This window comes from Chromohalobacter nigrandesensis, from assembly GCF_023061285.1.
Taxonomy (GTDB): Bacteria; Pseudomonadota; Gammaproteobacteria; order Pseudomonadales; family Halomonadaceae; genus Chromohalobacter; species Chromohalobacter nigrandesensis.
In genome coordinates, this window is the sequence record NZ_JAKGAM010000011.1 from 1 (window position 1) to 115,343 (window position 115,343).

Genomic DNA, 115,343 nt, shown 5'->3' on the forward strand with positions numbered 1-115,343 from the left:
GACAAGCAGTGCGGATAAATACGCCTGACTTTTACTTCCATCTTTTCATCTTCCCATCCTGCCCCTGCTCTATCACTGACACGCGTCTCTGGCTACCATCCACGCATTCATTCAGGAAACGACATAGGGAAGCACCATGCGTGATGGATTCCACTTCTACGAGCCGCACCAGGGCCACGGCTTGCCCCACGACCCGTTCAACGCCATCGTCGGGCCACGCCCGATCGGCTGGGTTTCCTCCCAGGATCGCGACGGCCACCTGAACCTGGCACCTTACAGCTTCTTTAACGCCTTCAATTACACGCCGCCGATCGTCGGGTTCTCCAGCATCGGCTACAAGGACAGCGTGCGTAACATCGCTGCCACAGGCGAGTTTTGCTGGCACTTGGCGACCCGCCCGCTCGCCGAACAGATGAATGCAAGCTGCGCGGCCGTCGCGCCCGAGGTGGATGAATTCGCGTTGGCCGGCCTCACGCCGCGCACTTCCCAGGTCGTTGACGTACCGCACGTCGCCGAAGCGCGCGTCGCCTTCGAGTGTCGGCTGAGTCAGCTGATTCAGCTCCACTCCGCCGCTGGCGAGTCGCTCGAAACCTGGCTGGTGCTGGGCGAGGTTGTCGGTGTGCACATCGACCAGTCACTGCTACATGACGGCGTCTATCAGACCGCCGAGGCGCGTCCCATCCTGCGCGGCGGCGGCCCGGCCGATTACTTCGAGATCAGTGCCGAGCAGAACTTCAAGATGCACCGGCCAGGTTAACCACTCGCAGTGCAGTAACACCCCGGGACTCGCTCACGGCATCGGCCACGGCGCAGTCCAGAATGTCATTTTCTCTTACTGGCCCCGTCCTTCCCGCCGTCGCCGGCCCACCGATGCTTTTCCTCATCGGCGTGGCGCCGGCTCACGCATGCATGCACGATCCCCGGCATGTGCCTCATCACATGACCATCTTGGATGATTGTCTACGGACATGACTTCACAAAATCACTTGAAGATTGTATAAAATATAAAAACTAATAAGATCGAGCGAAGGTGGCTTATGAAATGCGTGCACGTCATCGATTCCCACACCTCAGGTGAACCGACACGGTTGGTCATGGAGGGCATCCCCACACTTTCCGGTAGTACCATCGCCGAGAAATGCGACGACTTTCGCGACAATCACGATGCATGGCGCCGAGCCATAATGCTGGAGCCACGCGGACACGACGTGCTGGTCGGCGCGCTGTACTGCGAGCCCGAGTCCAGCGATGCCAGTTGCGGGGTCATCTTCTTCAATAACAGCGGTTATCTCGGCATGTGCGGCCACGGCACCATCGGGCTGGTGGCGTCGCTACACCACTTGGAACGCATGAAGCCGGGCTACCACAAGATCGATACCCCGGCGGGCCCCATCAACGCCACACTTCACGACGACGGCGCCGTGACCGTTCGCAATGTCCTGTCCTACCGTCATCGTCGTCAAGTTCCTGTCGAGGTGCCGGGGTACGGCGTCGTACACGGCGACATTGCCTGGGGCGGCAACTGGTTCTTCCTGGTCAGCGATCACGGCATGACCATCGAACTCGACAACGTAAAGGCTCTTACCGACTACACCTGGGCCATTCGACAAGCTCTGGACGCACAGTCGATCACCGGGGAAAACGGCGGCGTCATCGATCACATCGAACTCTTCTGCGACGACCGCAATGCCGACAGCCGCAACTTCGTACTGTGTCCCGGAAAGGCCTACGATCGCTCGCCCTGCGGCACCGGCACCAGCGCCAAACTCGCCTGCCTTGCCGCCGACGGCAAGTTGGCGCCGGGGCAGACCTGGGTCCAGGCGAGCATCTGCGGCGGCCAGTTCGAGGCCTCCTACGAATGTGAGGGCGAGCGCATTCGTCCTTCGATCAAGGGACGCGCCTATCTCAGCGCCGACGCCACCTTGCTGATCGACGAACAGGACCCGTTCGCCTGGGGGATCACGCGTCAGTGATACATCTTATCTCGACGATTCAGCGCCGGGCATCGCGGTGATGCCGCCGTGATGAACCACTTGCATGCAATAGACCAACCCTTGAGGAACAACGATGAACGATGCCATCTTTACCGGTTGCATTCCCGCACTGATGACACCCTGCACCACCGAACGCCAACCGGATTTCGACGCCCTGGTCGCCAAGGGTCGTGAACTGATCGAGCTGGGAATGAGCGGCGTGGTGTACTGCGGCTCCATGGGCGACTGGCCGCTGCTGAGCGAAGCGCAGCGTCAGGAAGGCGTCACACGGCTGGTCGAGGCCGGCATTCCAACCATCGTCGGTACCGGTGCAGTCAACTCCAAGGAAGCCGTTTCCCACGCCGCTCATGCGGCCGAGGTCGGTGCTCATGGGCTGATGGTCATTCCCCGCGTGCTGTCCCGCGGCACTTCCACCACTGCTCAGAAGGCTCACTTCTCGGCCATTCTCGACGCCGCACCCAACCTGCCGGCGGTGATCTACAACAGTCCTCATTACGGATTCGCCACCCGTGCCGACCTGTTCTTCGAGCTCCGCGCCAAACACGCGAATCTGATCGGCTTCAAAGAGTTCGGCGGCGCCGATGACTTACGTTATGCGGCAGAGCACATCACCTCACAGGACGATGACGTCACGCTGATGGTCGGTGTCGACACCACCGTCTATCATGGCTTCGTCAACTGCGGCGCTACCGGTGCCATCACCGGTATCGGCAATGCCCTGCCCCGCGAAGTGCTGCACCTCGTCGCACTCAGCAAGAAAGCGGCCAAGGGCAACGTCACCGCTCGCCGCTTGGCCAAGGAGCTCGAAGAAGCGCTCGGCGTACTGTCCTCCTTCGATGAAGGTGCCGATCTGGTTCTCTATTACAAGCACCTGATGGTGCTAAACGGCGACAGCGAGTACGCGCTGCACTTCAACGAGAGCGATGTACTGAGCGACGCCCAGCGACGCTATATCGAAACGCAATACGCGCTTTTCCGTACCTGGTACGCGCAATGGTCTGCCGCCCTTGAGAGCGCCTGGGCGGCACCTGATACCTCGACGTCGTGAGTGCCGCTTCACTGCCATGCCGGGAGGCCTGCATCGATCGGCCTCCTGGCTGCCCTTCCCAGCGTATCAAACCGAGTGCTATCGCATTGCACGGCTTGGTCGCCACGCCCCCATGTCTTCATCTTGGACATTCATTGCAGTTTGTATACAGTGTGCGAATTCCAACCTTCGACAGGGGCCGGCCATGGCGACTTACAAGACACGTGCGCAATTCGTCGCGGACGATCTGCGCGGGCGCATACTGGGCGGGGAATTCAAGGGCGGCACCCAGCTTCGTCAGGATGCCCTGGCCAGGGACTATGACGTCAGTCGTATTCCTGTCCGCGAAGCCCTGCTGACCCTGGAATCCGAAGGTCTGGTCGAGTTTCATGCCCACCGGGGGGCCTTCACCACCGAGCTTTCCGTGGCCAAGATTCGCGAACTGTTCGACCTGCGCGTACTGCTCGAGACCTATGTACTGCGCCATGCTATCAACGGGCTCACCGAAGCAGACCTGAAAAAGGCCGGAGACATCCTCCGCAAGTACGATCAGGCGCTGAATTCCGGCGGCGACATAGATAACTGGAGCGAGTACAACTTCGCCTTCCACCAGGCGCTGTATGCCCCGGCCGAGCTACCTGAAACCCTCTCCCTGATCAGCCAGTTGAACACCAAGTCCGATCGCTATATCCGCATGCAACTGGTCTATACTCAGGAAATCGAAAAAGCCGAGCAGGAGCATCACGGACTGCTTGAACTAGCCCGTCAGGGCGATGCCGACAAGGCCTGTGAATTGTTGAAGACGCATATCCAGGAAGCCTGCGAAGGCATCGTCGCGCTTCTGGAAGAGCGCGCCAAGCAATCCGAAACATCATGACCCGCACATCATAAACCGGCTCTCGCCCATCAAGCGCTCGCGTTTCTCTCCATACGACTCGAGCACCAAGCGTCGTACCTTCAACCATCACCCGGTCTGGCTCCGGCGCATCGTTACATTTTCCCTTTCACTCGTCCGAAGTACCCGCCCAAGGCATCACGGCAAGCCCTAACCGCCCCCATGTCCCGCAGTCGTCCGCCGCCGGTGCGTCATTCACGCGATACGTCACGACTTTGTTCGAATTCCGTATTGAAGCTGACAACGACATATCTTATATTTTATACAATCGACAAATACAAAATGATCTGTCAGTTGAGGAACCTCGATGGGCTCATATGACTCGACCTCCCAAGACGAAGCCAACCATGCCGACATCATCGTCATCGGCGCCGGCGTGGTCGGTATTGCAAGTGCTCTCGCGCTGAGTCGGCAAGGCTTGCGAGTGCTGGTGGTAGACAAGCAGGCGCCAGGCATGGGGGCTTCCTTTGGCAATGCGGGACACATGGCCACCGAGCAAGTCTTTCCCATCGCCGACACATCGATTCTCAAACGCCTCCCGCGCATGCTGATGGACCCCATGGGACCGCTGCGCCTGGACTGGCGCCACATTCCCAAGGCACTGCCCTGGTTCACTCGATTGTTGCTGAATCTACGCCAAGCGCCCTACCAGAACAGCGTGAGCGGCATCCGCGCGCTCAACGAGGTAAGCCTAAGTGCCTGGCGCCGACTGCTTGAATCGGTCGATGGCAACCATCTACTGAAGGAAGACGGCTCTTTCATGGTCTACGAGCAGGAAAGCTCATTGGCCAACCTGCAAGCACTGCAGTCCAGCATGGCAACGCAGGGCGTGCCGATCGAATCCTGGTCGGGAAACGCCATCCGCGACGTGGCGCCACAACTTTCCGAATCGGTTCGCGGCGGCCTGTTCTTTCCTGCGACCGGCCACGTCGTCGACCCGCTTTCGGTCATGCAACGCTTGGTGACAGCGGCCAAGTCGGAGGGCGTCACGTTCAGTCAAGACGAAGTCATCTCCGGGCGCGTCCACAGTGATGGCGTCACACTCGAGACGGCCGCCTCGGGGAAGCTGCATGGCCGCCAGGTGCTGGTAGCCTGCGGCGCCCACTCGGCACCGCTAACAGCCCGACTAACCGGCACCCGAGTGCCACTGGATACCGAGCGCGGTTATCACCTGATGCTGCCCGGAGAGCAGTCGCGTCTCCCCCTGGCGGTCACGTCACTGGAGCGTCGTTTCATCATGACGCCGATGTCGGATGGCTTGCGCTTGGCGGGCACCGTCGAATTCGCGGGTCTCGAGCGACCGCCCAACATGGAAAGGGCACGGCGATTGCACCGCTTGACCCAGGGCCTTTTCAAGACGCCACTCGATGCCTCCGAGGCAACTCCCTGGATGGGCTTTCGCCCTTCATTGCCTGATTCGTTACCCGTCATCGATAGCGCGAAAGATGGCAGAGTACTGCTGGCTTTCGGGCATCACCACCTGGGGCTTACCCAGGCCGCAGTGACAGCAGAGCTGATCGCCGGGCTGGCAATGCAAGGATCGACGGAGGCCGGCGCATCTCGACGCACTCCCCCTGCGACCGACCAAGCACTTCCCGAGTTGACACCCTATCGGCTCGATCGCTTCTAAACGCACTCCCTTCAATTCAGACAACAAGACCAAAGGAGATATCATGTCCTCATCCAATTCCCCTGCAAGGCTACCCAGCATGGCCGAAGTGCTGGCCGTCATGGTGGGCTTTATCGCCATCATGTTCCTCAGCATCAACGTGCTCGGCCTACCCATTCAGCTTGCGCTGTTCGCCTCCTGGTTTCTGGTCATGGCACTTGGTCTGAAGCTCAAGATGTCCTATGCCGACATGCAGGAAGGCCTCATCGACGGGATTCACAACGGCATGGAAGCAGTGCTGGTTCTCACCACCGTCGGCGCCCTGATCGGCACTTGGATCGCCGGGGGCATCGTACCCAGCATCATCTATTACGGGCTGACGGTGATGAACCCGCAGATATTTCTGTTCGCCGCCTTCGTGATCTGCGCCCTGACTTCGCTATCCACCGGTACCTCTTTCGGTACTGCGGGTACCGCTGGCGTCGCCATGATGGGCATCGGACATAGCTTCGGCATTCCGCTCCCGCTGGTGGCCGGCGCCGTCATCTCCGGCGCTTACGTCGGCGACAAGATGTCGCCGCTGTCCGACACCACGGTGATGACTGCCTCGCTGTGCAAGGTCAACCTGATCGACCACATCCGTTCCATGATGACGGTCAGCGCACTCGCCATTCCGATCGCATCGATTCTGTTTCTAGTCGTCGGCTTCTTTTATATCAGCGGCGATGTGGACACCTCGCGCGCCACTGTCGCTATGCAAGCACTAGAAACCAATTTCACCATCAGCCCATGGCTACTGCTGCCGGCAGTGATCGTGATCGGGCTGCTGACCCGTCGCTACCCGGCCATTCCAGTCATCACCTTCGGCGCCGTCCTGGGCAGTATCTGCGCCTGGTGGGCCCAGGGTATCGGCCCCATCGATGCCATTCGCATCGCCTATGTGGGCAACGACATGCAGTCCGACGTGGAGTTTCTAAACACGCTGCTCAACCGTGGCGGCATCGAGTCCATGCTCAGTGTCGTGGCGTTGATCCTATTCGCCTTGGGCCTCGGCGGCTTAATGAGCCACGTGGGTATCCTCAAGACGATCAGCAATGGCTTTTTGCGCTGGGCCAATAATCCAGGCCGTTTGACGGTCTCGACCATGCTAAGCGGGTTCTTCGGTAACTTCTTCGGTGGCGCAGCCTACGTTTCGCTGATCACCGCCAGCACCATCACCGGGAAAAATTACGACGACCAAGGCGTTGACCGGCGGGTGCTTTCGCGCAATGCCGAAGCGGGCGGCACCATCACGACTCCAATGGTGCCCTGGACCGACGGCGGTGTGTTCATGGCCACTACTCTCGGCGTCTCGACCATGTCCTACCTGCCCTTCCTCTGGTACCACATGCTGGTTATTGCGATCTCGATATTCTATGGCTACGCCAACATCGCCATCTGGAGAACCCAACCCAAGACCGAAGCACAAGGCGACGTCGACACGCAGCAGAACTTCCAATCCTCATAGCACGGCACCGATAGTTCTCTCGTCACCTGACAAGCCCTGCCACGCGCAGGGCTTTTTGGCAGGAAAAGGCGTTCCACTGCCAAACCGTTGCCTCATGAGCCACGCCCCTTGCGTGATACACTAGCGGCCACTTTCGTATTCGCAACGCAGGACACCCACATGTCCCTCGAAGACCTTCACCTGAATCTTCGCAATCTGACGCCCGAGGACTACCCGCAGCTCAAGACGCTGATGGATCGGATCTATCACGATATCGGTGGCGCCTGGCCGCAGCGCACCATCGAACGCTTGATCAGCGAATTCCCCGACGGTCAGATCGTCATCGAGGACGACGAGACCCTGGTTGGCATGGCCTTGACCGCTCGCGTCGACTACGAGGAGTTTTCCAACCCGCATCGCTATGACGATCTGATGGATCAGCGGGAGATCATTCTCAACGCCCCCGAGGGCGACGCCATGTATGGCCTGGATGTGCTGATCGATCCGGCTTATCGCGGCTACCGGCTCGGCAGGCGTCTCTACGAAGCCCGAAAGGATCTGTGCAAGTCACTGAATATGCGAGCCATTCTTGCCGGCGGAAGAATTCCCAACTATCACCAGTACGCCAGCGAAATGTCACCGGCCGAGTATCTGGATCATGTCTCGCGCAAGGAGATTCACGATCCTATTCTGTCCTTCCAACTGGCCAACGACTTCCAGGTCAAACGGCTATTGCGAAAGTATCTGCCGGAGGACGAGAAATCCCAGGGCTACGCGACCCTGCTGGAGTGGAACAACATTCTCTTCGAGCCCGCCGAATCGGTGCTCGATACCCGCAAGACCCAGGTGCGAGTGGGCGCGGTGCAATGGCAAATGCGCGAGTTCTCCTCGGTGGAAGCGGTGCTGCAACAGGCCGAGTACTTCATCGACGCGCTGTCGGACTACCAGAGCGACTTCGCGATCTTCCCGGAGCTCTTCAACGCACCGCTGATGGGCCTGCAGGATCGTGCCGCCCAGCAGGATCAAATCGCGGCCATCCGCTTCCTGGCCGGCTTCACTGAGCACTTCAAGACCGAACTGTCGCGCATGGCGGTGTCCTACAACATCAACATCATCGCCGGTTCGATGATCGAAGAACACGACGACGGGCATCTCTACAACATCTCTTACCTCTTCCACCGCGACGGCGACATCGAGGCGCAGGCCAAGCTGCACATCACCCCTCAGGAGCGCCGCGACTGGATCATCGAGGGCGGCGACGACTTGCGTGTCTTCGACACCGATGCCGGTCGAATCGGCATCCTGATTTGCTACGACGTCGAGTTTCCGGAGCTTTCGCGGCTACTCGCCGATCAGAGCATGGATATCCTCTTCGTGCCGTTCTGGACCGACACCAAGAACGGCTATCTGCGCGTGCGTCACTGCTCTCAGGCACGCGCCATTGAAAACGAATGCTACGTGGTATTGTGCGGCAGCGTCGGCAACGTGCCGTCGATCGAGAATATGGAGATCCAGTACGCGCAGTCCTCGGTGTTCTCACCCTCGGACTTCGCCTTCCCCCACGATGCGGTGCTGGCCGAAACCACCCCCAATACTGAGATGATCATGTTCTCGGATCTCGACCTGACGCGTCTCACGGTGGTGCGCAACGAGGGGTCGGTGACCAACTTGAAGGACCGCCGCCAGGACCTTTTCGACCTGCGCTGGCGCGACTGGTCGTGGAAGTCGGGGGGCCGGCCATCCGGCTCGCGCCAGGAAGATACCTGATCGACGCGCTAGCGGAAGACGGCGAGGAGCCCAACCATGAAATGGTGGAATGCCTGGCGCGGCGAGCGCCATCCCTTCCCCGCCGAAGCCTGGGACGAAGGCCGGGCTCGAGTGCCGTTATTGATGGCGCTCCCCGAGGACGACGCCCGACGCCTCGGAGAGCGCGCCTGGGGATTCCTACGCCGCAAGCGGCTTTCGCTCTTCGACGATGAATTGTTCGACTTGCCCGCGCGCCTGGCGCTGGTCGCCCAAGCCTGCCTGATGACGCTCTACTGGTCGGAGAGCGACGCGCGCGAGGCCTTCACCAACGTTCATGAGATTCTCGTGCTGCCGGAGGCCTTCCGCCGCAAGGTCGAGGAGATGGACGAGGCTGGCGTGGTCCACGAATATGAAGACGAGCGCGTCGGCGAAACCTGGCACCAGGGCCCCATCGTCCTCGCCCTGTCGGATATTCAGGAAAGTGGCGGCTGGGGCGGCTTCAATGTCGTCATTCACGAATTCGCCCATAAGCTGGACATGGGCAACTCGCTGGACGCCGACGGCTTTCCGCCCCTGCCGCGCGATATCGACCCGCGCGACTGGCACCGTGTATTCACGGATGTATGGAACGACCTCCAGGCGCATCTCGAACGCGGCGAGGCCACACCCATCGACGACTACGCCGCCACGCATCCCGGCGAATGCTTCGCAGTCTGCTGCGAAGCATTCTTCACCGCCCCCGACGTCCTTGACGACGCCTACCCCGAGCTTTACGCACTGCTGGGACGCTACTTCCGGCAGGATCCGCTGAAGCGCTACCCCGCGCACTGAGTGCTCATGAAGCCTTGGGGCCATTACGAATCAAGGCCTCAATGCGCTCACTGGCGGGTGCGGGCACGTTCGTAGATCTCCAAGCCGTCGCCACTCTCGCCATCTTCACCGCTCTCGTTGCTCTCGCCATCGGCGGCCGACTCGGCATCGTCCAGGTGATTGACACCACCGTTATTGACCACTTCGGAGAGGGTTTCCAGTGGCGATGACACTAGGTTCTCGAGCGCCTCGCGGATCGCCTGACCGACAACACTGCCAAAGTCCACCGATCCAGGGTCATCAAGCGGTAAGCTCATGGGAATGTCGAGCTCAATGGTGCCGCCATCGCTCCTCAGGACACCGACCAGCATCTTGAGCGGCAGATCGGTGGCCGAGGCATCGACCTCTTCGCCAAGCTTTAGCCGCTGCAGGACGAGATGATTCTGAGACTCTAGACTGCCCTGCTCGAGCCGATAGTCGAGATCCAGCGTCGCCTGGCCACGCTCGACAGCATAGCCACCGAACTCGCGCAGATAAGGATCTAAGGTCTCGAGATCGAGGCGCTCGAAGTGCAAGTTCAGGTTACCGTTCAGAGCGTCGCCGAGCGGATCGAAATCGCCCTCGATGCGCAGCGGAGAGCCATCGGCCACCTGCCCCTCGAGCGATAACTCACCATCGCCCGTCTGGTCCGAATTGAGCTGTCGCCACTCGCCATTCAGCGCCGAGAACTCGAGCTCGAACGGGCGCGGCAGGTGACGATCGCTGAAGGCCACCTCACCACGCTCGATGGTCAGGGTATCGAGTGCGTAGTGCATGCCTCCGTCTTCGGATCCACCATCTTCGGAACCACTATCTTCAGAACCACCCTCATCAGAATCACCGCTCGATGACGGCGGGCGCCAGGCGGTGAGATTGGTACCGAGTTGTTCATCGATCATCACATCGAGCCAGGGTGCCACAAGCGACACCCGCTCGGCACTTAGTTCAGGCTGCGCGCTGGCAAACGTCAGCCCCTCCACGGCGAAGCGTTCGGCACGGGCAATGGACTGGTCCTTCTCAGGGTCACGCATCTCGAGCCCTTCGATCGCACCCTGACCGTTGACGCGCATCCCGCCTTCATCTTCACTGGCCTGCCCCGCCCGTACGCGAATCTGCGCGCCCAGCGACCCCGCCGTGGGCTCGGCGCGAACAATGTACGCCAGATAGCCCGACAGCGTGGTCAGTGGTACCTGATTCGCGTCGAGATCGACATCCACCGTCCACGGCGAAAAGCCCATTTCGCCATTGCCCTTCAGGGTGCCGCCGTTCCAGTCCGCCTGGCCGCTCAAGTCGAAGGGGCTCTGGGAAGTGTTGTCATAGCCGTGGAGCTTGAGATCGAGGTCTTCCAGACTCAGCGTCAGCGGCTCGTCGGGGCGTCGGTTGATCCAGTCGAGCCGGGCGTCGCTAGCGTTGAGTTGGTCGATGCGCAGCGGCATCGTCTCACCACCGCTGCCGCCATCACCGCCGAACAGTTGAACCAGGTTCCATTCACCGCTCGAGCGCCAGATCAGTTGCAGCCGCGGCGCGTTTAGATCGATCCGCTCGAAGCGCCAGCCCGATGCGAACAGCGAGTGCCAGTCGAGGGTTGCCACCACCCGCTCGCTCGAGAAAACCGGCGTGTCGGCCTGACCTGCAATACTCACCCCGTCGAGGGTCACCTGGTGGCGCCACGGAGTAAGGGTGACGTCCTCGATGGTCACCTGGCGACCGCTACGCTCGGCCAGCATCTGGGTGAGGCGCTTGTCGATATATGCCGGCAACGCCCACAACCAAGCGACCAGAAAGAGCAGTACCAGCACCGCGAGCACACTTAGCACCACGCCGAGGCGACGCTTGCGCGCCGGCCGTACCATGCTGCGCTCGGAATGCGGCATGTCGATTGTCCGTTTTGTCAGCTGATGGATGAATACTCATCAGCGTGACATCGTCAGCGTGTACTCGCCAGTCGCAAGCCATGCTAGCGGCAACGCCGGCTCATCGTTACAGTCGCTTTCGAGCATGGCGCGGCATGGATACTGCAAGAAACCAGAAAGGTATTAACCATTTCTGCGACTCATAGGATGTATCAACCATTTTGGCTCTATGTCGCATATCCATGTCGAATAGCAGCAGTAGCTCAATCACCTCCCAGGAGTGTTTCGTGGTCGATTTTACGCCCTCATCCTTGTTCTCCATCGAACGCCTGTCTCGATTGCACAGGGCTTTGACCGACATCAACGACGATGTCGTTCATCTAACTGCGCTTCCGGACACCGGCCTGGCGCATGATCATGTATGGATCTCCCGCGACACGGGACCCGATTGGATAGCAAGACTTCCCAAGCAGAGCCAGATGCAGCTCGATCCGGAAACCAATCTAGACTATCAAGCGAACTGCTTTCGACGCGCCGCACAAAGCGGCCATACCCCGGACCTTCACGGTATCCTGCCGATCAGTGCCGACTTTCCCCGAGGCGGCTTGCTGGTCAGTGCGATAGAGGGGCGATCGGCGCAATTGCCGGATGATTTGCCAGCGATCGGCAAGGCGCTGGCACATCTTCATGAGGTCACTGTGCCCCCGGTCGATGCGCGTCCCCCCTTGGCCAGCCCGCGTTCGCCTTGGACGGCTATGCGCGACGAGGTGCTGGCCCAGGCCGCCTATCTTGATGACGCGCCGATTGATGAGGCAACAAGGCGGCGGCTCGACACCGAACTGACACTCTTCCACGATGATCGTGAATTGGCCGAGCGTATCGATGCCCAGCGCTGTCTGATCAGCTTCGATGCGCATCCGGGCAATTTCCTTATCACGCCCGAAGGGCAGGCGGTACTGGTCGACCTGGAGAAGTGCCGTTACGGCCACCCTGGACTGGATCTAGCCCACGCGTCGCTGTATACGTCCACGACCTGGGACCCGGCGAGTCACGCCGTGCTGGATACCGCAAGCGTAGTGGACTTCTATCGCCACTGGTGGGCGGCACGCGCTACCAGCGATGACGCGATGGACATCGAGGCCCTGGTGGCCACGCGGCGCGCCATGTGGCTATGGTCGACCACCTGGTGCGCCAAGTGGCTGACACTTCACCGTCAACAGCAAGACGCCAGCGTGCAAGGCGAGGATTGGTCCGCCGACCTGAGCGAGGACCGCTTGATTACCCACGTCGAGGATCGGGCCCGGCATTATCTCTCGGGCGCCATTGTCGAATGGGTCGGCGACGACAACCGGCAGCTCGCCCATAGACTCGCCCTGGCGTGATGACTGCCTGCCAATAACGAGCTGCACACGACAATAGGCAACGGAATCAGGACGTGGGCGCGGTCGCCTGTTCGGCGATATCGGCGAAGATCGTATCCAGCTTGTTGGCGATGCCTGCCAATGACTCGGCCCGGCCAGGATCGTCGATACGCGCTATATAAGGCGCAAATATCACGCTGGGGAGCTTCCAAGCCAGCGTCGCAGTGCCGTCCTCGTTTTCGGTGATATAGAAGCGAATCGGTGCCTCGATCATCGCCGGTACGCTCAAACGCAATATATCGACCGCAAAGTCGTTGCGAAACACGCCGACCACCCGGTTACCGGGAATCTCCACACCGCGTTGGGCGGCTGCCTGGGTAGGCCCGACATCGGTAACGACACCCATGTCGTTAGCCTCTACGGCACTCTTGAGGTGATCGAGCAGCGTAGTATAGTTCTGCTGGGTGGGAATCACTCGCCAGCCATCTTGCGGCCAGTGGTCATCAGCCCATGTGACCGATGTCATCAGCATCAGCATGGCGACCAACACCAGGCGAGCCGTTACGCTGTCATGTCTTGCCTTATGATCGTCTCTCATGATCGCACCTCGTGGACCGGTTGGGATGTATGCTGCCAATGGCGCAGCGTCGAGGGATGCACACCGAAGGTCTGGGGTGTTTCGATACCCTGGCTGTCGGCAAGCAACGCGATGATGGCCATGTGGTGAATCGCGTGACTGGTCATAAAGGTCAACTCGCGCTCCAGGCTGGAGGTCAACGGCCAATCCTGATCACCGGCTTGGTAGCGCAGGTGGACCAGACGCGTGGACGTATCAAAGGCATCGACTTGCTCCAGGCGCTCGATCAACCGTCGCATGTGCACCAGCGCTTTGTCAGGGTCCTGTTCCAGCTCAGGATTACGCTCGCGATATTCATAGTCCAGCGTAGTCGCCGTTGTGGTCTCTACCCAATTCAAAAAGGCCTGGTAGTGATCAAGGACATGCCGCACATGCTTGCCCACGGAGTGTCGCGCATCCACACCATGCGGCGCGGCGTATTGCTCAGGCGGCAGGCCAGCCACGAAATCCGCCAGTTGCCACAGGGTGTCGATGGTCTCACTGAGCAAGGCATTCGACGCAGTAGTGGAAGCCATGGCAAGGACTCCTGTGCTGATAGAATTGAAAACAGGGCGCGAGATCGCGCCCTGCAATCGGCGATGTCAGGCGCTGCCTTCGCCTTCGCCTTCTGCTTCACCCTCGCCTTCTGCTTCACCTTCTGCTTCACCCTCGCCTTCTGCTTCACCTTCGGCATTCGCCAGCAGCGGCATATCGCTCTGCACCGTCGCGTAACCGCCGGTATCAGCAGTCGTGTCGGCAACCGCCTGAGCGGCGAGTGGCGCGGACATCAGCAGCAGCATGGGGGTCGTGTAGATCACCTGACGACTCAGGCGTCCCATCAGGCCATGACGCTTGCTTTCATGTGACATCATGATTGCACTCCTTTCTTGCGTAGGTGGCGATGCGATGCATCGCCGATGAAGAGGCCTCGACAAGGTATCAACCGGCCTCTGGACTGGCTTCGGCTTCCGGGCTGGCTTCACCTTCCGGACTGGCTTCACCTTCCGGGCTGGCTTCACCTTCCGCGCCAGCCTCGGCCGAGGCGAACATGTAATAACCGCTAGGCGTCGCCACATCGGAGTAGATGGCGTAGGCAGCGGAAGCACCGACCACGATGGCAAACGCCGGAACGCTGTAGGCGATCCCCCGCGAGAGCGAGTCGAGCAAGGTGCGACGCGAATTCTGGTTCATAGCAAGATCTCCTTAGGGGGCTAGGGCGCCATCATGAGTCAGGTATTATTGCCCTTGGCCATCAGGTACAGGGCGACCAGGAGCAACGTGACCTGGAACATCATGCCGCCGAGCGGATGGGTCGGCGTGGCCATGAAGTGCCACTGGCCCCAGTGCTCCATGAAGATGGCGCCCAGCAGGATCGGCATCACCAACAGGCCGCCAAGGCGGGTCGCGGCGTCACCAAGTCGCTCGGCCATTACGCCGCCGAGCAAGATCAGGGCACCGGTGGCAATCTCGCCCAGCGCGACCGCCAGGGCGATGATCAACGGCAGATTCATGATCTGGGCAAAGCCCTGTAGGCCGCTGCCCGCGAACTTGTCGATCCCTGTATACAGGAAGACGCTGGCCATGGCGGCGCGCAGCAGCCAATGCGCCCAGGACGCCTGAGTAAGGGTCTGAGAGGATTTCCGTGGTGAGTCTGTCATGAGCAAGCTCTCCTGATAGTGACGACGTGCGCCGACGATGAATTCACAGTGGCGATCGTTTCACTGCTCGATCGGCAAGGCTTTGTGCCTGTTATCTTCAAAGGGCTTTGTTTCCCATCCCGGGATATCGCTGGACAGCGAGAACATCGGTAGCTCGATAAGCAGATCGAGCAAGGCAGCGACGTCATCGCCACGCGAAGGCGCACGGTCGGCACGCCGACAGGCCGGCAGCAACGCCGCGAGAAGTGTCAGTGGTGCAGGCTGCGCCGTGTCGTCATCGTATTTCGTCGCGCCGACGATCCTCAGGGTGGCCGGCGACGGCGACGGCGTGGCCGCGAGTCGTCCTCCTTCCAAGGCCAGCGGCAATCCGAGCGCGCTGGCCTGCCCGGGCACCTGACGCTGCCAGGCCAGGCCCCGTACCAGGCTATAACCGGTGGCTTCGGCCTCCTCACGCAGCGTCAGCCAGGCATCGTCGGCGACGGCCACCAAGACGGCTTCCTCAGGCGCTTCTGGGTGAACCAGCAGCGCGGCGTCGATCATCAGCTGTTGCTCGTCGAGCGTCCGCCGTGCGAGCCGGTCGACCAGGCAAGGACCGAGTTCGGCGAGCCCCAGATGAGAAGCCAACAAGATGTCGTCAAGCATGATGCGGTAGCCGCCGGACTCGCCAATCAGTCTCAAGCGGGGCAATGTACGGCCCTGCTCGGCATCCAGTAGCGTCAGAGCGCCCGCCAGGCGGTCGAGAGCCGGGGCGCTATCGGTATGCAACGCCCAGGTGTGCTCGGCCAGGGAGAAGCCGAGCGGCGTCGATGCCGCGCTCGGTGAGGCATCCCGTGCCGCTGTATCGGGCGCCTGACGAGATGTTTGTCGATACTCATCTGCGTTTACCGGTGCTTGCTGCAGAAACCCCTGGCGGCACCAGTCGGCCAGGCAATGCCAGACATGCCCTTCCAGCGCATCGCGATCGGGCGGCGCATGTCCGGCCTGGCTGGCGTCGAACAATCGCTCGACGATGCTGCTGGGTGTCTCACCCTCGCTAGCCAGCAGCCAGATCAGGGCGGCGCTGTCATTGAGCAGGCACATATCACCACGGCGCGTGTCGTACAGTGCCAGGCGGTCGTCGTCGATCAGTTCGCAGACATCTCCGCGCTGCAGGCGTGGCTCAGGCAGCGGAGATGCTGTCAACGCCTTTGCCAGGTGCCAATCCAGACGACTCGGCCAGGTAAAAAACGCCAGGTGATCGACGGGGTCGGCACTCGGATAGAGACGCAGGAAATCGCCGGCACGGGCCAGTTCACGTCGGGTATCGTCAAGCAGTGCCCGTGGAGAAGCATCGCTGGCCGCAGGAACCTCCTGACCATCGAGATCCACCAGTGAGACCATGTCCTCGACCAGTTGCCGCTTGATGGACTCTTCGAGTATCCCGCCACTTTCGGGACCCGCACAGACCCCGAGCGACGGACTCAGGTTGCATTCCAGGACCCAGGGCTTGAGATCGGCATCGATCAGGCAATCGATGCCCAGCAGTTCATAACCACCGCGCGCATCGACGCCTTCGTCATCACATCGTTGCCGGAAGGTATCCAGGGCCGCTATGACCGTCAGCGTCAGTTGGTCGTGAAGACGCGCGAACAAGGCGTCGTCGTCATGCCCCTGCTCACGTAGCCAGGCACGATAGCGTTCCAGGTCAATGAACTCGACGGGGACCTCGGCATCCGTATTACGGGTATTGATGTCAGGGTTAGTCAGCTGACTGAACAGGTTGGCGGTATCGTCGCGATCGTAGGGCGCCGAGGCAAGCTTGGCGAATCCCTGGCGAAAAACATACAGGCGTAAGGGATCGAGCGACGCCAGCAGGACATACAGGCGCAAGACATATTTATGGCCGCGAATGGTATGCGGATCATCGAGGTATTCCTGAACCAGCCAGTGAGCCTGGCGAGGCGCCTCGGCGACATCGTCGAGCAGGCGAATGCCCTTGCCCTTGGAGGCATTGCTGGGCTTGAGAATCCAGCGCTGTTCAGGATCAGCCAACGCCGTCTCCTGCAACGCATGATAATCATCGGGCATGAGGTAGGAGCGGGGGAAAAAGTCAAGCCGCGCGACCTGTGGAGAGTTGGCACCGAAACGTACGCTCATTCGCTCGCGAAGCGCTGCCAGCGATTGGTACAGACGACTTTTCAGCGTCAGTGCATTGTTGCCGGGCAGATGATTGAACTTGCATGTTGGCGAAAGCTTGCGGAATTGCACTCTATCGGGTGTCCCGGTGTACCAGCCGGCCTGCCAGTCCTCGGCATCGCCGGCGCACCAGCCGCGTGCCTCGAGTGCCTCGCGGAAGAAGCGATCCTGCTCATCGGCACGCTTGCCCCCCAACCAATAACGACGCGCCCGCGACGATTGTATGGCCATTTGCTCCGCTCCCGATGGATATTGTTGATTTCTAGTTTATGTGTCGGGAGTGGGGAGACATCCTTACAGGCTTTCACGTATTTTTCGCGAGTGAGGAAACGAGCCGTCGCCGAAACCGACAATAGGCGATCCAATGACAGACGTCTTAGTCAGTGCACGATGTAAGGACTGTGCGATGTAAGAAACGCCAGCGCATGACGACCAAGTGGCGAGGCCATATAAGGCACAAATGGAAGGGAGAAACGGACCGCATGAGAGATATTCGACGCTGGCTGATAGCGGCGCTGGCACTCTTGCCGACGCTGGGTCACGCCTACGAGTTGTCCGACTGGGAATCGGTAACCCAGGCTGCCCGGGGGCAGACCGTGTACTGGAACGCTTGGGGCGGTGACCCGCGTACCAATGCCTATATCGATTGGGTGGCCGACCGGGTCGAGCAGCGCTACGGCATCGATCTGGAGCATGTCAAAGTAGGCGATACCGCCGAGGCCGTGACCCGCGTCGTGGCAGAGAAAGCGGCCGGCAACGAGGCTCAAGGCGCGGTCGATTTGATCTGGCTCAACGGCGAGAATTTCGCTGCAATGAAAGGCAATGAGTTGCTCTATGGTCCCTGGGCCAAACAACTGCCCAACTTCTCACTTACCGCACCCAAGCAGCATCCCGAGGTGCGCGAGGACTTCACGCTACCGGTCAATGGCTATGAATCTCCCTGGGGCCGCGCGCAGGTCACCTTCTATTACGACAGCACGCGTGTCGATGAGCCGCCGCGCAGCATGCCCGCACTGCTCGACTGGGCCAAGGCACATCCAGGTCGCTTCACCTATCCCCAATCCCCGGCCTTTTTGGGTACGACTTTTCTAAAGCAGGCGCTGCTGGCATTGACCGAGCAGTCCGAGGCACTCTATGAACCCGTCGACGAGGCGGATTTCGAGGCCGTCACCGCGCCGCTGTGGGAGTATCTGGATCGCTTGCACCCTTCTCTATGGCGCGAGGGCAAGAACTTTCCCGCAGGGGGGCCGCAAATGCGCCAGCTCATGGGTGACGGCGCGTTGAGCCTGGCATTCACATTCACGCCCTCGGCACCGGCCGCCGCTGTGCTCGATCATCAACTGCCGCCGACTACGCGCAGCTATATACTCGACAACGGTACACTGGGTAACGTGCATTTCGTCGCCATTCCCTACAATGCCCAACACAAGGCCGGCGCGTTGACGGTCGCCAACTTCCTGCTGTCGCCCGAGGCTCAGGCCCGCAAGCAGGACCTCTCGATGTGGGGCGATGCCACGGTGCTGGACATGTCGCAGTTGAATGCATCACAGCAGGAGGCATTTGAACGCGATGGGCGGACGGCCGACAGCCTGCCGCCGCAGTCGCTGGGTGAAACATTGCGCGAACCCCATCCTTCCTGGATTGAACCGCTAGAGCAGGCCTGGCGGCAGCGTTACGGCGCCCAATGAGTCGAGCGACGAGTTATCGGTTTACTATCGGCGTGTTGCCCTGGCTGACCATCGCGTTGCTCAGCCTCCCCGTGGTCAGCGGCGTGCTGGGTGCCATGGCGCCCGCCTTCGGTTACTTGCCCGTACTGGGCGGCGATAGCCTGACATTGGCGCCCTGGCGACAGCTTCTCGAGGTGCCGGGCCTTGTCGACATGGCGCGACTCAGCTTCGTCACCGGCTTGGCCAGCGCGGCACTCTCGCTAGGTCTCGTGGTGCTCTTCTTGGGAAGCTTCCTGCATACCGCCCTGTATCGACGCATACAGCGCTGGTTATCGCCGCTGTTAGCGGTGCCCCACGCAGCGGCGGCGATTGGCCTGGCATTTCTGCTGGCACCATCGGGGTGGGTGGCGCGGGGCCTCTCACCGTGGGCAACCGGTTGGCAATATCCACCGGATTTTGCATTTCCCGGCGACCCTTGGGGGCTATCGCTGATTTTGGGTCTGGTCATCAAGGAAGTGCCCTTCTTGCTGCTGATGAGCCTGGCGGCGTTAGTGCAGTGCCAGGCTCACGAGCGCCTGAAAGTGGCCCGAAGCCTGGGTTATCGTCCCTTGACGGCATTTCTCAAGGTGGCCATGCCCGGGCTCTATCCCTTGCTGCGTTTGCCCATCTACGCGGTGATTGCCTTCGCTACCTCGACGGTGGATGTCGCCATGATCCTGGGACCTTCGACACCGTCCACGCTGGCAGTCTCGGTAGTCGGTTGGCTCAATGATCCCTCGCTATCGATGCGCTTCATGGCCTCGGCAGGGGCAATGTTGCAAATGCTGCTAACCCTGGCGGCATTGTTGACCTGGTGGTTGCTGGAGCGGCTGGTGGCGCTCGTGAGCCAGAGTTGGTGGCGAGATGGGCGTCGTCAATGTGGCGAGCGGTGGCTAGGCGGCATGGCGCTGACGGCGATGCGTCTGGTATTGGGCTTGATGGTGGCAGGTCTGGCCGGGCTAGCATTGTGGTCGGTGGCGGGCTACTGGCCGTTTCCCCATTTTCTGCCGTGGCCGCCGACCGCACACAATTGGCAGGCGGCGGCGGACGATCTGGTCGCCCCAGTGTGGCAATCGCTGAGTGTCGCGTTTGCCGCCACTCTGCTGTCGGTGGTGCTGGTACTGGGTTCGCTGGAAGCGGAAACCCTGAAGCAGCGACCGCTACGGCCCTGGGCGCAAGTGGTTCTGTACCTGCCGCTGCTGGTGCCGCCAGTGGCGTTCCTGTTCGGCCTGGTCATGATGCAAGCGCAATTCGGCATCCGCCCGGGCATGGCGGCGGTCATCGCGGGCCATGCGGTGTTCGTATTGCCTTATGTCTTTCTGTCGCTGGCAGAAAGCTATCGGCGCCTGGACCCGCGCTGGAGCCAGCAGGCGCGTAGCCTCGGCGCCGGGCCATGGCGGGTTTTCCTGCGCGTGCGTCTACCGCTGCTGTTGGCGCCGATCCTGACAGCGGCGGCGGTGGGATTCGCGGTGAGTATCGGCCAGTATCTACCTACCGTGCTGATGGGCGCCGGGCGCGTGGCGACGGTGACGACCGAAGCGGTCAGCCTGGCCAGTGGCGGCGACCGGCGACTCACCGCCATCTTCGCCCTGGCGCAATTGCTGTTGCCAGCGCTGGGGTTCCTGCTGGCGATGCTCGTGCCGCGATACCTGTTTCGACGGCGGCAGGGGTTGCTGCCACGTGCTGATTGAAGGAAGGAGCAACACCATGGCGTCATTGATTCTCGACGACATTGTCATTGAACAGGACCAACGCCCCTTGCTGAGCCTGGATACCACGGTCGCGCCTGGAGACGTGGTCACCGTCATGGGTCCCTCCGGCGTCGGCAAGTCCACCTTGCTGGCCTTCATAGCAGGTTTCTTGAGCCCCGCCTTCACGCCCCGAGGGCGCATTCTGCTCGGCGAGACACGCCTCGATACCTTGCCTGCGGAGCAGCGTCACGTCGGGCTGTTGTTCCAGGATCCGCTGCTTTTCCCGCATCTCGATGTCGAGGGCAACCTCGCCTTCGGCATGGTACGCGAAGGCAGCCGACGACAACGCCGCGAGCGAATTCATGAGGCGCTGACATCGGTCGGACTGGAGGCATTCGCCAAGCGCGACCCCGCAACGCTCTCCGGCGGCCAAAAGGCACGGGTTGCCCTATTGCGGGTATTGCTGTCACAGCCGCGCGCTATCCTGCTCGACGAGCCTTTTTCCAAGCTGGACGCCGAACGTCGCGACGAGATTCGTCACTGGGTCTTCGAACGCGTGCGTCACTACCGACTGCCCACGCTTATGGTCACTCACGACGAGGCCGATGCCAGGGCGGCGGGTGGGCGCACCATCACGCTGGGTGACACCCCATGAGGCCGCTTCACGAACTGCTTAGCGGCCCTATACCGAACGACACCCCTTTGCTCCTGGAAGAAAATACCAAGCTCCTCGAGTGCCTGGCATCGGCACTCGTGGCATCTGACCGGTTCGACGGGGTGAAGGACATGCAGCCGATGGCCGACACCGGCCTGGCGGTGCTGGTCGACCTAGAGAAGTGCCGTTACGGCCTGCCCGGCTTCGACCTGGCCCATGCCAGCCTCTAACCTCGACGACCTGGGATCTGGTCAGTCGCCACCATCGTGAAGGTGCAACACGAATTCCGCGCGCTCGAGACGGCACTCACCGACTAATGATAATCGATCGAGGACAAGACTCGAACGCGCTCAGGGATCACTTCGACTTCTAATGCGGAAACATCACCATGGCCGAGACAGGACTAAGTCTGATCGTTGTGACCCTCAACGAGGCCGATATCATCGATGAAACCCTGGGTCGATTGCAGGGGCTCCGACAGGCTGGCAGCGAATTGATAATCGTCGACGGCGGCAGCCAGGATGACACTCTCACCCGCGCCACACCGCTGGCCTCCCGGGTGATCCAGAGTCCACCAGGCCGGGCGCGGCAGATGAACGCCGGCGCCGATGCCGCGCGAGGAAACCACCTGGTGTTCCTGCATGCCGATACCCAACTGCCGCCGCATGCCGACTGGCTGGTCATCAACGCCCTGTCGCGAGATCACCGCTGGGGGCGTTTCGATATCCGGCTCCAGGGTCGCCACCCGATGCTGGGGGTGATCGCCTTTGCCATGAACCATCGATCGCGGCTGACCGGTATTGCCAGCGGCGACCAGACGCTGTTCATGACCCGCGAGGCCTTCGACACGGCCGACGGTTTTCCCGATCAGCCATTGATGGAGGACATCGAGATGTCACGACGCTTAAAACGGCTTTCTGCGCCCGCCTGCCTGCGCGAAAAGGTGACCAGTTCGGGCAGGCGTTGGGATCGAGACGGTGCCTGGACGACGATACGGCTGATGTGGCGGCTGCGCTTTCGTTATTGGCGCGGCGAGTCGCCGGAAACCCTGGCAAGGGAGTATCGCCATGTGCGCTGATACGCCCGGCGACTTTCCGCTGGCAATACTGGCCAAGGCCCCGTTACCCGGCAAGGCCAAGACACGACTAATACCGGCACTCGGGACACAGGGAGCGGCGCAACTGCAGGAACGCCTGGTACGCCATACGCTATCCATTGCGCTGGCGGCCACCACGGCTCGGCGCATCGTCCTGTGGACAGCGCTCGATCACGCCCATCCGCTTTTTCGGGAACTGGCCGAGCGTCACGACATCGAGTGTCGCGCCCAGCCGGAGGGGAGTCTCGGCGACCGCATGCATTACGCTTTCCTCGAAATGGACGAGCCGGGGCTACTGATCGGCAGCGACTGTCCGGCACTCACTCCCGCCCTATTGAAGCGCTGCCACCGCGTCCTGGCGGATCATGAAGTGGTCCTGCTGCCGGCGGAAGACGGGGGCTATGCACTCATCGGCCTTCGCGAACCAGACAGCCAGCTCTTCTGGGGCTGTTGCCGGTCGCGCAGAAATCCTACTACGGCACAGTGAATTTCCTGTAAGGATATCGACCCAGGACACGACTCATGCGTATGAAAATCAGACTGACAAACAAGGTAGTATGGGCGTGCAGCTTGACGCTCGGGATACAGACAGCTTGGGCATCCGATGTCGAATTTTCAGCCCGCGACATGGCCGCCTGGTCGACGCGCGCTTTTGAAGGAGAGACGCGTTATTCGATAGTCCAGGATGACGGCGTCGAGGTGCTTCAAGCAAATGCGCAAGGCCAGGCCTCTGCCAAGTATCTGGAACGCGAGATCGATCTGCGCAAGACACCGTACCTGCACTGGTGCTGGAAGGTGGATACCCGCTACTCGGGACTCGATGAGCGCACTCAGGCCGGCGATGACTACCCTGCCCGATTCTATATCGCGCGCAAGACGGGCTTTCTTCCGTGGCAGGTGCAATCCGTCAACTATGTATGGTCATCCAACCAATCTGTCGGCGCCAGTTGGGAGAATGCCTTCACGGATCGTGCCATGCTGCTGGCCCTGCAAGGTGAGCAGTCGCCACTCGGCGAATGGCGAGCGGAAGTCCGCGATGTCGGTGGCGATTTCGAGGCACTTTTCGGTGAGTCGGTCACCAGTATCGATGGCGTCGCCTTGATGAGCGACGGCGACAACGCAGGCGGCCATGCCACCGCCTGGTATTACGCCGCTGGCTTTTCCGATTCGCCGGCTCCTCCCGACTGCCCGGACTGATACCAGGAGATCCATCATGTGGCATCTTATTTCGCGACTGATGAAAAGCGAGGCAACCGCTATCGAACGCACGGCGCAAGCGCAGCAGGAAGTTGACCGACAAGCCCAATACCTCGCGCTCTATCACTTCGAGGGGTGCCCTTTCTGCACCAGAGTGCGACGCGTCCTGCAGAGGCTGAATGTCGAACTTGCCTTGCACGATATCAACAGGGATCCCGAGGCGAGACAGGCGCTGATCACTGGCGGCGGAAAGAAGACCGTCCCCTGCTTACGCATCGAACGCGATGGAGCGATCACCTGGCTTTACGAATCCCGCGATATCATCGATTACTTGGAAAAAAGATTCGCCGCGATAAAGTGAATCGCGTATCGGCCTTCAAGACAGAGATACTACAGCCTTGAACACTTTGCTTCTCTGGACGCTGTGACATAAAAAAGATAGCGTGCCCAATGGTCGAGCCGGCGTTTTATTGCCATGATAAGCGATGATCATCGACCGGGAGATTCAGCATGGCGTCATGGCCCGATTCGTCACAAAGCGACACCTCAAAGCCATCTGCTGAACGCCAGCGCCGCCTGGCGGCAGTGCGTCCGCGTCTGCTTGCCTTCGCGCGTTTGCAGCTTCGCGATGCCTCTGAAGCGGATGACGTCGTCCAGGAGGCGCTGATTACCGCCGTCGAGAAAAACGCTCGCTTCGAAGGAAAATCCGGCTACGAAACCTGGGTATTCGGCATTCTAAAAAACAAGATCCTGGATGCACTGCGAGCCCAGAAGCGCCATGGGAAATGGCAACCCTGGTCCGACGACGGCGTCGAGGCAGCCATCGAGCAGCAATTTCAAAGTTCGGGAAGATGGACGGATGTTGCACGCCCCAGCAGTTGGGGCGATCCTGAAAAAACGTTATTCAGCGAGCGCTTCTGGCAGGTATTCGATAGCTGCATGATTGCACTCCCCGATAACATCGCCAGGATTTTCACCATGCGTGAACTCATGGGACTTTCTACACATCAGATATGCGAGGAAGCCGGAATCAAGGAAAATAACTGCTGGGTCATCCTTCATCGCGGCAGGCTTTTATTGAGAGCATGTCTGGAGAAAGGATGGCTATCGGAGGCCAATAAATGAGAATGGTGATGTGTCGCGAAGCCACGCGTCTCATGTCGAAGAATCTTGATGCACCGCTTGGCTTTCAGGAACGAATGTCGTTGAAATTTCATCTGGCCATGTGCGGTGCCTGCAGGAAATGTAACCAACAATTCCAGTTGATTCATGATGCAGGAAAAGCATTCGAAGCAAAGGAATCGTCACCGCCATTCGACACGGACGATCAGACGACATGACGCTGCATGAAAGCGATGACATGCTTGCCGGTGATCCTCTGACGGCATTATTGCAGCCCGTTTTCATGGGTAGTGATTTCCACCATGCCGCCAAGCAATGCGGCGACTGGTTTCTGTCTCACGAACATGCGATAGCCCCGAGCTTCCACCTGGTCACCGAAGGCCGATGCCGACTCACCTGGCACGATGGAGGTGAAGAAAGCCTGCAGGAAGGAGACCTCGTATTCTTTCCCGGCGATACGCCGCATCGTCTTGCGCCAGAGTACGTATCTGGCTCCGAGTCGCAGCAAATAGTCTCGCTGAGTAGCACGACGACCGGTGTCGGATTGATCTGCGGACATTTCCGCTTTCTGCACGATGTGCCGCCGGCCTGGTTCAATGTACTACCGCGTAGCGTGATCATTTCTCGGCAAGCGCGTGGATGTGCCTTCGACAATGTTGTCGAAGCACTCGCCGAGGAGATGTCCGAGACGCAAGCAATTGGCCATGCATTGACCACGAACGCCCTGGCCAATGTGCTATTGACCCTGATTCTTCGGCATTGCCTGGAAACGGCATTGCTGGAAACACGCACCTTGAGGGCGTATCTGGATCCGCCGGTGAGAAAAGCCCTCAAGCGATTGCATGAAGCGCCGCAGCGTGACTGGACGCTTCAAGAACTGGCACATGAGGTAGGGCTCTCCCGTTCGAGCTTCAGCGAACGCTTTCACCACATCGTGGGCACGACTGTTGCTCGTTACCAGGGGCAATTACGCATGATGCTGGCCGACCAGGCCCTTGCCAATGGTGAGAGCATCGTCGGCGCCATGTTGGCCAGCGGTTATCGCTCGGAATCCACTTTCCGCAAGGCCTATAAAAGAATCAGAGGCATACCGCCGGCACGGATCAAGACGCTGTAACATACTGCCTTACGTCACATCGGGGATACGTCCGCGATCAATTGCCGACTCAACCCAGTGAGTGAGTCGTCTTGCCAATCGGGCTGAAACAGTTGCGGGTCGATGACCTTTCCGGGACGCGCGATGAAACCTGTCTTGCAGCCCGCGCTGGCGGCACCGATCAGATCCCACCCATGGGCTGCAATCATGACCAGTTCGCGAGTCGACACTTGCCAGTGGTCAGCGACGTATTGATAGGCGGGCTGGCCCGGCTTGTAGGAGGCTATCGAGTCGATACTGAGAATGACGTCGAAGGCCGCGTCAAGCTCGGCATGCGCCAACTGATGCTGCACTGCCTTGAGAGTGCCGTTGGTCAGTGCCGTCAGCCGATATCCCTTGGCACGTAGCTCGGCAAGAGCAGGCGCGACATCGGGATGCGCCGGGAGCGTCGTCAGCATGTCGATAAGTTGCCCTTGACGGGCTTCGCTTATCTCGACGCCATGTCGCCAACCAGTCTGACGCAAGGCACTCTTGGCCAATTGCCCAAAGGGGTGGTAGCGGCCCGCCAGCGTTGCCGTCATCCAGGTCTCCTCCAGGGTCAGAAACCACTCGACGCGCACCGCTGCCTCCCCAAAGACCTCTTCGAAAAACGGTGCCAGCGCAGCCGTATCGAGCAAGGTCTCATTGACATCGAATACTAAGATCATAGGAATTCCTTTCTGAACTATTGATTGAGTACTTTCCACTCAAGCATTTCCAGGCGTACCAGACAGCCACTTTTTCCTGATTTTGTACGCTGCGACATAAAATAGAGACGTTGAGCGGCGGTTTTCAGGTTGTTTGCCTACTAGGCTAAGAGATGTAAACGCTGACCACAGAAGGAGAAGCTCATGACAGAATTCACCTTGCATACGGTCGACAGCGCGCCCCAGGAAGCCAAGGCGCGCCTCGAAGGGGCACAGCAGAAGATGGGGTTCTTGCCCAATCTGTTCGCCAAGATGGCCGAGGCACCGGCGCTGTTGGAAGCCTATCAGACGCTCGACGAGATCTACTCGCGGACCAGCCTTACCCCGGCACAGCAGCAGGTGGCGCTGCTCGCCATCAGCTCAGTCAACGGATGTAAGTTCTGTGTAGCGGCGCATACCGGAGGCGCACAGGCCGCCAAGGTACCCGAAGGTGACATCGAGAAACTTCGTGAGCTCCAGAACCCCGACGATCCCAAGCTCAATGCCGTGGCACGCTTCGCCAAGCACCTCGTCCAAGCGCGCGGCTGGGCGAAGGACGACGAAGTCAAGGCCTTCCTGGAAGCCGGTTTCGAGAAGCAGCAGTTACTCGAACTAGTGATCGCCGTCAGCCTCAAGACGCTGTCCAACTACACCAACCATATCGCCGGTACACCACTCAACGAGGAACTCAAGTCTCTCGAGTGGCAGGATCCGCGTGATTGATGTGAGCGCAGAACGTTAGATGCACCGTGCGAGCGTAGTGGGCGATATGCCGGTTTCGGTATATCGCCTTTTTTCATGGTCGCGATGGTAGTGACGTGTAAGGATCACACTACAATCTCGACTCATTAAGCGATCGTTTGGCATTCGGCCATGACATCTGGATGCACGAAGGCAACAACCTGCCAGGCCACCTGCTGTCAGGTCCGACTAACAAGCCACTTACTACGTCAATGTCCGCTGACCAACGTGGATAAAAGGGGGACGGTTTGAAACATTACCGCATACTGATTCTGGCTGTCGTCCTGGTGGCGATCGTGGCGTTCTTCGTGGGCGGCGTTGACGATTACCTGACGCTCGAGTCCATCAAGGCGCTGCAAACACGGTTCGATCAATGGTTCGCGGCGTCTCCCTGGCTGGTCGCTGGCGGCTTTTTTCTCATCTATGTGCTAATCGCCGCCCTCTCGCTGCCCGGCGCGACATTGCTGACCTTGCTCGGCGGCGCGTTATTCGGGCTGGGCTGGGGATTCTTGATCATCTCCTTCGCGAGCAGCATTGGCGCTACGCTGGCCTTTCTCGTCTCCCGCATCTTGTTCAGGTCCGCAGTAGAGCATCGCTTTGCTCGATATCTGGACACGATCAATAAGGGCATTGAGCGTGACGGCGCCTTGTATCTGTTCAGTCTGCGACTGGTGCCGCTTTTCCCGTTTTTCGTCATTAACCTGGTGATGGGACTGACTCGGCTGCGTACCTGGGTGTTCTATATTGCCAGCCAGATCGGCATGATTCCCGGCACGCTGGTCTATGTGAACGCCGGCCAGCAGCTCGGCGAGCTGCAGTCGCTGGGTGGCGTCGTCTCACCGTCGTTGCTGCTGTCCTTCGCCCTTTTGGGAGTCTTTCCGCTAATCGCGCGCTGGGTCGTCGACTGGCTGCAGCGCCGCAAGCGCTACCGGGGATACGCCAAACCCCGGCACTTCGATTACGACATCCTGGTGGTCGGCGGCGGCTCGGCGGGCCTGGTTACCAGTTACATCGCCAGCGCGGTACGCGCCCGGGTCGCGCTCGTCGAGAGTGGCGCCATGGGCGGCGACTGCCTCAATACCGGCTGCGTGCCCTCAAAGGCGCTGATTCGCGCCGCACGCGCCGCCCAGAATATTCGCGACGCCGAGCACCTAGGCGTGCATGCCGGGGAACCGCGTGTCGACTTCGGCGCGGTCATGGGCCATGTACGGCGTGTCATCGAGGAGGTGGCACCCCACGACAGCGAGGAGCGTTATACCGGCCTGGGCGTCGACGTTCAACGCGGCACGGCACGGCTGATATCTCCCTGGGCCGTCGAAGTCGACGGCAAGCAACTCACGGCCCGGCATATCGTCATCGCCACCGGCGCCACACCCAAGGTACCGTCGATCCCCGGCATCGAGCAGATCGACGTACTGACCTCCGAAAACCTATGGACGTTGACCGAGCAACCGCAGCGCCTGGTGATACTGGGCGGCGGCGCTATCGGTTGCGAGCTCGGCCAGAGTTTCGCCCGCCTGGGCAGCCAGGTGACGCTGGTCGAGGGCGCCGGGCAATTGCTGGGGCGCGAGGATGACGAAGTCGGCGATCTCGTCACCCACCGACTCGTCGCCGAAGGCGTCGACGTCATGACAAGCACAAAGGCGATCGCAGTGAGCGTCGAGGACGGCGAAAAACATCTCCTCGTCGAGAAGACCGGCGGTGGGCAAACACACATTCCCTTCGACCGCCTGTTGGTCAGCGTCGGGCGCCAGGCCAACGTCACAGGGCTCGGACTGGAAGAACTGGGGGTGGAAACCCGCGACAACGGCACCCTGGAAGTCAACGAGCAGCTCCAAACCAAGCTACCCAATATCTGGGCCTGCGGCGATGTCGTCGGTCCCTATCAATTGACACACGCCGCCGCACATCAGGCCTGGCACGCTGCCGTCAACGCACTGTTCGGCGAGTTCAAGCGCTTCAAGGTCGACTACCGCATCATGCCCGCGGTGACGTACCTGCAGCCCGAAGTGGCGCGGGTGGGGCTCAATGAGCGCGAGGCCACCGCCCAGGGCATCGCCTATGAGGTGACCCGTTATGAGATGGCCGAAAGCGATCGGGCGATCGCCGAGCGCGCCACTGCCGGCTTCGTCAAGATTCTCACCGTGCCGGGCAAGGATCGTATCCTGGGCGCAACCCTGGTCGGCGAGAACGCCGGCGAATGGCTGGCGGAGTTGACGCTGGCGATGAAACACAATATCGGGCTCAACAAACTGCTGGGGACGATTCATCCCTATCCGACACTCTCGGAAGCCACCAAGGGTGCCGCCGGCGCCTGGAAAAACGCCCATAAGCCCGAGCGGGTGCTCGACTGGTTAGGGCGTTATTTTCGTTGGCGGCGTGGAGAGCGTCGCCGGGATCGCCATGGCGCCCATTCATCGCGCTCGTGATCGTCAGAGAGGAGAGACAATGCTGGACAGTCTTGCCAACCGGCCTGGAAACGCCCCTGAGAATGATGGCCCAAGGCGTGATTTCGATGGAGCTAAGACCGGATCAGTAATGGCCTGATGGAAGGGACTGAAAGCTAGTCTCTCGACATTCTGGGCGGTTCATTTTCGGATCATCAACTCGGACTACGATAGGCACCGTGAATAGAAGTGTTCCTCACCGTTGGTGAGAGATGAAAGATGCAAGGCCAAGCCGGCCATCGCTCGATTCTTCATCGATAATTTCCACGTTAGGATTGAACGGTCATGCCTTTATCGAAATCCGTGTTTTTTTCCGCTTCGTTGATATTGCCGAGTTTTCTGGCGCATGCTGCGAATGCAGATCAGCTCCCCGTGCAGGTGCAGTTCCCGCCGCTGACCATGCAGGAAGCGCCTAGAGGTGGCGCTCATCCCGTTGGTGGACCGGCCCATATCTTCATCGACAACGCCAACGCGCTGCTCGGCGCTCTGGATCTGGAGCTTGTCTATCACGTGACCGACAAGGTCCCAGACTCTGATCGCGAGACCGTCCAACCCAAGCTAGTCTCGATTCCCGAGGATTTCGCCAACCTGTACGAGGCAGTTGCGGCGGGTCCTGATGCCGGCGGTCTGGCCGCCGCAATCGGTCTGCCTATTTCCAACGGCCTCGAATCCGGTCAGCTCCTCGTTGCTGGTATGCCTTTTGGCCTTCATCCATCGGAGTTTGCCTCCTGGCTGATCAGCGGTGGTGGCCTGGAACTGGAGCAGGATATCTACAATGAGGCTTTCGATAACAATCTCGTTGTCGTGCCCATCGCCCTCACCTCGGGGCAGGAAGCGGGCTTCTTCCCCGAGCCGCTACCCACCAGCATGACCGAAATGTGTCAGCAGCCTTGGCTTGCGCGCTGGCCGGCGCCTGCCTCTGCCATCTGGCAGCAGGCCTGTCAGACGGCAGGAGTAGAAACGACGAACATTGGCGCTGAAACGCTCTGCGCGGACCCATCAGCGGCCTGTCCTTCGGAGGGCAATCCTGTCAAGCATGATATCAACACCCTGACATTTGGTGGCTTCCAGCCGGGTCGCCTGCCGCAGCAGCTGCGTCAGCTCGATCAGGTTGATGCCTACGAGCTGAATCTACCTTATACCGGCGTTCTGATGATGAAGCGTGCGCTGGGCCTTGAGAACGAGTCCAACGATACCGTGGATCTTTCACCCATCATCGAAAAGGCACCTTATTTCTATCTTAACGCATGGCATCAGCCGCTTTCCTATATTGAGCTTCTGGTGAATCGTCAGGTATGGGACAACCTGAGTGAAGCGCAGCGCGTAGCGATCCGTACCAGCGGGCAGGCGTCAATGCTGGAGACTCTCGCCGTGGGGCTGGAAGCTCAGGGCGAGGCGATCGAGATTTTGAAGCGCAACGGCGCTGAGGTGAATGAGTGGCCGGTCGAGCTGCTCAAACCTCTGCAGGAGGCCACAATGCCTTATCTTGAAGGCCGCGCCGAGGCCAATAGTGCCGAGGGCGATGATTCCTATCGCCGGATTCTTGATCACATGCACAGCTATCAGGAAGAGCGTCAAATCTATTTTAACGCCGCAGACGCGCCACGAACCTTCTAATAGATACCCTGCCTATCGTTTGCCGGATAATTTCAGTTCGCGGACGACATCTCGGCTGTCACTATCGACGTGACAGGTTCTGGTGTAATGAATCGTGGGGAGAGGGATGCGCGTACTACTCGTCGAGGACGACCCACCGGTGGCGGCCGGCGTCGAAGCGGGACTAGCGCTGAGCGACTTCGTCGTCGATATCGTGACCACGCTGGACGATGCACGCGGGGCGCTGGCCGCGATCGACTACGATGCCGTGGTGCTCGATCGCCGTCTTCCCGATGGCGATGGTCTGACGCTGCTGCAACAGTGGCGTCGCGCTGGCGTTGCCACGCCGGTACTGATGCTGACGGCAAGAGATGCCGTTGCCAGTCGTGTCGAAGGGCTTCAGAGCGGAGCCGACGATTATCTGGTCAAACCTTTCGATCTGGATGAGTTGACGGCAAGGCTGCAGGCGCTGCTGCGCCGCAGCGCCGGCCAGGTCGACCACTTTCTTCGTCATGGGCGCCTGGCGCTGGACCCCGTGGCTCGCATTGCAACACTGGATGGCGCGCCGGTAGTGCTGGTGCGCCGCGAGCTGATGCTGCTGGAGGCGCTGATTCGGGCGCGTGGGCGAATTTTAAGTGCCGATCAGCTCAAGGATCGTCTCTACAGCATCGATGATGAAATCGAGAGCAATGCCCTCAACGTGCATATCTATCAGTTGCGACGCAAGCTGGGGCGCGAGGCCATCGAGACCATCCGGGGCGTCGGCTACCGACTCGGCGCACTTCCCGTCGATGGGTCACATTCCGGTAGCACGCCCTCATGAGTCTGCGGCTGCGGCTCGTCGCCACGCTCGGAATCACGCTGATGCTGCTGTGGGGACTCACGGCGGCGTGGTCGATGCGCGATCTCTCGACCCAGCTCGATCGTTCTCTGGATCAGCGTTTGGCACAGTCAGCGCGAATGGTGGCCGGCCTGCTCGATCGCGTGCCGGCGTCGGCCTGGAACGGGGAAGCGGGCGAGATCTCGACAATACCGCCACTCAAGGGTATCGCCTGCCGCGTATCGTCATTGCGCGGGCAGGTGGTAGCGGGCACGCACCCGGAAATGAACGATGTTCTCGCGGTCGATGACGAAGGCTATCACTATCGCGATTACGACGGTCAGCGCTGGCGCGTCTACACCCTGGTCGACGATGACAAGCGAATCACCGTGGCTGATCGCCTGCGGGAGCGGGCGGCGCTGCTGGACCAGGTGCGCCGTGCGGCGTTCTATCCGTTTCTGCTCGCGTCGATCGGCAGCCTGATCGCTCTGTGGTGGGGCGTAACGCGGGGGCTGTCGCCACTGTCGAGGTTACAGCGGCGCCTGATGTCACGCGATCACGACGATCTCTCTGCCCTGCCTATCCGCAGCTTGCCGGGGGAAATCCGCCCACTGATAGATGGTTTCAACATCCTGCTTGCGCGTACCCGGCGGATGCTGGCGCTGGAGCAGCGCTTTACCGACGATGCCGCGCATGAGCTGCGCACGCCGTTGACCGCGATTCGTACCCATCTTCAGATTGCGCGACGCGTCAACGGCGATCCCCGCCGGGAAGCGATGCAGCAGGCGGAGGCGGGGGTCGAGCGGCTGACAAAGACGCTCGACCAGTTGCTGTTACTGGCACGCATGGAGAGCGACGAGATCACGCGGGGGAGTGTCAACCCCACGCGGCTGGGCGAGGCCCTAGAGGCCGCAATGGTGGAAACCGGCAGTCGCGATCGATGCCACTGGCACGCCTCGGTCGAGCGGCTTCACGTCGCGTTGTCCAGAGAGCTGCTGGTGATCGCGCTGCGCAACCTGCTCGAGAACGCCATGCGTCACGGTTCGCCCGACACCTTGATCGAGATCGAGGCGCACGAGACGAATGGCATGGCCGTGATCGATCTCGTCAACCAGGGCGAGACCATCCCGCCCGAGCAGATCGCCCGCCTGACGGAGCGCTTTCACCGCGGCAATCATCCGCAGGGCAGCGGTCTGGGACTCTCCATCGTCGAGGCGATCGCCACCCGGGCCGGCGGGAGCGTGCGGCTCGCCTCCGGCGACGGTATCGGGCTGCGGGTCACGCTGTCGCTGCCTTTGGCCTGATTCGCCAGGGGGCGGATGAGCAAGCAGGATAAGGAGGTGAGAAAACTCAGGGCGAATCGCTTCCCATAATGGACCGAAGCTGAGTCGGCCTGGGGGCGCCCATGGTCTTGCGTACATTATCGTCTTCGTCCTGATGGATAATTGCGGGGGTGGCATGAAGCTGGGCGCTGCGCGTCACCTGCGTGTTATCGGCGACCCACTGCTCGCTTTGATCGGTTCCCTCGCTGTCCGGCATGGCACCGGTGCGATAATGCCCGGCGATCGCAGCACTCGGATCGTCGGCGCACGCGGCGGCTGAACGTCTGTCGTTGAGCTCAACTCCCCAGGCGGCTGGCGAGTTCGTCGAGATCGCTCACCGTCATGTCGGGCTCGTCGCCCCAGGGGTCGAAGGGCGCTTCGGCGCTGCGCCGCACCCAGGTCGCGTGCAAGCCGGCGTATTTGGCCCCGATGATGTCGAAGGGATTGCTGGAAATCAGCCAAGTATCGGCGGCGCTCGACTCGGTGCATTGGCGCAAATAGGCATACACGGCGGGGTCGGGCTTGAAGCGTTTGATGTCGTCGACGCTGACGATGGCATCGAAACGCTCGCGAATGCCCGCCTGGGCCAGCAACCCCGTCACGGCCTCCCGGGTGCCGTTGGAAAACGCCACGCAGCGCATGCCGGCATTGCTCAGGCGCGCCAGCCCTTCGGCGACATCGGAAAACGCCGGCAGCCGCCCGTAAAGCGCCATCAACCGGTCCTTGGCGATTTCCGAAAGTTGACTGCCCATGGCGCGGTCGGTGAACTCCAGCGCATCACGCGTACAATCGGCGAAGCTGGCATAGGCGCCCATCAGCGAGCGGCGGAAGGCAAATTCAAGCTGCTTATCCCGCCAACGCTGCGAAAAAGGCAACGCCATCTCGGCATCGCCCAGTTCCACGCTCAATGCCTCCACCACGCCGTGGGTGTCGATCAAGGTGCCATAGACATCGAAAGCCAATACACGCTTGTTCATATGTCGTCCTTATCACGCTTTTCTAAGTGGATGGCGGGTAGTCCCAAGCTCTCTCAGACTGGTCGTTTTTGTGGGTCACGACAAGCGGATTCAAGCCCACAAACATGACAGCGCGGCCGCATCGACGCACAATGGAGAACAATACGCTGACAGACGCTGTCGGCATGCACGGACCCGGTCAACGAGGCGACGAATTTCCCATGGCATTCAAGGTATACGTAGACGGTCAGGAAGGCACCACTGGGCTGCGGCTGCTGGATTATCTCGAAGCACGCAGCGACATCGAACTGCTGCGCATCGACAGCGACAAGCGCAAGGATGCCGCCGAGCGCGCACGTCTGCTCAATGCCGCTGATGTAGCCTTTCTATGCCTGCCCGATGCCGCTTCTCGCGAGGCCGCAGCGCTACTCGACAATCCCCAAACCTGCCTGATCGACGCCAGCACGGCTTTTCGCACCGATGCCGAGTGGACCTACGGCCTACCCGAACTGGCGCCGGGCCAGCGTGACGCCATTCGCGCCAGCAAGCGCATCGCCAATCCGGGCTGCCACGCCAGCGCCTTCATCATGCTCACGCGGCCGCTGGTCGACGCCGGCCTGCTGCCTGCGGACACGCCGCTGGCAGCGCATTCGATCACCGGCTACAGCGGCGGCGGCAAGAAGCTGATCGCCGAGTACGAGGCCGGCCACGACGACCGTCTGGCCGCGCCACGTCCCTACGCCATGGGACTGACTCACAAGCACCTCCCGGAGATGCGCGTGCACGCTGGGCTCGAGCGGGCACCGGTCTTCCAGCCAATCGTCGGCCCCTTTCTCAAGGGCCTCTCGGTGACGATTCCTCTGCATATCGACCAGCTTAGTCCCGGGGCCACGGCCGAGGCACTTCGCGAGGCCTACGCCGCCCACTATGCGGGCGAGACCTTCGTTCGCGTCATGCCCCTCGAAGACCCGACCAATCTCGATGGCGGCTTCTTCGAGGTACAGGGCTGCAACGACACCAATCGGGTCGACCTGTTCGTGTTCGGCAACCATGAGCAGGTCTCCCTCGTCGCCCGGCTGGATAACCTCGGCAAAGGGGCGGCCGGTGCCGCCGTGCAGAGCATGAACTTGCATCTCGGCGTGGACGAGGCCAGTGGCCTGTCGGCGTAAGCGCGACGCTTTCCCCGATCACCGCACGCCTCGCCGTGCGGTGATCGCGCCATTTACATGGCGTGCTTGATGCCGCGATCGATCAATATCCAGTTGGCGGGATAGGACGTCGCGAAGCCGATCAGCATGGCGATCTGCATCATGAACCAGAAGGTCACCGAGAAGGCGTTCATCTCGCCCATCCAGCCGTGGATGGCGATTAGCATCCAGACGTACATGCCGGCCTGAAAGGCGATCAACGAGAACGTATCCGCCTTGATGGCATCGATCAGGGCTTTACGCGGACCGCTATCGCTCATGCCGCGAATCGGCAAGTATTGAAACAATATGCCGAAGAGATACGCCCCGATGAAGGCCAGCACGAAGTGTCCTAATACCGCCGATCCAAGCAGGGCAAATCCGGTCAGCGTCGCCAGCGGCGCGGTGACGACATCGCCTGCGGTGCAACCGCCTCCGCAGTGCGTGGCAGAGACGAACACCCCCTGCCACTTGGGCTTGTCATCATGATGGTGGTAAGCATGACCATGCTCATGACCTTCACCATGATTATGCTGACTCTCATGACCAGCCTCAGGCGCGGCGCGGCCCATGCGCGCATACGCCCACCAGCCGAACACCGGCATATAAAGCCCAGTAATCGGCCAGGTCACGTTCATGATCGCCATGGGCTGCGGACGTTTGGCCACATCCAATGCAATAGCCAATGCCGTGGCCACGCCCAAGGCGATGAATAGCCAGGAAACGAGGGTCAACATGCGACAACTCCTTGTCCGCGTTGAAATAGCGATTCGCCTCCTAGGTATAGGGAAGGATCGCGCCTGACTCAAACTTGGCCCTGCCCACAGGTTGGCGAACGCGAAATGGGCTCACGACTCGCCGTGATACCAGCGGGGCGTAATCCCCCGGGAGCACAACGCCAGACGATGCCACCCGCGACCCCCACGCAGACCATGCCCAGCACGGTGGGCATATCAGGCGTCGCATCGAATAGCCACCAGCTCCATACCGCCGCGAAGATGAGATAGGCATAGTCGAACACGCCGATCAGTGCGGCCGGGGCCGCTTGATAGGCCTTGGCCACCGTGCTGCTGGCCAGCACGAAGAGTACCGCCAGTCCCGCCAGCAGCCACCAGGTATCGGCTGGAAGCGAACGCCAAGGCGCCGTCAGGAAGCTCGGTGTGGCGCCACCCACCGGCAGTGGCCCCTGCAGCAGCATCCACAGACAGCCCGCCGCGCCCAAACATAGAAAGCCCAGATTCATCGCCCCGGAAAGCACCAGCGGCGCCTCGTCACGGCAATGAACACGCGTCACCACGCAGGCCAGGGCATAGCACACCGCTGCCAGCAGCGGCAGTAACACCGTGGGCTCGAAATGCGTCGTTCCCGGGCGCAGGATCAACACCACGCCGGCGAATCCCAGAGCGATTCCCCACCAGCCGCCCGCCGATAGCCGTTCGCCAGCCCACCAGGAGGCGAACAGGGCAATGAACAGCGGCGAGGTGTACAGCGCCACCGCCGCCATGGACAGCGTCAACGTCGGTAACGCGGCATAAAAAGCCAGCCACATGGCCATCAACAAGCCGGTTCTCACCAGCACCCAGCGACGGCGCAGCGCCCACCCCAGGCGCACCACGCCGCGACGCCCAAGTACCAACCCCAAGAGCGGCGACGCTAACAGCGCACGCAGCACGTACAACTGCCAAATACCCACATCATCGCTGATATACTTAACCAGAGCGTCGGACATCGAGAGACAGAAAACCGAGACGACGATACAACCGATGCCTGGCCATGCCGAGGCTTGCGACACAATGATTGGCTTCATGAACGTTCTCCCTGAGCAAGAAGCCGCTCAAGGGTGGGCCCCTCAGGCAGGCGCGACAAACGAGTTATACGTCACTTTCCATGAGCTGTGATTATGAATCGCATATGAACCGACTAGGCAAAGCCCTGCCCCCACTCGCCAGCCTGATGCCCTTCGAGGCTGCCGCTCGCCTGGAAAGCTTCTCGCGTGCCGCCGAGGAATTGCATCTCACCCAGGCCGCCGTCAGCCGCCAGATTCGCGCCCTGGAAGACAACCTCGGCGTGGCGCTATTCGAGCGTCGTAACCGGGGCGTCTTCCTTACCGCTGCCGGCCGCGAGTTTGGGCGCACAGTGAGTACCGCGCTGGAAAGCGTCGCAACGCATGCCAATACCTTGCGCGAGGAAGTGCATGACGGCGTGGTGGTGCTGTTCTGCCAGCTCTGCGAAGCCTTCTACTGGGTCATGCCACGCCTCGCCGCGTTCAACCGGCGGCATCCGGAAATCGAGGTCCGCCTGGTCACATCGACGCGCCCGGTGGTCGAGAATCACGACTATTTCGACGTCGCGCTACAGACCAGCGGGCGCCCCAGCGGCAGCCACACGCTGTCCTTCACCGCATCCGACGAGATCTTTCCGATTTGCAGTCCCGACTATCTCGCCGCACAGTACCACCCCATCACGCTGGCGAATCTCGCCAAGCACCGTTTGCTTCACCACAGGGCCGATGTACCGGACTGGTTCGAATGGGATAGTTGGCTACGCGCCATGGGGAATTCCGTACCCACCCTGGGCAACGGCATGGTTTTCGATAGCTATCCGTTGGTCCTGCAATCAGCGCTTGCCGGGCACGGTATCGCCTTGGGCTGGCGACGCACGGCCGAGCGTCTGGTACAAAACGGCCAACTCGTGCGACCGGTCGATGCGTCGCTGCCGCTCAGCGACGCGCTCTCGGTGTATACACGTCAAGGCGCTCAATCACGGGGGGAGACGCTGGCACTGCTGGACTGGCTGCAGCACGAATTTCACGCCGATCATGGCGGTGAAGCAGCATTTTGAAGGTGGGTATCACAACAAGGCGTAAGCTACGCCGCCGACCGTCCCTCCGGTGAGGATCAGCGCCAGCAGCGCCCAGAGACCGTCGTTGGCCATCAACGACAAGCCGAACATCATCAGGGCCAGACCCGCGCCATTGGCTGAGAAAGGCACCACCTCCATCAGCGGCATCGCCAGAGCAATGAAGAAACAGAAAAGCGCCACGAGATAGGTACCGGCGCGCTGGGTCAGCCAAACCAGGCGTGGTTTCAACAAACGGTCGATGGCCCGCGCCGGCTTGCGCATCCAGGCCACGGCCTTGTCCAGCTTGGCGCGGGAGACCGAGCGCTTCAAAAGCCAGCGCGGCAGCCAGAACGTACGGCGCCCGATCAGCAACTGCCCCGCCACCAGCAGCACCAATATCGCCATCAACGTGGGCACGCCGGGAATATCCCCCACCAACGGCAACAGCGTGATCACCCCCGGCACCAGCAGCAAGGTACCAAACGAGCCTTGTCCTACCGCCGTCAGCATATCGCCAAGCTGGACACGCTCATCATCGCGACGGTGCACCTGCCCGATGCGTTCGAGCAAGTGATCCAATCCCGCGAGTTCCTGTTGCTGCCTCTCCGCCATGCGTGCTTCCTGCCTTTCATGAACCGAGCTTGCAGCGTAGCAGGACGCGCACGGCCTGCCGAGACGGAGATCTTCCTGGGGACGCCCCTTCTTACTCGAGAAAAGAACAAGATGCGCAATATCGTTCAAGTCCAGACGTCCATAACACGCTAAAGTGACATTGCCACGGCGCTACTGGGGCGTAAGGAGGGGAATATGCAATCCACAAGCCGTTTCAGGTTCATGAAAAGCCAGCATGTCGCTGACATAACGGCATTGCATGCCACAATGAACGATTTCCAGTACGACCGACATGCACATGAAGAATATGCATTAGGTGTCACCCTCGCAGGCCGTCAGGACTTTTTCAGCAGTGGTGAGTTTCATCGCAGCCCACCGGGTAGCGTCATCACGCTGCATCCCGATGAAGTTCATGACGGCCACGCAGGCGGAAATGCCGCTCTCGATTACATCATGCTTTATATCCACCCCGCAGAATTCGACCCGCTTCTAGCCAATGCTGCGGACGTCCAATGTCTCAAGAACACTCGGCTGGCACCGACCTTGATGAAAGACATTTCTCTGCGCAATGAAATACTCACCTTCTCAAGAATGATCAAGGAACAAAAAGCGAGCCGGATCGAGCATGAATATGCTCTTTATCGTATTGCGGCACATCTCATCAAGCGACTGGGAAGCTTCGCCCCCAATAACGCTGTTAGCCGAACAGACTCGTTGTTGCAGTTGGCGAAGGATTATATCCACGAAAATGCCAAGTGCGACATTACCCTTGATGACATCAGTCAGGCTGCAAATCTCTCGAAGTATCACTTCTTGCGATTATTTCGCACCCAATACGGCATTACGCCGCATCAATATGTACTGAATTGTCGTATCAATGCCGCGAGGCATCATCTGGAAAAAGGCGAAAGCGTCATGGAAGCCGCACTATCCTGCGGTTTTGCGGATATCAGCCATTTCAACCGACGATTCAAACGTATTTATGGCATGACGCCTCGCCAATACCAAGCGCACACCACTATCTGAACATGTGAGAAACTAAATGTTAGCACTACTGACATATGCCATAAGCGTGATGTACACGCCTGGGCCTGTGAATCTGCTTGGTCTGAACGCCGGAATAAACGGCCAAACCAAGACATCGAGTGGATTCTATATTGGTGTCGGTACAGCGATGTTCCTAATGCTACTGCTATTAGGCTGGCTTGGGAGCGTTCTCATCCAAGGGAAACTACTCTGGGCCCTAAGTGCCCTTGGCACGCTTTACATCCTTTACCTGTCGATCAAGATAGCCAGCTCCACTCCCTATAAGAGGGATATGGAGGCCAGGTTTCGTCCCTTGCAATTCAAGGAAGGGCTGTTGATGCAATTACTCAACCCCAAAGGCATCGTCGCCACGCTACCTATCGCAACCATCCAGCTTCCCGCAATGCATATAGAAGGGCCACACCTCATCATGATGGCGCTTCTCATCGGCGTCCTGGCTGCTGGAGCGCCGGGGAGCTACGCATTATTGGGTGGCGCGATGGGCAAAGCCATTCATGATCACGCCTTACTGCGCTTCATCAATATCATCTTGGCTCTTCTTTTGGCTTTTACGGGCTTGATCATCGGGTATGAATACGTCGTCTTGCCGCTTATCGATTCGTAGCGTTAACTTGGACTTGCCTTTCCCAAGCACCAATTCCTGAGCGCGGCAATGCGGGCTGGGCGTATTGCCTAGATATCCTCTTACGTCGTCTCCGGCGTCAATTGCTGGCGATGCAGCGTATTGCCGGCGGCGTCCATCAGACTCACGGTCAACGCTTCGCTCTCGCCGTCGAGATCGATCTGGCCGAAGAATTGATAGCCTCGAGATGGCGGCAAATTCGACTCGCCTTTCGGCGGGGCTTTTTGAAAGACCACCTCAGGGCCGAAGGTCGTATCCAGCTCGCCGGGGCCAAAGGTGCCCGCATGCAGCGGACCGCTGACGAATTCCCAGAAGGGCGTGAATTCCTGGAAACTGGCCCGCTCGGGTGAGTAGTGATGCGCCGCCGTGTAATGCACGTCCGCCGTCAGCCATACCACGTTTTTCACATTGTCATCGCGGATCGCCCGCAAGAGTCTGGCGATTTCGAGTTCGCGCCCCAACGCCCCGCCCGCATCGCCATTGGCGATGGCTTCATACGCGTCACCATCGCTGACGACCAGGCCGATGGGCATATCCGCAGCGATGATCTTCCACGTCGCCGTGGACTCTTTCAGCGAACGTTGCAGCCAGGCGAACTGGTCCTCGCCGAGAAACGCCGTTTGTGCAGAGCGCTCGGTTTGCCGGTTGCGACTGTTGGCGCCGCGATAGGTGCGCATATCGAGCATGAAAACTTCCAGCGACGGCCCATATGCAAACCGCCGATGAATACGCTCTGGCGATGTCGGCAGTTGGCGTAGCGGCGTGTGTTCGAGAAAGGCCTGGCGAGCCCGAGCCGCCAGCAACGCCACATTTTTCTCAGTGTAGCGCTCGTCCTCGAGCCACTCACCGGGATACCAGTTGTTGGTCGTCTCGTGATCGTCCCATTGGGCGAGCATGGGCACTTCGGCATTGAAGCGCCGCAGGTTGGCATCAAGAAAGTTGTAGGTATGCTGGCCGCGAAACTCATCGAGCGTTTCCGCCACCTTGCGCTTGGCCGGGGTGACCAGATTGTGCCAGGTATCGCCGTTAGCCAGCGCCACGCGCTCTTCCAGAGGGCCGTCGGCGTAGACGGTATCGCCGGAGTGAATGAAGAAATCGGGGCGCTGACGGCGCATGGTGTCGTAGATCGTCATGCCGCCACGTGATTCATCGATGCCCCAGCCTTGCCCGACCGTATCGCCCGACCACACGAAGCGCACGTCGCGCGTCTCGGACGGAGGCAAGCGTAAACGCCCTTTGACGGGCTCGCTCAAGGCATGCGGGTCGTCCAATGCGGCGAAACGTACACGGTAGTGCAGCGTCTCGGTATCGCCGAGCCCCGCGACATCAAGCTTGCCGATCAACCCGCTGCTGGGCAGCACCTCGGGGCCACGCACTTGGCGGACACCACGAAACGCGGGATTGTCGGCCACTTCAACGAGCATCCGCGCGGGACGATCGCTGCGCGACCAGAGCATCGTGCGGTCGCTCAGCATGTCACCGCTCATCACTCCCGAGGTCACTTGCGGGCGCCGTGACTCGGCCAACACGATCGACGGCGCCACCGACGCTGCGCCTAATGCCGCGCCAGCCTTGACGCCCCATCCCAATACATCACGGCGGGAATATCGCATCGCCAACTCTCCACTGAGTCCCTGATTCACTCAGCATCTCGAGCACGCATGACGACGATGTGGCAACCGCATGACGATTGAATGGCACGACACGTCAGGGCGCACCAGTACCTCGATGTTCAGGCTTTCAGCCGCTGCAAAGCGTAATCGGCAATCGCCGTGTCCTGCACGCCGGTGCCGGTGAGATCGCACACGGTGATGCCAGCGCCAGAGAGACGCAGCGTCAGACTGCTATCGATCACCTGGCCGAGCTCGAACACCTTGAACGGCACATTGGCCACCGCCTCGCCGGATTTGACGAAGGCCTTGAGTTCGCCGTTGTGCTCACTTTGCGCACGGGTATCGCAGACGAAGGCATCGGCGCGCGTCATCACGCTATCGTCGAGCTCGCGCTTGTCCGGGCTGTCGGAGCCCATCGCCGTGACGTGCACCCCCTCGGGGAGGTCGGCGGCTTCGAGAATCGGCTGTTGCGACGGCGTCGCGGTGACGATGATATCCGCTTCACGACACGCCGCGTGGACATCATCGTGAACGTTGACCGTCAGGTCGCGCTGGCGCAGCCGCTCGGCATAGGACTCGGCGGCTTCGCGCCGACGCGCCCAGACATCGACGGTGTCGATATCGCGCACCAGACGCAGGGCATCGATCTGCAGCTCGGCCTGTTCGCCGGCGCCGAGGACCGTCACGCGACGGCTGTTTTCACGCGCCAGATACTTGGAAGCCAAGGCTCCGGCGAGTGCCGTGCGCACCGCCGTCAGATAGCCCTCATCGAAGAGCACGGCATCCACCAGCCCGGTGCGGGCCGAGAACATCATCATCAGGCCGTTGAGACTAGGTAACCCCTGCTTGGGATTGTCGAAGAATCCCGAACTCACCTTGATGGCAAAGCGCTCGAAACCGCGAATGTGAGCGGTTTTGACGTCGACCTCGCCATTGGCCTCCTCGATGGCCATCGACAGGATCGGGGGCTGCACGGCCTCGCCACGCCCCAGGGCCGCGAATCCCGCTTCGATGACAGCCAGGGCGTCCGTATCCAGTTGAACGGCGGCTTCGATTGCGTCGCGTTGATGGAGCTGCATGACGTCCTCCAGACGAAGAGAGAAGAAGGGAAAAGAGGATTCAGGCTCCCGCCAATGCCCGGGCGCGGTCAAACGTTTCCAGCGCCACGCCGTTCCCGGAGACGATCAATGCCACCCGCTGGCCCCGGATATCGAGACCATGTTCGTCGAGCGCCGCCAACCCCACGGTCGCTGCGCCTTCGACCAGCATTTTCTCGGTGTCGAGCAAGTCGACCATGGCCCTGGCGATGGCGGATTCCGAGACCTGGTAATGGTCATCCATCACCTCGCGCACCAGCGCGAAGGTGCAGCGATTGTCCAGCCCAATGCCGCCGCCCAGCGAATCACCGAGACTCTCGACCTCCGCCACATTGACCGGATGCCCGGCCTGAAGGCTTTCCCACATCGCCGCACCCTGAGAGAGGCTGATGCCAGTCACCTGCGTCGCCGGACGAATCGCCTTGACCGCTGCGCCGATGCCGCCCAACAAACCGCCGCCGGAAAGCCCGACGAGCACCCGGTCGAGCGCGGGCTGATCCTCCATCAACTCGAGTCCGATGGTGCCCTGCCCGCTCACGATCAGCGGATCGTCGAAAGGCGGGATCGCCGTCATGCCCGAAGTCACCAGCCGCTCGACCTCGTCGAAGGCATCGTCCTGGCTCTCACCGACTCGCCGCACCTCAGCGCCCAAGGCCTCGATAGCTGCGGCCTTGTTGTCGGGCACCAGTCGCGACAGACAGATGACGGCGGGAATCCCCAACTGGTGCGCGGCGTGGGCCACGGCCCGACCATGATTGCCCGTCGAGGCCGTGGTCACGCCGTGCGCCAAGGCCTCGCGTCCGTCACGTTCGATCAGCGCAGCGATCATGTTGGTCGCGCCGCGCAACTTGAACGCTCCCGTCGGCTGGTGGGTTTCCAGCTTAAGGAACACGTCGGCCTCGAAGCGCCGCGACAACGCCGGCGAACGCACCAGCGGCGTGCGCGCGACCTGCCCTTGCAGGCGGGCACGGGCGGCATAGATCAAGGCCAGCGTCACATCATTACTGGGTTGCTTCATACGCGATAACCATCCATCAAGCCTTCAAGTCTCCCGAGCGAGACAACTCGTCGGTCACCTTGTCGACGGCACGCTTGGCGCGGGCGACGATGTCGTCGACTTCATCGCGAGTCGTCACCAATGGCGGCGCGAAGCCGAGAATGTCACCTTGCGGCATGGCGCGTGCGATCAGGTTCTCGCTCAACGCGGCGGCACTTACGCGCGGCCCGACCTTGAGTGCCGGGTCGAAGAACGCCCGTCGTGCCGGATCGGGCGAGAATTCCAGTGCCGCCAGCATGCCCACGCCACGCACGTTGCCCACCAGCGGATGCTCGCCGAATGTCTGCAGCATTTGCTGCTGCAGATAGGCACCCGTCTCGGCGGCGTTGGCGGTCAGCCCTTCGCGCTCGATGATGGCCAGGTTGGCAAGCCCTGCAGCGCAGCCCAGCGCATGGCCCGAATAGGTCCAACCATGGCCGATGGGGCCGTATTCACCGGCGCCCTGTTCCAGCACCTGCCACACGCGATCGCCGACGATGACGCCGGAAAGCGGCTGATAGGCGCTGGTCAGGCCCTTGGCGATGGTGATCAGGTCGGGCTGGATAGCGTAGTGATGACTGCCGAAATCGGTGCCGATGCGCCCGAAGCCACACACCACTTCATCGGCAATCAGCAGCACATCGTACTTGTTCAACACCGCCTGGATCGCCTCCCAGTAGCCCTCGGGCGGCGGCACGATACCGCCAGTGCCCAGCACCGGCTCGCCGATGAAAGCCGCCACGGTGTCCGGGCCTTCGGCGAGGATCATCTCCTCGAGCTTGGCCGCGCAGTGGCGAGAAAACTCACGCTCGCTCATGCTCTCCTGTTCGGCGGCTCGATGGTAGTAGTACGGCGCCTCGGTGTGCAGGATACAGTCGATGGGCAGATCGAAATGATCGTGAAACGCCTTGAGCCCGGTCAACGAACCCGAGGCGATCCCCGAGCCGTGATAGCCGCGCTGCCGCGAGATCACTTTCTTCTTCTGCGGCCGACCCAGCACGTTATTGTAGTAGCGCACGATCTTGAGCTGCGTCTCGTTGGCGTCACTGCCCGACATGCCGTAGTAAACCTTGGACATGCCCGGTCCTGCCAACTCGAGAATCTTCTCGGAAAGCTGTATCTGCGGCTCGTTCGAATGGCCGACATAGGTGTGGTAGTAAGACAGCTCCAGCGCCTGGTGATAGATCGCCTCGGCGACTTCGGTGCGACCGTAACCGATATTGACGCAATAAAGTCCGGCGAAACCGTCGATGAACTCGCGGCCATCCTTGTCGACGATATTGATGCCCTGACCGCCGGTGACCACCCGACCCGGCACATCGCCATGCGCGAAATCGCGCAGATGCGTGGAGGCATGAAAAGTAACCTTGCGATCGCGATCGATCAGGTCCTGGTGCTGGCTCATATGATTCTCCCGTAACTGTCTCGGCTCACGCCGATAAAACCGAACGTCAAACACGACTTATTAAGCCACGAACACTTCGTTCGCTCGTGGCTCGTGGCTCGTGGCTCGTGGCTCGTGGCCAGGAGCCTAGCTCCCGGACACGGAGCCCAAGGCCCCCAGACAATAAAACTTGGTCTCCAGATATTCCTCTATGCCGGCGGTGCCGCCCTCACGACCCAGACCAGACTGCTTGACGCCACCGAAGGGCACCGGCGGGCCGGTCATCTTCACCGAGTTGATCGCCACCATGCCGTACTCCAAAGCACGCAGCAGCTTCCAGATGCGGCGGATATCGTGGGTATAGACATAGGCCGCCAAGCCGTACTCGGTATCGTTGGCCAGCTTGATGACCTCATCGTCATCCTTGTAGGCAGTCACTCCCGCTACCGGCGAGAAGCTCTCCTCGCGCCAGGCCTTCATGTAGGGCGTCACGCCAGTGAGCAACGTGGGCATGAAGAAATTGGGCCCCGGCGCCATAGACTGGTCGCCATGTACCAGCGTCGCGCCGCGCGAAATGGCGTCATCGACGATACTCGACGCTTTCTCCACCGCCTGCTGATGAATCAGCGGTCCGATATCGATATTGGTCACCAGGCCGTTGCCGACCTTGAGCGTTTCCATGCAGGCAACGAACTGCTCGACGAACTCGTCATGGATCGACTCGTGCACCAGGATCCGGTTGGCGGCCAGGCAATCCTGCCCACCGGTCTGGAACTTGGCGGCCACCGCAGCGCGCGCGGCCTCGGCAGGCTCCATATCGGGGCCGACGATGAACGGCGCGTTGCCGCCCAACTCCAGCGAGACACGCTTGACGCTATTGGCAGACTGCTCCAGCAATAACCGCCCGACGCGGGTGGAGCCGGTGAACGACAGCGCCTTGACGCGTTCTTCTTCGCACAACAGCTTGGACACCTCGGCGGGCTCACCCAGCACCACGTTGAAGACCCCGGCGGGGATCTCGGCACGCTCGGCGAGTTCCGCCAGCGCCAGAGCCGAGAACGGCGTCTCGTCGGCCGGCTTGACGATGACCGTACAACCGGCAGCCAACGCGGCACCGGCCTTGCGCGTGATCATCGCCAGCGGGAAGTTCCAGGGCGTGATCAATGCCGCCACACCCACCGGCTCCTTGAGAGAGCCTAGAGCGGCGTTGGGGATATGACTGGGAATGGTCTGCCCGAAGGTGCGCTTGCCCTCTTCGGCGAACCATTTGATGAAGCTGGCACCGTATTCGATCTCGCCGCGAGCGTCGGGCAACGGCTTGCCCTGCTCGCGCGTCATGATGACCGCCAGATCTTCGCGATGCTCGATCAGCAGGTCATACCACGCCTGCAGACGCTCGGCGCGCTCATCGGCACGCAGCGCCCGCCACTGGGCGAAGGCGGTATCCGCAGCATCCACCGCCTCCCGCAATTGCGGAGCCTCGAGCCAGGGAATGTGTCCCAGCACCTCGCCCGTGGCGGGATCGACGACCGCTTGTTCGCGACCGCCGTCGCCGTGGGTCCATTTACCGTCGATATAAGCGTACTGACGCAATAGACGCGGATCGTTGAGTTTCATGTGCTGCCTCTCCCAAAAAACGAACCGGGCCTAGATTTAAAGACATTGGGCCCGGACAGGTCATGGCGGATGGCGTTCATCCGATATGCATAGGATAAAGCAGCACAAGGCAGGGGAGTTTTTGTTCGACGGGGCGGGCGATATCGGTTTTTTTCGAGTCACGCTCCAGTAAAGGCGTTTTTTTCTGCGTTTGCCCGCCGCCGCGAGCAGGGGCGGCGGCGGGTGTGATGCGTCTCAACGCAACACGAGCATGGCACACGGCGAATTCAGCAGCATCTCCGTCGTGGTACTACCTACCAGCCAATGGCGAAGACGCGAGTGTCCATACGCGCCCATGACCATCATGTCGACGTCATTATCGAGCGCATGCTGTTTCAACGCCTCAGTCGTGTTGTTGGCTTTTGTCAAATGGGTTCTGACCGGCACATGACCGTCTTCCAGGGTGTTCCTGGCCCATTCCATTTGTTCACGATGCTCATCGGTGTCACCGCCGATCATGACGACATCACACTCGATGCCATTGAGCAGCGGGCTTTCGGCCACCATCCGCACGCCCTTGACCGTGCTCACGCTGCCATCGAATGCCAGCATGATGCGTCGCGGCTGCGTGAAGGTTTGCTGAACGACAAGAACCGGATGGCGTACCACCCGAATCACCTGCTCAAGACGACTGCCGAGATGGCCGTTGAGGGAGGTATCGCCACGCTTGCCGATGACCATCATCCTCATTTCATCATCCAGCCCCTCAAGAATATCGATCAGATTCCCTTCCCGGATGCGACTATTGGCATCTGCTACGGAATGATCCTCGAGACGCGTCATAGCTTCCTTCATGATTTGCTGAGCATGCTCATGCATCAGCTCGATACGCTGTTTATCCAGCGTATCCATTTTCTCGCGTAGCGCATCCTCCTTATTCGTCTTGGGCGATTGAGTACGCTCCTTCTCGATCACGTTCAATAATGTCGAAGGCACTGCCAGGCGATTGCTCGCCCATGCCGTCGCATCACATACGGACTCAATAAACGGAGACCTGCCACCTACACAAGAGAATATTTGTCGTGTCATGAGATCATTACCCCACTATTCATTGCTGCATCCATATATCACCAATCGAACCGATTCCGTTAGATCGCGACACACCCTCAATACGAACCTTTATTATCACTTTCATTTCGTTGAGAAATCGTTTCCTGCATATTTCTCAACAATGAAATTTGTTCACGGCTATCGGAGTATTGTTGACGGCGCACCTCATCCAATTGATTGGCGAGCGTATCGACACGCTCTTGCAAACGAGCATTGGATGCCGAAATTTCGCTCAAGGCATGCTTCGAACTGCTGCGAGCCAGCCACTTCTTTAGCCCCGAGAAGTGCAAGCCACGCTCGACAAACATAAGGATGGCAACGAAAACCAGCGCCAGTGCCATGGCGGAGTATGAATAATAAACGCTACCATTACCAAAGACTTGCGATATTTCGTCCAGCACGATGGGAGAGAGGAACTGCCCTAGATAGATACTACTGACCAGAATGGCCGTGGCCATCGACCTTGCCGCCCCGGTGGTGATCTTGGTGGCGCCGTCGAAAATGACCGGCACGGTACTACCATAGCCGAAGCCCAATATCAATACGCCCAGACCAAGCAGCACGATATACTGATTCAAAAATGCGATCAGTACAAAGCCGACTGCCATATAAACGACTTGCAGTGGCACGAAGAACGACTTGAGCACACGCCGGAAGAAAGCGACCGACATACCGCCCGCGAACCCGCCGACAGAACAAATCGCGATAATGATGCCATTGACGACCGTATTCGTGATATCGATCTCGCTCAAGAACAGCGACATATTGGAAGGAATGCCGAAGAAGACGACGAATGTCAGTATCATGTAGATGGCAAGCAGAAATACACGGGCGTCAAAATTGCTTTCTTCGGCTTCGCCTTCAGCTGACTTGGCTGGTGCCTTTCTAGGCAGGAAAAAGAAAACGAGTACAAGCGCCAGAATAGCCAAACCATACGCCAGGAAAGAATAACGCCAGCCTTGTGCTGCCAGAAAACCGGACACGACGATGGCGATGATGCCCCCCATGTTCGTGGCGGCACTTTGAAGACCCAGCGTCCGAGTGCGCTCTTCACCTTCATAATAGTCGGAAATAAGCGTGATCGATAGCGGGATCATCAAACCTATAGAGATACCCAGAACGACACGCGTGGCCAGCATGAACAACATGCTATCGGAAAGCGACCCGCCAATCCCGCCAATGAGATAGAGAATCAGCGATACAATTAAAATATCTTTCTTGGGTATATAGCGCACCAGATATCCGGAAATAAAGGAAAACGGCACGACAAGCCCTGCGTGCAGCGATGTTAGCAAGCTAATCTGGAAGGAGCTCGCGTTGGGGAAAGCCGCCGCAATCGATGCAATGGCAGGTGCAATCATGGCACCTGCCATTACAGTGATCAACGACACCGATAATATTGCGTATTTTAGCACCGACGAATCTCCGTTTACTTAATTAAATCGCCAATGACGACTAAAAAGTAAAGATAAGACCCGGAGTTTTCAGGGGAGTATCCGTACTACGAGGAAATTCGCTAGACAAACAACATTCAAGCAGTGAGCATTGCACCCACGCTATCAATTTCATCAAGCGAATTTGACGAAAGTATTATACCATCTAACAAAGCTTATTGCCAAGCGGGAAGCTAATTAAAGCGAACCTTTACGACCACTTTACAATGACTTCCCGGGCTTCGCTTGAGGTATGCCACGCATGCGCTTGAAGTGGCATCTTACGCATCAAACATCGTGACGCGGCAGCAAATGCAACTTGCGCAGGCGCTCATGGGCGTCTAGATACTCCTCGGCGGGCACCGCGCGGTACACATCCTCACGGGCGACATGCTTCACCAGCACGCGACGCTCACCGGCGGAACAGCTCGCACCCTTACCATGCAGGGTCACGACAACATCGGAGTCACTTTCCAGCGTCGCCTGACAGTGTCCTTCGCTGTCGCTGGCCTCGCGCACGACAACGGTTTCGCCCAGCAACCAGCGCGGCGACGCCCGGCGCGAATGGTGGAAACGCCGCGCCAGTGTATGACACGCGGCAACACTCGGTGACGCCGCCAATGCGAAGGCCGCCCAGATGGCCAGAAAGCCCAGTGGCAACCGCAGCAGGCCCAGCGGTGACCATTGCAATACTAGGCTCAGCGCGAACGCGATGGGCGTAGCAGTGACGATCAAGGCGCTCAGCGCGAATGACGCCGGTACCCCCGCAAAGCCCAGAGAAATCAAGGTGCTCGCTAGATGATCGTCACGCAGGCTGTCATGGTCGAAGCACGAGACGCGTATCACGCGCAGCCCGACCAGCAGCCAATAGACGGCCACCAATGCCAGCAAAGCGAGGAAAAAAGCGAATGGAAACCCCAATGCAGTCTGGATGAAGAGCTCCATGACAGCACCTCCCGGGCGATCCCGTTGAGTTGAGCGGCGTGCCCCCTGAGTGCAGGAGGGGCGTTAAAGGCGTCGTCCGAATGTTTTGTGTAATGCCAACTTATGTGGCGACGCTTATGTAGTATTTAACAGCATAGCGTTGGAACGCCGGTTATGCGTCTCAACTTTGGTCGTAAGGCTCGATCGCCAGCGCCTCAGGCGATTCGCTGGTTCGGCTCCAGACGCACCGCGACCGCCTTGGAGGTTGGCGTATCGGTGCCCACACCGACGCTTTCCAACGGCACTAGCGCATTGGTTTCGGGATAGTAGGCGGCGGCACACCCTTCGGGTGTCGCGTAGTCGACGATCCTGAATCCCGGGGCGCGGCGGGGCTCGCCCTCGTGATCGAGCCCCACCAGGTCGACCCACTGGCCGCTTTCGAGCCCCAGCCGCGTGAGATCGGCGGGATTGACGAACACTACCCGCCGCTGGCCCTTGACGCCGCGATAGCGATCGTCGTAACCGTACACGGTGGTGTTGTACTGATCGTGGCTGCGCAGCGTCTGCAGTGTCAGCCAGCCATCGTCGCGGCGTGCGTGCAGGCGTTGATGCATCACCGCCGTGGGTAGCGGTGCGGCACAGAACGTCGCCCGCCCGGATGACGTATTGAAGCGGCGTTGGCTGGCGGCGTTTTCCAGCCAAAAGCCACCTGCCTGCCCCAGACGCGCATTGAAATCCTCGAAACCGGGAATGACGGCCTCGATCTCATCGCGAATGCGGTCGTAATCGGCCACCAGCGCGGCCCAATCGACCATGCCCGTGTCGATCCCTCGACGCGGCAGTACCCGTGCCAGCGTGGCCTCGGCAATCCCCGCAATGATCGCCGGCTCCGAGCGCAGCCATTCGGAGGCCGGTGCATGAATGCCGGCACTGCCGTGCACCATCGACATCGAGTCCTCGACGCTGACCTGCTGCGACGCGCCCGCCTCGCCCTGGCGATCGATCTCAGTGCGCCCCAGACACGGCAGGATCAACGCATCACCACCGGTGATCAGGTGGCTACGGTTGAGCTTGGTGCTGATCTGCACATTGAGCCCCAGACGCCGAAAGACGCGCTCGGTGCGGTGGCTATCCGGCGTGGCCCGGGTGAAGTTTCCTCCCAGCCCAATGAAAACATCGGCCTCGCCCAACTCCAGCGCGCGGATGGCACCCACGGTGTTGTGCCCTGGCGTACGCGGCATGACTACGCCGTAACGACTTTCCAAGGCGTCGATCAGTCCCGCAGGCGCCGTCTCGTCGATACCCATGGTGCGGTCCCCCTGTACGTTGGAGTGACCACGCACCGGACACGGCCCCGCACCGGGGCGCCCGATATGGCCACCTAACAACAGCAGATTGACCAGCTCACGAACGGTGTCCACCGAATGCTCGTGCTGGGTGATTCCCATCGCCCAGGTGATGATCATGCGCTCGGCGCGAGCGACGATGTCGGCCACCTCCTCGATCTGCGTGCGTGACAAGCCGGCCTGATCCTCGATCTCCGCCCACGGCGTGTCTTCGACTCGCGCCCGCCACTCTTCATAACCAGCAGTATGCGACTCGATGAAGGCCCGATCCGGCTTGAAATGACCTTGTTCTTCGAGCGCGAACAACGTCTTGGCGATGCCGCGTACCGCCGCCATGTCACCGCCCATCTTGGGTTGATAATAATGCGAGGAAATACGGTGACTGCCGTGTGTAAGCATCTCGCGCTTATTCTGGGGATCGGCGAAACGCTCCAGGCCGCGTTCCTTGAGCGGGTTGAAGCTGACGATACGCGCGCCTCGCTCCGCCGCACGCCGCAAGTCACCGAGCATCCGGGGATGATTGGTGCCAGGGTTCTGGCCGAACACGAGGATGGTATCGGCGTGTTCGAAATCCTCCAGTTGAACGGTGCCCTTCCCAACACCGAGACTAGCCTGCATGCCCACGCCACTGGCCTCATGGCACATGTTCGAGCAATCGGGAAAATTGTTGGTGCCGTAGAGGCGCACGAACAACTGATACAGATAGGCCGCTTCGTTGCTGGCGCGCCCCGAGGTATAGAAAAGTGCGCGGTCGGGATCGGGCAGTGCCGCCAAGCGTTCGGCGATCAGCGCGAAGGCCGCCTCCCAGTCGATGGGAACATAACGGTCGCTGGCCGCATCGTAGCGCATGGGCTCGGTGAGTCGGCCCTGGTCCTCGAGGCGGAAGTCATCCCATCCGCGCAGCTCGCTCAGCGTGTGGCGCTCGAAAAAACGCCGCGTGACGCGCTTCTTGGTGCTTTCCCAGGCCACTGCCTTGACGCCGTTCTCGCAGAACTCGAATGACGAGCCGTGCAGCGGATCGCCCCACGCGCACCCCGGGCAATCGAAACCATGCGGCTGGTTAGTGGACAGCAATGCCCGCGCGCCCTTGAGTGGCGCCTGGCTACGCTTGAGGTGGCGCCCCACGCTTTGCATCGCGCCCCAGCCACCTGCCGGGCCGGTGTAGGATTCGATACTCGGCACGCGCGTCAGGGTCGCGTCCGCCTCGGGGAGACGCTCCGCCGTTTCGCTTGCGGAAGACGCCTCGCGGTCGTCGGATAACGGAGTCTGGTGATGGGAAGCCATGGCACCCTCGATGACGTAGTGGGTAAAAATAGAGGAAAATGACGCGATGAACGTGGTGAATACCCGGGAAGCGGAGCGGGCAGAACTCGAAGGCTATGCCGCGCCACTCAAGCGTTCGAGATGTCGGCCACGATGACAACAGATCAGGTTGAGATCGCAGGCACGTGCGATTTCTACCGCCAGGGCAGAGGGCAATGACAGCGTGGCCAGGGTGGCGATACCGGCACGTACGGTCTTCTGCACCAGTTCCATGCTACAGCGACTGGAAAGCAACACCGCCGCCGGCATCTCACCACGGGACAATGCCTCGCCGATGATACGATCCAGGGCATTGTGGCGTCCGATATCCACGCCGCGCGCCAGCACCTCGCCATCGCCGTCGAGGGCCAGCGCCATATGCAGCCCGGCGCGGGCGCGACGCTGTAGACTCTCCACGCCACGCATCAAGGCTTCGGGCGCCAGAGGTACGCACGCCGGCAAACGTCTCAGGCCCTGCATCAACTGCGATTCCTCGGCCACACCACAGGCGCCGCAACTCGACACCGAGGCCCCGGCGCGTTGCAGACCAGCGGCGCGCGCTTCGGTCTGCGACGAAACCGTCAACCGCACCAACAGCCCATGACGCAGCCGCGACAGTTGAATGTCCTCGACCTGCTCGGCGCGCTCGATCCAGCCCGCAGTGAAAGCATGCCCCAGCGCCAGCGGTTCGAGGGCTTCGGGCGTCGCCAACAACGTCACCATGGCGGTATCGTTGAGCGACAGGGTCAGCGGCTGCTCCTGCGGGCCATCGAGCGTCCGCAAGGGCCGGTCGCGCTGATCGTCATAGCGCGATGCGGCGGTAAATGAATGCGGTATCACTACTTCTGACGGCATATAAAGGTCCAAACGGGAAATCAAATAACCCACATCCCCGGAAAAACGCTATACAGCGTCCTCATGCGGGCTTGCTCAAGGCAATCGCTCCACGGCCATCCGCGGGTCTTGAAAGGCGTTCTCACGACTACCCTAGCGCGCCGACCGCCTTCAGACCAATCGAGCTAAGCGATGCCTCGATAGAGCAGCTCGATCAAACCGAGCTAGGAAGCGGCCTGCCACAGATCGAGTACTGCTTGCAGGCGTTTTCCACGCGGCATCCCCTGTCGCCATAGCAAGCCCACGCGATCGCCCGCGTCGGGAAGGCGGCGTGCCACGAGAGCCGACGTGCCATCGCCCTCCTGAAGCCAATAGCGGCGTATGAATTGCTCGGGCAGGATCGAGACGCCCAGTCCTGCCAGCAGCCACTCTCCAAGGGCAGCGGTGGCATCGGTTTCAAGAACGGGCAACAACGACAAGCCATGGGCCGCCAGACGCGCCTCAAGCAAGTGGCGTTGATGCATTTCCGGAGTCAGCAGACACAGTGGGTACTCGGCGAGCTGCGCCCACTGCGGCGCTTCGGGCAAGGCAAAGTGCTCAGGGGACGCCACCAAGGCGGGATGCTCATCGAACAAACGACGATGCGCGAACCCCGCCATTGCCGGCGCATCCAGATAGCCAATACCTAGATCGAGACCGCCATCCTCCAGGCCCTGCGCCAACATGGGGGTGGCGAGTTCACGCACGCGCAGCACAAGCCCGGGATGCGCGGCACGCAACGACGGTAACAAGGCAGTGAGCGCGTTCAGTGCAGTGGGGATCACGCCCAGCGTTAGACGGCCGACCAGCGGCGCATGCGGTGCCAAGTCACCGCGCAGGGCCTCGAATTCACCGAGTATGCGACGGGCATGCGCCAGTACACGCTCCCCCTCGGTGGTGAATCCTTCGAAACGATGGCCCCGACGAATCAACGGTGTGGCCAGTTCTTCCTCGAGTTGGCGCAAGCGCGCCGAGAGGGTCGGCTGAGTCACGTGGCATGCCCTGGCGGCGCGTCCGAAATGGCGTTCACGCGCCAGGGCACATAAAAACGCGAGCTGACGATGATCCATGACCCGCTACGAGACCTCGTCGTGTAAGTCCAACGATGGCGTGGTGCGTTTCACGGTCTTGGTGACGATATAGGTGAAATAGCGCTCGATCCCCAGGCCGTCCATCAGCCAGGCATCGATCGTGCGCTGGTAGGCATCGATGGAGTCGGTTTCGAACTTGACCAGATAATCGACGCCGCCGCCCACCGCGACGCATTCGGTCACCTCCGGCGTCTCGGCGACGGCTTTCTCGAAACGTGCGAAACTCGCCGCCTGATGGGTCGCCAGCTCGATCTGCACCCAAACCGGCGTGCGCTTGACTACCATCGCGGGATCGATCCGGGCGCCATAGCCTTCGATGACGCCGGCTTTTTCCAGGCGCCGCACACGCTCCCAGCAAGGGCTGACAGAGAGGTTGATCGCCTCGGCCAGTTTCGACTTGGTGATGCGCCCATCGCGCGACAGGATGTCGAGAATCTTGAGGTCGTAGCGGTCGAGTTTCATGTGGTGTGCCGGCCCATCCTCAACGCTCGAGACTATCGACGACTTCCGCGATCACCGCAATCGTATCGCCCATGTTCACCTGCGCCGGAAAACGCCGCGCCACCAGCACGCCATCGCGCTGAGCATGATAGACGACTGGCTCGCTACCGGTGCGCGTCATGTCGTAGATCCGCGCGATCACATCACCGCGCCGCACCGTCTCGCCCAGCGCGAAGCTCAACTCAAGCAGGCCGCTATGCTCGCTCTGCACGTAGCAAGAGGCATCGGGCATGTCCACGTACACCTGCTGGCCGGCCGGAGACTCCAGTTGCCCTTCGATCATCCCGTAGTGAATCAGGAAATTGCGTACGCCACGTTCGGCGATGGCCATGCGTTCCGGCGTCGTGGTGCCGCCGCCGCCCAATTCGGTGGTCACGAAGGTCTTGCCCTGGGATTCCACGGCTGTGTCGTAGAGCTGGGTAGCGTCGAGCTCGAACATCATCATCGCCACCGGTGCGCCAAAGGCCACCGCGCCGGCCAGGCTTTGCGCTTCCTGGGTAGAATCGTCGAGACGGTGCGCCGCAGCGAAGGGCAGAATATCCAGCGTGCGGCCACCGGAATGCAGATCCAGCGCCACGTCGCACATCGGTACCAGTTCACGCGTGAAGTAATCGGCGATCTGCTCGGTGACGCCACCGTTCGGGTCGCCGGGAAAGCTGCGATTGAGATTGCCGCCATCCAGTCCTGAGGTGCGCTTGCCGGCAGTAGCGGCGGGCACGTTCATGATCGGCACGATGATCACGCGGCCGCGCACATCCTCGGCGCGCAGCGTGTTGCTGAGCTTGAGAAGCGCGGTAATGCCTTCGTATTCATCGCCGTGGTTGCCGGCGGTGAGCAGCGCCGTGGGCCCCGCGCCGTTGTTGATCACGGTGATGGGAATCATCACCGCCCCCCAGGCCGATTCATCGGTGGAGATGGGCAGCTTGAGAAAACCGTGCTGAATACCGTCGGCATCGAAATCGACGGTGGGTGACACCGGGCTGGGTCGCTTGCTCATATCATGTTCTCCTCGTCTCGCGTCCCACGGCTCAGCACACGAATAGCTGACGTGGAAAGTTGGCCAGCGTCTCGCAGCCAGTCTCGGTAATCAGAATGCTTTCGGTGATCTCCAGGCCCCAATCGTCCTCCCAGAGACCCGGCATGAAATGAAACGTCATCCCCGGCTCGAGAATGGTGTCGTCGGAAGGGCGCAGGCTGATATTACGCTCGCCCCAGTCCGGCGGGTAGCTGATGCCGATGGAATAACCGCAGCGCGCACCGCCACGATCAAAACCATACTTGTCCATCGCCGCGCCCAGTGCCATGGCGATATCGGCGGCACGGTTGCCCGGCTTGGCCACCGCCAGGCCATTGTCGATACCCTCGAGCAATGCCGACTCGGCGCGCAGGAACTGACTCGGCGGCGTGCCCAGATACACCGTGCGCGACAGCGGCGCGTGATAGCGACGATACACCCCGGCGATCTCGAAGAAGGTACCCTCGCCTTCACGAAACGGGGTATCGTCCCAGGTCAGGTGCGGCGCAGCGGCGTCTTCGCCGGTCGGCAACATGGGCACGATGGCCGGATAGTCGCCGCCGAAGACACGCCCTTGCGGATCGGTCCAGCCCTCGATGCCCACGCGGTAGATCTCGGAGACAACCTTGCTCTTGGGCACCCCGGGCTGAATGATCTCGAGGATACGCGAATGCATGCCCTCGACGATTCGCGCCGCGATGCGCATGTACTCGACTTCCTGCGGCGACTTGATGATCCGGCACCAATTGACCAGCGAATTGGCATCCGCGAAACGCGCGTGCGGCAATTCGCGCACGAGGCTCAAATACGCCTTGGCAGAAAAGTAGTAGTTATCCATCTCCATGCCGATGGTACCCTCGTGCCAACCACGATCCGGCAGGATCGACTGCGCCAGGTACTCCATGGGATGCATATCGGGATTTTGAACGTAATAATCCGGGTAATAGGTAATGTTGTCCGGATGGATCCAACAGGTGCGTAGTGCCCCATTGGCATCCATGCGACGCCCATACCAGACCGGCTCGCCTTCCAGACCGAGCAGAACGCACTGATGCACATAGAAAGACCAACCATCGTATCCCGTCAACCACGCCATATTGGATGGATCGCTGACAATCAGGACGTCGATCCCTCGATGGGCCATGGCCGAACGCACCTTGTGCAGCCGGCTGGCGTATTCCTCACGAGTGAAAGGCAGGGAAACCTCAGACATGGCACCACTCGCCCGACAGAATTGCTCATCCCTGATCTCCCGGACGGGAGGCAGGACCCTGCATTCGATGAAATAAATCGTACTGATACAAGGAAGGAAGAAATCAGTACAATTGTCGATCAATGCGTTGCCAACGATAGTAGCATTCACGCGCTGCTTACCGTCAAAGGCTTTATTGTGTCATGACAATTGACCTGACACCCTATCTCCCGTCTCATGGGCCCAAGTATCTGGCTATCGCTCGAGCACTTGCCGAGGCTATTCGCCAGGGCGAGCTCACGCCCGGCACACGTCTGCCGCCACACCGCTGCCTTGCCGAGACATTGGCGGTAAGCGTGCAAACCGTCTCGCGGGCCTACGCCCAGGCGGAAAAGATGGGCCTGGTGCAGGCCCGCGTGGGTAGCGGCACCTGGATCAACGCGCTCGACGACGGCCAGGAGGCCGAATATCTACGCAGTGCCAACATGGACACGGACGCCTCTCCCGTGGATCTTTCCATCGCGCATCCGATCTGTCCGCCCGGGCATCATCTGCGCTTTCGCGAAACGCTACGCGACGTGGCGGATAGCGCGCATCCCGATGTCATCGATGCCTGCCGCCCCATCGCGGGGCTGCTCCATCAACGCGAGCGCGCCAGCCAATGGCTGCATGACACGCTCGGTGTGCCCGGCACGCCCGATGACCGAGTGCTGTGCAACGGCGCCGCACACGGTGTGATGCTGGCCATCGCCACGCTGGTCCAGCATGGCGACGTGGTATTGACCGAAGCGCTGACCGACCACGGCTTGATCGCCTTGTCACGCACGCTGGGCTTGCAACTGCGCGGCGTGGCCATCGACGAACAAGGGGTGATTCCCGATGCCCTCGACGCCGCGTGCCGACGTTACCGACCGCGTGCCGTGTGCCTGACGCCTACCCAGCTCAACCCTACCGGCGCGACCATGGACAACGCACGCCGCGATGCCGTGGCCGAGGTACTGGCACGACACGGCACCTGGCTGATCGAGGACGACGTTCATGCCCTGCTCGAGCCCCCGGGATTGAGCCCACTGGCCGCACGTCTGCCACGTCAGAGCTTCCATGTCACCAGCCTGACCAAGGCCACCGTCTCGGGGCTACGCGCTGGCTATCTCAGCGTGCCACGCGGGCAATTGCATCACACCCTGCCCCGGTTGCGCGCCACCAGTTGGATGGCCACGCCACTGGTCTTCGAGATCGCCGATCGCTGGCTGGCCGATGGCACCGTCGACGCCCTGGCCAGCGAGCAACGGCAACTGCTCGCCGAGCGCCAACAACTGACCCGGACACGCCTCGTGGGGCACGCCATGGCCTCGCGCCCCACTGGCATGCATCTCTGGCTCGCCCTGCCCGGGGCATGGCGTGCGGAAGAACTGCAACAACAGGCGCTTCAGGAAGGCTTGGCAATTTCCACGGCGCAGTCATTCATGGTCGATCAGGGACCACCACCTCGGCGTATTCGCTTGAGCCTGGGTGGCGAAAACGACCTCGAACGCTTCGATCAGGGATTGACGATTCTCGGGCGTTTGCTCGGCGAAGCACCGCCACCGATGCTACAAATCGTATAGCGCGATGGGCGCGCAGCAACGCCGCCCCTCATTCATCATCCACCACCTCATGAGGATCTCATGCGCATTTTGATCCATGCCGACGACGCCGCGCTCTGGAAAGACAGGCTCGCTTCGCGTTTACCCTCGGCGGAGTTCGCCATCAGTGGCGAAACGAGCGATTTCCAGGCTGACTACCTCGCGGCATGGAAGCCGCCAGCGTCACTGTTCGAGGCCCAGACAGCGCTCAAGGGCATCGTCAATCTCGGCGCCGGCGTGGATGCGTTGCTCAACAACCCCGCACTGCCCCGCGACATCCCCATCGTCAAGCTGCGCGATGCCGGCATGGGCGAGCTGATCGCCGACTACGTGCGCTATGGCGTGCTGCATTTTCAACGCGACTTCGACCGTTACCGCCGCCAGCAGCATCACGCCACCTGGCGCGAACATGCGCTCACGTCCAAGCACGAATGGGGCATCGGCATTCTTGGGCTGGGCGCCATCGGCCGCCATGTCGCCCACCAGCTCGCCGATGACGGCTATCCCGTGCATGGCTGGAGTCGCTCGCCCAAGACCCTCAGAGACATCACCTGCCACCATGGTGACGCTGGCCTCCAGGCACTGCTCGGCAAGGTCCGCACTCTGGTCACGCTGCTACCCGATACGCCCGCCACCCGCGGGATCATCGACCGCGACGCCCTGGCCGCGTTACCCGACGGCGCCAGCCTGATCAATCCCGGACGCGGCACGCTGATCGACGAGTCCGCGTTGCTCGAGGCATTGGGTAACGGCGAAGAGGAAAACGGCCGACTGCGCGGTGCGCTGCTCGATGCCTTTCCCACCGAGCCGCTACCCGACGACAGCCCGCTATGGCCGCATCCACGCCTATGGATCACCCCGCACATGGCCGGCCCGACCCCCATCGACGAAGCCGCCGACCAGGTCGCCAAGGCCCTCACCGCCATGCACGCCGGCGAAGCCATCGACACCGTCGACCCCAAGGCCGGTTACTGACAGGCCTGGGCCTTGGCAGCGGCTCCCTCGGTCATAGAAACGCGTCTCCCGTCGGCGTCGAAGACATGGCAATCCGCCAGGGAGAATGTGAGTGACAAACGCTGCCCCTCGTGGGCAGCGTGCGCACCATCCAGACGCACGACCAGCCATTCCTCGAGCCCGGACAAGCGTGTATAGGCCAGCATATCCGCCCCCAACGGCTCGAGCATCTCGACCGTGACGTCCAGGACCGCTGCCGTATCCGGTCGGGATGCGGCCTCGACGAGATGTTCCGGGCGAACCCCCAGATTCGTCACTCGCCCCTCGGGCATTGCAACCGGCAATGCCAGCGCTAGCTGCGTGCCATTGGGTAACACCACGCCATCGCGATGCACCGTCACGGGCAGGAAATTCATTGCCGGCGAGCCTAGAAAGCTCGCCACGAAAAGTGTCGCGGGTTGTTCATAAAGCGCCATCGGGGTACCGCATTGCTCGACACGCCCGGCGTTCATCACCACCAGACGGTCCGCCAGGGTCATCGCCTCTACCTGATCGTGCGTCACATAGACCGACGTCACGCCAAGCCGCTTCTGAAGACGCCGGATTTCCAATCGCATCTGCACACGCAGTTTGGCATCGAGGTTGGAGAGTGGTTCGTCGAATAGAAAGACTTGCGGCTCACGCACGATCGCTCGGCCCATCGCGACACGCTGGCGTTGTCCACCGGATAGCTGCCGTGGGCGTCGCTCGAGTAACTCGCTGAGCCCCAACAATTCGGCGGTGGCCGCCACACGACGGCGGATCTCGTCCTTGGGCATGCCACGATTTTTCAGCGCATAGCCCATGTTCCCGGCCACGCTCATGTGCGGGTAGAGCGCATAGTTCTGGAAGACCATGGCGATATCGCGTTCGGCAGGCTCCAGTTCGTTGACGCGCCGGCCGTTGATCGTGAGCTCTCCGTCACTGATCGCTTCCAGTCCCGCCAATGTACGCAACAAGGTCGACTTGCCACATCCCGAGGGCCCCACCACGACGATCAATTCCCCGTCGACAACGTCCAGGTCGATATCATGCAACGCGGTGATGCCATTGGGATAGCGTTTGCGAATGCCGTTGAGTCGTAAAGTCGCCATATCGGATCACTCATTGAGCCACGGCCAGCACCGGGCACGCTTATTTTTCGCTGTCGACCAGCCCTTTCACGAAGTAACGCTGCATCAGCAGGATGACCGCGATAGGCGGCAACATGGCCAATACCGCCGTGGCAGTGACATCCTGCCAGGGCACGAGACCGTCGGCACTGGTCAACAAGCGCTTGAGACTGACCACGATGGTCAGATAATCGGCATCGTTGGTGATCAACAACGGCCATAGATACTGATTCCAGCCATACAGGAACATGATCACGAACAATGCCGCGAGGTTGGTCTTCGAAAGCGGTAGCAGGATGTCGCGCAGAAAACGCCAGGGGCCGGCGCCATCGATACGCGCCGCCTCGACCAATTCAGGCGGAATGGTGAGATAGAACTGACGCAGCAGAAACGTCGCGGTGGCGCTGGCGATCAACGGCAGGATCAGCCCCGCGTAGCTATCCAGCAGCCCCAGGTCGGCGACCACTTCGAACGTCGGCAGAATGCGCACCTCCACCGGCAACATCAGGGTTATGAAGATCAACCAGAAACATAGCCGTCGACAGGGAAACGCGAAGAAGACGATGGCATAAGCGGCAAGCACCGAGATCGCGATCTTGCCGATGGCGATGCCCAACGCCATGAGCGTCGAGTTGATGAGCAGGGTCAGCACATCGGTTCCCAGGCCGCCGACCGAACCGTCGAGCAGATGCCGATAATTGTCCCAGCCCGCCTCGCCGAACCATAACGGTGCCGTCTGTGAGTAAAGTTCGCCCGGCGTATGGGTACTCGCCGTGAAGGCCAGCCACACCGGCAGCAGAAACAGCAGGCAACACAGCACCAGCAGCGCATGGCTCAACCTGTCCAACCCGGGACGACGATAATGCATCAGTACTGCACCTTTCTTTCCAAGTAGCGGAACTGAAACCATGTCAGGCCGCCGACCAGAGCCATCAGCAACACCGACTGAGCGGCGCTGGCCCCCATATCCTGACCGACGAAGCCATCCTGATAGACCTTGTAAACCAGTGTCGTGGTCGCGCCGCCGGGACCGCCGGACGTCACCGTGTCGATGGTGCCGAAGGTCTCGAAGAAGGCGTAGACACTGTTCATGACCAGCAAGAAGAACGCGGTCGGCGACAACAGCGGAAAGGTGATGGTCCAGAAACGTCGCCACGGGCCCGCACGGTCGATGGCCGCCGCCTCCAGCAGACTCTTGGGTAGCGCCTGCAACGCGGCGAGGAAGAACACGAAGTTGTAGCTCATCTGCTTCCACACCGAGGCCATGATCACCAGGGCCAAGGCCTGAACGCCATTGAGCTTGTGGTCCCACCCGATGCCGATATTGCCCAGCAAACCACTGATCAGCCCCAACGTCGGATCGAACAGGAACAGCCACAGCACGCCCGCCACCGCCGGCGCGACCGCATAGGGCCATACCAACAGTGTGCGGTAGATGCGCGCACCGCGTATGACCCGGTCCGCCATGACCGCCAGGAGTAACGCGATGCTCATCGCACCGAGCGCCACCGCCAGCGAAAAGATCAGCGTGGTGCCGAGTGCCTGATAATACGCCTTGTCGCTCAATACGGCCTGGAAGTTGGCAAACCCGGCGAACTCCCGGGACAAACCAAAGGCATCCTCGACATAGAAGGCTTGCTCGATGGCTTGCAATGCCGGCCAGAAGAAAAAGACCAGAACGATGCCTAGCTGCGGCGCCATCAATATCCAGGGCGTGAGGCGATGGCGCTGAAACGGCGCACTCATGGCATTCCTCGGCATCTCGATGAGGACGATTTGCCTCCATGCTCAAACACAAGCGCCCGGCGACCGGGCGCCGTTATTCTCAAGTTGGAAGGCTTCACTGATGGGCGCTCTCGAACTTTTCCAAGAGTGCGTTGCCACGCGAGGCGGCTTCATCGAGCCCCTCCTGCCCCCCTACGTCACCCGAGAATATCTCTTCGAGCTCGCCGTTGATGACATCGCGAATCTGCACCATGTTGCCCAACCGCAATCCCTTGGAATTCTCGGTGGGCTCGCCGATGGTGATCTGTTTGATCGCCACGTCAGTTCCGGGGTGATCGGCATAGAAGCCTTGCTCGCGGGTCAGGTCGGCGGCCGCCTGCGTGATCGGCAAGTAGCCCGAGTACTGGTGCCAATCCGCCTGAACTTCAGGCGAGGACAGGTATTCGAAGAATTCGGCCACCCCTTGCTGGTGCGTCTCGTCCAGCCCATCGAGCACCCATAGCGAAGCACCACCGATAATCGAATTGTTGGCTTGTTCGACGACATCGGCATCGTACGGCAGCGGCGCCACCCCGAAGTCGAAATCGACGTTCTCCTTGATATTGGCGTAGGACGCCGAGGACCCCATCATCAGCGCGCAATCGCCGGAGTAGAACTTGGGCGCGGCGTCATCGAAACGTCCGCCATAGGCAAAACGCCCATCATCCTGCCACTGCGTGAGACGCTCGATATGATCGACGACGGCGGTGCGATTGAAGCGTAAACGCGCGTCGGTCCCCTCGAAGCCATTGGCCTGCGAGGCAAACGGCACATCGTTGATGGCGGAGTAATTTTCGAGCATCACCCAGGAGGGCCAGGTCGTGGTCAAACCACAACTCGCCGCCCCGGAGTCGACGATCTTCTGCAGGGCTTCTCCCAGTGCCTGCCACGTTCGAGGGATTTCCTCGACTCCCGCCTGCTCAAGGCGCTCGCGATTGTAATAGGTCACCGGCGTCGAGGAATTGAACGGCAGTGACAGCATATTGCCATCAGGGTCGGTGTAATAACCCGTGACCGCAGGCAAGTAACCCTCCGGATCGAAGTCGACATCAGCCGATGCCATCAATTGATACACCGGCACGATAGCGCCCTTGGCACCCATCATCGTCGCGGTGCCAACCTCGTATATCTGCACGATATCCGGCCCCTCGCCGGCCCTAAACGCCGCGATGGCGGAGGTCATGGTCTCGCTGTAATTGCCCTTGAACACCGGTTTGACGGTGTAGTTTTCCTGGCTGGCGTTGAAGTCGGTCGCGATCTGGTCGACCTTGTCGCCCAGCGCACCCCCCATGGCATGCCACCAGGTAATCTGGGTATTGGCCTGGGCGCTGCTCGCGCAGGCCCCCAGGGCAAGCGTGATGCCAAGAGAAGAAAGCAGGAAAGCACGTTGCATGGAAGGCTCCTTGTCGAGTACAGGGGATCGACGCCACTCGTGCCACACTAGCCAAGGAATCTTTCAATTAAATGATGGATATATGACGGAAGACCATCTGTATCGTTTCGCCAACGTACGTGAAGCAAAAAAAGACCCGCCAAGTGGCGGGTCGGAAGAACAGCATCAGCTGTCGAGAGAGAAGCGGTTGCCCTGCTTGATAGCAAGCAGTCTTAGTGATGAAAGCGTTCGGCGGCCTGGCGCGCCAGTTCGCGAATGCCGTCCCAGTCTTCGTTCTCGACCAGGGCATTGGGCGTCAGCCATGAGCCACCCACGCACATCACATTGGGCAGACTGAGGTAATCGTCGGCGTTGTCCACGGTAATACCGCCGGTCGGGCAGAAGTGGGCGTCGGGAATCGGACCACCAATAGATTTGATCGCCTTGACGCCGCCGCTAGCCTCCGCCGGAAAGAACTTGAAGCGCCGATAGCCGTACTGCCAGCCGGTCATCAACTCGGAGACCGTGGCCACCCCCGGCAGCATCGGTACCGCACTTTCCACGCCATGGCGATACAGCGCTTCGGTCGTGCCGGGGGTGACCACGAAATCCACGCCAGCCTCCTCGGCCTGCCGGTACTGGGCGGGCGTCAGCACGGTGCCGGCGCCGATACTCACACCCGGTAACGCGGCCCGCATGCGCCGAATGGCGTCCAGTGCACAATCGGTGCGCAGGGTGATCTCGAGTACGTTGAGACCGCCCTCGACCAAGGCACGCGCCATGGGCACGGCATCCTCGAGGCGATCGATCACCAGCACCGGGATCACTTCCACCTTCTGGCAGATGCTGTCGAGTTCCGTCGTGCGGGTGGAAGGAAGCTGTTTGTCGATAGTCATGGGTGCTCCGGGTATTCGTAAACGCAGGGCTCAGGGTGCCCAGTACGTCGCGATCGGCTGAGAGAGGAAGGTGCGAATCGGCAGTTGCCGGGCATCATCGCCCCCCAACGCGCTGGCCAGGACACGACGCTTGTCCTCGCCGGTCATGTGCAGGACATGCAGATGGGCATCGGCCAGGCGCGCGGCGCTCAACGTGATGCGCGCCTGCGATACACTGGGCGCATGCACCGCCACCGCCGCCTCGGATGTCTCGAGTGCCGTGGCCAGTTGTTCGCTATCGGGAAACAGCGAGGCCGTATGCCCATCGCCGCCCATGCCGAGGACGACCACACTAGCCGGCCACGGTAGCGCCGCGATGCGTGCCGAGACCGCCTCGACACCGTCTTCGGGGGTATCGTCGCCGGTGGTCAAGGAATGAAAACGTGCCTCGGCGGCCGGACCGACGAGTAACGTCTCGCGGATCAGACGCGCATTGCTGTCGGCATCGTCGTCGGCCACCCAACGTTCATCGGCCAGCGTCACATCGATACGCGACCAGGGCAGCGCCTTGGTGGCCAGGGCGCTGAAGAACGGCTTCGGCGTGGAGCCGCCGGAAACGACCAGCAGCACCCGCTCGCGACTGGCCAAGTCGGCTTCGAGCGCCTTGGCCACGGTATCCGCGAGGCGCTCGGCAAGGTAACGACGGCCTTCCTCGATGCTTTTCATAATGGGCTGCCTATCCAATCAATAATCTTCATACCAGGAGCGCCCGTCCTGAGTAATCATGGCGATCGACGCCACGGGGCCCCAGGAGCCGGCTGGATAACGCCGCGGCGACATGTCGCGTGCCTCCCAGCCGGCGATCAACTGATCCACCCACTTCCAGGCGTACTCCACTTCGTCGCGGCGCACGAACAGGTACTGCTGGCCCTTCATCACCTCGAGCAGCAAGCGCTCGTAGGCATCGGGAATCCGCGTCTTGGGGAAGGCGTGATTGAAATCCAGATGCAGCGGTCCGGGGCGCAGGCGCATGCCCTTGTCGAGCCCGCTGTCTTTAGTCAGCACCTGCAGCGCGATGCCTTCTTCCGGCTGCAGACGGATGACCAGCTTGTTGGCCGCGATTCCGCGTTGGTCGGGATCGAAAATGTAGTGCGGCTGCTGACGGAAGTGGATGACGATCTGCGACATCTTTTCCGGCATGCGCTTGCCGGTGCGCAGATAGAACGGCACGCCGGCCCAGCGCCAGTTGGCAACCTCGAGCTTCATGGCGACGAAGGTCTCGGTATGGCTCGAGGTGTTAGCGCCTTCCTCGTCGAGATAGCCCGGCACGCTCTCGCCGTCCACGGAGCCGCCGATGTATTGCCCCCGCACCACGTTGCGCGACAGCTCTTCACCAACCAAAGGCTTGAGTGCCTTGAGCACCTTGACCTTCTCGTCGCGAATGGCGTCGGCGTCGAGATTCGACGGCGGATCCATGGCGATCAGGCACAGCAACTGCAGCAAGTGGTTCTGGACCATGTCGCGCAACTGCCCCGCCTCGTCGAAGTAGCCCCAGCGGCCTTCGATGCCCACCTTCTCGGCCACGGTGATTTCCACATGCGAAATCTGGTTCTGGTTCCACTGATTGCCGAACAGTGGATTGGCGAAGCGCAGCGCGATCAGGTTCTGGACCGTCTCCTTGCCCAGGTAGTGGTCCATGCGATAGATGCGCGACTCGGGGAACACATCGCCGATGGCATCGTTGATCTGCACGGAGGAATCGAGATCGTGGCCGATGGGCTTCTCGACCACCACGCGGGTCTCGTCATCGAGGCTGCCACTGGCATGCAGGTTGGCACAGATATCGCCGTAAATACTGGCCGGCACCGCCAGGTACACCACCATGGGGCGCTGGGTAGCGTCATGCCAATCGCGAATGGCGTCGTATCCCTCGACAGTGGCAAAGTCGAGTTGCTGGTAATCGAGACGCGCCAGGAAGCGCTCGAGGCAGGCCTTTTCAAGCTCATTGGGCTTGAGTCGCTTGTTGAGGGCTTCCTTGACATTGGCGCGGAAGCCATCGGCATCATGCTCATGGCGCGCCAGCCCCAGGATGCGCGTGGTATCGCCGAGCAACCCTTCGCGATCCAGGTGGTATAATGCCGGGTACAATTTGCGCAGCGCCAGATCACCAAGCGCCCCGAAAAGGGCCAGATCGACATCGGGCGTGGTATCTCGACTCATGATGTGGCCCCCAAAAAAATGGTTAACTTACCTATAAAATAAGCCATATCAGGACTCCTCGGCAAATATATTATGTAAATTTACTACCAAAGCGGCATGCATTCGATGCCATCCGCGAACGACTTGGCTTGGCGACCCTGCGCCACCACGCTAGGATGCCTTAGCTAACACAATGTAGTTACTTGCAAATGTGGTCATGCGACAACGTCGTTAATTGACCACCTTTCGACACCCTTGGCAGACAGAGACTTCCATTACGCATGCCAGCCTTCGATTTGATCGACCGTATCCGCTCCCGCTTGGACGAACTCAATCGTTCCGAACGCAAAGTGGCCGACGTGATTCTCCACGACCCGGCCGCCGCCACCGGCATGAGCATCGCGACGCTGGCGCAGACCGCGGCGGTCAGCGAACCGACGGTCAATCGCTTCTGTCGCAACTTCGACGCCAAGGGCTATCCCGACTTCAAGATCAAGCTTGCCCAAAGCCTAGCCGGCGGCACGCCCTATGTCAGTCGCAGCGTGGAACGTGACGATGGCGCCGCAAGCTATGGCGAGAAGATCTTCGGCGCCACCATCGCCGCCCTCGATGACGCCCGGCGCACGCTGGATGCCCAACGCGTCGAGCGCGCCGTCGATTATCTGATCCAGGCCAAACAGATCAGCTTCTTCGGCCTCGGTGCCTCGGGGCCTGTGGCCCAGGACGCGCAGCACAAGTTCTTTCGCTTCAACCTGCCTGTCACCGCCTACGAAGACGTGCTGATGCAACGCATGGTTGCCGCCGCCACTCATACCGGTGATGTCATCGTCATCGTCTCCTACACCGGCCGCACCCGCGAGCTGGTCGAGATCGCCCGTGTGGCGCGCGACAACGGCGCCATCGTGCTCGGCATCACCGCCCCCGATTCGCCGCTCGCCCATGAGTGTACCGAAACCCTCGAGGTCATCACCCCGGAAGACACCGATGTCTACATGCCGATGACCTCGCGCATGATCCACCTGGCCTTGATCGATGTGCTGGCGACGGGCGTCACGCTGCGCCGCGGCGAGGATTTCCTGCCGCACCTCAAGAAGATAAAAGACAGCCTGCAAGCCACGCGGTTTCCGCTCCCCGACGAGTGAGCGCCGTGGACCGCGCTTGCCGCCACACCGCGCAGTCACGACAATGAACGTCTCACCACGCTCATTGCAGCGGTTTATTCAACCGCCTTTTTTCACAGGAGTATGCCCATGCGCTGGCTCGTCGCCTGCCTGTTGATTCTCATCAGCACCGCCGCATCGGCGGAAACGTTTCGCTTCACGGCCATCCCCGACGAAGACCAATCGCGACTCGAAGAGCGCTTCGACAAGGTCGCCCATTATCTTGAGGATCGACTGGGCGTGGACGTCGAGTACGTGCCGGTCAAATCCTATAGCGCCGCTGTCTCGGCCTTCCGCAACGATCAGGTGCAACTGGCCTGGTTCGGCGGCCTGACCGGCGTGCAGGCACGCCGCCTGGTGCCCGACTCTCGCGCCATCGCCCAGGGCAAGGAAGACGCCGAATTCCGCACCTACTTCATCGCCAACCATGATAGCGATGTCGACACGCAAGGCGATGACCTGCCCAAGAACGTGCAGGGCAAGGCGTTCACCTTTGGCGCCAAGACTTCCACTTCCGGGCGCCTGATGCCGGAATATTACATCCGCGACCAGTTCGGGGCGCCACCCAAGTCGCTGTTTTCGCGCGTCGGCTTTTCCGGCGACCATACGCGCACCATTGCCCTGGTCGAGTCCGGCACCTACGACATCGGCGCCGTCAACTTCAAGGTCTGGGACGCCGCCGTGGCCGATGGACGCGTGGATACCGACAAGGTCGACGTAATCTGGAAGACGCCGACCTACCCCGACTATCAATGGACCGTGCGTGGCGACGTCGACAGTCGCTATGGCAACGGCTTCACCGACAAGGTGCGTCAGGCACTGCTCGATATGCACGATCCCAAGCTGCTCGAGAGCTTCCCCCGTGAGGGCTTCATCCCCGCCGACAACGACGACTACCAGCCCATCGAAGACGTCGGCGAGAAACTAGGCCTGCTGCGTTGAGTGTAGAGGAACTCGTTCGCTTCGACGGCGAGGCGCTGGGCCATGCACGCCATACCGTCCTCGCCGAGCTCACGCTAGGGCTTCAGGCCGGCGAACGCGTGGCCTTGCTGGGCCCCAGCGGAGTGGGAAAATCGACCCTGCTGGCCGCCTTGCGCCAGCGCCTCGGGCATCGTGCGGCCTGGTGTCCGCAGGAGCACGGCCTGGTGCCGCCGTTGTCGGTCTATCACAACGTTTACATGGGCCGCCTGGAACGCCACTCTGCGTTCGCCAACTTCCTGAATCTGATCCGCCCGAGGCGTGATGCCTGGCACGAGATTCAAGCGCTATGCGGTGAGCTAGGTCTTGAGGGGCTGCTCAAGCGCCCCGTGGCACAGCTCTCCGGAGGGCAACGCCAGCGCGTGGCCATCGCCCGGGCGCTCTATCAGGCGCGCGAGGTATTTCTCGGCGACGAACCGGTCGCCAGCATCGACCCGCACCAGGCGCGCCGCCTGCTGCATAGGGTGCAGAATCAACACACGACCTGTGTGATTGCCCTGCATCAGCGCGAGCTCGCGTTGACCCATTTCGACCGCGTGTGGGGACTGCGCGACGGCCGACTGATGTTCGATACGCCGGCGCGCGAGCTGACGCTTGACGATCTCGACACGCTGTATCCCGACGCCCACTCGTCCGATCCCCAACCGGAGCCGGCATGAGGGAAGAACGCGCGCCAGGCCTGCTCGCCGGTGACTCCCTCAATCTGCGCCTGGCCCGACGCTCGCTGGGGCTGATTGCGCTGTGTCTGGTATTGCTGCCCTTCGCCGACCTGGCGATCACCACTCACGATCCTTGGGCCGAGCTGGGGCGCATGCTCTCCGGCCTGCTGCACCCCGACCTTCTGGCGACCGAGTCACTGCCTCATGCCATTGCCCTGACCATCGGTTTTGCGCTGTGGGGCACATTGCTCGGTATGCTGCTGGGATTCCCGCTGGCTTTGCTCTTCCCGCGCTCGCGCCTGCTACGCGGTGGCTGCGCGTTCGTGCGCGCCATCCACGAGCTATTCTGGGCGCTGCTTTTGCTACAGGTCTTCGGCCTTTCGGCGGTCACCGCCATCGCCGCCCTGACGATTCCCTACGCCGGCATTTTCGCCAAGGTCTACGCCGAGATTCTCGAACTCACGCCGCGCGCGCCGGTTGATGCGCTGCCCGAGGGCGTCGGGCGTCTGTCGCGTTTCGTGTATGCCGAACTGCCCATGGTCTGGTCGCGGCTTTCGAGCTATACCCGCTATCGCTTCGAATGCGCCATGCGCTCCAGCGTGCTGCTCGGGTTCGTGGGCCTGCCGACGCTCGGCTTCCATCTGGAAAGTGCCTTCCGCGAAGGACGCTACCCCGAAGCCGGCGCCTTGCTGTGGCTGTTCTACCTCATGATCGCCTCGCTGCATCTATGGGGACACCGCCGCCTGCTGCCGTGGATCGCACTGGGGAGTCTGTTCCTGCTCGGGCCCTGGCCAGACATCGACGGCGCCCTGCTATGGCGATTCGTGAGTGTCGATCTATGGCCGCAACCCTTGCTCGAAGGGAACTGGAGCGGACTCTGGCAATGGTTCAGCGAGATCCCCGACCTGCTGCCGGCCATCGGCAATACCCTGCTGCTGGGACTGATGGGCACCGCTGGCAGCCTGGTGGTCGCCTTGCTGCTGTGGCCGCTGGCCAGCCGGCATTTCGGCAACCGCCCCACCCGCATGGCAGGCAAGGGCGTCTTGATCCTGATGCGCTCCACGCCGGAATTGATGCTGGCGTTCATCTTCCTGTTGATGCTCGGCCCCTCGATGCTCCCCGCCTGGCTGGCGTTGTCGTTACACAACGGCGCCCTGATCGCCTTTCTGGTGGCGCGACATGCCGATGCCATCGTGCCGGGTAGCCACGCACTGCCCGCGTCCGGGCGTTATGCCTACGAACTGTTGCCGCGTCTTTATGGCGGCTTGCTGGCGCTGCTGTTCTATCGCGCCGAGACGATCATTCGCGAAACCGCGCTGCTGGGCATGCTCGGCATCGCCACGCTGGGCTTTCACATCGACTCCAGCTTTGCCTATATGATGTTCGATCAAGCCTTCGTGCTGCTGTTGATTACCGCCGCACTCAACATCGGCGTCGACGCCCTGGCGCGCCGCTACCGACCGCGCGAAATCGCCGACACCCCAGGCCAGCACGACCGCCCCGCGGGAGAAGCCCCATGCTGATCACGACACTGCTGTTCATCGTCACCGCTCTGGCGGAAATCATCGGCTGCTACCTGCCCTGGCTGTGGCTTCGCCAGCAAGGCTCGCCCTGGCTGCTGGTCCCGGCGGCCGCCAGCCTCGCATTGTTCGCGTGGCTATTGACGCTGCATCCCGCCGCCAGCGGACGTATCTATGCGGCTTACGGGGGCGTCTACGTGGTCTGCGCCCTGGGCTGGCTGTGGGCCGTCGATGGCGAACCGTTGCAACCCACCGACTGGATCGGCGCCGGTCTCGCGCTTGCCGGGATGGGCGTCATCGCCAGTGGGTGGCGATAAGAAAACACCACCGACGCCGAACGCAAGGCGTGGACGGCAACGCTCACCCCATACCTTGTAACGATCACCGCGTGCATAGCCAGTCGCTTGCGCCACCCCGCAAGCATTGCCTACGTCGTTCGCCGCCATGACTGACAGCCAGTCACGCGACGCCGACATAGACTGACATCTGACAGCACACAGATTCACGCGCGCCACACATCAGCGCCACGTGCCGTTTCCCTGCACCCGCAAATGCGGGTTTGGCCTCAGGCCGGACCGCCCGCCAGGGCGGTCATTTTTTACTCCCCACCCTCGCCTCAAAGCCCCGTTGTCGGCGCCCCGAGACAGTAGCCATCATGCTACGACTCGGGTAGGGTAAACGCCTGTATACGTTGTTATTCACCCCACGAATCGAGCCAGCGGCATTCGCCGACGAAACGGAAACGACTGCATGACGACACCGGCCATGATGTACGTGCATGACTGGCGCGCCTGGCAGCCCGGCCGCCGCGATACCTCGCAGCCCCGCCTCAGCGTTGCGGAAAAACCCGCCGGCGGCCATGTGCCGGCCATGTTGCGACGCCGTTTGACCGGCATCGGTCGCGCACTCTGCGACATGCTGGCCGAACTCGATGTCGACGCCGACTGCCCCCTGCTGTATGCCTCCCGCCATGGCGACGGTGAACGTACCCTGGAAATGCTCGATTCACTGGCAGAAGAAGCGCCGCTGTCGCCGGCACGCTTCGGGCTCTCGGTGCATAACGCCATCCCCGGCGTGTATTCGATCGGACGCGGCAACCGCCGCACTCAGCAGGCAATCGCCGCCTCGGGCGACGAATTCGCCGCACTGCTCGTCGAAGCCCGGGGGTATCTGGCACAGGGCGAGCCGGCAGTCATCGTCGCCTTCGCCGAGCAAGCGATCCCCGCGCGTTTCACCGCGCACTTCACGACCCCAGTCGACACCGCCGCCGTGGCACTACGCGTGTCGTTGACGCCGGCGCAAGACGCCTGGGCGCTGACGCCACGCCCACTGACGAGCGACGACACCGCCGAGAGCCGCCCCCAGCCCAGCGATCTCATCGACTGGCTATGCGGCATACGCGACGAACTCCATTGCCACCGGCCACGCCAGGCATGGTCGTTGGTGCGCGCCGAATAACGCATGAACGAGATCACCCCCGATGAACGTCGACGCCCTGCCCTGTAACCGCTTACAGCCTGTATCATAGGCCAGCCGGTATAGTGCGTCCCGCCGTCGGCAACGTTTACGCACACGACATACGCCTTATGCTGCATCGACGAGAATGGAGTCGCCCATGACGAGCGAATTGGAACAAGAGCTCAAGCATCTCATCATCGACACCCTCGAACTCGAGGACGTCACGCCGGAGGATATCGATCCCGACGAGCCGCTGTTCGTCGAAGGTCTCGGCCTGGACTCCATAGACGCTCTGGAACTGGGGCTCGCCCTGCAGAAGCGCTACGGCATCAAGCTGGAAGCCGATAGTGACGAAACACGCCATCACTTCCGCAATCTGCGCACGCTCGCTGCGCTGGTCGAGGAGCGTCGCACCGCGTAGAGCCCAGCATGAATTCCCGTACCCCGTCGTCGGCCGCACCGCGCTCGGCCCTGTTCAATCTGCTCCTGGGCATCCTGGCGTTGGGATGGCCGCTGGCCGTGCACGCCTTGCTGCCGCGTCTGGGCGCCTGGCCGTTGCTGATCGCTCTCGTCGCTCTGGCTTGGTGGCGGCTACCCGCCACGCGCCGAGGATGGGGTTGGGGATTGCTGATCGCCGGCGGGGGCCTGCTCGCTGCCGGCCACGCCGAACTCGGGGTACGCGCCTGGCCGGTGCTTCTCAATATCGCCATGCTCGCCGCCTTCGCTTACAGTCTGGCGCGGCCACCCAGTGCCATCGAGCGCCTGGCGCGGCGCCGCGAACCCAACCTCGGCCCGCGCGGTGTGCGTTACACGCGACGCGTGACTCAAGCCTGGTGCGTATTTTTCGCCATCAATGGCAGCATCGCGCTATGGACCGCACTCTACGCCGACCTGGCCACATGGACGCTCTACAACGGGGGCATCGTCTATGCCCTGCTGACGATGATGTTCGGCGGCGAATGGTTGATCCGTCACCAGGTAAGGAAAACGCCCGATGACGAATGACACGACGCACGGCCCACTGCTGGCCACCCCGTGGCGTGAGCGCGATCCAGCACGCGCCGTCGCCTGGCAAACCGACGCTTACGCCGAGACGCCCTGGCACACGCTGGCGGCATTCCAGGCCGACATCGGCGCCTGGCAGGCGGCGCTGGATGCGCATACCGAGCCCCCCGGTGACTGGATGCTGAGCACACACGACCCTTACCGGTTCGGCTGTGCGTTGATCGCCGCATGGGAACGTGGCGACCGTGTCATCCTGCCGGCCGACACGCGTCCGGCGACACTCGAGGCCCTCGATGCCCTGGGTGCCGCGCGCCTGGGGGATATTCCCGGCGGCCTGACGCCGAGCGCTTCCCCACGCACGCCGCGCTGGGGCACGCTCGAGGCGGAGCGCATCGCCGTGAGTCTCTATACCTCCGGCTCCACCGGCGAACCGCAGCGCCTCGACAAGACGTTCGCCCAGCTCAACGCGGAGCTTGGCATGCATGCCGCGCTATGGCCGCTCGAGGCACGCCTGACGCTGAGTCAGGTGAGTCATCAGCATATCTACGGGCTGTTGTTCGGCGTGCTGCGCCCGTTGTGCGAACGCAGCCCCTTCGCCAGCGAGGTATGCCGCTATCCCGAAACCCTGCATCAGTGGTTAGCGCACTGGCATGCGCAAACCCAGCGCGAGGCGGTGCTGGTCAGCGCCCCACCAACTCTTGAGCGGCTTCCAGAGACACTCGACTGGTCGGCGGTCGACGGCGTGCTGGCGCGTATTCATTCCTCCGGCGCGCCCCTGCCGCGCGATGCGGCCGAGCATGCCCAGCGCCTGCTCGGCGTCGAGGTGCGCGAAGTCTATGGTAGCTCCGAAACCGGCGGCATCGCCTGGCGCATCCAGCAATGTGACTCCAAGTGGACACCGTTTCCCGATGTCGAGATAAGTGCCGATAGCGAGCACCAACTGTGGCTACGCACACCGTGGCTGACCGACCCCACGACCTGGACGCCGCAGGCCGATCGCGTGGTCGTCGAGGACACTCGCTTTCAACTCCTCGGTCGCAGCGATCGTATCGCCAAGGTCGGCGGCAAGCGTATCTCGCTCACCGCCTTCGATCACGCCCTTGGCGAACTCCCGGGGGTGCGCCGAGCGCATTGCATGCCGCTGGCGAGGCGCGATGGCCGCCTGGGCGCCATCGTCGAGCTCGCTTCTGAGGCCGTACCGCATGATCATTCAGCGCGCCGCCGGCTGATCCAGGCGCTGCGCACCGCACTGGCGCCGCGCTTCGAGAATGCCGTGCTACCGCGCTACTGGCGCTTCGTCGAGACCTGGCCCCGCGATGCCCAGGGCAAGCTCGGTGCTGCGTGCCTGTCACGCCTGTTCGCAGATCTCGACGATCCCCGCGCACCGCGCTGGCTGGGCGAAACGCTGGACGGTCCGCAAAGCGCACGTCTCACCCTGGAAGTGCCCGAACGCCTCGCCTATGTCGAGGGCCATTTCGCTACGCAGCCGGTAGTACCGGGCGTGGTCATGATGCGCTGGGCGCTTCACGCCGCACGCGAAAGCCTCGACCTGCATGGCGTGTGCCGCGACATGACCCGCATCAAGTTTCCCCTGCTGCTGCTGCCGGGGGAACGCGTCACCCTGACGCTCGACGCCACACATGACAGCTCGCATGAAACCGCTCATGACGATGCTCATAACGACGCCATGACGATCCAACTACGCTTCACGTTCACTAGCCAGCGCGGTACTCATGGGACCGGCACGCTGATACTGACCCCGCCGGAGGGCGTACACCATGCGTGACGACGCCCGTGCCTGTGTCATTATTCCAGTCTACAACCACGCCGAAGCGGTGGGGCGTACATGCCAGGCGCTGCGCCGGCTGGACGTGCCCCTGCTACTCGTCGACGACGGCTGCGAGCTTGCCTGTACCGCCGTTCTCGAGCGCCTCGCCAGCGCGCCACGTACACATCTGCTCAAACTGCCTTACAACCAGGGCAAGGGGGCGGCGGTCAAGGCCGGCCTACGCGAGGCGCAGCGGCTGGGCTTCACGCACGCCCTGCAAGTCGATGCCGATGGCCAGCACGACGCCGACGATTTACCGCCGTTTCTCGCTGGCCTCAATGCCGACGACACCACGCTGCGCATCGGCTATCCACGTTTCGATGCCAGCGTGCCACGCCACCGCTTCTACGCCCGTTATCTCACCCATTCACTGGTGTGGTTGAGCACCCTTTCCTTCGCGCTGCGCGACACCATGTGCGGCGTCAAGCTGTATCCGGTGGCGGCGACCAATCGTCTGGTCGCGCGGCATCCCTGCGGGGACCGCATGCAGTTCGACACCGAGTTACCCGTGCGCTGGATATGGGCGGGGGCGCCGGTCGAGAACCTGCCCGTGCGAGTCAGTTATCCCCTCGATGGCGTTTCGCATTTCGCCATGTGGCGCGATAACCGCCAACTCACCGCCATGCATCTACGCTTGCTTGCCGGTATGCTGCGGCGGCTGCCACGCCTGCTATGCCGCCGTGTGCGAATGACCAGGAGTACCGGATGACCCCCAGTGACGATGATACGCAACGCAACGCACAGCACTGGTCGCGCGTTCAGGAGTCCGGCACCTTGGCCGGCATGCGCCTGATGATCTGGATTCGCCGCCACCTGGGACGCTGGCCGTTTCGGCTCATGCTGGTGCCGGTCATTCTTTACTACTACGCGATACGCCACATTCCCCGCCAGGCGTCGCAGGATTATCTCAAGCGCATCTGGCCACTCTATGCCGGGCGCGCGCCGCGCTGCGTGCACTGGCTGAGCCTGCGCCATTTCCTGGTCTTCGGCGGCATGCTGATGGACAAGATCGATGCCTGGAGCGGGCGCAGCCTGGAGGCGCGGGTCGACGGCGAAGACCGCGCCCGACTCGACGCTGCCATCCGCAGCGGACGCGGCGGGCTGGTACTGGTCTCACACGTCGGCAACCTGGAAATCTGCAGCGCCATGCAGGAACGCCGCGACGACTTCCACGTAGTGCAGATCATGCACACCCGCAACGCCAGCAAGTTCAACGAGCTGCTCGCCCGCAGCAACCTGCGCCGCGCGCCGGAGATCATCGAGGTCAGCGAGATCACCCCGGCCACCGCCATGTTGCTCGCCGAGCGCATTCAACAAGGGCGTTTCGTGATGATCGCCGCCGACCGCGTGCCGATCCACGACGGCGGTCGCACCCAGACGCTCGACTTCCTGGGCGCGCCCGCTGCCTTTCCCGAAGGCCCGTTCCATCTGGCCACCCTGCTGCGCTGTCCGCTCTACACGGTGGCCTGCCTGCGCGACGCCGAAGGCTACCGGGTCGAATTCAATGACTTCGACGACACCACCCACGTCAAACGCGTCGAGCGCGATGCCTGGCGCGAACAGGCCATGCGCCGTTACGTACAATGGCTGACCGACCAGTGCCAGCGCCAGCCCCTGCAATGGTTCAACTTCTTCCCATTCTGGGCCTCTTCGACAACGCACACACGCGACGACGACTGAGTTTCATCGCCGCGAGTCACCTCGACACGGGAGAAAGCACATGATGCGCCGCTTGATCGCCTACGCCTGCCTGGGGTTCATCGGGCTACCGCTCGCCGCACACGCCTTCGACCACCAGGCACTGCAGGAACGTCTCGAACAGACGCCGGCGCTGCAAGGCCGCTTCACGCAGGTCCGTTGGCTCGCCGATGTCGATACGCAGCTCGAAAGCCAGGGGCGCTTCGCTTATGTCCGCGACGAGAAGGTCGTCTGGCAACTGGAAACGCCCGTAGAGGATACGCTGGTACTCACGCCGGCCGATGCCGAAGACGCCACGCAATCGGAAAGCGCCCGTCAGGCCGGTCGCGAGCAGATTGCGGCGCTATTGCTGCGCCTGCTCGGCGGCGACTGGTCGGCGCTGGATTCACGCTTTACCCAGACCCTCGAAGGCGACGCCGACGACTGGCGAGTCGAACTCACGCCTCGCGACTTGGCCCTCGCCGAACGCATCGGCGAGATTCGCCTGGCCGGCGGCCGCTACGTCGAGCATCTGGAGATGCACACCGCCGATGGCGACCGCCTGAGCGTCGACTTCAGCGATCAGGCGCCGCTGACGCCTGAAGCGATCGACGCCCTCCCCGACGCCGATACCCGCTGACCGGATCGAGAGAACCCCTCATGTCGCTGTTGCCTACCGCCACGCGCGCGCCCCGTTACCTTGCCTGGGCCTGGCTGGTTGCCCATCTTGTGTGTCTGGTGGCACTCGGCTGGCTGTTGCGCGATGGCCTGCCGGCAGACACTCGGCTGACTGCCATGCTGCCGGAGGACCGTCAGGCTCCACTCGTGGAGCGCGCCAGCGCCAAGCTGGGCACGAGCTTCGAGGACCGTTTCGTGCTGCTGGTGCACGCCGACAACCTGTCGAGCACCACGCCCGCGCTGGCCGACGCACTCAGCGGGGATAGCGACGCGGCGTCGGTGATCGACACCCTGACCTGGCGCGACACCGACCTGCTCGATGACGATCCCCAGGCGGCACTCGACGCCTATCGCTATCGCCTGCTGACCCCCGAGATACGCCAGGCCATCGATGCCGACGGCGGTGAATCACTGGTCGAGCCGGCACTGCAGGCGCTGTTCTCGCCCGCCGCACGCCCCGACCCGCGGCGCGACCCGTTCGGGCTGCTCGATGCCTGGCTCGAGGAACGCACCACGAGCCGCGTCACCCCGCGCGACGGCCGTTTGAGCGTCGCTATCGACGACCAGCGTTTCGACCTGCTGATCGGCGAGCTCGCCGCCTCGCCCTATGCGCCGGAGGCCCAGCAGCGCCTGACCACGGCATTGGCGGATTTTCAGGCCGCTCACCCCGAGGCGACCCTATTGCGCTCGGGGCTGATCTTCCATGCCGCCGCCGGCGCCGAACAAGCCAAGCACGAGATCTCGACCATCGGCCTGGGTGCGTTGCTCGGTCTGATCGCGGTGCTGCTGATCGTCTTTCGCTCGCCGCGCGTGCTGTTCGCATTGCTTTTGCCGCTGGGTAGCGGTCTATTGATGGCGCTGACCCTGACGTTGGCATTGTTCGGCAGCCTGCACTTGCTGACGCTGGCCTTCGGCGCCAGCCTGATCGGCATCGCCATCGATTACGCCCTGCATCTCCAGAGTCATCGGGCCATCGCCGGCCGCGCCTTTCGTCTCCGCGCCCTGCTCCCCGGACTCGCGCTGGGCCTGGTATCGAGCCTGGTCGCGTATCTCGCTCAGACCCTCACGCCGCTGCCCGGACTGCGTCAGATGGCGGTCTTCGCCGCGCTGGGGCTGCTGGGCGCCTGGCTCTCGGTGGTGCTGTGGCTACCCCGCCTACACCTGCCCATCTCGCCGGCCACCGCGCGCCTGGCGACGCGCTGGGAACGCCTCACCCGCTCACCGTGGCGCCTCACGCCCGGCATCGTCGGCGTGGTCGCAATGATCCTGGTGGCGGTCTGCGTCTGGCGCCTGCACAGCGACGACAGCCTGCGGCTGCTCAGTTCATCGCCCGATGCCTTGCTCGAGCAGGAGCGCATCGTGCAGCGACACTTCGGCAACGATACCGGCACACACTATTTGCTGGTGCGCGGCGACGATGAAGCCGCGCTGCTCTCGCGGCTCGACGCCCTGCACACACCGCTGGACGCGCTAGAAGACCAGGGCGTGATCAGCGGCCACGTCGATCTTGCCGACAGCGTCCCGCCGCCCGAGCGACAGAACGCCGACCTGGCGCGTGTCGAACGCCTTTACCAGGCCCCGCTCGCGCACCTGCTCGAGCGCGCGAACCTGCCGGACACACTGGCCAAGCGGGCACGCGCGCGCCTCGACGAGAGCCCGCTGCTGGATGTCGCCACCTGGCTCGACTCGCCACTCGGGGAGTCGCAACGCCGCCTGTGGCTAGGCAAAACCGACGACGGCGACGTCGCCGCCAGCGTGGCGCTTCAGGGCGTCGCGGACGGCGACGGCGAGCCGCCTTTGCGGCAACTCGCCGCCGACACGCCCGGCGTTACCTATGTCGATCGCATCGAACGCCTGTCGGGGCTCCTCGGCGAATTACGCACGCATATCGCCGAGTGGCTGGCATTGGGCCTCATCTTGCTGGGCGCGGGGCTGAGCCTGCGCTATCGTCGGCGTACCTGGCGAGTGCTGGTCCCCCCGCTGGGCGCTACGCTGATCGTATTGACGAGCTTCGCGGTGGCCGGCATCCCGCTCAACGTCTTCAGTCAGTTGGGGCTATTGCTGGTCTTGGGCATCGGCCTCGACGCGGGTATCTTCAATGCCGAGCATCCCCGCCAGGCCGCCGCCTGGCTGGCCATCAGCCTGTCCACGCTGACCAGTCTGCTGGCCTTCGGGCTGCTCGCGTTCAGTGCCACCCCGGCGCTTCACTATCTCGGCCTGACGTGCCTGATCGGCCTGGCCGCGGTGTGGGGGCTGGTCTATTTGCTCAGGCCCGGTCCACGAGGAGACGCTTGATGAACATGCACACCGACGCATCCCCGCATGCCACCGACTGTGATGTCGCCATCATCGGTGCCGGGCCCGCCGGTGCGGCCGCCGCCACGCGCCTGAGCCGCCTCGGATGGCACGTACATGTCATCGAACGCAGCCATTTCCCGCGCTTTGCCATCGGCGAAAGCCTGCTGCCGCAGAGCATGGCCTATCTCGAGGCGGCCGGTTTGCTGGAAACAGTCCAGGCCGCTGGCTATCAGCCCAAGAACGGCGCCGCCTTCACCCGCCACACGCGGACCACCACCATCGATTTCCGCGAAAAATCGACGCCCGGCTGGGGCACCACCTATCAGGTGCCGCGCGCCGACTTCGATCAGCGCCTGATCCACGCCGCCGAGGCCCAAGGTGCGACACTCGAGTTCGGCACGACGGTCACCGCATTCGACGCCGATGCCGCGCGCCCCGTGTTGCAACTCGAGGACGAACAGGGGGCAACGCGCTCCTTGAGCGCGCGCTTCGTGCTCGATGCCAGCGGCTACGGCCGGGTATTGGCGCGCCTGGAATCACTCGAACGCGATCCACGCGCCGAGCCGCGCATGGCGATCTTCAGCCATGTCGAGGACGGCATCGAGGACGCCGATTACGACCGCGAGAAGATCCTGATCGGCGTGCACCCCGAGGACGCCGGCATCTGGTATTGGCTGATCCCGTTCGCCGACGGACGCGCCTCGGTGGGCATCGTCGGCGACATCGACACCCTCACCGCGCATGGCGACAGCCCCGTGGCGCGCTGGCAAACCCTGATCGACGAGGAGCCGCGCTTTCGACAGCTTCTGCACCAGGCGCGGCGCGTGCGCGAGGTCAACGAGATACGCGGTTACGCAGCCAGCGTCACGCGCCTGCACGGCCCCGGTTACGTGCTGCTCGGCAACGCCGGGGAATTTCTCGACCCGGTGTTTTCCTCCGGCGTCACCATCGCCCTGCATTCGGCGCACCTCGCCGCGCCTCTGGTCGACCGCCAATTACGCGGCGAGGCAATGGACTGGCACGCCGACTTCGAGACCCCGCTGCGCGCCGGCGTGGAAACCTTCCGCGCCTTCGTCGAGGCGTGGTACGCCGGCACGCTGCAGACCATCGTCTTTCACGAAGCGCCACCGCCGCGCTTCAAGCGCTGGATCAGCGGCGTGCTCGCCGGTTACGCCTGGGACCGTGACAACCCTTTCGTCACCGCCTCGCGACGCCGCCTGGCGACACTTGCCGAAGTCTGCGAACAACGCGACGAGGTGCGCTCATGAGCCTGGCACGATATCCACTCGCGCTCGCGCTATGTAGCCTGATGCTCCTCGGCGGCTGCTCGCTGGCGCCGCCCATTGCGCCCCATCCGGCGCTGGATCAGGCCGAACGCTCGGAGACACTTACTCGACGCCTGACCTTCATCCCCGACGACGCGGACGCAGACAAACAAACCCTGATCGCCGTGCTGCGCCTCGCCCCGGACGAATTGCGCGTGGTCCTGACCACACCCTACGGCCAGCGCCTGACGACGCTAGTGCGCGACGCCTCGGGCAGCCGCTTCGAGCAGGGCGATGCCCCGCGCGAAGAAGACTTGCCGTTTCCGCCGGACTGGCTGGCGACGCGGCTGGAGTGGTCACTGTGGCCCCGCGCGGCACTCGAAGAGGCCTTCGCCGATAGCGACTGGACGCTCGACGAGAATCGCCGAGAGCGCCTGATCGCTTATCGCGGCGAACGTGTCGCGCGTATCACGCCGCCACCGGCGCAGCGCGATAGGCACGCTGACAGCGACGTATTGCTGGAAGATTTTCAAGGCGACTACCGACTGAACATCGCGCCGCTCGATTCGTCCACCGACCACGAGGCCTCGCGATGAACCTATCCGCCGACCGCCAGTTCTGTCGTCTGTCGCGTCCCGGCGTGGTATGCAGCCTCGGCGACGATCTGGAGACCATCGCCGACGCCTTGTTCGCGGGGCAACGCGGGCTGACGTCCAGTGCCGCCTTCACCCCCGAACGCGCGCTACCGTTGGGCATGGTCACATGCGAGCTCCCCGACTGGAATGCCTGGCCACCCGAGCAGCGCAGCCGCAACAACCGCTTGTTGGCACTCGCCATGCACCGCCTGCATGACGCACTCGAACATCTATGTAATTCGGTATCGCCCGAGCGCATCGGCGTGGTCATCGGCACCAGTACCTCGGGCATCGGCGAGACCGAGCGCGCCATCGCCGAGGAGGGACCCGAGGGGCCGCTACCCGAGACATTCCGCTATGCCAATCAGGAACTCGGCGCGCCGGCACACTTCGTCGCCGAGCGCATTGGTGCCCAGGGGCCTGTGTATGCGCTGTCCACGGCGTGCAGTTCCAGCGCACGGGCGCTGGCCAGCGCGCGACGCCTGCTCGCCAGCGGGACATGCGACGCGGTCGTCACGGGGGGCGCGGATAGCCTCTGCCGCTTGACCGTCAACGGCTTCGCCAGCTTGGAAGCGATCAGCGAGCAGCCTTGCCTGCCGTTCTCCGCACAGCGCGACGGCATCAATATCGGCGAGGCGGCGGCACTGTTCGTGGTCACGCCGGAAGCCGGCGGCATTCAGCTCAGTGGCACGGGCGAGTCCAGCGACGCCTATCACGTCTCAGCGCCGCGTCCGGATGGCAGCGGCGCTTACGAAGCGATGCGCCAGGCCCTGGCAATGGGCGGCTGCGCGCCCGAGGCGGTGGACTATCTCAACCTGCACGGCACCGGTACCCGCCACAACGACAGCATGGAAGCCCAGGCAGTCGCGACGCTGTTCGCCACCTCGCCGCCATGCAGCTCGACCAAGGCCTTGACCGGCCATACCCTGGGCGCCGCCGGGGCGCTGGAAGCCGCATTTTGCTGGTTGGCGCTCCACCGCGGACGCCTGCCAGTGCATGTCTTCGACGCTGTGCCCGACCCCGAATTGCCATCACTCGATTATGTAACGCCTGCGCACAAGCCGCGTCCGCTCAAGCAGGCGCTGAGCAATTCTTTCGCCTTCGGCGGCAATAACGCCGCGCTGCTGATGACCCGCGAGGCGCACTGAAATGGCACTTCACACGCCTTGCGACGTGAGACCGTTCGTCCCCCATGACGGCGCGATGTGTCTGCTCGACACGCTGCTGGATTACGACGCCGAGGGCGCCACTGTCGAGATCACCCCCCAGGCCGACGATCTATTCGTCGAGGACGGGGCGATTCCCGCCTGGGTCGGCCTCGAATGGATGGCTCAGGGCGTCGCCGCCTGGGCCGGGGTCTGGGCGCATATCGATGGCGCGCCACCGCCACCCGGTTTCTTGATCGCCAGCCGGCGTTATCAAGCACATGTGGATAACTTTACTCTCGGCGCGCCGGTACATGTCCGAGTGACGCGGGAATTCGTCGCCGACAACGGCGTGCGCGCCTTCACCGGCACACTGTCGACGGCGGCGGGCCAGTGCCTCGCCGAAGGGCGCCTGAGTATCTTTCAGCCACCGCCGGACGCTTCTTCTTCCCCTACAGAAAGGCCAGACGCTCGATGACCGACACTATCCTGGTGACCGGTGCCAGCCGTGGCATCGGTCGCGCCACCGCCCTGCGCCTGGCGCACGACGGCTTCGATATCGTGCTGCATTACCGCTCGCGCGAGCAGGAGGCTGCAGGCGTCGCCGAAGAAATTCGCGCGCTAGGCCGCGAGGCACGTCTTATGTGTTTCGACGTAGCCGATCGCGAACAGGCACGCACGTGCCTGGAAGCAGACATCGAGGCCCACGGCACGTATTTCGGCGTGGTCTGCAACGCCGGCATCACCGCCGACAATCCGTTCCCCGCGCTCACCGGCGACGACTGGGACAGCGTGGTGCATACCAATCTCGACGGTTTCTACAACGTGCTGCATCCGCTGGTCATGCCGATGATCCAGCGGCGCAAGCCGGGGCGCATCGTCACCATCGCCTCGATGTCGGGACTCATCGGCAATCGCGGCCAGGTCAACTACAGCGCCGCCAAGGCGGGAATCATCGGCGCCACCAAGGCGCTGGCCATCGAACTGGCCAAACGCCACATCACCGTCAACTGCGTCGCCCCCGGCTGGATCGACACCGATATGACGCACCACCTGCCCCAGGAAGAGGTGCTCAAGCTGATTCCGATGCGCCGCACCGGCCAGGCCGAGGACATCGCCGGCGTGGTGAGTTTTCTATGCTCAAAGGATGCCGCTTATATAACGCGCCAGGTGTTGCCGGTTAACGGCGGCATGTGCTGAGCAGCTATTTTGTAAACAACCTCTGGACTGTTTTGTAAACGCCCTCTGGAGAGGATGTCGCTTGCCACCATCAAGCTTGGCGCGACGAAGCCGATAAGGAGGCATACGCCTGAGGCAATGGATACGACTCGATGAAACGCTTGGCTTTGATGCTTGCCATATTCCTCGCCATCGCCCTGCTGGGAGGTGTACTGCTGTCGGCCACCGATCTCGCCTGGCCGCTGCCGCCCTCGGCGCTGATTCCCCTGGGTGCGTTCGTGCTTGCACTGGGGGCGCTGGCGATCTTGGCCCTGCTGGGCCTGGCGCTATGGCAACAGCTTTCCCAGCAGCAGCGCGCCTTGCACGATAGCCTCGACGCCCTTTCCCATCATGGGCGTACGCAGACCACGGCACTGCTGGCCGAGCATTTCATGCAACATGCCGAACGTTTGCTGGAGAAAGAAGGGCTGGATCCCAATAAGCGCAACGTGCTGCGCTGTCTGTCCATCGACGCCCTGCGCGGCAATAGTGGGCGCGGTGATCCCAACTATGCGCGTCTGGCACGCCTCTTCGAGTGGTTCAACGGCGAGGCACGCGCCACTACCGGCGACAATGCCGAGCGGCAACGCCTGCTGGTACCAGTATTGATGCAGTATGCGGAGATCGCCGTCCAGCTATGCCGTGTCGGCGAAAGCGAGCCGGAGCGTGTAGGCGAGTTTCTGAATCATCAGCCGCCTGCGGCAACCCAGAACGAGGAAGAGGAGGCGCCGTCGACGTGACCGACGCCTTGCACCATGCGGTTCACTGGCCCTTGACCACGGCGCTTAGCGTAACAGCAGCAACGGCACCTTGGCGCGACGAATCATAGCCGTGGTGGTGCTGCCCACCAGGAACTGACGAATGCGCGAGTGCCCGTAGGCCCCCATGACCAGCAAATCGATGTCGTGTTCGTGCTGATAGTCGCACAGCACCTTCTCGACCTCGCCGGCGATGATTTGCGTATGCACCGCACTACTGGTCGGCGTCATTTGCTTCTCCGCCCAGGCCAGTTGCTCGCGATGCTCGTCGGTATCCGCCCCCACCAGCACCAGGTGGCATTCCAGGTCACGTAACAACGGTCGTTCCGAGAGCAATTCGACCATCTTGCGCGTGGTCGGACCGCCATCGAAGGCGATCAGGTAGCGTTGGGGCGTGGTGAAGGACTCCGGAATCACCAGAATCGGGCGATGCAGTCCGCGAATCACACGTTCGAGGTTACTGCCCATGTGCTCCGGCGAGGTATCCGCCGATTCACCGCGCTTGCCCAGCACGATCAGGCGCGCTTCTTCTTCGATCTCGGTCAAGGCCTCGACCAGCTCGCCGTTACGCTGGCGGGTCTCGACGTCCGTCACACCAGCAGCTTCGGCACGCTCACGCGCCGCGCTCAACATCAAACGGCCATGCTCTTGTGCAAGCTTGCCACGCTGCTCGTCGAGACTCGCGAGCTCTTCGAGAAGGTTCTCGCGCGAGCCGAGTCCGATGTTGCCGCGTGGATCGAACTGGCTTGGCGCCTGATTGCGATCCAGTACATGCACGAAGGACAGCGGAACATCCATGCGCTGGCTCGCCCAGACCGCAGCGTCGCTCACGGTTTCCGAATAACTCGAGCCATCGATACACGCCATGACGTGAGGTGCTTTCATGTGGCGGGCTCCTTCTGATGATCTTTCAAATTCCCATCGCAATGGGGCTTAACACATGATACCCAGGCAAGGGGAGGCTTGTCGTCTCCCCCTTTAGGCACTATCTGAAAAGGCCTACAGACTTAGCGCGATTCAGTGGCCCATGAGCTTTTCCACCGCATCGGGCTTGTCGTGCACCGCGAAACGATCCACCAGTGTGGCACTGGCCTGATTGAGACCGGTGATTTCCACCTCGGTACCCTCGCGGCGGAACTTGATGACCACCTTGTCGAGCGCGCCCACTGCGGTGATGTCCCAGAAATGCGCTCGGGTCAGATCGATATGCACGCGCTCCACGGTTTCCTTGAAATCGAAGGAATCCACGAAACGATCCGCCGAGGTAAAGAACACCTGGCCGACGACACGATAGACACGCGTCTGGCTCTCCTCGTTCATCTCGCTGCCCACGTAGAGAATCTGGCCAACCTTGTTGGCGAAGAACAACGCCGCCAGCAGTACTCCCACCAGAACACCGATGGCCAGGTTGTGGGTTGCCACCACCACGACCACCGTCGCCAGCATGACGATATTGGTCGACAACGGATGCTTGCGCAGGTCGCGCAGCGATTCCCAACTGAAGGTCCCGATTGCCACCATGATCATCACCGCCACCAACGCTGCCATGGGAATCTGCGCCACCCAATCGCCGAGGAAGACCACCAGAAACAGCAGGATGACGCCGGCACACAACGTGGAAAGGCGCGTACGCCCGCCGGATTTGATGTTGATCACCGACTGCCCGATCATCGCGCAACTCGCCATGCCCCCGAGGAAGCCCGTCGCCATGTTGGCGATCCCCTGACCCTTGCATTCGCGGTTCTTGTCACTGGGCGTATCGGTGAGTTCGTCGACGATGGTCGCCGTCATCAGCGACTCGAGAAGCCCCACGATGGTCAACGCCAGTGCATACGGGAAGATGATCGCCAGCGTCTCGAAGTTGAGCGGCACATCCGGCCACAGGAACATCGGCAAGGTATCCGGCAGCTCGCCCATATCGCCCACGGTGCGCACCATGGAGAAATCGCCCAGCATATAGATCGCGGTGAGTACGATGATGCAGACCAATGGTGACGGCAGTGCGCGACCGATGACCGGCACATAGGGAAACAGGTAGATGATCGCTAACCCACCGAGCGTCATGGCGTAGACATGCCAGGTCACGTCGGTCAGCTCCGGCAACTGCGCCATGAAGATCAGGATCGCCAGGGCGTTGACAAAGCCCGTGACCACCGAGCGCGAGACGAAACGCATCAGCGCACCCAGGCGCAGGTAACCAGCCACGATCTGCAGTAACCCCGTCAACACGGTGGCCGCGAGCAAGTATTCGACCCCGTGCTCCTTGACCAGCGTCACCATGAGTAGCGCCATGGCACCGGTGGCGGCGGACACCATGCCGGGACGGCCCCCGGTGAAGGCGATCACCACCGCCATGGAGAAGGAGGCATAAAGTCCTACCTTGGGGTCGACCCCGGCGATGATCGAGAAGGCGATCGCCTCGGGAATCAGTGCCAGCGCCACCACAGCGCCGGCTAGAACGTCCGAACGTACGTTCGAGAACCAACGTTGTTTGATGGATGCGTACATGTTGTCGTCCAGTCGATGTGAAGGCGCAGCCGACGCGGCACCGCCCATGGCTTACATGGCCGTCATGGCATACGGCCCCACTCGTCAAACGCAACACGATCGCTGATACCGACACGTCTCCATCATGCACGATCATTCATGCAAGGAGGCGCCCCAAGGCGGCAGAAGACGGCGTCAGCCACGGTCCATGCGGTTTGACGAGTGGCGGGCGCGGCCTCTTAGCGTGCCGCTCGCCCCATGCGGGGCGCCCAGGAAGCGCGGGATTCTATCAATTCGATGCCGTACTTGCACCTTTCGTCGTAGACGGACGTGCCTCGCGCCAGTCGAACACCGGCCAGCCGCGTTGCTCGGCGATCCGCGCCAGGCGGGCATCGGGCTGCGTGGCGTGGGCATGATCGACACGCTCGAGCAGCGGTAAATCGTTGTGTGAGTCGCTATAGCCCCAGAGAACGTCGGGGCACGCAGCTAGCGCCTCGCGCTCGGCGAGCCAGGCATCCAACGCCGTCAGCTTGCCCGCTTGATAGGTGACGATGCCGGTCGGCTCGCCGGTGAAGCGCCCCTCGGCATCGAAAGCCGGGCGCGTGGCCAGCGCCTCGTCGGCGCCCACCGCGTCCGCGATGGGCGCGACCAGGTGATGCATCGATGCCGAAATGATCAAGGTAGTGTGACCCTGGTCGCGGTGCCACGCCAGGCGTTCCAGCGCACCGGGAATCAGGCGCGGGCGGATCCAGGCGTCGACGAAGGCCTCCACCTCATGACGCACCACCTCGTGCGAGCGCGCAACCAGTGGCGAGAGCACGAAGCGCAGATGCACCTGCATGTCCAGCGTGCCGGCTTGGTACGCCCGGTCGTGACGTGCCACTTGTTCCATAAAAGCCTCGCCGTCTTCCACCCACTGGCGGCGCACCAACCAGGCAATCCACAGCCCGGTACAGTCACCGTCAAGCAGGGTGTCGTCGAGATCGAAAATCGCCAGATGGCGGCTGTCAGGGGTCATGGCGCCAAGCTCCTGGGAAAACGAGGCGCCATTCTAACCGCTCGATATGACAAGCGTCTGTCACGCTTCGTTGTCTGGCGTCGCGGGGCCGGACGAGAAACGGCTCGACGGCGTATCCGACGCTTCTCCGTCCGAGGCGTCACTGCTCGTCGGCGCGGTACCCGCCTTGTTCATTTGATGCTTGAAGGCATCCATGATGTCCATCGGCAATGGGAAGACGATGGTCGAGGCGTTCTTGTTGCTCATGTCGCTGAGCGTCTGCAGATAGCGCAACTGCAGCGCCGCCGAATTGCTGGACATGACATCGGCGGCCTCGACCAGCTTATGCGAGGCCTGCAGCTCGCCCTCGGCATGGATCACCTTGGCACGCCGTTCGCGCTCGGCCTCGGCTTGCCGGGCGATGGCACGGATCATGCTCTCGTCGAGGTCGACATGCTTGATCTCGACATTGGCGACCTTGATGCCCCAGGCCTCGGTCTGGGTGTCGAGGATCTCCTGTATATCGTTGTTGAGACGATCGCGTTCGGAAAGCATCTCGTCGAGGTCGTGCTTACCGAGTACCGAACGCAAGGTGGTCTGTGCCAACTGGCTGGTGGCGATACCGAAATTCTCGACCTGGATGATGGCCTTCTCGGGGTCGACCACACGGAAATAGAGCACCGCGTTGACGCGCACAGTAACGTTATCCTGCGAGATGACGTCCTGTTCCGGCACGTCCAGGGTCACGGTGCGCAGATCGACGACCTGCATCTTCTGGATGGCTGGAATCAGCAACAACAACCCCGGTCCTTTCACCGCCTGAAACCGGCCCAGAAAGAACACCACGCCGCGCTTGTACTCCGGCAGGATGCGTATTGCCGCGAACAGCAACAGTACCACGAGGACAATCGGCACTAGATAGGCATAACTCGCATACATGGCGTGACTCCTTCTCGTTTTCACTTAGCGTTGGCGTGCCCCGCATAAGGACTAGGGGGTTGCCGTGATGGGCTCGACCACCAGCGTCAAGCCCTCGTTGGATACGATTCGCACCCGCTGACCGCGTGCCACGGGCGATGCACCGCGCGCCTGCCAGCGCTCGCCGTGTACCATGACCTTGCCCTGCCCCTGGAAGTCCGCCAGCACCGTGGCCTCCTGGCCGATCATTTCCTCCTGGCCACCCTGAGGGCGACGTTGGCGCATCCCCACGAAGCGCGTCACCACCCACAGCAAGAAGCCGGCAGCCACCAGCGCCACACCGCCTACCAGAGGCCATGCCAGTGCCTGATGCGTGTCGTCCATCAACATCACCGAGCCGGCGACGAACGCCGCCAGTCCACCGAATCCCAGCACCCCGACACTGGGCACGAACGCCTCGGCCACCACCAGCGCCATGCCCAGGAAAATCAGCACTAGCCCCGCATAGCCCACCGAGAGCATCTGGAAGGCGTACATGGCCAACACCAGGCTGATGGCGCCGATCACGCCGGGAAACAGCGTACCCGGGCTGAGCAGCTCGAAGATCAGCCCGTAGAAGCCGATGATCATCAGGAAATAGGCAACGTTGGGATTGGTGATGAACGCCAGCACTTGGGCGCGCCAATCCGGCGGCTGACGCTCGAGCGTCATGTCCTGCGTGGCAAGCGTGCGTTCGCCATCGGCCATGACCACGCGCCGTCCGTCGAGTTGCGTCAACAAGTCGTCGAGATCGCTCGCCACGACATCGGCGACATTGGCTTCCAGAGCCTCGCTGGCCGTGAGATTGGCCGCTTCACGCACCGCGCGTTCGGCCCACTCGGCGTTGCGTCCGTGGCGCTCGGCCAGCGAGCGAATCGTGGCCACGGCATCCTCGAGCACCTTGCGTTCCATCACCGAGGAAGACGCCTGAGTGTCATTGCCTCCTTCACCCGCTTCACCGTCGCCTTGGCTCTCTTCACGCGCTTGATCGTTATCGCCACCGACGCCGCCCAGTTGCACCGGCGTCGCCGAGCCGAGGTGCGTGGCCGGCGCCATGGCAGCGACATGACTGGCATAGAGCAGATAGGTACCCGCACTGGCGGCACGCGCCCCGGCGGGCGTCACATAGCTCACCACCGGCACCGACGAGGCCAGCATCGCGCGGATCATGTCGCGCATGGAGGCATCCAGACCGCCCGGTGTGTCGAGTTCGAGAATCACCAGCGAGGCACCGGCTTCGTCGGCACGCTCGAGACCGCGCTGAAAGTAATCGCTGGTAGCCGGGCCGATGCTGCCGTCGATGCTCAGGACCACGCCATGGGACGCGTCACCCGCGTCGGATTGCGCGCTCGCTAGCCACGACAGCCCCAGCCCCGCGAGGACCAAAAAGGCCCACATCAGGCAGCGGCGCATCGCGACGCCATCATTGCGGCGTTGCATCGCGGCTCTCCGAGGTCGTGGTTGAGGTCGAGGCACAGGGTGTAGGGCGCGTTGACCAGGTCGTGGCGCCATTGTCCCCGCGGCATACACGGCTACCTTGGGACGTTTCGGCGCGCGTTTCGACGTCCGGCGACGATGACACGCGAGGCTGCAATATGATCGACGGGTGAACGTCGATGCGATCGCGTCCTTCTCGCCATCCACGTTCACCCCATCCGCGCTCATCCCACCCATGCCCAGCGTGACGCTCACGATCGTGACGTCTGTCTTCATGCCCGGCCGGGTACGACTCGAGCGGCAGCAAGCGCCCGCTATCAGGGTCGTAGACCTTCACGCCCTCCGCGCTGGCCGTCGTGATTCCCCCCACCACCAGCAGCAAGGTAATGCCCATGGCGACAAGTATTGAATGACTCGCGTACCGATACCTCATCATGCGCGTCTCCTCGGGCTCGCTAGCCCCATTCATGGGCCACTCACGTCAGTCTAGTTCACGTGCATCGCGCAACCATTCCCATAATGCCTCGCATGCCGGACGCAGTACCCGCGCCTTGGGGCGCACCAACCAAAAGGCTTCGTCGGTGGGCATGCACAACTCAAAGGGCGCTACCAGATCGTTGCGCCCCTCGAAGAGGCGCCGGTGGGTCAGGGCGATGCCCGCCCCGCGTGCCGCCAACGCCAGCGTGGCGACCTGGGTATCGCAAATGAACGAAGCACAACGCGCTTCCAGCCCTTCGGACCCGGCCAGCGCCAACCAACTCGGCCAGCCCAGCGCAAAACCGGCGGCGTGCAACAGGGTGTGCCCGGCCACGTCTTCGGGCGTTTGCAACTCACGAGCCAACTCCGGCGAACACACCGGTAGCATGACCTCCTCATTGAGCAGCACCGATTCCATGTCGGGCCAATCCCCCTGGCCGTAACGGATCTCCATGTCCACGCCCTCGGCGCCGAAGTCACCGGGCCATACGGCACTCACCAAGCGCACCGTGACATCGCGATGCCGATGATGGAAATGCGTCAACTCGGTGGCCAGCCAACCATTCTGTACGGCGGGAGTCGCACGCAGTGTGACCGGGGCGTCGGGATGTGGCCCAAAAACTTCGGCGGTGCCTTCGGCGATGCGTGTGAAGGCTTCCTGAATGCTCGGCAGCCAGGCCTGGCCGGCCGGCGTCAGCGACAGGCTGCGTGGATGCCGCACGAACAGCGCCTGGCCGAGACGGTCCTCGAGCAGGCGAATCCGCTGGCTGATGGCCGATTGCGTCACGCCCAGCTCGCGACCGGCCTGGGTAAAACTCAGCGTGCGTGCGGCAGCCTCGAAGGCTTGCATCCACAGAATCGGCGGCAGGGACATGGTGAACTCGAGGGTGATGAATGTCCGACCATGATCTTCAATAAGTCACTCATTAGCAAAGCTTACCCTTAGCCCCGAGATTCATCGTTTGTCGAATGTCGCCGTGAAGCGACATGCTAGAAGCCGATTCGCACGACCCAACATCAGGAGGCCGACATGCAGTCCCAGCGCCAATCCCCCGCCGTCGACATGAGTGAACTCTCCCCCTATGCGCAAGGCCCCGCGCTACGTGCCTGCGATGCTGGCGACAAGGTGTTGGAGGTGACCTGGGAAAACGCCGATAGCGCACGTTTCAGCTATCGCTGGTTGCGCGATCACTGCGCCTGTGCCGAGTGCCGCCATCCGATTACGCGTGAACGCCTCTACATGCCGCTCGAGGACGACGCCTTCCTCGATGCGCGCCCCGAAGCCACCCTCGAGGACGGCGTGCTGGCGCTGCGCTGGACCGACGGTCACCAGTCGCGCTTCGACACCGGCTGGCTGCATCAGCGTCGTCCCGAGGCGCGTGCCGACGACGGCGTTCCACGCCCCGAAGCCTGGCGCGAAGACTTCGCCCCCGTCCATGTGTCGCATGCTGACATGATGGCCGGCAGCGACGGCCGCCGCGAATGGCTGACCGCCCTGCTGCGCGACGGCCTGGTGCTGCTCGACGACGGCCCGCGCGAACTCGAGGAAGTCGTGCGTATCACCGAAATGTTCGGGCCGATGCGCGCCACCAACTTCGGCGCCCGTTTCGATGTTCAGTCCAAGCCCAACCCCAACAACGCCGCGTATACCGCCATCGGTCTCGAACTGCATACCGACCTGCCCAACTGGCGCCATCCGCCGGACATTCAACTGCTGTATTGCCTGGAAAACGAAGCCGAAGGCGGCGCATCCCTGTTCGCCGATGGTTTCGCCGTGGCCGAAGCCATGCGCCACGAAGTCCCGGAAGCCTTCCTGCGTCTGCGCGATACGCCCATCGATTTCCGCTTTCAGGACGAGGACAGCGATATCGCGGTACGCGCCCCGGTCATCGACGTCGACGCCACGGGCCGCATCCGCGAGGTGCGCTTCAACAACTGGATTCGCGACACCCTGCGCCTGCCGCCGGAAGAAGCCGACGCCTGGTACGAAGCGTATCTGATCTTCTGGCAACGTCTGCGCGAACCGCGTTTCCGCGTCGACTTCGCGCTCGAATCCGGACAGATGGTGGCCTTCGACAACCGTCGCGTGCTGCACGGTCGTGGCGCCTTCGATCCCAATACCGGCCGCCGTCACCTACAAGGCACCTACCTGGATATCGACCACCTCGAATCGCATCTACGCGTGTTGGCGCGCCACGCCTCTACCGCCGCGCCCGCTACTCCGACAACATCCACCAATGAAACGGGAGTTTCCTAATGTCTCATTCGCTTCGCCCCATACTCGTCGGACTACCGCTAGCCGCCGGTATCGGCCTGGCACTGCCGGCTCAGGCAGCCGACACGGTGCGCTTCGGCGTGCCGTCGTGGCCCGGGATTACCGTCAAGACCGAGATCGCCAGCCAGCTATTGGCACCCCTCGGCTATCAGGCACAAACCGATGACATCGGCCTGCAGGTCATCTACCAGGGCATGGAAAACGGCGATGTAGACGTCTTCCTGGGCGGCTGGCTACCGGCGCAAGAGCCGATGCTCACCCCCATGGAAGACCAAGGAAGCGTGACGCGTATCGCCAATAACGTCGATGGTGCGCAAATGACGCTGGCGGTGCCCGAGTATGTCTACGAACAAGGCGTGACCTCGTTCGCCGACCTCGACGCGCATCGTGATATGTTCGAAGGAGAGATTTACAGCTTCGGCGCCGGTTCCGCCGCCAGCGAGATCCTCAACAAGGCGATCGACAACGACACCTGGGGACTCGGCGACTGGCAGCTAGTGGATACCAGTACCGTGGGCATGCTCAGCGCAGCGCGCGATGCCATTTCCCGCGAGGAACCCATCGTCTGGGTCGGCTGGACACCGCACTGGATGAACCTCGAGCTGCCGATGCGCTACCTGGAGGACAGCAAGAACCTGTTCGGCGAGGGCAACGGCGCCAGTCAGGTGCTCACCCTGATGAGCTCGGAATACGCCGACGACAACCCCAACCTGACGGCGTTCTTCGAGAATTTCAGCTTCACCGCCGAGCAGCAGAGCTGGATGATCAAGGCCTTCGGTCTTGACGAGAAAGAGCTCGACACCGTAGCCACGACCTGGATCGAGGAGCATCCGGATCGCGTCGAGGAAATGCTCGACGGTGTGACCACCACCGATGGCGACGCAGCCTGGCCGGTAGTGAAAGAAGCTCTCTCACTGGAAGACTGACCCGCGTTCGACACGGCACGCAAGGTGCCGTGTTTCCCCCGTGCGGGCTCTCACGTATGCTTGGCGCAGTTCACGCTTAGAGGGCCCGCATGTCTCGTTCTCTCGGAATTCTGTTCGTCTTGCTGGGAGTCATGCTCGGCTGTGGCCTGCTCTGGCAATGGCTCGCCATGCACGACATCCTGACCCCGCAAGCGCTGCTCAATCTGCTGCAAAATGCCGCGTCATGGCGCGACGCCCCCTGGGCGCCACTGGCCGTGATGGGTGTGTATGCCCTCACGTCCCTGGTCGTCTTTCCATTGAGCGTGCTGGTCGCCGCCACCGGCCTGATCTTCGGGCCCGGCTGGGGATTCGTCTACGCCATGCTAGGGACGCTGTCGGCATCGATCGCCACCTACTGGGTGGGGCGGGCCCTGGGACGCGACGCCCTGTTGCGCCACGGCGGCAAGAAGCTCAACGGCCTCGCGCGCCTGCTCGCGGGACGCGGCATACGCACCATGGTGCTGTTCAACCTGCTGCCGCTGGCGCCCTTCACCCTGACCAATATGCTGGCCGGCGCCTGCCATTTACGCTTTCGCGATTATATGCTCGGCTCCATCCTGGGAATCGCCCCGGGGCTGCTGGGCATCACCCTGCTGGGCAGCCAACTGGGGTCGCTGGTCACCGCAGAAAGCCGCGAGGGATTGCTGATCGCCGCCGGCGGCATCATCGTCGCGATTGGTATCTTGTGGGGGCTCAAGCGTTATGCCGAGCGGCGTAGCAAGCGCGGGTAACGCTCACCCCGTGAGCGCTCACTTACTAGGGACTTCTTCCGTGGGCTGTATGCCATCGCTTTGTGGCAAGGTTTGAAACACCGAGCGCAAGACTCGACCGCGATGCCGCAGCAAACGCCACTCGCCCTCGAGACGCCCGCGCACCTTCTCCCAGGCACCATCGTCACGCTCCGCCGCGCTCGCCTCGGCCTCGAGTACCTGACGATAGATACCCAAGCAGGACTCGGCACAACGTCGCTCATCGAGCTTATGTGCGCTGTCTAACGCCCCCTGACGCAACCTGGCACGCAACGTCGGTTCTTGAAGCGTTTCCAGCGCTTTCGCGAACGTCTCGACATCGTCGCCCGGCAGCATGATGCCGTTCAAGCCATCGCTCAGGACTTCGCGCACGCCACTAGCGTCAACCGCCACCACCGGCAGGCCCGTCGCCATGGCTTCGGCGATGACCATGCCCTGGGTTTCGCTGTGAGAGGCGAAGGCAAAGGCATCCATCGCATGGTAGGCATCGATCAATGCCTGGTCGTGCAGCTTGCCGGTGTAATGGAAACGGTCCGCCACGCCCTCGCGGGCGGCATGGTCGTGCATCACCGTGCGTGCCTCGCCCTCGCCGACGATCAAGGCTCGAGCCTGGGGATGACGCGCCAGGAAACGCGACAACGCCGCAGCCAGAAAGCCGAGGTTCTTTTCCATGGCCAGACGTCCCACGTGGCCCACTACCATGGCATCCTCGGGGATGCCAAAACGCTGACGCCAGCGCGATCCATCGCCCTGCCCAAAGGCGCGCGTATCCACACCGCTGGGAATCACGCGCACCTTATCGGGCACTACGCTCCGCTGGGCCAATAACTCGGCGATGCTCTCGCTGGGGGCGATCACCGCATCGCACAAGCGCGTGTATTCGCTGGACAGGGCAATGGCGAAACGCTGCATGCGCGGCGAGTCACCCGGCACGTAATGGGTGTAATGCTCGTAAAGCGTGTGATGGGTAAAGATCAGCGGCAGGCCATAGGTTTGCGCCACGCGCGCTGCGGTGTCGCCCAGCAGGAAGGGATGGTGGGCATGCACCAGGTCGGGTTCGAACTCCTCGAGGGCCTCGTAAAGCTGGCCGGGCACCGGCACGGGAATAGAAAAGTCACTGCCGTTGAAACGCTGCATGGCCACCACGCGCACCACATCGCGCTCGAAACGCGGCTGACCGTCCAGCTTGGGCGCCACGACCAATACGCTGTGGCCTTCACGTTGCAGACACCGCTTGAGACGCTGAACGGATTCACTCACCCCACCCACGATCGGACAGTAGGTATTGGTGAACATCAGGATATTCAATCCCTCGACTCCCTATGACCTCGAAAGCGCGACGCGGACCTGGCCCGCCGCAAGGCGGCACATCATAGCAGATAGCATGGCACCAAAGGCCAGAGATGGGACATTAACCTGATGCGCCGGGCAATTCGGGGACGCGTCCCCGCATGCCATCCTGCAGATGTTCGACAAAGGCTCTCAAGCGCGCACCGGCATGACGGCGCGGCTCATGCACGGCATAGAAATCCGCGCGTAAGCCCTGCCATTCCGGCAACAGGGGCACGAGTTCACCTTGCGACAAGGCAGCGTGCACATCCCACCACGAACGCAGCAGAACCCCCGCCCCTTCCCGCGCCAGGCAGGTGACCACCTCGCCATCATTGCTGGCCAGGTGGCCACCGACTCGTACCGAGCGCACCTCACCCTGGCGTTCGAAGCGCCACAGCGCAAAGTCACTGTCGTTTTCGCGTATGACCAGGCAGGTATGCCGCGCCAGGTCTTCCGGCCTTTGTAAGGGGGGCGCTCGCCGCAAGTAGTCAGGCGAGGCGCAGAGGATACGGCGGTTAGCGAGGACCGGATGCGCCACCAGATGCGCATCGGGCGGCTCGCCGACGCGAATACCGAGATCGAAGCCATGATCGGCGAGGCTCAAGGGGAAATTGGTCAACTCCAGCCAGATATCCACACCCGGATGAAGCGCGGTAAAGGTCGCGATCAACGGCGCCACATGCCGCCGACCGAAGCCGAAGGTGGCATTGATGCACAGACGTCCGGACAGATCGCCGCGCCGGTCACGCAGCTCGCTTTCTAGCTCGCCAAGGTCGGAGAGAATCGTCGCCCCACGCGCCAGATAACGCTCCCCTTCAGCGGTCAGGGTCAATCGCCGCGTGGTGCGTGTGGCAAGCGACACATCGAGTCGCGCTTCCAACTGCATAAGACGCTTGCTCACCGCCGACAGCGACAGACCAAGTTCACGCGAGGCACCGGTCAAGCTCCCAGAACGCGCCACCTGCTGAAAGAAGGCCAGATCGTCGAGTGGCGTCACGTTATTCTCCACTTTCATTCAATAATGGCTTGCATTATAGCCTGATTATCATCGCGCTGCCGCGCGCTAGACTCAAGGGACGCACCAAAGATGGATGTCGTATCTTCGACCCTGTAGGCCACGAGAGGCCAAAGTTGACGAGAGGTCAACAGGAGCACAACAACATGTTCGACTCGTTTCGTTCCTTCGACATCGATGTGGATGACGATGTCACCATTCACGGCGTGATCGGTGGTAGAGGGCCACCTCTTTTGCTGCTTCACGGCCACCCACAGACACACGTCATTTGGCATCGGCTGGCGCCGCGCCTGGCCGATCACTTCACCGTCGTCGCTACCGATCTGCGCGGCTACGGCGACTCCAGCAAGCCTTACGGCGATGACGAGCATGTCGCCTACAGCAAGCGAACGATGAGCTTGGATCAGGTCCGCGTCATGCAAACGTTCGGCATCGAGTCCTTCTTTATCTGTGGACATGACCGAGGTGGGCGCGTCGCGCATCGGCTTGCGCTCGATTACCCCGACCGCGTGCGCAAGCTAATGACGCTGGACATTGCCCCAACGTTGGCGATGTATGAACAGACCGACCTCGCCTTCGCCACCGCCTACTGGCACTGGTTCTTTCTGATTCAGCCGTCACCGCTACCGGAGTCCTGGATCGAAGCGGCACCTAAGGATTACGTCACTCGCATCATGGGCAGACGTCACGCCGGACTCGCACAATTCGACCCGCGCGCGATCGCAGAATATCAGCGCTGCCTGGCGCTACCCGGCGCCGCGCACGGGCTCTGCGAGGACTACCGCGCCTCGCGCACCATCGATCTCGAACATGATCGCGCTGACCGCGATACCGGTCGCCACTTGAGTGTTCCGCTGAAGGTGCTATGGGGTGAATTCGGGACTATCGAACGCTGTTTCGATGCCCTCGCCGAGTGGCATGCCGTTTCTAATAATAGTGTCGTGGGCAGTGCTCTTAACTGCGGACACTATCTCCCCGAGGAAGCGCCGGATGCGGTCTTCCAACAGCTCATCGACTTCATGAGGTAAGTCATTCATGGCTCAAAATAAAGTTCACAACATCGCCGTCATTTCCGGCGACGGCATCGGCACCGAAGTCACGCCGGAAGGCGTCCGCGCGCTGCAAGCCGCGGCGCAGCGCTTCGACATCGACCTCACCTTCGAAGACTTCGACTTCGCTAGCTGCGACTATTATCTCACCCACGGCCAGATGCTGCCGGACGATTGGAAAACCACGCTGTCCCGCTTCGACGCCATCTTCTTCGGCGCCGTGGGCTGGCCCGAAAAGGTGCCCGATCACATCTCGCTATGGGGCTCGCTGCTACAGTTTCGGCGTGAGTTCGATCAGTACATCAACCTGCGCCCCTGCAAGCTGATGCCCGGTATCAAGAGTCCGCTGGCCGACCGCCAGCCCGGCGACATCGACTTCTATGTGGTGCGCGAGAATACCGAGGGCGAGTACTCGAGCATCGGCGGCAAGATCTTCGAGGGCACCGAACGCGAAACGGTGATGCAGGAAACCGTGATGACCCGCACCGGCGTCGACCGCGTGCTCAAGTACGCCTTCGAGCTGGCCAAAAAGCGCCCGCGCGGTAAGCTCACCTCAGCCACCAAGTCCAACGGTATCTCGATCACCATGCCCTACTGGGACGAACGCGTAAAAGCCATGCACGCGTCCTACCCGGAGATCGACGTGGATCAGTTCCACATCGACATCCTCACCGCCAATTTCGTGCTCCACCCCGACTGGTTCGACGTGGTCGTTGCCAGCAACCTGTTCGGCGACATCCTCTCCGATCTGGGCCCGGCGTGCACCGGCACCATCGGCGTCGCGCCTTCGGCCAATATCAACCCGGAAGGGACCTTCCCCAGCCTCTTCGAACCCGTCCACGGCAGCGCACCGGATATCGCCGGCCAAGGCATCGCCAACCCCATCGGACAGATCTGGTGCGGCGCCATGATGCTCGATCATCTGGGACACGAAGATGCCGGCAAGGCCATGCTCGACGCCATCGAGTCGGTACTCGCCGAGGCCGACCCCAGCGTGCTGACGCCCGACCTCAAGGGGCAAGGCACGACGCAGGATCTGGCCCAGGCCATTATCGAGGCGATCTAAAATCAGCCACCATCCAAAACAATGCTCAATACGAAATTAGCGAAAACGCCACTCGCGGTGATCGTGATCTCCCAGCTGTTCGGGACTTCATTGTGGTTCAGCGTCAATGGGGTAGGCCCCGCACTGGTCAACGCCGTTGACCTCAGCGATACCGATCTGGGGCTACTGACCATGGCGGTACAGGCCGGATTCGTCGCCGGGACGCTGCTGATCGCCATCACCGGTCTGGCGGATCGTGTCCGCGCCAGCCGACTGTTCGCCATAGCTGCGATTGCCGGCGCCGCCATCAATGCCGGGTTCATTCTCGTGGCAGGCGACCCATACGCCGGAGCACTGGCGCGCTTTCTCACCGGCCTTTGCCTGGCCGGTATTTATCCGCTGGGCATGAAGTTAGTGGTCAGCTGGACGCCGCGCTATGCAGGCGCGGCCTTGGGCTGGCTGGTGGGCATGCTGACCCTGGGCACCGCCCTGCCGCACCTGCTGCGCGGTGCAACCTTCAACCTGCCCTGGCAATGGCCGCTGCTGCTGGCTTCAGGCTTGGCCCTTATAGCCGCCTTGCTTATCTATACTCTGGGCGATGGCCCGCAGTTGCCGGGACCAACCAATTCGAGCCGCCCCTGGGCGGGCCTGGCAGCATTTCGCCACATTAACTTTCGCGCTTCGACCTTTGCCTACTTCGGCCACTGCTGGGAGCTATATGCCTTCTGGACGCTGACACCCTTTATGGTCAGCCGAGAGATCGCGCGACTGGGCGTGCATGCCGCTTGGCTACCCTGGCTGGCCTTTTTCGTTATCGCCTTGGGGTTGCCCGGTTGTGTGTTGGGCGGTCGTATCAGCCGTCGGTTCGGCAGTTTCAACGTGGCGCGCGTCGCGCTGGCGATCTCCGGCACCCTGTGCCTGTTCTATCCGCTACTCGGCGACGCCTCGCCGATCATCCTGCTGGCACTGCTGGCGCTATGGGGCATGGCAGTGATCGCCGACTCGCCCCAGTTTTCCGCCCTGGCCTCGGCCACCGCACCGCGGGAACGGCTGGGCGCGGCGCTGGCCGTCATGAACGCCATCGGGTTCGCCGTAACGATTCCAGCGATTGCCCTCACGACCCACTTCTGGGCGCAACAGCAACTGCATGTCATCTGGTGGTTATTGCCCGGGCCGGTATTGGGCCTGCTGGCCCTGCACCGCATGAATCGACATACGTTGCGAGAAATATAACGCGATGGGTCGCACAGACCCGGCGCGTCGCCTAAGCTGGCTGGCGCGCCAGTTGCAGGAAATGGTCACCCATCATCTCGACGAGGAAGAGCAGGAAGTCTTCCAGTTGGCCGGACGCGTCTTCGACGATGCGGCCAAGCAGTCACTGGCCAAGACCTACCAGGAGGAGATGCAGCGCCTGGCGTCTTGAAGCGAGAGACCGAAGCAGGCAACCGAAAGCCAAGCCATAACACCAACGCCCGGCGAGACGTTCTCGCCGGGCGTTGGTGTCTTTCGCCATTGCAGGTCACAAGGCGAACCTTACAGGATCGGTATCAGCGGTCCGATGCCACTTGAAAGCGCACCACGGCCTGATAAAGATCGCCAGCTTGCGTTTCGAGCGACCCGGCAGCACCAGCGGCCTGCTGCACCAGGGCCGCGTTCTGCTGCGTGACCTGATCCATCTGCGTCACGGCCTGGTTGACCTGTTCGATTCCCGAGGACTGCTCTTGTGAAGCAGCGGAGATTTCAGCCATCAAGTCGCTGACACGCTGGGCACCCTCGCGGATCTCACCCATCGCGCTATCGGCCTGATCGACGAGTTCGGCACCGGCGTTGACGTGGCTCACCGAGCCTTCGATCAGTGACTTGATGTCGCGCGCTGCGTCTGCACTGCGACTGGCCAGATTGCGCACTTCGCTGGCGACCACCGCAAAGCCACGCCCCTGCTCACCGGCACGCGCCGCTTCCACCGACGCGTTGAGCGCCAGCAGATTGGTCTGGAAGGCGATGTCATCGATCATCGAGATGATATCGGCCACCTTGCGGGAGCTGCTGCGGATCTCGCCCATGGTACTCACGACCTGGGAAATCACCTCCTGGCCATGCGCCACCGACGCCGTCGTGGCATCCGAGACTTTATTGGCCTGATCGGCGTTTTCCGCATTCTGCCGCACGGTGGCCGTCAACTCTTCCATGCTCGACGCGGTCTGTGCCAGCGACGCCGCCTGCTCCTCAGTCCTCGATGAAAGATCGTTGTTGCCCGAGGCGATCTCTCGCGAGCCCTGGTCGATGGCTTCCCCGGATTCCCGAATACGCGCAATCGTCTTGCTCAGTTCGAGACGCATGCGTTCGATGGCATACATCAGGCTCTGAGTATCGCCCTCGCGCAACTCGGTGGGCGTGGTCAGATTGCCCTCGGCGATACGCCCCACGACGCGGGCGGCTTCATCCGGCTCGCCCCCAAGGCTGCGATACACATTGCGAATGACCAGCAGGACAGCCGCCGTCAGGAGCCCCCCCGCCACCAACAAGACCAGCGCGTACTGCCACAGCTTGTCGATGAACGCGGCCTGGATATCATCGGTATAGACACCCGCCGCCATGTTCCAGCCCCAGGACTCGAAGCGCTCGACGTAGCTAAGCTTGGGAAAGAGCGCATCGCTGTTGGCATCGCGCGAGGAATACGGCAGATAGCCGCCGCCCTCTTCACCGAGCGAGGCCAGATCGCGATACACCGCTACGCCGTTGGGATCCTCGTAGTCCGCCATGCTCGTGCCCGCGTCACGACGCGGGTGATAGACGAGATCCGCATCGCCATCGAAAACGAACACATAATTGTCACGGTCGGCACCGAAGCGCATCGCGTCGAGATCATCGGTAGCCCGCGCCTTGGCCTCTTCTTCACTCAACTCGCCCGCTGCAACCCGTTCTGCATAACCATCCAGCAGGGTATGCACCATGCCGACGGTGTTGGAAAGCGCCGCCTGGCGCTCATCGAACATCACGTTCCGGCTCTGCCACGCCATACTGACCACGATAGCGATCATCACCACCCACATCAGCACCAACGTCAGCCACAACTTGCGCTTGAGCGTCCACTGCGTACGTGTTGTCTGCGCATGAGCACCCTGCGATACCACTGGCGCTGTCGGTTCGCCCGCGTGAGCGACCGCATTCGAATTAGCCATTAACCCCCCTTGACCATTATTGCGTCTTCTCAATCGATGACAGAAAGGTTATCGGCCGGATGAAGTGATTCTTGATGACTACAGATAGAAGTGAGCGCTCACCTCTCACTCACCGCTTGCCAGGCGCCTCTAGTCCATTGGTCGAATAGGTTCAACATACGCATAAATTAGTTATACATTTAAAAGGCAGGAAGCCGTCACACATCACAATCAACGAATTCAAAGGATCTTCACGCCATGCAGATGGGACGTCGCCAATTTCTCGCCACTTCCAGCGCCCTGGCCGCCACGGCCAGCTTCGCGCCAACGCTATTGGCACACACCACAGGGGCCGGCACGCCACAGCGTTATCCTGACAAGACTTGGGAAGTGCTCGATGATCGTTTCAAGCCTTATTACGTCTTCAACACGCCACTAGAACGACAATGGACCGGGGGCTTATGGCTCGAAGGACCCGCCTGGAACGCCGTGGGCCGCTACGCCGTGTTCAGCGATATCCCCCGCGCCCAGCAAATGCGCTGGGATGAAGCCAGCGGTGAGGTCAGCGTGCTACGCGAAGGCGTAGGCCACTCCAACGGCAACACCTTCGACCGCTGGGGACGGCTAGTAGCGTGTGAGCACTCACCCGCACGCGTGGTGCGCTATGAGTGGGACGGCGGCGTCACGATTCTCGCCGACCAGTTTCAGGGCAAGCGCCTCAATGCGCCCAACGACTTGGTTGCCCTCGACAACGGCGGCATTCTGTTCACCGACCCCGGCTACGGCGCGCACGTGGATTACGAAGGCCACAAGCGCGAGCTGGAGCTCGACCCGGCGATCTACTACATCGACGACGACCTCGACGAGCCACGCTTATTTTCCGATGAGCTCTACAAACCCAACGGCATCGCGCTGAGCGCCGACAAGCGCACGCTCTACGCCAGCGATACCGCGCCGTCCCACTATCCCGACCAGCCGGCGACGATCTCGCGCTGGCGCCTGGCAGAGGATGGTACCGCGCAAGGCGAGCGCGAGACGGTGGTTTCGAGCAAGGACGAGGGCTACGACGGCATCGCGCTGGATCAGGACGGCAACATCTGGGCCGGCGTGTCGGGCGGAGAAGGCAAGGACGGTGTTTCGGTTTTCACTCCCGACGGCGAGCGCCTGGCGCGCATCCTGCTTCCGGAAGTCTGCGCCAATCTGTGCTTCGTGGGCGAGGACCGCAACCGCTTGCTGATGACGGCCAGCCAGTCGATCTACACCCTCTATACGGGTGCTCGCGGCGCCTGAGCAGCGTCTCCAAAATCTGCCCGGTTTCCATCATGAAACCGGGCATGTCGTGTTATCCGACAATGCGCGATAAGCTCAAAGAGGGTCTCAGAAACTCGCCTTGATCGTGGTGCCGGCGACCCAGGCGTTGTCGACCGAATCCACCGCCGACGGATTGACCACGTACTGCAGGTTGGGACGCAGCGCCAAGTAGTCGGTCAAATTGAAGCTGTAGTAGATCTCGGCATCGTACTCGTGGCCCTGGCGTGGCAGCGGCGAGGATAAACCGGCCGGTGTGGCGTTGTAGTAGTCGACGTAATCGTTGACGTCATCATTGACGTGGAGATACGCCAGACCGATGCCGGCGTCATCCTGCGGACGCGCATCGAATGGCCCTTCGTAGGTCGCACCAATCGATAGGTAACGATCGATACCCGCCGTATCGCCGTGGTTGGCATTGCCCATGCTGAACAGCGTCAGCCCGCGATCGGGATTGCCGCCGCGTGTCGTCACCTGCTGCTGAACCACGTAGTAGAGCCCGGTGTTGGTATCGCTGGTATCCGTTGCCGGGCCAGCGCCATAGGCGCGATTCTCGACATTCTGTGTGTAGAAGCCGAGCTTGTAGGCGCCGTCCATGCCATTCAACGTCGGGGTATATCCTAGCTCCACCGGGAAAAGAGTGCCTTCGGTGCCACTGGTGCGCAGATCGAAGCCGTTGTCGTTCTCCAGGTTGCTGTCATTGATATTGAAAGCCCCCAACTGGGCATACCAATCGGACGCGAAGTTCGTGCGAATCACCGCCGCCCACTGCGAGATCGGCCAGTTATAGATATTGTTGCCCCAGTTGCCCGGCTGCGCCCCGCCGAACGCCAGGTTCTGGAAGTTGCTGTCGATGGTGGCAAAATCATCGCCGAAGGGAATCCGCCCCAGTTTGATAGACAAGGCGTCGTCGAAGAATCCCTGGCGATACCAGAACTGCGTCAGTCGCGTGACCGGCCCGCGCCCCTGCACTTCCTGCACGTTGGAGCCCCCGATCGTCGCGTCCGGGTCGCTGAGCCGGTCGTTAGCCGTATGGCCATTGCGGTTGACCATCGTCACTTGGAACTCGGCGTCCGGAATACCGGCCAGCTTGTCGAGGTCGACGTTGGCTCCGACGGCGAACTGATCGGCGTACTTGGTGACATGACTGTCGCGGTAACCGCCGTCGAGAATGGAGGCGGCTTCACCGACGTAGTCAAAGCTGAAGGCAACGCCGGCGTCTTCCAGCGCCGTGCGCTCTCCTCCCCAATCACCGAACATATAGGGGGAATCCGGCGCGAAGGCCGAATAGGCATTGGCCGTACCGGCGAGCAGGAAGCTGCCGATGATAACGAGCGACGCGCCACCAGCGCGAAGTTTGCCGAACGTGCACGAGGTCATGATGTTCCCGTCCTTTTATTTAGCGTGTTATCAATAGCAGGGTAATAATATGCCCAAACACGGCTTCACGAAAGCCTCTCTTGCGCCAGCCGCCTTTCTGCTCAAGACATCGTCGATTATCGCCAGCGACCTGGTTTTCATCGTGAGACCGGGCATTTTCATTACTCCGACCTCCCCTCTTGTGGTCGTGGGAGTGGCTCGTAATGTAGAGCTATCGACGGTACTAATGCCGTATTAGCAATACTTGCAGCCACGACTCATCCGCTCGCGGCGCTTGCAACGGCACGGACCGCACAACAACGCGGACCTCACAACAACATAAGAGGCGCACGATATGACCAACCAGGAATTCTTCGTTCCCTACGAATCCACCGATGTGCGCGGCGAGTGCCCCACGGAGCGTTGAATATGCTCGACAAGTGGCTCGCCTCGAGTCTCGACGCTGACTCCGTCGAGCCGCGCGAAGGAGGCGAAGGGCCCGAAGGAAAAGTCCCCGGCGGGCGCTATCGCCTGCACGCCCCCGGTGTGCTCGAACTGCTTCCCGATGAACTCGCCCCCGAGGCGCAGGCATGCGTCGTCTCGGCAGGCATCCACGGCAACGAAACCGCGCCTATCGAGCTCGTCGGCGCGTGGCTGGCGCGTCTCGAGGCCGGCCAACTCAGGCTCGGCGCGCCGATACTGGTGATCCTCGGCAACCTCGAGGCGATTCGGCAAGGCGTGCGCTTTTGCACCACCAACCTCAATCGCCTGTTCCAGCAAGGCCTTGACCTGGAAGGCGACGAGCCCGACCGCGCCCGCGAGCTGATGGCCGTCGTCGATGCCTTCTTCGTACGCCATGCCCTGCCCCGCGTGCACTACGACATGCACACCGCGATTCGCGACAGCCGCTACCCGCGTTTCGCCGTCGAGCCCTTCGCCAACGTCAAGACCGATCCCGCGCAATGGCAGGGGCTGGCCGCCGCCGGCATGCAAGCGGCCTTGCATCAGCATCGCCATAGCTGGACTTTCTCGCATTATTCCAAGCATTATCACGCCGCGCAGGCGTTCACGCTGGAACTCGGCAAGGTGCGCCCCTTCGGGGAAAACGACCTCGACGCACTGTCCGGGATGCTCACGCTGCTCGAGGCATTGCTCGAGGGCCGTCAGATACCGTCGGGGAATCTCGAGGAGGTGCGTTTCTACCGCGTCGTCAGCGAGCTGATGCGTCAGTCCCAGGACTTCGCGCTGTGCTTCTCCGAGGAAACGCCCAACTTCACCGAATTCGCCGTGGGCACTCGGCTGGCGCATGATGGCCAAGCTGGCGACACCGTCGTCGAAGAGGCGCCGGTGGCGGTGGTATTCCCCAATGCTCAGGTGGAACTCGGCGCGCGCGCGGCGCTGCTGGTACGTGCGTGCCCACCACCGAAATGACGCTCTTGCATTTCCGCACAACACTCAATGACAACAACGACAGGACGACTTTCATGCACAAGACGAAGCACTCATACGACAAACCTCGTATCATCGGCCGCCAAATCGAGCCTGCTCGGTCGCCTGCGGCCTGCTAGAATCGCTCCCTTTTTCGCGCTAGCCGCCCCAGGTCGCCACACCTCACTCACCCGCTCGTCGTCGTACAGGGTGTGCCGACCGTGACTTACTGCCACGTTTGGAGCTTTTCATGGCTGATATGCCCATTCCCCTCGAAGTGCGAGACATCACCAAGCGCTTCGGTGACACCGAAGTTCTCAAAGGGCTCTCTCTCAAGGCCCACAAGGGTGATGTCATCACCTTGATCGGCGCCTCCGGCTCCGGCAAGAGCACCTTTCTGCGCTGCATGAACCTGCTCGAACAACCCAATGAAGGCGAGCTGATCGTGCATGGTGAAAACATCGCCTTCAAAACCACCCGGCATGGCCGCGAGCCCGTCGACTGGAAGCAGGTCGAGCGCATTCGCGCCAAGCTCTCGATGGTGTTCCAGAGCTTCAATCTCTGGGCCCACATGACGCTACTGGAAAACGTCATCGAAGCGCCCATCCACGTGCTCGGCAAGTCGAAGCGCGAAGCCATCGCCCACGCCCGCGATCTGCTTGATCGTGTGGGCCTGCTCGATCACGCCGACTACTATCCGGCGCAGATGTCCGGAGGCCAGCAACAACGCGGCGCCATCGCCCGCGCCTTGGCCATGGACCCGGAAGTGATGCTGTTCGACGAGCCGACCTCGGCACTCGACCCCGAGCTGGTCGGCGATGTGCTCAAGGTCATGCGCGATCTCGCCGAGGAAGGCCGCACCATGATCGTGGTCACCCACGAGATGAGCTTCGCGCGCGACGTCTCCTCGCAAGTGATCTACCTGCATCAAGGCATGGTCGAGGAAGTCGGCCCGCCGAAGGAGGTCCTCGACAATCCACAGTCGGACCGCCTCAAGCAGTTCCTGGCTCCGAAGCACTGACGCCCGACGGGAGAAAATCGCATGATCGACCTACAGGGCTATGGCCCCCGGCTTCTCGAAGGCGCCCTGGTCACCGTGGAAGTCGCTTTGCTGTCGTTGTTGCTGGCCTTGATACTCGGCCTGCTCACCGCCAGCGCCAAGCTGTCTCGCCACTGGCTGTTCCATCGCATCGCCACGCTCTACACCACGCTCATTCGCGGAGTACCCGATCTCGTCTTGATGATGCTGCTGTTCTTTGGTGGACAGATAGGCGTCAACATGTTCACCGACTGGCTCTACTACGAGTTCGATGTGGATATCTTCATCAACATCAACGAGTTCATTGCCGGCGTCGTGACCATCGGCTTCATCTTCGGCGCCTACATGGGCGAAACGTTTCGTGGTGCCTTTCTCGCGGTGGAAAACGGACAGATCGAGGCCGGTCGTGCCTACGGGATGTCCAACCGGCTCATTTTCCGGCGTATTCAATTTCCGCAGATGATGCGTCACGCCCTTCCCGGGCTGGGCAATAACTGGATGGTACTGCTCAAGACCACCGCCCTGGTCTCGGTGATCGGCCTTTCCGACATGGTGCGTATTGCCGCAGAAGCGACCAAGGCCACGCATGAGCCGTTCCTGTTCATGATCCCGGTGGCGATAATCTACCTATTGATCGCCAGTGTCTCGGAATGGACCGTCGCGCGGCTGCAAAAACACTATAACGTCGGTTTCGGGGAGGCAGACGAATGGAACAACTAAACGCCTGGTTCACCGAGCTACTTGCGGACAACAGTATCTTCACGGCCGACACCCTGGGCTACTACCTCGATGGGCTGGGCAGCACCGTGCGTCTGGTGTTCTTGTCCCTCATCATCGGCTTGATGCTGGCGGTGCCACTGGCCATTGCGCGCGGCTCGCGGCGCAAGTGGATCAAGTGGCCCATCTTCCTCTACACCTATGTGTTTCGTGGCACGCCGCTGTTGATCCAGCTATACCTGATCTATTACGGCGTGGTGTTCATCGAGGGCATTCAGGACACCTTCCTCTGGGCGGTCCTCCAGGACGCCTTCTATCCGGCGTTGATCGCCTTCACGCTCAACACCGCCGCCTATACCACCGAGATCTTCCACGGCGCGATCAAGGCCACACCGCGTGGCGAGATCGAAGCAGCACGCGCCTACGGTATGTCACGCGCGCGAATGATGCGGCGTATCATCATGCCCAGCGCCTTCCGGCGTGCCCTGCCGGCCTACGGCAACGAGGTAATCTTCATGCTCCACGCCAGCGCCATCGCCAGCGTGGTCACGATCATGGACCTCACCGGGGCGGCGCGATTCGTCTATGCACGCTTCTACGCGCCCTTCGACGCCTTCCTCTTCGTGGCGGCGATTTACCTGTGCCTGACCTTCGCCATCCTGTATCTCTTCCGCTATCTGGAAAAGAAACTCCTGGCGCATCTCAAACCGATTAATGGATGATCTTTCCTGTCTGCCTCGGCCCGCGTCATGGCACGCGGCAGACCTCCCTCTAGCAATAACACCAATGAGGCTTCTCATGAAAAAGCTCCTGGCGCTGACACTTCTGGGCATGGTCATGACGACCGCCACCGCGCAGGCACGCGATACCGACGAAGTACGTCTGGCCATCGACGTGCCCTACGAACCGTTCGTCTACCGCACTGCGGGTGGCGAGTTGGAAGGTTTCGAGATCGATCTCGGCAACGAACTGTGCAAGCGCGCCAATCTGGACTGCACCTGGGTCGAGCAATCCTGGGACGGCATCATCCCCGGCCTGCTCTCGCGCAAGTACGACGCCATTCTCTCCTCGATGGCCATCACCCCCGAGCGTGAAAACCAGGTGCTGTTTTCGATCCCCTATTACAACACCCCCAGCGTCTGGATCACGCAGCGTGACCGCAACATCGACATCAGCGACAAGGACGCGCTCGAGGATCTATCCGTCGGCGTGCAGCGCGGCACCATTCGTGACAGCTATGTCACGCAGATGTACGGCGATACCCTCGATATCCGCCGCTACTCATCCTCCCAGGATGTTGCCAACGACCTGATCGCCGGGCGCCTGGATTTGTCCTTCGAGGACTACCCCGTCGCCGTCGAAACCTTCCACTTCAGGGATGACGACAGTGACTTCAAACAGGTCGGCGAGAGCATCAAGACGCCCACCTCGATCTTCGGAAAAGGCGCTGCCATGGCGTTTCGCAAACGCGATCGAGAACTGGCCGAGGAATTCAACCAGGCCATTCGCGGCGTCTATGCCGACGGCACCTACGACAAGCTGATGAAGCAATACTTCGACTACGACATCTCCCTGCCCGTCGGCAAACAATGACCGATTGCCGGCGGTAAAACGTACCGCCGGCCTTTACGAGGACACTTCATGCAGCATCGCACGCATCCCTTGTTGAGCCCGGTTCCCGGCACGCAGCGCAGCCTGGAGAGTTTTCACTTCGGCCCCGCCGAGGCGGAAAAGCGTGTCTACATCCAGGGTTCGCTGCATGCCGACGAGCTACCCGGCATGCTGGTCGCCTGGACACTCAAGCAGCGCCTGAAAGCGCTGGAAGACGCCGGAAAGCTCAAGGTGCACGTCATCGTGGTGCCGGTCGCCAACCCCATCGGGCTCGACCAGCAACTGATGGATATCCCGCTGGGGCGCTACGACTTCGAAAGCGTCAGCAACTTCAACCGAGGCTATCGCGACGTTACCGACACTGTCGTCGAAGGGCTGGAAAGCGCGCTGACGCAGGACGCCGAGCACAACCGGGCCGAGATTCGTCGGCGCTTCATTGCCGCCCTCGATGAACAGCCGGCCACCACGGCCTACGAGTCCCTGCACCTGACGCAGCAACGCCTGGCCTGCGACGCGGACTTCATCCTCGATTTGCACTGCGATTTCCACGCCGTCGAGCACCTCTACACCACCCCGGCGGCGTGGCCCGACTTCGAGCCCCTGGCGCGTTATTTCGGCGCCAAGGCCAGCATGCTCGCCACCGACTCCGGCGGCGGCTCGTTCGACGAATGCTTCACCCTGGTCTGGGAGCAACTGCGCGAGCGCTTCGGCAACCGCTATCCCATTCCCTACGGCAGCCAGTCGATCACCCTCGAACTGCGCGGCCAGCAGGACGTCGCCCGCGACATCGCCGAACGCGATGCCGACGCGATTCTCGACTGGATGCGCTACCACGCCCTGATCGACGGCGAAGCGCCGCCGCTGCCGGCACTGGCGTATCCTGCCACCGAACTCGCCGCCATGGACTTCCTGCGCGCTCCGGCGGGCGGCGTCGTGGTCTTCCATCGCACCCCGGGAGAAGAAGTCAAAAGCGGTGACCTGATCGCCGAGATCATCGACCCCATCAGCGACGCCGTACACCCCGTGCGTGCCGAGCAGGACGGCATGTTCTACGCCCGCACCCAGCGCAGAATGGCCACCGCCGGGATGATCGTCGCCGACGTCGCCGGCCACCACGCCCACCGCAGCGGCTACCTGCTCGCGCCGTAAAATACGAGTAATCCCCGCATGGAATAGCAAGGTGACAAGGGCAAGCGGCAGCAAGGATTCGGCATCATGTGACAGTCGATTGTAGCCAGGCTCCGCTTTCACATTTCAGGCGTTTTGCCTCAATGCTGCCGCTTACGCGTGCACTGGAGAGCACGATGGCTTGATCGGTGGCCACGAGTTGGCCGGTGACACTGCCGGCAACGCAAACCGTACGCGCCTCGATACGCGGAGATACGCTACCCGCTTCGTTGACCATGACAGAGTGCTCCCAGGCCGTGACATTGCCTACGACGGCGCCACTAATGACCAGCGCTTCATGAGCACTCACATCACCGTCAATACGCAGCGTCGAACCAATCAGGCTTCCGCCAGATGCGGGCAAGCATTGGGTGGTCTCTGTCGATGGAGACGTCGGTAAATCAACCTTGGCTGGATTTTGCGGCTGACTCGGCAGATTGGGAACTTCTTCAGAAGGGGCTGATTGACTCTGCTGCAGATGCCAGGAAGACGGCTGGGCTGCGGAGACACGCTTTTTGATACGCCTCTTGCCATCCAGCACAATGATGATGAGCGCTATCAAGCTCAAGACGAAAAATACATCACCGCCCCCCATAATTGCCCCTTGATCAGCATAGAATGTACAAGTATAGGCAGGTTTCTACATACTGAGAAAACACGACTAACAGGTATTTTCGTCAGCTACTCATCCTTTTGATCTCGAGCCGACAAGGCAGTATTTCCTGGTACCGTTGTTTTTTCTCACACGACTCGGACCCTCCCCTATGTTCAGCAAGCACAAACCCGACAGTGTTCCTGCCGACCATACGGTGCCGCCTCCCGCCTCACCCAAAAGCACCACCCAAGCGGACGTGCCACGAGACAAGACCGGACGATCCGCTATCATCGGCGCTCAAACCAGCATTGAAGGTAGCGTCATCGGTGAGGAAGAATTGGTTATCGATGGCCAAGTAGTGGGTACTGTAGAATTCAAGCGCAATACGGTCAGCATCGGCAATGCCGGCCGCGTGGAAGGGGATATCTATGCCCAAACGCTACACGTAGCAGGGCATGTCGAAGGGCGACTGATCGCCTCTCACAAAATTTCCATCCATCATACGGCATATATCGTTGGCACCATCATCACCCCTTGCCTGGTGCTGGAAGACGGCGCCGTCTTTCAGGGCAGCATCGATATGGACGCCGAGAACGAAATCCTGCTCTCCGCATTTGAAGGAGACGTTGGCAAGTCGACGCCTCATCACGCCCAGGACCAGGACCAGGAAGACACGGTGGATGATTTTGATGACACCGACGCGACAACGCCGCCCGCTGAGGAAGATATATATCACGAGGATAAACCTTGAACCCTTGCCTCCGCCCAGCAACCACCACCGACAACGGGTAGCCCACGCTGCCCGTTGTTTTACAAGTAAGCTAGCACTCACCCCTCTCGCCCACCGATAACCACCCGTCCTCCCCAAGCCACGAACTGCATCGATAAGTGACGCCTTATCCGCTTTGCTGACAGACCTCATCCCGCCTAGTATGAATCTCTAAGGCCGCTTAGACGGCTCGAAAAATAACCAATACACATGGGACTACCGCATCAACACGATATGCAGTGGCCGTGGCGGTAGCGTGCCTGACGACCACCATAATGCCGGCTGAGTGACGGAAACCGGCAAAGGCAGCAGGCACGCGAATTCTGCATAACGCGCTGAATAATTCTTAGTATGCATTAAAATCAATGGGTTAGGTGCGTAAGGACAAGCTAGATAAGATTTATTGAACGCGCGCGCTCGTTCAAGTAGCAAAACGAGCGCGCTAGCTAATACCTGTTAGGCAGTCAAGAAGTGTCCAAAGGAGTTGCGATGATCGAAGACCAAATTAGTCAGCTAGTGGCTTCAATAAAGGGGCATCAAGAAGAATTGGATGCTACTGCAAAACTTTTCCGAACCCCAGAAATTATGGATTCGTTCGATAAATGGAACAGTAACTGTTGGCGTAGTTCAGTTTTTGGGGATGGTTTAATAAAGTTGCGCCTATTTACTGAAAATAACTTTAATTTTGTAGAAACGGTTGGTGTTATTTCTGTTGCTCGCTATATATTCGAGCTAAGTCTTTGGCTGCGTCTTTTGGACCTTGATTCACGCTACGGCCTTGTATATTATGAACAAATTATAGACACACAGCTTCGTTACTGGAAAGACTACTGTTCGCAACTCAACAGAGAGATTAGTCTGCTTAATCAGTTTTCAGAAGAAGAATCATCCCTACTGAATGACAAGATGGCGGAGTTGAGC

Annotated in this window: 110 protein-coding genes and 1 pseudogene (1 of these 111 running past the window's edge); 66 read left to right on the forward strand and 45 right to left on the reverse strand. The window is 61.6% G+C overall.

Going from position 1 to position 115,343, the window contains the following annotated elements; all coding sequences use genetic code 11:
• The first annotated feature begins 136 nt into the window (after positions 1-136).
• From L1073_RS12750 to L1073_RS12785, 8 genes are all read left to right on the forward strand, one after another.
• Positions 137-757 carry a flavin reductase family protein gene (locus L1073_RS12750; protein WP_246899816.1) on the forward strand — a complete coding sequence of 207 codons (621 nt, stop codon included), beginning with the start codon at positions 137-139 and terminating at the stop codon, positions 755-757.
• A gap of 280 nt (positions 758-1,037) precedes the next feature.
• Positions 1,038-1,973, forward strand: a complete 936-nt coding sequence (locus L1073_RS12755) for a 4-hydroxyproline epimerase (RefSeq protein WP_246899817.1) — start codon at positions 1,038-1,040, stop codon at positions 1,971-1,973.
• Positions 1,974-2,067: 94 nt separating this feature from the next.
• A complete protein-coding gene (locus L1073_RS12760) occupies positions 2,068-3,042 on the forward strand; it encodes a dihydrodipicolinate synthase family protein (RefSeq protein ID WP_246899819.1) in 975 nt (324 codons plus the stop codon).
• Positions 3,043-3,226: 184 nt separating this feature from the next.
• Entirely contained in the window at positions 3,227-3,898 is a 672-nt protein-coding gene (locus L1073_RS12765; protein ID WP_246899821.1) for a GntR family transcriptional regulator, read from the forward strand.
• Between the two features lie 325 nt (positions 3,899-4,223).
• A complete protein-coding gene (locus L1073_RS12770) occupies positions 4,224-5,546 on the forward strand; it encodes an NAD(P)/FAD-dependent oxidoreductase (protein ID WP_246899823.1) in 1,323 nt (440 codons plus the stop codon).
• Positions 5,547-5,589: 43 nt separating this feature from the next.
• A complete protein-coding gene (nhaC, locus tag L1073_RS12775; RefSeq protein WP_246899825.1) occupies positions 5,590-7,032 on the forward strand; it encodes a Na+/H+ antiporter NhaC in 1,443 nt (480 codons plus the stop codon).
• 159 nt (positions 7,033-7,191) lie between these two features.
• A complete protein-coding gene (locus L1073_RS12780) occupies positions 7,192-8,778 on the forward strand; it encodes a bifunctional GNAT family N-acetyltransferase/carbon-nitrogen hydrolase family protein (protein ID WP_246899827.1) in 1,587 nt (528 codons plus the stop codon).
• A gap of 36 nt (positions 8,779-8,814) precedes the next feature.
• On the forward strand, positions 8,815-9,588 hold the full coding sequence (locus tag L1073_RS12785; RefSeq protein ID WP_246899829.1) for a M90 family metallopeptidase: 774 nt from the start codon (positions 8,815-8,817) through the stop codon (positions 9,586-9,588).
• A 47-nt stretch (positions 9,589-9,635) separates the two neighbouring features.
• Here L1073_RS12785 and L1073_RS12790 read toward each other — a convergent pair whose 3' ends face one another.
• Positions 9,636-11,480 carry a DUF748 domain-containing protein gene (locus L1073_RS12790; RefSeq protein ID WP_246899831.1) on the reverse strand — a complete coding sequence of 615 codons (1,845 nt, stop codon included), beginning with the start codon at positions 11,478-11,480 and terminating at the stop codon, positions 9,636-9,638.
• 266 nt (positions 11,481-11,746) lie between these two features.
• On the opposite strand from L1073_RS12790, the gene L1073_RS12795 reads away from it, so the two are divergent.
• Positions 11,747-12,841, forward strand: coding sequence for an aminoglycoside phosphotransferase/kinase family protein (locus L1073_RS12795; RefSeq protein ID WP_246899832.1), 1,095 nt, complete (start codon positions 11,747-11,749; stop codon positions 12,839-12,841).
• A gap of 46 nt (positions 12,842-12,887) precedes the next feature.
• On the opposite strand, the gene L1073_RS12800 is transcribed toward L1073_RS12795, so the two are convergent.
• The 6 genes from L1073_RS12800 to L1073_RS12825 all read right to left on the reverse strand — a co-directional run bounded on the left by L1073_RS12800 (position 12,888) and on the right by L1073_RS12825 (position 17,500).
• On the reverse strand, positions 12,888-13,418 hold the full coding sequence (locus tag L1073_RS12800; protein ID WP_246899834.1) for a DUF302 domain-containing protein: 531 nt from the start codon (positions 13,416-13,418) through the stop codon (positions 12,888-12,890).
• Positions 13,415-13,972, reverse strand: coding sequence for a DinB family protein (locus L1073_RS12805; RefSeq protein WP_246899836.1), 558 nt, complete (start codon positions 13,970-13,972; stop codon positions 13,415-13,417). The genes L1073_RS12800 and L1073_RS12805 overlap by 4 nt, the downstream gene beginning before the upstream one ends.
• A gap of 66 nt (positions 13,973-14,038) precedes the next feature.
• Positions 14,039-14,308 (reverse strand): hypothetical protein, encoded by a 270-nt coding sequence (locus L1073_RS12810; protein WP_246899838.1) that lies wholly within the window; start codon positions 14,306-14,308, stop codon positions 14,039-14,041.
• 67 nt (positions 14,309-14,375) lie between these two features.
• The gene (locus L1073_RS12815) at positions 14,376-14,627 is read right to left on the reverse strand and encodes a hypothetical protein (RefSeq protein ID WP_246899840.1); all 252 of its coding nucleotides are present in this window, start codon (positions 14,625-14,627) and stop codon (positions 14,376-14,378) included.
• Between the two features lie 38 nt (positions 14,628-14,665).
• Positions 14,666-15,094, reverse strand: coding sequence for a DoxX family protein (locus L1073_RS12820; RefSeq protein ID WP_246899841.1), 429 nt, complete (start codon positions 15,092-15,094; stop codon positions 14,666-14,668).
• Between the two features lie 60 nt (positions 15,095-15,154).
• Positions 15,155-17,500, reverse strand: a complete 2,346-nt coding sequence (locus tag L1073_RS12825) for a hypothetical protein (RefSeq protein WP_246899843.1) — start codon at positions 17,498-17,500, stop codon at positions 15,155-15,157.
• Between the two features lie 251 nt (positions 17,501-17,751).
• On the opposite strand from L1073_RS12825, the gene L1073_RS12830 reads away from it, so the two are divergent.
• The 11 genes and pseudogenes from L1073_RS12830 to L1073_RS12880 all read left to right on the forward strand — a co-directional run bounded on the left by L1073_RS12830 (position 17,752) and on the right by L1073_RS12880 (position 25,853).
• Positions 17,752-18,957: an ABC transporter substrate-binding protein gene (locus L1073_RS12830; protein ID WP_246899845.1), complete on the forward strand. Its 1,206-nt coding sequence runs from the start codon at positions 17,752-17,754 to the stop codon at positions 18,955-18,957.
• Complete coding sequence (locus tag L1073_RS12835) at positions 18,954-20,666, forward strand: ABC transporter permease (protein WP_246899847.1); 1,713 nt, start codon at positions 18,954-18,956, stop codon at positions 20,664-20,666. The genes L1073_RS12830 and L1073_RS12835 overlap by 4 nt, the downstream gene beginning before the upstream one ends.
• A gap of 16 nt (positions 20,667-20,682) precedes the next feature.
• Positions 20,683-21,321, forward strand: a complete 639-nt coding sequence (locus L1073_RS12840; protein WP_246899849.1) for an ATP-binding cassette domain-containing protein — start codon at positions 20,683-20,685, stop codon at positions 21,319-21,321.
• 146 nt (positions 21,322-21,467) lie between these two features.
• A pseudogene (locus L1073_RS17365) lies at positions 21,468-21,580 on the forward strand (aminoglycoside phosphotransferase family protein); the annotation flags it as partial.
• Between the two features lie 129 nt (positions 21,581-21,709).
• Entirely contained in the window at positions 21,710-22,399 is a 690-nt protein-coding gene (locus L1073_RS12850) for a TIGR04283 family arsenosugar biosynthesis glycosyltransferase (RefSeq protein ID WP_246899852.1), read from the forward strand.
• Entirely contained in the window at positions 22,389-22,904 is a 516-nt protein-coding gene (locus L1073_RS12855; RefSeq protein WP_246899854.1) for a TIGR04282 family arsenosugar biosynthesis glycosyltransferase, read from the forward strand. The genes L1073_RS12850 and L1073_RS12855 overlap by 11 nt, the downstream gene beginning before the upstream one ends.
• Positions 22,905-23,044: 140 nt before the next feature.
• Positions 23,045-23,614 (forward strand): DUF3047 domain-containing protein, encoded by a 570-nt coding sequence (locus tag L1073_RS12860; RefSeq protein WP_246900000.1) that lies wholly within the window; start codon positions 23,045-23,047, stop codon positions 23,612-23,614.
• 16 nt (positions 23,615-23,630) lie between these two features.
• On the forward strand, positions 23,631-23,975 hold the full coding sequence (locus L1073_RS12865) for a glutaredoxin family protein (protein WP_246899856.1): 345 nt from the start codon (positions 23,631-23,633) through the stop codon (positions 23,973-23,975).
• Between the two features lie 149 nt (positions 23,976-24,124).
• Positions 24,125-24,739: a sigma-70 family RNA polymerase sigma factor gene (locus L1073_RS12870; RefSeq protein WP_281506087.1), complete on the forward strand. Its 615-nt coding sequence runs from the start codon at positions 24,125-24,127 to the stop codon at positions 24,737-24,739.
• 8 nt (positions 24,740-24,747) lie between these two features.
• Entirely contained in the window at positions 24,748-24,954 is a 207-nt protein-coding gene (locus L1073_RS12875) for a zf-HC2 domain-containing protein (RefSeq protein WP_281506093.1), read from the forward strand.
• The gene (locus tag L1073_RS12880; RefSeq protein WP_246899859.1) at positions 24,951-25,853 is read left to right on the forward strand and encodes an AraC family transcriptional regulator; all 903 of its coding nucleotides are present in this window, start codon (positions 24,951-24,953) and stop codon (positions 25,851-25,853) included. The genes L1073_RS12875 and L1073_RS12880 overlap by 4 nt, the downstream gene beginning before the upstream one ends.
• Before the next feature lie 14 nt (positions 25,854-25,867).
• Here L1073_RS12880 and L1073_RS12885 read toward each other — a convergent pair whose 3' ends face one another.
• On the reverse strand, positions 25,868-26,539 hold the full coding sequence (locus L1073_RS12885) for a haloacid dehalogenase type II (RefSeq protein ID WP_246899861.1): 672 nt from the start codon (positions 26,537-26,539) through the stop codon (positions 25,868-25,870).
• Between the two features lie 183 nt (positions 26,540-26,722).
• Between L1073_RS12885 and L1073_RS12890 the strand changes: the two genes are divergently transcribed.
• From L1073_RS12890 to L1073_RS12910, 5 genes are all read left to right on the forward strand, one after another.
• Positions 26,723-27,280: a carboxymuconolactone decarboxylase family protein gene (locus L1073_RS12890; protein WP_246899863.1), complete on the forward strand. Its 558-nt coding sequence runs from the start codon at positions 26,723-26,725 to the stop codon at positions 27,278-27,280.
• 266 nt (positions 27,281-27,546) lie between these two features.
• Positions 27,547-29,727 (forward strand): FAD-dependent oxidoreductase, encoded by a 2,181-nt coding sequence (locus L1073_RS12895; protein ID WP_246899865.1) that lies wholly within the window; start codon positions 27,547-27,549, stop codon positions 29,725-29,727.
• 303 nt (positions 29,728-30,030) lie between these two features.
• Entirely contained in the window at positions 30,031-31,362 is a 1,332-nt protein-coding gene (locus L1073_RS12900; RefSeq protein ID WP_246899867.1) for a type 2 periplasmic-binding domain-containing protein, read from the forward strand.
• A 106-nt stretch (positions 31,363-31,468) separates the two neighbouring features.
• On the forward strand, positions 31,469-32,164 hold the full coding sequence (locus tag L1073_RS12905) for a response regulator (protein ID WP_246899869.1): 696 nt from the start codon (positions 31,469-31,471) through the stop codon (positions 32,162-32,164).
• Positions 32,161-33,465 (forward strand): ATP-binding protein, encoded by a 1,305-nt coding sequence (locus tag L1073_RS12910; protein ID WP_246899871.1) that lies wholly within the window; start codon positions 32,161-32,163, stop codon positions 33,463-33,465. Before L1073_RS12905 ends, L1073_RS12910 begins: the two co-directional genes overlap by 4 nt.
• 314 nt (positions 33,466-33,779) lie before the next feature.
• On the opposite strand, the gene L1073_RS12915 is transcribed toward L1073_RS12910, so the two are convergent.
• Positions 33,780-34,460, reverse strand: coding sequence for a haloacid dehalogenase type II (locus L1073_RS12915; protein WP_246899873.1), 681 nt, complete (start codon positions 34,458-34,460; stop codon positions 33,780-33,782).
• Positions 34,461-34,660: 200 nt separating this feature from the next.
• Between L1073_RS12915 and argC the strand changes: the two genes are divergently transcribed.
• A complete protein-coding gene (gene argC / locus L1073_RS12920) occupies positions 34,661-35,608 on the forward strand; it encodes an N-acetyl-gamma-glutamyl-phosphate reductase (RefSeq protein ID WP_246899875.1) in 948 nt (315 codons plus the stop codon).
• A 53-nt stretch (positions 35,609-35,661) separates the two neighbouring features.
• Here the strand turns inward: argC and L1073_RS12925 are convergent, their stop codons facing one another.
• Both L1073_RS12925 and L1073_RS12930 read right to left on the reverse strand, forming a co-directional pair.
• Complete coding sequence (locus L1073_RS12925; protein WP_246899876.1) at positions 35,662-36,363, reverse strand: DUF4396 domain-containing protein; 702 nt, start codon at positions 36,361-36,363, stop codon at positions 35,662-35,664.
• A 68-nt stretch (positions 36,364-36,431) separates the two neighbouring features.
• Complete coding sequence (locus tag L1073_RS12930; RefSeq protein WP_246899878.1) at positions 36,432-37,433, reverse strand: DMT family transporter; 1,002 nt, start codon at positions 37,431-37,433, stop codon at positions 36,432-36,434.
• A gap of 104 nt (positions 37,434-37,537) precedes the next feature.
• Between L1073_RS12930 and L1073_RS12935 the strand changes: the two genes are divergently transcribed.
• A complete protein-coding gene (locus L1073_RS12935; RefSeq protein ID WP_246899879.1) occupies positions 37,538-38,467 on the forward strand; it encodes a LysR substrate-binding domain-containing protein in 930 nt (309 codons plus the stop codon).
• 9 nt (positions 38,468-38,476) lie between these two features.
• On the opposite strand, the gene L1073_RS12940 is transcribed toward L1073_RS12935, so the two are convergent.
• Complete coding sequence (locus tag L1073_RS12940; protein ID WP_246899881.1) at positions 38,477-39,079, reverse strand: exopolysaccharide biosynthesis protein; 603 nt, start codon at positions 39,077-39,079, stop codon at positions 38,477-38,479.
• Positions 39,080-39,274: 195 nt separating this feature from the next.
• Between L1073_RS12940 and L1073_RS12945 the strand changes: the two genes are divergently transcribed.
• Both L1073_RS12945 and L1073_RS12950 read left to right on the forward strand, forming a co-directional pair.
• The gene (locus tag L1073_RS12945; RefSeq protein ID WP_246899883.1) at positions 39,275-40,105 is read left to right on the forward strand and encodes an AraC family transcriptional regulator; all 831 of its coding nucleotides are present in this window, start codon (positions 39,275-39,277) and stop codon (positions 40,103-40,105) included.
• 16 nt (positions 40,106-40,121) lie between these two features.
• The gene (locus L1073_RS12950; protein ID WP_246899885.1) at positions 40,122-40,730 is read left to right on the forward strand and encodes a LysE family translocator; all 609 of its coding nucleotides are present in this window, start codon (positions 40,122-40,124) and stop codon (positions 40,728-40,730) included.
• An 80-nt stretch (positions 40,731-40,810) separates the two neighbouring features.
• On the opposite strand, the gene L1073_RS12955 is transcribed toward L1073_RS12950, so the two are convergent.
• From L1073_RS12955 to doeA, 14 genes are all read right to left on the reverse strand, one after another.
• Positions 40,811-42,361, reverse strand: coding sequence for an alkaline phosphatase D family protein (locus L1073_RS12955; protein WP_246899888.1), 1,551 nt, complete (start codon positions 42,359-42,361; stop codon positions 40,811-40,813).
• A 119-nt stretch (positions 42,362-42,480) separates the two neighbouring features.
• A complete protein-coding gene (locus L1073_RS12960) occupies positions 42,481-43,440 on the reverse strand; it encodes a cyclodeaminase (protein ID WP_246899890.1) in 960 nt (319 codons plus the stop codon).
• Between the two features lie 40 nt (positions 43,441-43,480).
• The gene (eutB, locus tag L1073_RS12965; protein ID WP_246899891.1) at positions 43,481-44,476 is read right to left on the reverse strand and encodes a hydroxyectoine utilization dehydratase EutB; all 996 of its coding nucleotides are present in this window, start codon (positions 44,474-44,476) and stop codon (positions 43,481-43,483) included.
• Positions 44,477-44,492: 16 nt separating this feature from the next.
• Positions 44,493-45,899 (reverse strand): aspartate aminotransferase family protein, encoded by a 1,407-nt coding sequence (locus tag L1073_RS12970; protein ID WP_246899893.1) that lies wholly within the window; start codon positions 45,897-45,899, stop codon positions 44,493-44,495.
• A 126-nt stretch (positions 45,900-46,025) separates the two neighbouring features.
• Entirely contained in the window at positions 46,026-47,495 is a 1,470-nt protein-coding gene (locus L1073_RS12975) for an NAD-dependent succinate-semialdehyde dehydrogenase (RefSeq protein ID WP_246899895.1), read from the reverse strand.
• A 234-nt stretch (positions 47,496-47,729) separates the two neighbouring features.
• Positions 47,730-48,563: a universal stress protein gene (locus L1073_RS12980; RefSeq protein WP_281506088.1), complete on the reverse strand. Its 834-nt coding sequence runs from the start codon at positions 48,561-48,563 to the stop codon at positions 47,730-47,732.
• Between the two features lie 77 nt (positions 48,564-48,640).
• Positions 48,641-49,999, reverse strand: a complete 1,359-nt coding sequence (locus L1073_RS12985) for an MFS transporter (protein ID WP_343322510.1) — start codon at positions 49,997-49,999, stop codon at positions 48,641-48,643.
• Between the two features lie 306 nt (positions 50,000-50,305).
• Positions 50,306-50,962: a hypothetical protein gene (locus L1073_RS12990; protein WP_246899900.1), complete on the reverse strand. Its 657-nt coding sequence runs from the start codon at positions 50,960-50,962 to the stop codon at positions 50,306-50,308.
• Between the two features lie 194 nt (positions 50,963-51,156).
• Positions 51,157-53,571, reverse strand: coding sequence for an FdhF/YdeP family oxidoreductase (locus L1073_RS12995; RefSeq protein WP_281506089.1), 2,415 nt, complete (start codon positions 53,569-53,571; stop codon positions 51,157-51,159).
• Between the two features lie 93 nt (positions 53,572-53,664).
• Complete coding sequence (locus tag L1073_RS13000) at positions 53,665-54,444, reverse strand: formate dehydrogenase accessory sulfurtransferase FdhD (RefSeq protein WP_246899902.1); 780 nt, start codon at positions 54,442-54,444, stop codon at positions 53,665-53,667.
• 203 nt (positions 54,445-54,647) lie between these two features.
• Complete coding sequence (locus L1073_RS13005) at positions 54,648-55,532, reverse strand: LysR family transcriptional regulator (protein WP_246899903.1); 885 nt, start codon at positions 55,530-55,532, stop codon at positions 54,648-54,650.
• A 6-nt stretch (positions 55,533-55,538) separates the two neighbouring features.
• Positions 55,539-56,015: an Lrp/AsnC family transcriptional regulator gene (locus L1073_RS13010; RefSeq protein ID WP_246899905.1), complete on the reverse strand. Its 477-nt coding sequence runs from the start codon at positions 56,013-56,015 to the stop codon at positions 55,539-55,541.
• 19 nt (positions 56,016-56,034) lie between these two features.
• Entirely contained in the window at positions 56,035-57,051 is a 1,017-nt protein-coding gene (gene doeB, locus L1073_RS13015; RefSeq protein WP_246899907.1) for a N(2)-acetyl-L-2,4-diaminobutanoate deacetylase DoeB, read from the reverse strand.
• A gap of 31 nt (positions 57,052-57,082) precedes the next feature.
• Positions 57,083-58,282, reverse strand: a complete 1,200-nt coding sequence (gene doeA / locus L1073_RS13020) for an ectoine hydrolase DoeA (RefSeq protein WP_246899909.1) — start codon at positions 58,280-58,282, stop codon at positions 57,083-57,085.
• Between the two features lie 182 nt (positions 58,283-58,464).
• Here doeA and ehuR point away from each other — a divergent pair, with 182 nt between their 5' ends.
• Positions 58,465-59,868, forward strand: coding sequence for a MocR-like ectoine utilization transcription factor EhuR (gene ehuR, locus L1073_RS13025; RefSeq protein ID WP_246899911.1), 1,404 nt, complete (start codon positions 58,465-58,467; stop codon positions 59,866-59,868).
• 60 nt (positions 59,869-59,928) lie between these two features.
• Positions 59,929-60,861: a 2-hydroxyacid dehydrogenase gene (locus L1073_RS13030; protein WP_246899912.1), complete on the forward strand. Its 933-nt coding sequence runs from the start codon at positions 59,929-59,931 to the stop codon at positions 60,859-60,861.
• Here L1073_RS13030 and ugpC read toward each other — a convergent pair.
• From ugpC to zwf, 7 genes are all read right to left on the reverse strand, one after another.
• Complete coding sequence (ugpC, locus tag L1073_RS13035; protein WP_246899914.1) at positions 60,855-61,973, reverse strand: sn-glycerol-3-phosphate ABC transporter ATP-binding protein UgpC; 1,119 nt, start codon at positions 61,971-61,973, stop codon at positions 60,855-60,857. The genes L1073_RS13030 and ugpC overlap by 7 nt on opposite strands.
• 40 nt (positions 61,974-62,013) lie before the next feature.
• Positions 62,014-62,859, reverse strand: a complete 846-nt coding sequence (gene ugpE, locus L1073_RS13040) for a sn-glycerol-3-phosphate ABC transporter permease UgpE (protein WP_246899916.1) — start codon at positions 62,857-62,859, stop codon at positions 62,014-62,016.
• A complete protein-coding gene (gene ugpA, locus L1073_RS13045; RefSeq protein ID WP_246899917.1) occupies positions 62,859-63,737 on the reverse strand; it encodes a sn-glycerol-3-phosphate ABC transporter permease UgpA in 879 nt (292 codons plus the stop codon). Before ugpA ends, ugpE begins: the two co-directional genes overlap by 1 nt.
• A gap of 94 nt (positions 63,738-63,831) precedes the next feature.
• Entirely contained in the window at positions 63,832-65,148 is a 1,317-nt protein-coding gene (ugpB, locus tag L1073_RS13050) for a sn-glycerol-3-phosphate ABC transporter substrate-binding protein UgpB (protein ID WP_246899919.1), read from the reverse strand.
• A gap of 212 nt (positions 65,149-65,360) precedes the next feature.
• Positions 65,361-66,023, reverse strand: a complete 663-nt coding sequence (locus L1073_RS13055; protein ID WP_246899922.1) for a bifunctional 4-hydroxy-2-oxoglutarate aldolase/2-dehydro-3-deoxy-phosphogluconate aldolase — start codon at positions 66,021-66,023, stop codon at positions 65,361-65,363.
• Positions 66,024-66,053: 30 nt separating this feature from the next.
• Positions 66,054-66,728 carry a 6-phosphogluconolactonase gene (pgl, locus tag L1073_RS13060; protein ID WP_246899924.1) on the reverse strand — a complete coding sequence of 225 codons (675 nt, stop codon included), beginning with the start codon at positions 66,726-66,728 and terminating at the stop codon, positions 66,054-66,056.
• Positions 66,729-66,746: 18 nt separating this feature from the next.
• The gene (gene zwf / locus L1073_RS13065; protein ID WP_246899926.1) at positions 66,747-68,222 is read right to left on the reverse strand and encodes a glucose-6-phosphate dehydrogenase; all 1,476 of its coding nucleotides are present in this window, start codon (positions 68,220-68,222) and stop codon (positions 66,747-66,749) included.
• Positions 68,223-68,482: 260 nt separating this feature from the next.
• Here zwf and L1073_RS13070 point away from each other — a divergent pair, with 260 nt between their 5' ends.
• From L1073_RS13070 to L1073_RS13160, 19 genes are all read left to right on the forward strand, one after another.
• Positions 68,483-69,343 carry a MurR/RpiR family transcriptional regulator gene (locus L1073_RS13070; protein ID WP_246899927.1) on the forward strand — a complete coding sequence of 287 codons (861 nt, stop codon included), beginning with the start codon at positions 68,483-68,485 and terminating at the stop codon, positions 69,341-69,343.
• Between the two features lie 108 nt (positions 69,344-69,451).
• Positions 69,452-70,303, forward strand: coding sequence for a putative selenate ABC transporter substrate-binding protein (locus L1073_RS13075; RefSeq protein ID WP_246899928.1), 852 nt, complete (start codon positions 69,452-69,454; stop codon positions 70,301-70,303).
• The gene (locus L1073_RS13080; RefSeq protein WP_246899930.1) at positions 70,300-70,998 is read left to right on the forward strand and encodes an ATP-binding cassette domain-containing protein; all 699 of its coding nucleotides are present in this window, start codon (positions 70,300-70,302) and stop codon (positions 70,996-70,998) included. The genes L1073_RS13075 and L1073_RS13080 overlap by 4 nt, the downstream gene beginning before the upstream one ends.
• The gene (locus L1073_RS13085) at positions 70,995-72,521 is read left to right on the forward strand and encodes a PhnE/PtxC family ABC transporter permease (protein ID WP_246899931.1); all 1,527 of its coding nucleotides are present in this window, start codon (positions 70,995-70,997) and stop codon (positions 72,519-72,521) included. Before L1073_RS13080 ends, L1073_RS13085 begins: the two co-directional genes overlap by 4 nt.
• Positions 72,515-72,835, forward strand: coding sequence for a YnfA family protein (locus L1073_RS13090; RefSeq protein ID WP_246899933.1), 321 nt, complete (start codon positions 72,515-72,517; stop codon positions 72,833-72,835). The genes L1073_RS13085 and L1073_RS13090 overlap by 7 nt, the downstream gene beginning before the upstream one ends.
• A 433-nt stretch (positions 72,836-73,268) precedes the next feature.
• Positions 73,269-73,976, forward strand: a complete 708-nt coding sequence (locus L1073_RS13095) for a beta-ketoacyl synthase chain length factor (RefSeq protein ID WP_246899934.1) — start codon at positions 73,269-73,271, stop codon at positions 73,974-73,976.
• Between the two features lie 157 nt (positions 73,977-74,133).
• Complete coding sequence (locus L1073_RS13100) at positions 74,134-74,397, forward strand: phosphopantetheine-binding protein (RefSeq protein ID WP_246899936.1); 264 nt, start codon at positions 74,134-74,136, stop codon at positions 74,395-74,397.
• 8 nt (positions 74,398-74,405) lie between these two features.
• A complete protein-coding gene (locus tag L1073_RS13105) occupies positions 74,406-74,981 on the forward strand; it encodes a COG4648 family protein (RefSeq protein WP_246899937.1) in 576 nt (191 codons plus the stop codon).
• Entirely contained in the window at positions 74,971-76,767 is a 1,797-nt protein-coding gene (locus L1073_RS13110; RefSeq protein WP_246899938.1) for an ApeI family dehydratase, read from the forward strand. The genes L1073_RS13105 and L1073_RS13110 overlap by 11 nt, the downstream gene beginning before the upstream one ends.
• A complete protein-coding gene (locus L1073_RS13115; protein ID WP_246899940.1) occupies positions 76,760-77,518 on the forward strand; it encodes a glycosyltransferase family 2 protein in 759 nt (252 codons plus the stop codon). Before L1073_RS13110 ends, L1073_RS13115 begins: the two co-directional genes overlap by 8 nt.
• Entirely contained in the window at positions 77,515-78,489 is a 975-nt protein-coding gene (locus L1073_RS13120; RefSeq protein WP_246899942.1) for a lysophospholipid acyltransferase family protein, read from the forward strand. Before L1073_RS13115 ends, L1073_RS13120 begins: the two co-directional genes overlap by 4 nt.
• Positions 78,490-78,529: 40 nt before the next feature.
• Positions 78,530-79,126, forward strand: a complete 597-nt coding sequence (locus tag L1073_RS13125) for a LolA family protein (RefSeq protein ID WP_246899944.1) — start codon at positions 78,530-78,532, stop codon at positions 79,124-79,126.
• Between the two features lie 20 nt (positions 79,127-79,146).
• Positions 79,147-81,459 (forward strand): MMPL family transporter, encoded by a 2,313-nt coding sequence (locus L1073_RS13130; RefSeq protein WP_246899946.1) that lies wholly within the window; start codon positions 79,147-79,149, stop codon positions 81,457-81,459.
• Positions 81,459-82,730, forward strand: coding sequence for an NAD(P)/FAD-dependent oxidoreductase (locus tag L1073_RS13135; protein ID WP_246899949.1), 1,272 nt, complete (start codon positions 81,459-81,461; stop codon positions 82,728-82,730). Before L1073_RS13130 ends, L1073_RS13135 begins: the two co-directional genes overlap by 1 nt.
• A complete protein-coding gene (locus L1073_RS13140) occupies positions 82,727-83,323 on the forward strand; it encodes a DUF3261 domain-containing protein (protein WP_246899951.1) in 597 nt (198 codons plus the stop codon). The genes L1073_RS13135 and L1073_RS13140 overlap by 4 nt, the downstream gene beginning before the upstream one ends.
• The gene (locus L1073_RS13145; RefSeq protein ID WP_246899953.1) at positions 83,320-84,510 is read left to right on the forward strand and encodes a beta-ketoacyl-ACP synthase; all 1,191 of its coding nucleotides are present in this window, start codon (positions 83,320-83,322) and stop codon (positions 84,508-84,510) included. The genes L1073_RS13140 and L1073_RS13145 overlap by 4 nt, the downstream gene beginning before the upstream one ends.
• Position 84,511: 1 nt before the next feature.
• Entirely contained in the window at positions 84,512-84,985 is a 474-nt protein-coding gene (locus tag L1073_RS13150; RefSeq protein WP_246899954.1) for a hotdog family protein, read from the forward strand.
• Positions 84,982-85,707: a 3-oxoacyl-ACP reductase FabG gene (gene fabG / locus L1073_RS13155; protein WP_246899956.1), complete on the forward strand. Its 726-nt coding sequence runs from the start codon at positions 84,982-84,984 to the stop codon at positions 85,705-85,707. Before L1073_RS13150 ends, fabG begins: the two co-directional genes overlap by 4 nt.
• A 131-nt stretch (positions 85,708-85,838) precedes the next feature.
• On the forward strand, positions 85,839-86,465 hold the full coding sequence (locus L1073_RS13160) for a hypothetical protein (protein WP_246899957.1): 627 nt from the start codon (positions 85,839-85,841) through the stop codon (positions 86,463-86,465).
• A 45-nt stretch (positions 86,466-86,510) separates the two neighbouring features.
• Here L1073_RS13160 and L1073_RS13165 read toward each other — a convergent pair whose 3' ends face one another.
• From L1073_RS13165 to L1073_RS13195, 7 genes are all read right to left on the reverse strand, one after another.
• A complete protein-coding gene (locus L1073_RS13165; protein WP_246899958.1) occupies positions 86,511-87,368 on the reverse strand; it encodes a universal stress protein in 858 nt (285 codons plus the stop codon).
• Between the two features lie 132 nt (positions 87,369-87,500).
• Positions 87,501-88,991 carry a SulP family inorganic anion transporter gene (locus tag L1073_RS13170; protein WP_246899959.1) on the reverse strand — a complete coding sequence of 497 codons (1,491 nt, stop codon included), beginning with the start codon at positions 88,989-88,991 and terminating at the stop codon, positions 87,501-87,503.
• Positions 88,992-89,259: 268 nt separating this feature from the next.
• Positions 89,260-89,988: an HAD family hydrolase gene (locus L1073_RS13175; RefSeq protein ID WP_246899961.1), complete on the reverse strand. Its 729-nt coding sequence runs from the start codon at positions 89,986-89,988 to the stop codon at positions 89,260-89,262.
• Between the two features lie 60 nt (positions 89,989-90,048).
• Complete coding sequence (locus tag L1073_RS13180) at positions 90,049-90,906, reverse strand: slipin family protein (protein ID WP_246899962.1); 858 nt, start codon at positions 90,904-90,906, stop codon at positions 90,049-90,051.
• Positions 90,907-90,957: 51 nt separating this feature from the next.
• The gene (locus L1073_RS13185) at positions 90,958-92,364 is read right to left on the reverse strand and encodes an NfeD family protein (RefSeq protein WP_246899964.1); all 1,407 of its coding nucleotides are present in this window, start codon (positions 92,362-92,364) and stop codon (positions 90,958-90,960) included.
• Entirely contained in the window at positions 92,348-92,797 is a 450-nt protein-coding gene (locus L1073_RS13190) for a hypothetical protein (protein WP_246899966.1), read from the reverse strand. Before L1073_RS13190 ends, L1073_RS13185 begins: the two co-directional genes overlap by 17 nt.
• A 45-nt stretch (positions 92,798-92,842) precedes the next feature.
• The gene (locus tag L1073_RS13195; RefSeq protein ID WP_246899967.1) at positions 92,843-93,712 is read right to left on the reverse strand and encodes a LysR substrate-binding domain-containing protein; all 870 of its coding nucleotides are present in this window, start codon (positions 93,710-93,712) and stop codon (positions 92,843-92,845) included.
• A gap of 156 nt (positions 93,713-93,868) precedes the next feature.
• Here L1073_RS13195 and L1073_RS13200 point away from each other — a divergent pair, with 156 nt between their 5' ends.
• From L1073_RS13200 to L1073_RS13210, 3 genes are all read left to right on the forward strand, one after another.
• Positions 93,869-95,095, forward strand: a complete 1,227-nt coding sequence (locus L1073_RS13200) for a TauD/TfdA family dioxygenase (protein WP_246899969.1) — start codon at positions 93,869-93,871, stop codon at positions 95,093-95,095.
• Complete coding sequence (locus L1073_RS13205; RefSeq protein WP_246899970.1) at positions 95,095-96,039, forward strand: ABC transporter substrate-binding protein; 945 nt, start codon at positions 95,095-95,097, stop codon at positions 96,037-96,039. The genes L1073_RS13200 and L1073_RS13205 overlap by 1 nt, the downstream gene beginning before the upstream one ends.
• 89 nt (positions 96,040-96,128) lie before the next feature.
• Complete coding sequence (locus tag L1073_RS13210; RefSeq protein WP_246899972.1) at positions 96,129-96,809, forward strand: TVP38/TMEM64 family protein; 681 nt, start codon at positions 96,129-96,131, stop codon at positions 96,807-96,809.
• Between the two features lie 18 nt (positions 96,810-96,827).
• Here the strand turns inward: L1073_RS13210 and L1073_RS13215 are convergent, their stop codons facing one another.
• Together L1073_RS13215 and L1073_RS13220 are read right to left on the reverse strand one after the other, a co-directional pair.
• Positions 96,828-98,135 (reverse strand): glycosyltransferase, encoded by a 1,308-nt coding sequence (locus tag L1073_RS13215; RefSeq protein WP_246899973.1) that lies wholly within the window; start codon positions 98,133-98,135, stop codon positions 96,828-96,830.
• 103 nt (positions 98,136-98,238) lie between these two features.
• The gene (locus L1073_RS13220; protein ID WP_246899974.1) at positions 98,239-99,156 is read right to left on the reverse strand and encodes a LysR substrate-binding domain-containing protein; all 918 of its coding nucleotides are present in this window, start codon (positions 99,154-99,156) and stop codon (positions 98,239-98,241) included.
• A 164-nt stretch (positions 99,157-99,320) separates the two neighbouring features.
• Here L1073_RS13220 and L1073_RS13225 point away from each other — a divergent pair, with 164 nt between their 5' ends.
• From L1073_RS13225 to L1073_RS13240, 4 genes are read left to right on the forward strand one after another with little or no spacing between them, the layout of a single operon-like run.
• A complete protein-coding gene (locus L1073_RS13225) occupies positions 99,321-100,202 on the forward strand; it encodes an alpha/beta fold hydrolase (RefSeq protein ID WP_246899976.1) in 882 nt (293 codons plus the stop codon).
• A 7-nt stretch (positions 100,203-100,209) separates the two neighbouring features.
• Positions 100,210-101,289: a tartrate dehydrogenase gene (locus L1073_RS13230; RefSeq protein WP_246899977.1), complete on the forward strand. Its 1,080-nt coding sequence runs from the start codon at positions 100,210-100,212 to the stop codon at positions 101,287-101,289.
• 21 nt (positions 101,290-101,310) lie between these two features.
• A complete protein-coding gene (locus tag L1073_RS13235; RefSeq protein ID WP_246899979.1) occupies positions 101,311-102,501 on the forward strand; it encodes an MFS transporter in 1,191 nt (396 codons plus the stop codon).
• 4 nt (positions 102,502-102,505) lie between these two features.
• Positions 102,506-102,691 carry a hypothetical protein gene (locus L1073_RS13240; protein WP_246899980.1) on the forward strand — a complete coding sequence of 62 codons (186 nt, stop codon included), beginning with the start codon at positions 102,506-102,508 and terminating at the stop codon, positions 102,689-102,691.
• 124 nt (positions 102,692-102,815) lie between these two features.
• Here the strand turns inward: L1073_RS13240 and L1073_RS13245 are convergent, their stop codons facing one another.
• Positions 102,816-104,450 (reverse strand): methyl-accepting chemotaxis protein, encoded by a 1,635-nt coding sequence (locus L1073_RS13245; protein WP_246899981.1) that lies wholly within the window; start codon positions 104,448-104,450, stop codon positions 102,816-102,818.
• A gap of 237 nt (positions 104,451-104,687) precedes the next feature.
• Between L1073_RS13245 and L1073_RS13250 the strand changes: the two genes are divergently transcribed.
• Entirely contained in the window at positions 104,688-105,719 is a 1,032-nt protein-coding gene (locus tag L1073_RS13250; protein ID WP_246899983.1) for an SMP-30/gluconolactonase/LRE family protein, read from the forward strand.
• A gap of 87 nt (positions 105,720-105,806) precedes the next feature.
• Here the strand turns inward: L1073_RS13250 and L1073_RS13255 are convergent, their stop codons facing one another.
• Positions 105,807-107,117 carry a carbohydrate porin gene (locus tag L1073_RS13255; RefSeq protein ID WP_246899985.1) on the reverse strand — a complete coding sequence of 437 codons (1,311 nt, stop codon included), beginning with the start codon at positions 107,115-107,117 and terminating at the stop codon, positions 105,807-105,809.
• 408 nt (positions 107,118-107,525) lie between these two features.
• Between L1073_RS13255 and L1073_RS13260 the strand changes: the two genes are divergently transcribed.
• The 6 genes from L1073_RS13260 to L1073_RS13285 all read left to right on the forward strand — a co-directional run bounded on the left by L1073_RS13260 (position 107,526) and on the right by L1073_RS13285 (position 113,040).
• On the forward strand, positions 107,526-108,527 hold the full coding sequence (locus L1073_RS13260; protein ID WP_246899986.1) for a succinylglutamate desuccinylase: 1,002 nt from the start codon (positions 107,526-107,528) through the stop codon (positions 108,525-108,527).
• A gap of 247 nt (positions 108,528-108,774) precedes the next feature.
• Entirely contained in the window at positions 108,775-109,545 is a 771-nt protein-coding gene (locus L1073_RS13265; protein WP_281506091.1) for an ABC transporter ATP-binding protein, read from the forward strand.
• Between the two features lie 21 nt (positions 109,546-109,566).
• Positions 109,567-110,283 (forward strand): ABC transporter permease, encoded by a 717-nt coding sequence (locus L1073_RS13270; RefSeq protein WP_246899987.1) that lies wholly within the window; start codon positions 109,567-109,569, stop codon positions 110,281-110,283.
• Positions 110,271-111,002: an ABC transporter permease gene (locus L1073_RS13275; protein ID WP_246899989.1), complete on the forward strand. Its 732-nt coding sequence runs from the start codon at positions 110,271-110,273 to the stop codon at positions 111,000-111,002. Before L1073_RS13270 ends, L1073_RS13275 begins: the two co-directional genes overlap by 13 nt.
• Before the next feature lie 76 nt (positions 111,003-111,078).
• Positions 111,079-111,873 (forward strand): transporter substrate-binding domain-containing protein, encoded by a 795-nt coding sequence (locus tag L1073_RS13280; RefSeq protein ID WP_246899990.1) that lies wholly within the window; start codon positions 111,079-111,081, stop codon positions 111,871-111,873.
• 48 nt (positions 111,874-111,921) lie between these two features.
• Positions 111,922-113,040 carry a succinylglutamate desuccinylase/aspartoacylase family protein gene (locus L1073_RS13285; RefSeq protein WP_246899992.1) on the forward strand — a complete coding sequence of 373 codons (1,119 nt, stop codon included), beginning with the start codon at positions 111,922-111,924 and terminating at the stop codon, positions 113,038-113,040.
• Positions 113,041-113,104: 64 nt separating this feature from the next.
• Here the strand turns inward: L1073_RS13285 and L1073_RS13290 are convergent, their stop codons facing one another.
• Positions 113,105-113,653 carry a bactofilin family protein gene (locus L1073_RS13290; protein WP_246899993.1) on the reverse strand — a complete coding sequence of 183 codons (549 nt, stop codon included), beginning with the start codon at positions 113,651-113,653 and terminating at the stop codon, positions 113,105-113,107.
• Positions 113,654-113,822: 169 nt separating this feature from the next.
• Between L1073_RS13290 and L1073_RS13295 the strand changes: the two genes are divergently transcribed.
• Both L1073_RS13295 and L1073_RS13300 read left to right on the forward strand, forming a co-directional pair.
• Positions 113,823-114,404 carry a bactofilin family protein gene (locus tag L1073_RS13295; RefSeq protein WP_246899995.1) on the forward strand — a complete coding sequence of 194 codons (582 nt, stop codon included), beginning with the start codon at positions 113,823-113,825 and terminating at the stop codon, positions 114,402-114,404.
• A 507-nt stretch (positions 114,405-114,911) separates the two neighbouring features.
• Positions 114,912-115,343, forward strand: partial view of a DUF5677 domain-containing protein gene (locus tag L1073_RS13300; RefSeq protein ID WP_246899997.1) — the start only. Its footprint extends 480 nt past the window's final position; the window shows 432 of its 912 coding nt (coding positions 1-432); it begins with the start codon at positions 114,912-114,914; the stop codon falls past the right edge of the window.

Bases quoted from the DNA above. Each gene is read 5' to 3' on its own strand.
- L1073_RS12750 (WP_246899816.1), top strand. From the start codon at position 137: ATGCGTGATGGATTCCACTTCTACGAGCCGCACCAGGGCCACGGCTTG.
- L1073_RS12755 (WP_246899817.1), top strand. From the start codon at position 1,038: ATGAAATGCGTGCACGTCATCGATTCCCACACCTCAGGTGAACCGACA.
- L1073_RS12760 (WP_246899819.1), top strand. From the start codon at position 2,068: ATGAACGATGCCATCTTTACCGGTTGCATTCCCGCACTGATGACACCC.
- L1073_RS12765 (WP_246899821.1), top strand. From the start codon at position 3,227: ATGGCGACTTACAAGACACGTGCGCAATTCGTCGCGGACGATCTGCGC.
- L1073_RS12770 (WP_246899823.1), top strand. From the start codon at position 4,224: ATGGGCTCATATGACTCGACCTCCCAAGACGAAGCCAACCATGCCGAC.
- nhaC (WP_246899825.1), top strand. From the start codon at position 5,590: ATGTCCTCATCCAATTCCCCTGCAAGGCTACCCAGCATGGCCGAAGTG.
- L1073_RS12780 (WP_246899827.1), top strand. From the start codon at position 7,192: ATGTCCCTCGAAGACCTTCACCTGAATCTTCGCAATCTGACGCCCGAG.
- L1073_RS12785 (WP_246899829.1), top strand. From the start codon at position 8,815: ATGAAATGGTGGAATGCCTGGCGCGGCGAGCGCCATCCCTTCCCCGCC.
- L1073_RS12790 (WP_246899831.1), bottom strand. From the start codon at position 11,480: ATGCCGCATTCCGAGCGCAGCATGGTACGGCCGGCGCGCAAGCGTCGC.
- L1073_RS12800 (WP_246899834.1), bottom strand. From the start codon at position 13,418: ATGAGAGACGATCATAAGGCAAGACATGACAGCGTAACGGCTCGCCTG.
- L1073_RS12805 (WP_246899836.1), bottom strand. From the start codon at position 13,972: ATGGCTTCCACTACTGCGTCGAATGCCTTGCTCAGTGAGACCATCGAC.
- L1073_RS12810 (WP_246899838.1), bottom strand. From the start codon at position 14,308: ATGATGTCACATGAAAGCAAGCGTCATGGCCTGATGGGACGCCTGAGT.
- L1073_RS12815 (WP_246899840.1), bottom strand. From the start codon at position 14,627: ATGAACCAGAATTCGCGTCGCACCTTGCTCGACTCGCTCTCGCGGGGG.
- L1073_RS12820 (WP_246899841.1), bottom strand. From the start codon at position 15,094: ATGACAGACTCACCACGGAAATCCTCTCAGACCCTTACTCAGGCGTCC.
- L1073_RS12825 (WP_246899843.1), bottom strand. From the start codon at position 17,500: ATGGCCATACAATCGTCGCGGGCGCGTCGTTATTGGTTGGGGGGCAAG.
- L1073_RS12830 (WP_246899845.1), top strand. From the start codon at position 17,752: ATGAGAGATATTCGACGCTGGCTGATAGCGGCGCTGGCACTCTTGCCG.
- L1073_RS12835 (WP_246899847.1), top strand. From the start codon at position 18,954: ATGAGTCGAGCGACGAGTTATCGGTTTACTATCGGCGTGTTGCCCTGG.
- L1073_RS12840 (WP_246899849.1), top strand. From the start codon at position 20,683: ATGGCGTCATTGATTCTCGACGACATTGTCATTGAACAGGACCAACGC.
- L1073_RS12850 (WP_246899852.1), top strand. From the start codon at position 21,710: ATGGCCGAGACAGGACTAAGTCTGATCGTTGTGACCCTCAACGAGGCC.
- L1073_RS12855 (WP_246899854.1), top strand. From the start codon at position 22,389: ATGTGCGCTGATACGCCCGGCGACTTTCCGCTGGCAATACTGGCCAAG.
- L1073_RS12860 (WP_246900000.1), top strand. From the start codon at position 23,045: ATGGCCGCCTGGTCGACGCGCGCTTTTGAAGGAGAGACGCGTTATTCG.
- L1073_RS12865 (WP_246899856.1), top strand. From the start codon at position 23,631: ATGTGGCATCTTATTTCGCGACTGATGAAAAGCGAGGCAACCGCTATC.
- L1073_RS12870 (WP_281506087.1), top strand. From the start codon at position 24,125: ATGGCGTCATGGCCCGATTCGTCACAAAGCGACACCTCAAAGCCATCT.
- L1073_RS12875 (WP_281506093.1), top strand. From the start codon at position 24,748: ATGTGTCGCGAAGCCACGCGTCTCATGTCGAAGAATCTTGATGCACCG.
- L1073_RS12880 (WP_246899859.1), top strand. From the start codon at position 24,951: ATGACGCTGCATGAAAGCGATGACATGCTTGCCGGTGATCCTCTGACG.
- L1073_RS12885 (WP_246899861.1), bottom strand. From the start codon at position 26,539: ATGATCTTAGTATTCGATGTCAATGAGACCTTGCTCGATACGGCTGCG.
- L1073_RS12890 (WP_246899863.1), top strand. From the start codon at position 26,723: ATGACAGAATTCACCTTGCATACGGTCGACAGCGCGCCCCAGGAAGCC.
- L1073_RS12900 (WP_246899867.1), top strand. From the start codon at position 30,031: ATGCCTTTATCGAAATCCGTGTTTTTTTCCGCTTCGTTGATATTGCCG.
- L1073_RS12905 (WP_246899869.1), top strand. From the start codon at position 31,469: ATGCGCGTACTACTCGTCGAGGACGACCCACCGGTGGCGGCCGGCGTC.
- L1073_RS12910 (WP_246899871.1), top strand. From the start codon at position 32,161: ATGAGTCTGCGGCTGCGGCTCGTCGCCACGCTCGGAATCACGCTGATG.
- L1073_RS12915 (WP_246899873.1), bottom strand. From the start codon at position 34,460: ATGAACAAGCGTGTATTGGCTTTCGATGTCTATGGCACCTTGATCGAC.
- argC (WP_246899875.1), top strand. From the start codon at position 34,661: ATGGCATTCAAGGTATACGTAGACGGTCAGGAAGGCACCACTGGGCTG.
- L1073_RS12925 (WP_246899876.1), bottom strand. From the start codon at position 36,363: ATGTTGACCCTCGTTTCCTGGCTATTCATCGCCTTGGGCGTGGCCACG.
- L1073_RS12930 (WP_246899878.1), bottom strand. From the start codon at position 37,433: ATGAAGCCAATCATTGTGTCGCAAGCCTCGGCATGGCCAGGCATCGGT.
- L1073_RS12935 (WP_246899879.1), top strand. From the start codon at position 37,538: ATGAACCGACTAGGCAAAGCCCTGCCCCCACTCGCCAGCCTGATGCCC.
- L1073_RS12940 (WP_246899881.1), bottom strand. From the start codon at position 39,079: ATGGCGGAGAGGCAGCAACAGGAACTCGCGGGATTGGATCACTTGCTC.
- L1073_RS12945 (WP_246899883.1), top strand. From the start codon at position 39,275: ATGCAATCCACAAGCCGTTTCAGGTTCATGAAAAGCCAGCATGTCGCT.
- L1073_RS12950 (WP_246899885.1), top strand. From the start codon at position 40,122: ATGTTAGCACTACTGACATATGCCATAAGCGTGATGTACACGCCTGGG.
- L1073_RS12955 (WP_246899888.1), bottom strand. From the start codon at position 42,361: ATGCGATATTCCCGCCGTGATGTATTGGGATGGGGCGTCAAGGCTGGC.
- L1073_RS12960 (WP_246899890.1), bottom strand. From the start codon at position 43,440: ATGCAGCTCCATCAACGCGACGCAATCGAAGCCGCCGTTCAACTGGAT.
- eutB (WP_246899891.1), bottom strand. From the start codon at position 44,476: ATGAAGCAACCCAGTAATGATGTGACGCTGGCCTTGATCTATGCCGCC.
- L1073_RS12970 (WP_246899893.1), bottom strand. From the start codon at position 45,899: ATGAGCCAGCACCAGGACCTGATCGATCGCGATCGCAAGGTTACTTTT.
- L1073_RS12975 (WP_246899895.1), bottom strand. From the start codon at position 47,495: ATGAAACTCAACGATCCGCGTCTATTGCGTCAGTACGCTTATATCGAC.
- L1073_RS12980 (WP_281506088.1), bottom strand. From the start codon at position 48,563: ATGACACGACAAATATTCTCTTGTGTAGGTGGCAGGTCTCCGTTTATT.
- L1073_RS12990 (WP_246899900.1), bottom strand. From the start codon at position 50,962: ATGGAGCTCTTCATCCAGACTGCATTGGGGTTTCCATTCGCTTTTTTC.
- L1073_RS12995 (WP_281506089.1), bottom strand. From the start codon at position 53,571: ATGGCTTCCCATCACCAGACTCCGTTATCCGACGACCGCGAGGCGTCT.
- L1073_RS13000 (WP_246899902.1), bottom strand. From the start codon at position 54,444: ATGCCGTCAGAAGTAGTGATACCGCATTCATTTACCGCCGCATCGCGC.
- L1073_RS13005 (WP_246899903.1), bottom strand. From the start codon at position 55,532: ATGGATCATCGTCAGCTCGCGTTTTTATGTGCCCTGGCGCGTGAACGC.
- L1073_RS13010 (WP_246899905.1), bottom strand. From the start codon at position 56,015: ATGAAACTCGACCGCTACGACCTCAAGATTCTCGACATCCTGTCGCGC.
- doeB (WP_246899907.1), bottom strand. From the start codon at position 57,051: ATGAGCAAGCGACCCAGCCCGGTGTCACCCACCGTCGATTTCGATGCC.
- doeA (WP_246899909.1), bottom strand. From the start codon at position 58,282: ATGTCTGAGGTTTCCCTGCCTTTCACTCGTGAGGAATACGCCAGCCGG.
- ehuR (WP_246899911.1), top strand. From the start codon at position 58,465: ATGACAATTGACCTGACACCCTATCTCCCGTCTCATGGGCCCAAGTAT.
- L1073_RS13030 (WP_246899912.1), top strand. From the start codon at position 59,929: ATGCGCATTTTGATCCATGCCGACGACGCCGCGCTCTGGAAAGACAGG.
- ugpC (WP_246899914.1), bottom strand. From the start codon at position 61,973: ATGGCGACTTTACGACTCAACGGCATTCGCAAACGCTATCCCAATGGC.
- ugpE (WP_246899916.1), bottom strand. From the start codon at position 62,859: ATGCATTATCGTCGTCCCGGGTTGGACAGGTTGAGCCATGCGCTGCTG.
- ugpA (WP_246899917.1), bottom strand. From the start codon at position 63,737: ATGAGTGCGCCGTTTCAGCGCCATCGCCTCACGCCCTGGATATTGATG.
- ugpB (WP_246899919.1), bottom strand. From the start codon at position 65,148: ATGCAACGTGCTTTCCTGCTTTCTTCTCTTGGCATCACGCTTGCCCTG.
- L1073_RS13055 (WP_246899922.1), bottom strand. From the start codon at position 66,023: ATGACTATCGACAAACAGCTTCCTTCCACCCGCACGACGGAACTCGAC.
- pgl (WP_246899924.1), bottom strand. From the start codon at position 66,728: ATGAAAAGCATCGAGGAAGGCCGTCGTTACCTTGCCGAGCGCCTCGCG.
- zwf (WP_246899926.1), bottom strand. From the start codon at position 68,222: ATGAGTCGAGATACCACGCCCGATGTCGATCTGGCCCTTTTCGGGGCG.
- L1073_RS13070 (WP_246899927.1), top strand. From the start codon at position 68,483: ATGCCAGCCTTCGATTTGATCGACCGTATCCGCTCCCGCTTGGACGAA.
- L1073_RS13075 (WP_246899928.1), top strand. From the start codon at position 69,452: ATGCGCTGGCTCGTCGCCTGCCTGTTGATTCTCATCAGCACCGCCGCA.
- L1073_RS13085 (WP_246899931.1), top strand. From the start codon at position 70,995: ATGAGGGAAGAACGCGCGCCAGGCCTGCTCGCCGGTGACTCCCTCAAT.
- L1073_RS13090 (WP_246899933.1), top strand. From the start codon at position 72,515: ATGCTGATCACGACACTGCTGTTCATCGTCACCGCTCTGGCGGAAATC.
- L1073_RS13095 (WP_246899934.1), top strand. From the start codon at position 73,269: ATGACGACACCGGCCATGATGTACGTGCATGACTGGCGCGCCTGGCAG.
- L1073_RS13100 (WP_246899936.1), top strand. From the start codon at position 74,134: ATGACGAGCGAATTGGAACAAGAGCTCAAGCATCTCATCATCGACACC.
- L1073_RS13105 (WP_246899937.1), top strand. From the start codon at position 74,406: ATGAATTCCCGTACCCCGTCGTCGGCCGCACCGCGCTCGGCCCTGTTC.
- L1073_RS13110 (WP_246899938.1), top strand. From the start codon at position 74,971: ATGACGAATGACACGACGCACGGCCCACTGCTGGCCACCCCGTGGCGT.
- L1073_RS13115 (WP_246899940.1), top strand. From the start codon at position 76,760: ATGCGTGACGACGCCCGTGCCTGTGTCATTATTCCAGTCTACAACCAC.
- L1073_RS13120 (WP_246899942.1), top strand. From the start codon at position 77,515: ATGACCCCCAGTGACGATGATACGCAACGCAACGCACAGCACTGGTCG.
- L1073_RS13125 (WP_246899944.1), top strand. From the start codon at position 78,530: ATGATGCGCCGCTTGATCGCCTACGCCTGCCTGGGGTTCATCGGGCTA.
- L1073_RS13130 (WP_246899946.1), top strand. From the start codon at position 79,147: ATGTCGCTGTTGCCTACCGCCACGCGCGCGCCCCGTTACCTTGCCTGG.
- L1073_RS13135 (WP_246899949.1), top strand. From the start codon at position 81,459: ATGAACATGCACACCGACGCATCCCCGCATGCCACCGACTGTGATGTC.
- L1073_RS13140 (WP_246899951.1), top strand. From the start codon at position 82,727: ATGAGCCTGGCACGATATCCACTCGCGCTCGCGCTATGTAGCCTGATG.
- L1073_RS13145 (WP_246899953.1), top strand. From the start codon at position 83,320: ATGAACCTATCCGCCGACCGCCAGTTCTGTCGTCTGTCGCGTCCCGGC.
- L1073_RS13150 (WP_246899954.1), top strand. From the start codon at position 84,512: ATGGCACTTCACACGCCTTGCGACGTGAGACCGTTCGTCCCCCATGAC.
- fabG (WP_246899956.1), top strand. From the start codon at position 84,982: ATGACCGACACTATCCTGGTGACCGGTGCCAGCCGTGGCATCGGTCGC.
- L1073_RS13160 (WP_246899957.1), top strand. From the start codon at position 85,839: ATGAAACGCTTGGCTTTGATGCTTGCCATATTCCTCGCCATCGCCCTG.
- L1073_RS13165 (WP_246899958.1), bottom strand. From the start codon at position 87,368: ATGAAAGCACCTCACGTCATGGCGTGTATCGATGGCTCGAGTTATTCG.
- L1073_RS13170 (WP_246899959.1), bottom strand. From the start codon at position 88,991: ATGTACGCATCCATCAAACAACGTTGGTTCTCGAACGTACGTTCGGAC.
- L1073_RS13175 (WP_246899961.1), bottom strand. From the start codon at position 89,988: ATGACCCCTGACAGCCGCCATCTGGCGATTTTCGATCTCGACGACACC.
- L1073_RS13180 (WP_246899962.1), bottom strand. From the start codon at position 90,906: ATGTATGCGAGTTATGCCTATCTAGTGCCGATTGTCCTCGTGGTACTG.
- L1073_RS13185 (WP_246899964.1), bottom strand. From the start codon at position 92,364: ATGCAACGCCGCAATGATGGCGTCGCGATGCGCCGCTGCCTGATGTGG.
- L1073_RS13190 (WP_246899966.1), bottom strand. From the start codon at position 92,797: ATGATGAGGTATCGGTACGCGAGTCATTCAATACTTGTCGCCATGGGC.
- L1073_RS13195 (WP_246899967.1), bottom strand. From the start codon at position 93,712: ATGTCCCTGCCGCCGATTCTGTGGATGCAAGCCTTCGAGGCTGCCGCA.
- L1073_RS13200 (WP_246899969.1), top strand. From the start codon at position 93,869: ATGCAGTCCCAGCGCCAATCCCCCGCCGTCGACATGAGTGAACTCTCC.
- L1073_RS13205 (WP_246899970.1), top strand. From the start codon at position 95,095: ATGTCTCATTCGCTTCGCCCCATACTCGTCGGACTACCGCTAGCCGCC.
- L1073_RS13210 (WP_246899972.1), top strand. From the start codon at position 96,129: ATGTCTCGTTCTCTCGGAATTCTGTTCGTCTTGCTGGGAGTCATGCTC.
- L1073_RS13225 (WP_246899976.1), top strand. From the start codon at position 99,321: ATGTTCGACTCGTTTCGTTCCTTCGACATCGATGTGGATGACGATGTC.
- L1073_RS13230 (WP_246899977.1), top strand. From the start codon at position 100,210: ATGGCTCAAAATAAAGTTCACAACATCGCCGTCATTTCCGGCGACGGC.
- L1073_RS13235 (WP_246899979.1), top strand. From the start codon at position 101,311: ATGCTCAATACGAAATTAGCGAAAACGCCACTCGCGGTGATCGTGATC.
- L1073_RS13240 (WP_246899980.1), top strand. From the start codon at position 102,506: ATGGGTCGCACAGACCCGGCGCGTCGCCTAAGCTGGCTGGCGCGCCAG.
- L1073_RS13245 (WP_246899981.1), bottom strand. From the start codon at position 104,450: ATGGCTAATTCGAATGCGGTCGCTCACGCGGGCGAACCGACAGCGCCA.
- L1073_RS13250 (WP_246899983.1), top strand. From the start codon at position 104,688: ATGCAGATGGGACGTCGCCAATTTCTCGCCACTTCCAGCGCCCTGGCC.
- L1073_RS13255 (WP_246899985.1), bottom strand. From the start codon at position 107,117: ATGACCTCGTGCACGTTCGGCAAACTTCGCGCTGGTGGCGCGTCGCTC.
- L1073_RS13260 (WP_246899986.1), top strand. From the start codon at position 107,526: ATGCTCGACAAGTGGCTCGCCTCGAGTCTCGACGCTGACTCCGTCGAG.
- L1073_RS13265 (WP_281506091.1), top strand. From the start codon at position 108,775: ATGGCTGATATGCCCATTCCCCTCGAAGTGCGAGACATCACCAAGCGC.
- L1073_RS13270 (WP_246899987.1), top strand. From the start codon at position 109,567: ATGATCGACCTACAGGGCTATGGCCCCCGGCTTCTCGAAGGCGCCCTG.
- L1073_RS13275 (WP_246899989.1), top strand. From the start codon at position 110,271: ATGGAACAACTAAACGCCTGGTTCACCGAGCTACTTGCGGACAACAGT.
- L1073_RS13280 (WP_246899990.1), top strand. From the start codon at position 111,079: ATGAAAAAGCTCCTGGCGCTGACACTTCTGGGCATGGTCATGACGACC.
- L1073_RS13285 (WP_246899992.1), top strand. From the start codon at position 111,922: ATGCAGCATCGCACGCATCCCTTGTTGAGCCCGGTTCCCGGCACGCAG.
- L1073_RS13290 (WP_246899993.1), bottom strand. From the start codon at position 113,653: ATGGGGGGCGGTGATGTATTTTTCGTCTTGAGCTTGATAGCGCTCATC.
- L1073_RS13295 (WP_246899995.1), top strand. From the start codon at position 113,823: ATGTTCAGCAAGCACAAACCCGACAGTGTTCCTGCCGACCATACGGTG.